The sequence below is a fragment of the Mycobacterium sp. MS1601 genome, from assembly GCF_001984215.1.
In the GTDB taxonomy this organism is placed as follows: domain Bacteria; phylum Actinomycetota; class Actinomycetes; order Mycobacteriales; family Mycobacteriaceae; genus Mycobacterium.
Genome location: NZ_CP019420.1, coordinates 628,652 through 743,994 on the forward strand (window position 1 = coordinate 628,652; position 115,343 = coordinate 743,994).

At 66.2% G+C, this 115,343-nt stretch carries 105 protein-coding genes and 1 riboswitch (2 of these 106 running past the window's edge); of the genes, 49 read left to right on the top strand and 56 right to left on the bottom strand.

Translation table 11 applies throughout. From position 1 onward, the window contains the following. The 4 genes from BVC93_RS02950 to BVC93_RS02970 form a co-directional block, all read left to right on the top strand. Positions 1-166, top strand: the end of a protein-coding gene (locus BVC93_RS02950) for a gamma-glutamyltransferase (RefSeq protein ID WP_335583108.1). 1,235 nt of this gene lie to the left of the window's left edge; the window shows 166 of its 1,401 coding nt (coding positions 1,236-1,401); its start codon lies beyond the left edge, outside the window; its stop codon occupies positions 164-166. A gap of 164 nt (positions 167-330) precedes the next feature. After that, positions 331-1,302: an LLM class flavin-dependent oxidoreductase gene (locus BVC93_RS02955; RefSeq protein WP_083735872.1), complete on the top strand. Its 972-nt coding sequence runs from the start codon at positions 331-333 to the stop codon at positions 1,300-1,302. Between the two features lie 399 nt (positions 1,303-1,701). Beyond that, entirely contained in the window at positions 1,702-3,210 is a 1,509-nt protein-coding gene (locus tag BVC93_RS02965; RefSeq protein ID WP_083735873.1) for an APC family permease, read from the top strand. A 21-nt stretch (positions 3,211-3,231) separates the two neighbouring features. Further along, complete coding sequence (locus BVC93_RS02970; protein WP_083735874.1) at positions 3,232-4,089, top strand: universal stress protein; 858 nt, start codon at positions 3,232-3,234, stop codon at positions 4,087-4,089. 72 nt (positions 4,090-4,161) lie between these two features. Here the strand turns inward: BVC93_RS02970 and BVC93_RS34485 are convergent, their stop codons facing one another. After that, on the bottom strand, positions 4,162-4,293 hold the full coding sequence (locus tag BVC93_RS34485) for a hypothetical protein (protein WP_257788985.1): 132 nt from the start codon (positions 4,291-4,293) through the stop codon (positions 4,162-4,164). A 442-nt stretch (positions 4,294-4,735) separates the two neighbouring features. Here BVC93_RS34485 and BVC93_RS02980 point away from each other — a divergent pair, with 442 nt between their 5' ends. Then, positions 4,736-6,940, top strand: a complete 2,205-nt coding sequence (locus tag BVC93_RS02980) for an Ig-like domain-containing protein (RefSeq protein ID WP_236950387.1) — start codon at positions 4,736-4,738, stop codon at positions 6,938-6,940. 17 nt (positions 6,941-6,957) lie between these two features. On the opposite strand, the gene BVC93_RS02985 is transcribed toward BVC93_RS02980, so the two are convergent. After that, a complete protein-coding gene (locus BVC93_RS02985) occupies positions 6,958-8,448 on the bottom strand; it encodes a gamma-aminobutyraldehyde dehydrogenase (protein WP_083735877.1) in 1,491 nt (496 codons plus the stop codon). Between the two features lie 204 nt (positions 8,449-8,652). On the opposite strand from BVC93_RS02985, the gene BVC93_RS02990 reads away from it, so the two are divergent. Together BVC93_RS02990 and BVC93_RS02995 are read left to right on the top strand one after the other, a co-directional pair. Then, positions 8,653-9,099, top strand: coding sequence for an Lrp/AsnC family transcriptional regulator (locus BVC93_RS02990; RefSeq protein ID WP_083740754.1), 447 nt, complete (start codon positions 8,653-8,655; stop codon positions 9,097-9,099). Continuing rightward, positions 9,096-10,466, top strand: coding sequence for an aspartate aminotransferase family protein (locus tag BVC93_RS02995; protein ID WP_083735878.1), 1,371 nt, complete (start codon positions 9,096-9,098; stop codon positions 10,464-10,466). The genes BVC93_RS02990 and BVC93_RS02995 overlap by 4 nt, the downstream gene beginning before the upstream one ends. Before the next feature lie 60 nt (positions 10,467-10,526). On the opposite strand, the gene BVC93_RS03000 is transcribed toward BVC93_RS02995, so the two are convergent. Beyond that, a complete protein-coding gene (locus tag BVC93_RS03000; protein WP_335583109.1) occupies positions 10,527-11,081 on the bottom strand; it encodes a MarR family winged helix-turn-helix transcriptional regulator in 555 nt (184 codons plus the stop codon). A gap of 383 nt (positions 11,082-11,464) precedes the next feature. On the opposite strand from BVC93_RS03000, the gene BVC93_RS03005 reads away from it, so the two are divergent. Next, positions 11,465-12,685, top strand: a complete 1,221-nt coding sequence (locus BVC93_RS03005; RefSeq protein ID WP_083735880.1) for a D-alanyl-D-alanine carboxypeptidase family protein — start codon at positions 11,465-11,467, stop codon at positions 12,683-12,685. Here the strand turns inward: BVC93_RS03005 and yhjD are convergent. The 3 genes from yhjD to BVC93_RS03020 are packed head-to-tail and all read right to left on the bottom strand — an operon-like array spanning position 12,660 to position 15,637. Further along, entirely contained in the window at positions 12,660-13,736 is a 1,077-nt protein-coding gene (gene yhjD, locus BVC93_RS03010; RefSeq protein ID WP_236950223.1) for an inner membrane protein YhjD, read from the bottom strand. The genes BVC93_RS03005 and yhjD overlap by 26 nt on opposite strands. 18 nt (positions 13,737-13,754) lie before the next feature. Next, complete coding sequence (gene trpS / locus BVC93_RS03015; RefSeq protein WP_083735881.1) at positions 13,755-14,795, bottom strand: tryptophan--tRNA ligase; 1,041 nt, start codon at positions 14,793-14,795, stop codon at positions 13,755-13,757. 41 nt (positions 14,796-14,836) lie between these two features. After that, positions 14,837-15,637 carry an exodeoxyribonuclease III gene (locus BVC93_RS03020; protein WP_083735882.1) on the bottom strand — a complete coding sequence of 267 codons (801 nt, stop codon included), beginning with the start codon at positions 15,635-15,637 and terminating at the stop codon, positions 14,837-14,839. A gap of 86 nt (positions 15,638-15,723) precedes the next feature. Between BVC93_RS03020 and BVC93_RS03025 the strand changes: the two genes are divergently transcribed. The 4 genes from BVC93_RS03025 to BVC93_RS03040 all read left to right on the top strand — a co-directional run bounded on the left by BVC93_RS03025 (position 15,724) and on the right by BVC93_RS03040 (position 20,054). Continuing rightward, positions 15,724-16,572, top strand: coding sequence for an alpha/beta fold hydrolase (locus tag BVC93_RS03025; protein WP_083735883.1), 849 nt, complete (start codon positions 15,724-15,726; stop codon positions 16,570-16,572). A gap of 104 nt (positions 16,573-16,676) precedes the next feature. Next, a riboswitch (SAM riboswitch) is annotated at positions 16,677-16,796 on the top strand. 5 nt (positions 16,797-16,801) lie between these two features. Continuing rightward, the gene (locus BVC93_RS03030) at positions 16,802-18,178 is read left to right on the top strand and encodes a bifunctional o-acetylhomoserine/o-acetylserine sulfhydrylase (protein ID WP_083735884.1); all 1,377 of its coding nucleotides are present in this window, start codon (positions 16,802-16,804) and stop codon (positions 18,176-18,178) included. A gap of 14 nt (positions 18,179-18,192) precedes the next feature. Next, positions 18,193-19,314: a homoserine O-acetyltransferase MetX gene (gene metX, locus BVC93_RS03035; RefSeq protein ID WP_083735885.1), complete on the top strand. Its 1,122-nt coding sequence runs from the start codon at positions 18,193-18,195 to the stop codon at positions 19,312-19,314. Continuing rightward, positions 19,311-20,054 (top strand): class I SAM-dependent methyltransferase, encoded by a 744-nt coding sequence (locus BVC93_RS03040; RefSeq protein WP_236950224.1) that lies wholly within the window; start codon positions 19,311-19,313, stop codon positions 20,052-20,054. The genes metX and BVC93_RS03040 overlap by 4 nt, the downstream gene beginning before the upstream one ends. 4 nt (positions 20,055-20,058) lie before the next feature. Here the strand turns inward: BVC93_RS03040 and BVC93_RS03045 are convergent, their stop codons facing one another. From BVC93_RS03045 to BVC93_RS03055, 3 genes are all read right to left on the bottom strand, one after another. Then, positions 20,059-21,183: a PrpF domain-containing protein gene (locus BVC93_RS03045; RefSeq protein ID WP_083735887.1), complete on the bottom strand. Its 1,125-nt coding sequence runs from the start codon at positions 21,181-21,183 to the stop codon at positions 20,059-20,061. 113 nt (positions 21,184-21,296) lie between these two features. Then, the gene (locus tag BVC93_RS03050; protein ID WP_083735888.1) at positions 21,297-22,682 is read right to left on the bottom strand and encodes an SLC13 family permease; all 1,386 of its coding nucleotides are present in this window, start codon (positions 22,680-22,682) and stop codon (positions 21,297-21,299) included. A 166-nt stretch (positions 22,683-22,848) separates the two neighbouring features. Then, positions 22,849-23,763 (bottom strand): LysR family transcriptional regulator, encoded by a 915-nt coding sequence (locus BVC93_RS03055; protein ID WP_236950225.1) that lies wholly within the window; start codon positions 23,761-23,763, stop codon positions 22,849-22,851. A gap of 159 nt (positions 23,764-23,922) precedes the next feature. On the opposite strand from BVC93_RS03055, the gene BVC93_RS03060 reads away from it, so the two are divergent. From BVC93_RS03060 to BVC93_RS03075, 4 genes are read left to right on the top strand one after another with little or no spacing between them, the layout of a single operon-like run. Then, positions 23,923-25,053, top strand: a complete 1,131-nt coding sequence (locus BVC93_RS03060; RefSeq protein WP_083735890.1) for a PrpF domain-containing protein — start codon at positions 23,923-23,925, stop codon at positions 25,051-25,053. Positions 25,054-25,090: 37 nt separating this feature from the next. Beyond that, on the top strand, positions 25,091-26,203 hold the full coding sequence (locus BVC93_RS03065; RefSeq protein WP_083735891.1) for an ABC transporter ATP-binding protein: 1,113 nt from the start codon (positions 25,091-25,093) through the stop codon (positions 26,201-26,203). Further along, the gene (locus tag BVC93_RS03070; protein ID WP_236950226.1) at positions 26,200-27,963 is read left to right on the top strand and encodes an ABC transporter permease; all 1,764 of its coding nucleotides are present in this window, start codon (positions 26,200-26,202) and stop codon (positions 27,961-27,963) included. Before BVC93_RS03065 ends, BVC93_RS03070 begins: the two co-directional genes overlap by 4 nt. Beyond that, positions 27,960-29,072, top strand: a complete 1,113-nt coding sequence (locus BVC93_RS03075) for an ABC transporter substrate-binding protein (protein ID WP_083735892.1) — start codon at positions 27,960-27,962, stop codon at positions 29,070-29,072. The genes BVC93_RS03070 and BVC93_RS03075 overlap by 4 nt, the downstream gene beginning before the upstream one ends. A 59-nt stretch (positions 29,073-29,131) precedes the next feature. On the opposite strand, the gene BVC93_RS03080 is transcribed toward BVC93_RS03075, so the two are convergent. Both BVC93_RS03080 and BVC93_RS03085 read right to left on the bottom strand, forming a co-directional pair. Beyond that, positions 29,132-29,413, bottom strand: a complete 282-nt coding sequence (locus tag BVC93_RS03080; protein WP_083735893.1) for a DUF3017 domain-containing protein — start codon at positions 29,411-29,413, stop codon at positions 29,132-29,134. Further along, complete coding sequence (locus BVC93_RS03085; RefSeq protein WP_192860171.1) at positions 29,410-30,258, bottom strand: bifunctional methylenetetrahydrofolate dehydrogenase/methenyltetrahydrofolate cyclohydrolase; 849 nt, start codon at positions 30,256-30,258, stop codon at positions 29,410-29,412. Before BVC93_RS03085 ends, BVC93_RS03080 begins: the two co-directional genes overlap by 4 nt. 74 nt (positions 30,259-30,332) lie before the next feature. Between BVC93_RS03085 and BVC93_RS03090 the strand changes: the two genes are divergently transcribed. After that, complete coding sequence (locus tag BVC93_RS03090) at positions 30,333-31,523, top strand: NADH:flavin oxidoreductase (RefSeq protein WP_442929012.1); 1,191 nt, start codon at positions 30,333-30,335, stop codon at positions 31,521-31,523. 44 nt (positions 31,524-31,567) lie between these two features. Beyond that, on the top strand, positions 31,568-34,174 hold the full coding sequence (locus tag BVC93_RS03095) for an FHA domain-containing protein (protein WP_083735896.1): 2,607 nt from the start codon (positions 31,568-31,570) through the stop codon (positions 34,172-34,174). Positions 34,175-34,247: 73 nt separating this feature from the next. On the opposite strand, the gene BVC93_RS03100 is transcribed toward BVC93_RS03095, so the two are convergent. The 5 genes from BVC93_RS03100 to BVC93_RS03120 are packed head-to-tail and all read right to left on the bottom strand — an operon-like array spanning position 34,248 to position 38,755. Beyond that, complete coding sequence (locus BVC93_RS03100; protein WP_083735897.1) at positions 34,248-34,802, bottom strand: pentapeptide repeat-containing protein; 555 nt, start codon at positions 34,800-34,802, stop codon at positions 34,248-34,250. Then, the gene (locus BVC93_RS03105) at positions 34,799-35,359 is read right to left on the bottom strand and encodes a GTP-binding protein (protein WP_083740757.1); all 561 of its coding nucleotides are present in this window, start codon (positions 35,357-35,359) and stop codon (positions 34,799-34,801) included. Before BVC93_RS03105 ends, BVC93_RS03100 begins: the two co-directional genes overlap by 4 nt. A 22-nt stretch (positions 35,360-35,381) precedes the next feature. Next, complete coding sequence (locus BVC93_RS03110) at positions 35,382-35,738, bottom strand: DUF742 domain-containing protein (RefSeq protein ID WP_083735898.1); 357 nt, start codon at positions 35,736-35,738, stop codon at positions 35,382-35,384. 6 nt (positions 35,739-35,744) lie between these two features. Next, complete coding sequence (locus tag BVC93_RS03115; RefSeq protein ID WP_083735899.1) at positions 35,745-36,152, bottom strand: roadblock/LC7 domain-containing protein; 408 nt, start codon at positions 36,150-36,152, stop codon at positions 35,745-35,747. Then, positions 36,149-38,755 carry a sensor histidine kinase gene (locus BVC93_RS03120; RefSeq protein WP_335583110.1) on the bottom strand — a complete coding sequence of 869 codons (2,607 nt, stop codon included), beginning with the start codon at positions 38,753-38,755 and terminating at the stop codon, positions 36,149-36,151. The genes BVC93_RS03115 and BVC93_RS03120 overlap by 4 nt, the downstream gene beginning before the upstream one ends. Positions 38,756-38,950: 195 nt before the next feature. Between BVC93_RS03120 and BVC93_RS03125 the strand changes: the two genes are divergently transcribed. Then, positions 38,951-39,415: a tRNA (cytidine(34)-2'-O)-methyltransferase gene (locus tag BVC93_RS03125; protein WP_083735900.1), complete on the top strand. Its 465-nt coding sequence runs from the start codon at positions 38,951-38,953 to the stop codon at positions 39,413-39,415. Here BVC93_RS03125 and BVC93_RS03130 read toward each other — a convergent pair whose 3' ends face one another. Beyond that, positions 39,416-40,057: a nitroreductase family protein gene (locus BVC93_RS03130; RefSeq protein ID WP_083735901.1), complete on the bottom strand. Its 642-nt coding sequence runs from the start codon at positions 40,055-40,057 to the stop codon at positions 39,416-39,418. Between the two features lie 23 nt (positions 40,058-40,080). On the opposite strand from BVC93_RS03130, the gene BVC93_RS03135 reads away from it, so the two are divergent. Beyond that, positions 40,081-40,494 (top strand): TIGR03667 family PPOX class F420-dependent oxidoreductase, encoded by a 414-nt coding sequence (locus BVC93_RS03135; RefSeq protein WP_083735902.1) that lies wholly within the window; start codon positions 40,081-40,083, stop codon positions 40,492-40,494. A gap of 108 nt (positions 40,495-40,602) precedes the next feature. On the opposite strand, the gene BVC93_RS03140 is transcribed toward BVC93_RS03135, so the two are convergent. Both BVC93_RS03140 and BVC93_RS03145 read right to left on the bottom strand, forming a co-directional pair. Next, entirely contained in the window at positions 40,603-41,118 is a 516-nt protein-coding gene (locus BVC93_RS03140) for an acyl-CoA thioesterase (RefSeq protein WP_083740759.1), read from the bottom strand. Positions 41,119-41,250: 132 nt separating this feature from the next. After that, on the bottom strand, positions 41,251-42,726 hold the full coding sequence (locus tag BVC93_RS03145; RefSeq protein WP_083735903.1) for an aldehyde dehydrogenase (NADP(+)): 1,476 nt from the start codon (positions 42,724-42,726) through the stop codon (positions 41,251-41,253). A 209-nt stretch (positions 42,727-42,935) separates the two neighbouring features. On the opposite strand from BVC93_RS03145, the gene BVC93_RS03150 reads away from it, so the two are divergent. The 8 genes from BVC93_RS03150 to BVC93_RS03185 are packed head-to-tail and all read left to right on the top strand — an operon-like array spanning position 42,936 to position 51,963. Continuing rightward, entirely contained in the window at positions 42,936-44,024 is a 1,089-nt protein-coding gene (locus BVC93_RS03150) for a CaiB/BaiF CoA transferase family protein (protein WP_236950227.1), read from the top strand. 45 nt (positions 44,025-44,069) lie between these two features. Then, complete coding sequence (locus tag BVC93_RS03155; protein ID WP_083735905.1) at positions 44,070-45,188, top strand: acyl-CoA dehydrogenase family protein; 1,119 nt, start codon at positions 44,070-44,072, stop codon at positions 45,186-45,188. 6 nt (positions 45,189-45,194) lie between these two features. Beyond that, positions 45,195-46,391 carry a CaiB/BaiF CoA transferase family protein gene (locus BVC93_RS03160; protein WP_083735906.1) on the top strand — a complete coding sequence of 399 codons (1,197 nt, stop codon included), beginning with the start codon at positions 45,195-45,197 and terminating at the stop codon, positions 46,389-46,391. Continuing rightward, entirely contained in the window at positions 46,388-47,533 is a 1,146-nt protein-coding gene (locus BVC93_RS03165; protein ID WP_083735907.1) for a zinc-binding dehydrogenase, read from the top strand. The genes BVC93_RS03160 and BVC93_RS03165 overlap by 4 nt, the downstream gene beginning before the upstream one ends. Next, positions 47,530-48,654, top strand: a complete 1,125-nt coding sequence (locus BVC93_RS03170) for a glycoside hydrolase family 88 protein (RefSeq protein WP_083735908.1) — start codon at positions 47,530-47,532, stop codon at positions 48,652-48,654. Before BVC93_RS03165 ends, BVC93_RS03170 begins: the two co-directional genes overlap by 4 nt. Before the next feature lie 49 nt (positions 48,655-48,703). After that, positions 48,704-49,885, top strand: a complete 1,182-nt coding sequence (locus BVC93_RS03175; RefSeq protein WP_083735909.1) for a GAF domain-containing sensor histidine kinase — start codon at positions 48,704-48,706, stop codon at positions 49,883-49,885. Then, complete coding sequence (locus tag BVC93_RS03180) at positions 49,882-50,520, top strand: response regulator (protein WP_083735910.1); 639 nt, start codon at positions 49,882-49,884, stop codon at positions 50,518-50,520. The genes BVC93_RS03175 and BVC93_RS03180 overlap by 4 nt, the downstream gene beginning before the upstream one ends. Positions 50,521-50,574: 54 nt before the next feature. Next, the gene (locus BVC93_RS03185; RefSeq protein ID WP_236950229.1) at positions 50,575-51,963 is read left to right on the top strand and encodes an MFS transporter; all 1,389 of its coding nucleotides are present in this window, start codon (positions 50,575-50,577) and stop codon (positions 51,961-51,963) included. A 164-nt stretch (positions 51,964-52,127) separates the two neighbouring features. Here BVC93_RS03185 and BVC93_RS03190 read toward each other — a convergent pair whose 3' ends face one another. Continuing rightward, the gene (locus BVC93_RS03190) at positions 52,128-55,421 is read right to left on the bottom strand and encodes an error-prone DNA polymerase (protein ID WP_083735911.1); all 3,294 of its coding nucleotides are present in this window, start codon (positions 55,419-55,421) and stop codon (positions 52,128-52,130) included. A 57-nt stretch (positions 55,422-55,478) separates the two neighbouring features. Continuing rightward, positions 55,479-56,060, bottom strand: a complete 582-nt coding sequence (locus BVC93_RS03195; protein ID WP_083735912.1) for a hypothetical protein — start codon at positions 56,058-56,060, stop codon at positions 55,479-55,481. A gap of 106 nt (positions 56,061-56,166) precedes the next feature. Here BVC93_RS03195 and BVC93_RS03200 point away from each other — a divergent pair, with 106 nt between their 5' ends. Beyond that, a complete protein-coding gene (locus BVC93_RS03200) occupies positions 56,167-57,147 on the top strand; it encodes an Acg family FMN-binding oxidoreductase (protein ID WP_083735913.1) in 981 nt (326 codons plus the stop codon). 29 nt (positions 57,148-57,176) lie between these two features. Here the strand turns inward: BVC93_RS03200 and BVC93_RS03205 are convergent, their stop codons facing one another. The 4 genes from BVC93_RS03205 to BVC93_RS03220 form a co-directional block, all read right to left on the bottom strand. Further along, on the bottom strand, positions 57,177-58,370 hold the full coding sequence (locus BVC93_RS03205) for an enhanced intracellular survival protein Eis (protein ID WP_083735914.1): 1,194 nt from the start codon (positions 58,368-58,370) through the stop codon (positions 57,177-57,179). A 103-nt stretch (positions 58,371-58,473) separates the two neighbouring features. Then, positions 58,474-59,967 carry an APC family permease gene (locus tag BVC93_RS03210; RefSeq protein ID WP_083735915.1) on the bottom strand — a complete coding sequence of 498 codons (1,494 nt, stop codon included), beginning with the start codon at positions 59,965-59,967 and terminating at the stop codon, positions 58,474-58,476. After that, positions 59,964-60,824 (bottom strand): universal stress protein, encoded by an 861-nt coding sequence (locus tag BVC93_RS03215; RefSeq protein WP_083740761.1) that lies wholly within the window; start codon positions 60,822-60,824, stop codon positions 59,964-59,966. Before BVC93_RS03215 ends, BVC93_RS03210 begins: the two co-directional genes overlap by 4 nt. 42 nt (positions 60,825-60,866) lie before the next feature. Then, a complete protein-coding gene (locus BVC93_RS03220) occupies positions 60,867-61,736 on the bottom strand; it encodes a MaoC/PaaZ C-terminal domain-containing protein (RefSeq protein ID WP_083735916.1) in 870 nt (289 codons plus the stop codon). 214 nt (positions 61,737-61,950) lie between these two features. Here BVC93_RS03220 and BVC93_RS03225 point away from each other — a divergent pair, with 214 nt between their 5' ends. The 3 genes from BVC93_RS03225 (at position 61,951) to BVC93_RS03235 (ending at position 66,578) form a co-directional block, all read left to right on the top strand. After that, positions 61,951-62,637, top strand: coding sequence for a histidine phosphatase family protein (locus BVC93_RS03225; protein WP_083735917.1), 687 nt, complete (start codon positions 61,951-61,953; stop codon positions 62,635-62,637). An 833-nt stretch (positions 62,638-63,470) separates the two neighbouring features. After that, positions 63,471-65,408 carry an SDR family oxidoreductase gene (locus tag BVC93_RS03230; RefSeq protein WP_083740762.1) on the top strand — a complete coding sequence of 646 codons (1,938 nt, stop codon included), beginning with the start codon at positions 63,471-63,473 and terminating at the stop codon, positions 65,406-65,408. A 111-nt stretch (positions 65,409-65,519) separates the two neighbouring features. Beyond that, positions 65,520-66,578: a nucleoside hydrolase gene (locus BVC93_RS03235; protein ID WP_083735918.1), complete on the top strand. Its 1,059-nt coding sequence runs from the start codon at positions 65,520-65,522 to the stop codon at positions 66,576-66,578. A gap of 15 nt (positions 66,579-66,593) precedes the next feature. On the opposite strand, the gene BVC93_RS03240 is transcribed toward BVC93_RS03235, so the two are convergent. The 4 genes from BVC93_RS03240 to BVC93_RS03255 are packed head-to-tail and all read right to left on the bottom strand — an operon-like array spanning position 66,594 to position 69,852. Continuing rightward, positions 66,594-67,016 (bottom strand): organic hydroperoxide resistance protein, encoded by a 423-nt coding sequence (locus BVC93_RS03240; RefSeq protein WP_083735919.1) that lies wholly within the window; start codon positions 67,014-67,016, stop codon positions 66,594-66,596. Positions 67,017-67,039: 23 nt separating this feature from the next. After that, entirely contained in the window at positions 67,040-67,492 is a 453-nt protein-coding gene (locus tag BVC93_RS03245) for a MarR family winged helix-turn-helix transcriptional regulator (protein WP_083735920.1), read from the bottom strand. Between the two features lie 52 nt (positions 67,493-67,544). After that, a complete protein-coding gene (locus BVC93_RS03250; protein WP_083735921.1) occupies positions 67,545-69,161 on the bottom strand; it encodes a DNA polymerase Y family protein in 1,617 nt (538 codons plus the stop codon). 1 nt (position 69,162) lies between these two features. Beyond that, a complete protein-coding gene (locus BVC93_RS03255; protein WP_083740763.1) occupies positions 69,163-69,852 on the bottom strand; it encodes a hypothetical protein in 690 nt (229 codons plus the stop codon). A 210-nt stretch (positions 69,853-70,062) separates the two neighbouring features. On the opposite strand from BVC93_RS03255, the gene BVC93_RS03260 reads away from it, so the two are divergent. Genes BVC93_RS03260 through BVC93_RS03280 form a run of 5 tightly spaced genes read left to right on the top strand, consistent with a single transcriptional unit; the run spans position 70,063 to position 75,178 of the window. Further along, positions 70,063-71,019, top strand: coding sequence for an alpha/beta hydrolase (locus BVC93_RS03260; RefSeq protein WP_083735922.1), 957 nt, complete (start codon positions 70,063-70,065; stop codon positions 71,017-71,019). Beyond that, a complete protein-coding gene (locus BVC93_RS03265; RefSeq protein ID WP_083735923.1) occupies positions 71,019-71,849 on the top strand; it encodes an SDR family NAD(P)-dependent oxidoreductase in 831 nt (276 codons plus the stop codon). The genes BVC93_RS03260 and BVC93_RS03265 overlap by 1 nt, the downstream gene beginning before the upstream one ends. A gap of 11 nt (positions 71,850-71,860) precedes the next feature. Further along, positions 71,861-72,775, top strand: coding sequence for a reductase (locus BVC93_RS03270; RefSeq protein ID WP_083735924.1), 915 nt, complete (start codon positions 71,861-71,863; stop codon positions 72,773-72,775). Continuing rightward, positions 72,772-74,280, top strand: a complete 1,509-nt coding sequence (locus BVC93_RS03275) for a flavin-containing monooxygenase (RefSeq protein WP_083735925.1) — start codon at positions 72,772-72,774, stop codon at positions 74,278-74,280. The genes BVC93_RS03270 and BVC93_RS03275 overlap by 4 nt, the downstream gene beginning before the upstream one ends. Position 74,281: 1 nt before the next feature. After that, positions 74,282-75,178: a MerR family transcriptional regulator gene (locus tag BVC93_RS03280; protein WP_083735926.1), complete on the top strand. Its 897-nt coding sequence runs from the start codon at positions 74,282-74,284 to the stop codon at positions 75,176-75,178. Positions 75,179-75,183: 5 nt separating this feature from the next. Here the strand turns inward: BVC93_RS03280 and guaA are convergent, their stop codons facing one another. After that, the gene (gene guaA, locus BVC93_RS03285; protein WP_192860172.1) at positions 75,184-76,746 is read right to left on the bottom strand and encodes a glutamine-hydrolyzing GMP synthase; all 1,563 of its coding nucleotides are present in this window, start codon (positions 76,744-76,746) and stop codon (positions 75,184-75,186) included. A 63-nt stretch (positions 76,747-76,809) separates the two neighbouring features. On the opposite strand from guaA, the gene BVC93_RS03290 reads away from it, so the two are divergent. Beyond that, the gene (locus BVC93_RS03290) at positions 76,810-77,550 is read left to right on the top strand and encodes a beta-phosphoglucomutase family hydrolase (RefSeq protein WP_083735928.1); all 741 of its coding nucleotides are present in this window, start codon (positions 76,810-76,812) and stop codon (positions 77,548-77,550) included. Beyond that, entirely contained in the window at positions 77,547-79,904 is a 2,358-nt protein-coding gene (locus BVC93_RS03295) for a glycoside hydrolase family 65 protein (protein WP_083735929.1), read from the top strand. The genes BVC93_RS03290 and BVC93_RS03295 overlap by 4 nt, the downstream gene beginning before the upstream one ends. A gap of 3 nt (positions 79,905-79,907) precedes the next feature. On the opposite strand, the gene BVC93_RS03300 is transcribed toward BVC93_RS03295, so the two are convergent. Beyond that, positions 79,908-81,644 (bottom strand): GMC family oxidoreductase, encoded by a 1,737-nt coding sequence (locus tag BVC93_RS03300; protein WP_083735930.1) that lies wholly within the window; start codon positions 81,642-81,644, stop codon positions 79,908-79,910. 112 nt (positions 81,645-81,756) lie between these two features. Then, on the bottom strand, positions 81,757-82,017 hold the full coding sequence (locus BVC93_RS03305) for an HPr family phosphocarrier protein (RefSeq protein ID WP_083735931.1): 261 nt from the start codon (positions 82,015-82,017) through the stop codon (positions 81,757-81,759). 188 nt (positions 82,018-82,205) lie between these two features. Here BVC93_RS03305 and ptsP point away from each other — a divergent pair, with 188 nt between their 5' ends. The 4 genes from ptsP (at position 82,206) to BVC93_RS03325 (ending at position 88,384) form a co-directional block, all read left to right on the top strand. Beyond that, positions 82,206-83,903: a phosphoenolpyruvate--protein phosphotransferase gene (gene ptsP, locus BVC93_RS03310; RefSeq protein WP_083735932.1), complete on the top strand. Its 1,698-nt coding sequence runs from the start codon at positions 82,206-82,208 to the stop codon at positions 83,901-83,903. Between the two features lie 334 nt (positions 83,904-84,237). Next, positions 84,238-86,187: a beta-glucoside-specific PTS transporter subunit IIABC gene (locus tag BVC93_RS03315; RefSeq protein WP_083735933.1), complete on the top strand. Its 1,950-nt coding sequence runs from the start codon at positions 84,238-84,240 to the stop codon at positions 86,185-86,187. Beyond that, positions 86,180-87,586, top strand: coding sequence for a glycoside hydrolase family 1 protein (locus BVC93_RS03320; protein WP_083735934.1), 1,407 nt, complete (start codon positions 86,180-86,182; stop codon positions 87,584-87,586). Before BVC93_RS03315 ends, BVC93_RS03320 begins: the two co-directional genes overlap by 8 nt. A gap of 30 nt (positions 87,587-87,616) precedes the next feature. Further along, positions 87,617-88,384 carry a CAT RNA binding domain-containing protein gene (locus tag BVC93_RS03325; RefSeq protein ID WP_083735935.1) on the top strand — a complete coding sequence of 256 codons (768 nt, stop codon included), beginning with the start codon at positions 87,617-87,619 and terminating at the stop codon, positions 88,382-88,384. A gap of 91 nt (positions 88,385-88,475) precedes the next feature. Here BVC93_RS03325 and BVC93_RS03330 read toward each other — a convergent pair whose 3' ends face one another. Continuing rightward, the gene (locus BVC93_RS03330) at positions 88,476-89,612 is read right to left on the bottom strand and encodes a GuaB3 family IMP dehydrogenase-related protein (RefSeq protein ID WP_192860346.1); all 1,137 of its coding nucleotides are present in this window, start codon (positions 89,610-89,612) and stop codon (positions 88,476-88,478) included. 20 nt (positions 89,613-89,632) lie between these two features. After that, entirely contained in the window at positions 89,633-91,198 is a 1,566-nt protein-coding gene (gene guaB, locus BVC93_RS03335) for an IMP dehydrogenase (protein ID WP_083740764.1), read from the bottom strand. 154 nt (positions 91,199-91,352) lie between these two features. Here guaB and BVC93_RS03340 point away from each other — a divergent pair, with 154 nt between their 5' ends. Then, positions 91,353-91,757: a DUF5319 domain-containing protein gene (locus BVC93_RS03340; protein ID WP_068915726.1), complete on the top strand. Its 405-nt coding sequence runs from the start codon at positions 91,353-91,355 to the stop codon at positions 91,755-91,757. 36 nt (positions 91,758-91,793) lie between these two features. Here the strand turns inward: BVC93_RS03340 and BVC93_RS03345 are convergent, their stop codons facing one another. The 3 genes from BVC93_RS03345 to BVC93_RS03355 all read right to left on the bottom strand — a co-directional run bounded on the left by BVC93_RS03345 (position 91,794) and on the right by BVC93_RS03355 (position 94,441). Continuing rightward, positions 91,794-92,948: an anti-sigma-D factor RsdA gene (locus BVC93_RS03345; RefSeq protein ID WP_083735937.1), complete on the bottom strand. Its 1,155-nt coding sequence runs from the start codon at positions 92,946-92,948 to the stop codon at positions 91,794-91,796. Further along, the gene (locus BVC93_RS03350; protein WP_083735938.1) at positions 92,941-93,519 is read right to left on the bottom strand and encodes a sigma-70 family RNA polymerase sigma factor; all 579 of its coding nucleotides are present in this window, start codon (positions 93,517-93,519) and stop codon (positions 92,941-92,943) included. Before BVC93_RS03350 ends, BVC93_RS03345 begins: the two co-directional genes overlap by 8 nt. A gap of 130 nt (positions 93,520-93,649) precedes the next feature. Next, the gene (locus BVC93_RS03355) at positions 93,650-94,441 is read right to left on the bottom strand and encodes a hypothetical protein (protein WP_083740765.1); all 792 of its coding nucleotides are present in this window, start codon (positions 94,439-94,441) and stop codon (positions 93,650-93,652) included. A 417-nt stretch (positions 94,442-94,858) separates the two neighbouring features. On the opposite strand from BVC93_RS03355, the gene BVC93_RS03360 reads away from it, so the two are divergent. Continuing rightward, on the top strand, positions 94,859-95,149 hold the full coding sequence (locus BVC93_RS03360; RefSeq protein ID WP_083735939.1) for a WhiB family transcriptional regulator: 291 nt from the start codon (positions 94,859-94,861) through the stop codon (positions 95,147-95,149). A gap of 70 nt (positions 95,150-95,219) precedes the next feature. Here BVC93_RS03360 and BVC93_RS33455 read toward each other — a convergent pair whose 3' ends face one another. The 6 genes from BVC93_RS33455 to BVC93_RS03390 form a co-directional block, all read right to left on the bottom strand. Beyond that, positions 95,220-95,522, bottom strand: coding sequence for a hypothetical protein (locus BVC93_RS33455; RefSeq protein ID WP_192860173.1), 303 nt, complete (start codon positions 95,520-95,522; stop codon positions 95,220-95,222). Next, positions 95,468-95,710 carry a hypothetical protein gene (locus tag BVC93_RS03370; RefSeq protein WP_157516751.1) on the bottom strand — a complete coding sequence of 81 codons (243 nt, stop codon included), beginning with the start codon at positions 95,708-95,710 and terminating at the stop codon, positions 95,468-95,470. Before BVC93_RS03370 ends, BVC93_RS33455 begins: the two co-directional genes overlap by 55 nt. A 42-nt stretch (positions 95,711-95,752) precedes the next feature. Next, positions 95,753-96,565 carry a DUF4349 domain-containing protein gene (locus tag BVC93_RS03375; protein WP_442929066.1) on the bottom strand — a complete coding sequence of 271 codons (813 nt, stop codon included), beginning with the start codon at positions 96,563-96,565 and terminating at the stop codon, positions 95,753-95,755. Between the two features lie 120 nt (positions 96,566-96,685). Beyond that, complete coding sequence (locus BVC93_RS03380) at positions 96,686-97,675, bottom strand: IS481 family transposase (protein ID WP_083735943.1); 990 nt, start codon at positions 97,673-97,675, stop codon at positions 96,686-96,688. Positions 97,676-97,897: 222 nt separating this feature from the next. After that, positions 97,898-99,049 (bottom strand): N-methyl-L-tryptophan oxidase, encoded by a 1,152-nt coding sequence (gene solA, locus BVC93_RS03385; RefSeq protein ID WP_083740766.1) that lies wholly within the window; start codon positions 99,047-99,049, stop codon positions 97,898-97,900. Further along, positions 99,046-100,134 (bottom strand): tyramine oxidase subunit B, encoded by a 1,089-nt coding sequence (locus tag BVC93_RS03390; RefSeq protein ID WP_236950392.1) that lies wholly within the window; start codon positions 100,132-100,134, stop codon positions 99,046-99,048. Before BVC93_RS03390 ends, solA begins: the two co-directional genes overlap by 4 nt. Positions 100,135-100,307: 173 nt before the next feature. On the opposite strand from BVC93_RS03390, the gene BVC93_RS03395 reads away from it, so the two are divergent. After that, positions 100,308-100,877, top strand: a complete 570-nt coding sequence (locus BVC93_RS03395; protein WP_192860174.1) for a TetR/AcrR family transcriptional regulator — start codon at positions 100,308-100,310, stop codon at positions 100,875-100,877. Here the strand turns inward: BVC93_RS03395 and BVC93_RS03400 are convergent. Next, positions 100,874-101,920, bottom strand: a complete 1,047-nt coding sequence (locus BVC93_RS03400; RefSeq protein WP_083735946.1) for a 3-deoxy-7-phosphoheptulonate synthase — start codon at positions 101,918-101,920, stop codon at positions 100,874-100,876. The two genes, BVC93_RS03395 and BVC93_RS03400, sit on opposite strands and share 4 nt — an antisense overlap. Before the next feature lie 274 nt (positions 101,921-102,194). Here BVC93_RS03400 and BVC93_RS03405 point away from each other — a divergent pair, with 274 nt between their 5' ends. Continuing rightward, positions 102,195-102,665, top strand: a complete 471-nt coding sequence (locus tag BVC93_RS03405; RefSeq protein WP_083735947.1) for a nuclear transport factor 2 family protein — start codon at positions 102,195-102,197, stop codon at positions 102,663-102,665. Here the strand turns inward: BVC93_RS03405 and BVC93_RS03410 are convergent. Both BVC93_RS03410 and BVC93_RS03415 read right to left on the bottom strand, forming a co-directional pair. Next, on the bottom strand, positions 102,662-104,119 hold the full coding sequence (locus tag BVC93_RS03410; RefSeq protein ID WP_236950230.1) for a threonine/serine ThrE exporter family protein: 1,458 nt from the start codon (positions 104,117-104,119) through the stop codon (positions 102,662-102,664). The genes BVC93_RS03405 and BVC93_RS03410 overlap by 4 nt on opposite strands. 181 nt (positions 104,120-104,300) lie before the next feature. Further along, a complete protein-coding gene (locus BVC93_RS03415) occupies positions 104,301-105,284 on the bottom strand; it encodes an AraC family transcriptional regulator (protein ID WP_236950393.1) in 984 nt (327 codons plus the stop codon). A 78-nt stretch (positions 105,285-105,362) separates the two neighbouring features. On the opposite strand from BVC93_RS03415, the gene BVC93_RS03420 reads away from it, so the two are divergent. Both BVC93_RS03420 and BVC93_RS03425 read left to right on the top strand, forming a co-directional pair. Then, positions 105,363-106,064 (top strand): carboxymuconolactone decarboxylase family protein, encoded by a 702-nt coding sequence (locus BVC93_RS03420; RefSeq protein ID WP_192860175.1) that lies wholly within the window; start codon positions 105,363-105,365, stop codon positions 106,062-106,064. 24 nt (positions 106,065-106,088) lie between these two features. Next, positions 106,089-107,201 (top strand): 3-keto-5-aminohexanoate cleavage protein, encoded by a 1,113-nt coding sequence (locus tag BVC93_RS03425; RefSeq protein ID WP_083735950.1) that lies wholly within the window; start codon positions 106,089-106,091, stop codon positions 107,199-107,201. A gap of 61 nt (positions 107,202-107,262) precedes the next feature. Here the strand turns inward: BVC93_RS03425 and groL are convergent, their stop codons facing one another. The 10 genes from groL to BVC93_RS03475 all read right to left on the bottom strand — a co-directional run. Continuing rightward, on the bottom strand, positions 107,263-108,891 hold the full coding sequence (gene groL, locus BVC93_RS03430) for a chaperonin GroEL (RefSeq protein ID WP_083735951.1): 1,629 nt from the start codon (positions 108,889-108,891) through the stop codon (positions 107,263-107,265). 88 nt (positions 108,892-108,979) lie between these two features. Beyond that, a complete protein-coding gene (gene groES / locus BVC93_RS03435) occupies positions 108,980-109,282 on the bottom strand; it encodes a co-chaperone GroES (protein ID WP_068915716.1) in 303 nt (100 codons plus the stop codon). 139 nt (positions 109,283-109,421) lie between these two features. Beyond that, entirely contained in the window at positions 109,422-109,856 is a 435-nt protein-coding gene (locus BVC93_RS03440) for a nuclear transport factor 2 family protein (RefSeq protein ID WP_083735952.1), read from the bottom strand. Continuing rightward, positions 109,853-110,878 (bottom strand): tRNA (adenosine(37)-N6)-threonylcarbamoyltransferase complex transferase subunit TsaD, encoded by a 1,026-nt coding sequence (gene tsaD / locus BVC93_RS03445; RefSeq protein ID WP_083735953.1) that lies wholly within the window; start codon positions 110,876-110,878, stop codon positions 109,853-109,855. Before tsaD ends, BVC93_RS03440 begins: the two co-directional genes overlap by 4 nt. Beyond that, a complete protein-coding gene (gene rimI / locus BVC93_RS03450) occupies positions 110,875-111,348 on the bottom strand; it encodes a ribosomal protein S18-alanine N-acetyltransferase (RefSeq protein ID WP_083735954.1) in 474 nt (157 codons plus the stop codon). The genes tsaD and rimI overlap by 4 nt, the downstream gene beginning before the upstream one ends. After that, positions 111,345-111,971, bottom strand: coding sequence for a tRNA (adenosine(37)-N6)-threonylcarbamoyltransferase complex dimerization subunit type 1 TsaB (gene tsaB, locus BVC93_RS03455; protein ID WP_083735955.1), 627 nt, complete (start codon positions 111,969-111,971; stop codon positions 111,345-111,347). The genes rimI and tsaB overlap by 4 nt, the downstream gene beginning before the upstream one ends. Then, positions 111,968-112,435 carry a tRNA (adenosine(37)-N6)-threonylcarbamoyltransferase complex ATPase subunit type 1 TsaE gene (tsaE, locus tag BVC93_RS03460; protein ID WP_083735956.1) on the bottom strand — a complete coding sequence of 156 codons (468 nt, stop codon included), beginning with the start codon at positions 112,433-112,435 and terminating at the stop codon, positions 111,968-111,970. The genes tsaB and tsaE overlap by 4 nt, the downstream gene beginning before the upstream one ends. After that, on the bottom strand, positions 112,428-113,528 hold the full coding sequence (locus BVC93_RS03465) for an alpha/beta fold hydrolase (protein WP_083735957.1): 1,101 nt from the start codon (positions 113,526-113,528) through the stop codon (positions 112,428-112,430). Before BVC93_RS03465 ends, tsaE begins: the two co-directional genes overlap by 8 nt. After that, positions 113,525-114,646 (bottom strand): alanine racemase, encoded by a 1,122-nt coding sequence (gene alr / locus BVC93_RS03470; protein WP_236950231.1) that lies wholly within the window; start codon positions 114,644-114,646, stop codon positions 113,525-113,527. Before alr ends, BVC93_RS03465 begins: the two co-directional genes overlap by 4 nt. A 44-nt stretch (positions 114,647-114,690) precedes the next feature. Next, positions 114,691-115,343, bottom strand: partial view of a glutamate decarboxylase gene (locus tag BVC93_RS03475; RefSeq protein ID WP_083735959.1) — the 3' end only. It continues 730 nt past the right edge of the window; 653 of the gene's 1,383 nt are visible here — the last part of the coding sequence; the start codon falls outside the window, past its right edge; it ends in the stop codon at positions 114,691-114,693.

Here is a 115,343-nt window from a genome sequence, read left to right on the forward strand (position 1 = left end):
GGCCCGCAGTGGCTTTCCGATCCATCACGTGCCAGTGCACACCGAGGCCATGGGCCAGTCCAATGCGGTGGTGATCGCCGTCGACGGATCCATGACGGCAGCATCGGATCCACGCTCCGATGGGTCCGCCTCCGTGGTCAACTATCAGCGTCATCGGCGGGCTTGAGCAGGCGGTTGCCGGTTGCGGCAATCGGGTGAACGCGCAGCGGCACCAACGAACGAGGGGCTAGCTCACAGATTCACTGTGCGCCAACGTCTGCCGGCGGCGGCGACAGTTACCGCCCACGGTGAGACCCCGGCCACAGCCTGAGTTAGGGTACCCTAACCTCCATGAGATTCGGTGTGCTGCTGAACGCGGGGGCCGTCCTGGGCGCCACCCCTGCCGACGTCTTCGACCTCACGGCGCGTCAGGCCGAACTCGCCGAGGACCTCGGGTACGACGACCTCTGGGTCACCGAACACCACTTCATCCGCTTCGGCATCAACCCGAGTTCACTGACCACCGCGGCGTTCCTGCTCGGGCGCACCCGCACCATCAGGGTGGGCACGTCGGTGGTGCTCTCGCCGCTGTGCCATCCCGTCGAACTCGCCGAGCGCGCGGCCTTGCTGGACCAACTCAGCGGCGGCCGCTTCGAACTCGGCCTGGGTCGCGGCGGCTACCGCAAGGACTACGAGCGCCTCGACATCGACTTCACCCGCTGGGACGACGAACCTCACGGCACCGCCGAACGGCTGCTGGATCTGTGGGCGTCGGACACCGACCTGCAGCCACCGCCGCGCACCGGCCCCCACCCGCCCATCTCACTGGCCACCTCCAGCGATGCCGGGGTGAAGTGCGCCGCCACCAACGGTCTTGCGCTGCAACACTATTTCGCCACCCCCGCGGCAGCCCGGGTGGCCCTGGAGCAGCGTTACCAGCAGGCGGCTGGCGATACCCAGGTCGACCACCTGCACACGGTGATCGCCCTGGTCGACGAAGCTCCGGATGCCCGCGACCGGCTGGCCGCAGCACTGAGCAATTCCTTCCGTGAGGGCAACCACCCCCATGTGCCACAGGCACCGGAGCGCCACCTCGGACCCGACGGCACTCCCCTGGACCCCGACGCCATGGCACAGATGGTGGCGGGGCAGGCGATCATCGGATCGGTCGGCCGGGTGGTCGACGAACTCGCCGACTTCCTCCTCCATACGGGAGCGCGCCGCGTCGCCGTCTACCACGAAGCATCCGGCGACCCCGAGCGCACCGTCCGGTCATTACGGGATTTCGCCGATCACGTCATACCCCAGTTCGCGCAGTGGTGAAGCACTGATCGGCCGTGAGGCCCACCACCACCGTGAAGCGAGCCTTCCCGTCGGCAATTACCGCTGCCGGCGGGTCCCATCGAACCCACGTATCCAACACCGCGCGTTCAGCGTCGGCAAACGTTCCGGGGAGCCGGTAGGCGACACCCAGCAAGTGTGGCCGCAGTGCCTCGAACCCGTCAGCGCGTCGAGCGGCAGAGTCACGAAACGGAGCGTAGCCTCGGGCTGGATTGTCACGGGCGGGCACAGGATATGAGGCTTTCCCGGCGCGCCGGGAGTGGGCGCGCAATGTCACCGAGATGGACGTCCAGCAACGAATTCAGTCGCCGTGTTACCCGCAGGAAAACTATTCCGTCGTTACACCTCGCAGCAACGATTGGAACCGTATATTTTCCGTCCATGGCAATAGCTGAACCGCCGGCCCCCGCCACCACCGGTAAGGGCCTGCAGGCCGGTGCACTCGGGCTCGTCGGCAACATCGTCATCGGCTTGGCCGCCGTCGCACCCGCCTACAGCCTGGCTGCGACCCTCGGCTACGTGGTGCTGGCGGTAGGCGACAAAGCACCGTCGATGTTCGTCCTGGCGTTCATCCCGATGCTGCTGGTCGCGTTCGCCTACAAAGAGCTTGCACAAGACACCCCGGACTGCGGCACCACCTTCACCTGGGGCGCCAAGGCTTTCGGGCCGTGGGTCGGCTGGATCGGTGGCTGGGGTCTGGCCGTGTCGGCAATCATCGTGCTGGCCAATGTCTCCGAAGTCGCCGCCATCTACCTGTTCAAATTTCTCGGCCTGGACTCGCTGACCGAGAACCTGACCGCCAAGGTGCTCCTCGGCTCCTTCTTCATCATCGCGATGACACTGTTGAGCGCTCGCGGCATCGTCGTGTCCGAGCGGGTACAGAATGTGCTGATCGCGGTGCAGTTCGGCGTGCTGATCGTGGTCAGCATCATCGCGCTGTTCCGGGTGTTCGCCGGAACCGCGGGCGAACAGGCGATCTCACCGTCGCTGTCCTGGCTGATACCCACCGGTCTCGACTCGTCGTCCATCGCCGCGGCCATCATCTTGTGCATCTTCATCTACTGGGGCTGGGACGCCTGCCTGGCCGTCGGCGAAGAGACCAAGAACCCGGGCAAGACTCCGGGCATCGCCGCCGTCATCACCACGCTGATACTGGTGTGCACCTACGTCCTGGTCGCCTACGCCGTGCAGAGCTTCGCCGGCTTCGGTGACACCGGCATCGGGCTGAACAACGAAGAGAACATCGACGATGTGCTGACGATTCTCGGCGAGCCCGTGGCCGGTGCCATCGCGGCGTCGCTGCTGCTGTTGACCGTCTCGATCTCCGGGTTGTCGTCCACTCAGACCACCATCTTGCCCACCGCCCGTGGCACCTTGTCGATGGCGGTCTACGAAGCCATCCCCAAGCGCTTCGCCAGCGTCCACCCCCGTTACATGACACCGGCTTTCGGCACCATCGTCATGGGCATCGCCGCGCTGTTCTTCTACCTGGTTCTGAGTTTCCTCTCGGAGAACGCACTGGCGGACTCGGTGGCGTCGCTGGGCTTGGCGGTCGCGTTCTACTACGGCATCACCGCGTACGCGTGTGTCTGGTACTTCCGACGGACGTTGTTCCAGTCGGCGCGCAACCTGTTCTTCCGCGGTATCTTCCCGCTGCTGGGCGCCATCGCGATGACATGGGCATTCATCACCAGCGCCATTGACATGATCCAGCCGGATTACGGTTATACCGCCTTCGGCCCCATCGGCGGCGTGTTCGTCCTCGGCGTCGGCATGCTGGTCCTCGGCATCCCGCTGATGCTGGCCTGCTTCGCCTTCGGCACCAAGCGGTTCTTCCGCGGCGAGACGTTGAACGCCTCGACCGAAGTCAAGGTCCCGGATACCTTCTGAGGTGAAAGCGCAGGATTCACAATGCATCTGACAGTTGGGTATCTGGCCACACCCACCGGCAAGGACGGTATCGCCCTGGCCGCGGAGCTGGCGCTGACGTTCGACGCCGAGGTCGACGTGGTGCTGATCGTCCGCGAAGAGTTGCCCGACGGGCACCCCGGGCGCGCCGAGTACCAGCAAATGCTGGTGAGTAAAGGCGAGAAGTGGGTGGCCGAAGCAGTGGCCACACTGGCCGACTGGGGTGTCACCGCCGGGTCGGCGGTACTGGTCGGAGAGTCGTTCGCCGAGTCACTGATCGAGTTCGCCCAGGGCAAGTCCTCGGACATGATCGTGGTGGGCGGCGCCAAGGACGGCTTCTTCGGCGGGCACACCATCGGCCCGGTGGCAGGGGCTCTGCTGCACTGCTCTCCTGTCCCAGTGGCTCTGGCGCCTCGGGGATGGGGCGACGAGCCTCCGGTGAAGATCACCGAGATCACTGTCGCCGTGCCTACCTCCGACCGCACCGACAACCCGCTGCCCATCGCGTTGACGCTGGCCAGTGCTGCCGCACTGCCGCTGCGGATGGTGTCATTGGTGACCATCGAGAATGTCTCCGAGGACAGCTCCCAGGCCGACACCCGTCGCCTGCAGATCGAGGCAGCCGAGCAGAACCTGCTCACGGCCGCCCGCTCGGTTCCCGAGGCTCCCGACATCCAGTCCCTGGTGGCCGACGGCACGACGCTGGAATCGGCCCTGCGCAAGTTGAAATGGGCCGACGGCGACGTGCTGGTGGTGGGATCCAGCCGCTTTGCGGCTCCGCGCCGGATCTTCCTGGGGTCGACGGCCGCACGCATTCTTGCCGGCGTGGATGTGCCGGTGATCGTCGTGCCGAAGAACTAGTTCCACAGGACTGGATCCCCATCGGGCAATCCGGCCTGCCGTGACGCCGCAGACTACCGCGGTCTCGGTGCTCTACACCGGCGCCAGCAGCCGGCGGGTAACCGTGGAGTCCAACACCGCCACCGTCGACCCCACCACTGTGATCAGAGTGGGCTCCAACAAGTTCGACGTGAACGTGAACGACACCGCCTTGGCAGCCCCCATCCCGGGAACACCCCACCCCCGTCGGCGCGGTCGCCGACGTAGATAGCACCTCCACCCAGGCATCTCTCCGCCCAGGTGGAGGCCGGGTGCCTCAACCGGCACCAGGCCATTCCCGACAAAGCCTCTCGAAGCATTCATGAGGGTCTGAACTAGCCCCTTGACAGAATAAGCACTGGCGTCAATATTTGCTATCGGTGGCGGCTCACGAAAGGACCCCGATGGCTGCGCACAGCACGCCGGCGATCACGCGGGCGCGGAAGCGGTGTCGCCACAATCCCCGCGGTACCTCGCATCGCTGTGAAATGGTCGCGAAGGTCGGTTTTAGAGATACCTGGAACCCGCGTCAGCAAACGTTGAAGCAGTCGAGTCAGCGCGCAGCAAAGTGGTTCGACAGACAAACGCCAACACCTCAAAGTGCCAACCGGAAGATGGAGAACGTGTGATGCGTCCAATCGTCGGTATGACCTGGGTGGGAACGGCGGCCGCAGCCGTCGCAGTTGGCACGCTGCTCGGGCCCGCGCCAGCCGCTTGGGCATCGGATGACGGCACCAAACCCACAGCCTCTGCCGTGTCCGACACCGACACCGACACCGACACCGACACCGACACCGACACCGACACCGACAGTACCGATTCGAGTACGGACCGGAACGCCGACACCGCCGACGAACCCACCGACGAACCCACCGACGAACTCACCGACGACGAGAGTACCGACGAACCCACCGACGAACCCACCGACGAAGAGGGAGCGGACGAGCCGGAGGATTCCCACAGATTCGGCGTCGAGCCGGTAACCGACCACAAGGAAGATCAAGGCTCGGACCGGGACATAGTTGATTCGCACACAGGGGAAATCACCGCAGGTACCGGGCCGGCACCCGACGCTGACAGCCAGTCTGACATCGTGTCCGACAACGACAGTGAGGTGGCAGAGCCTGCCTCGGCAATCGAAGCCGACCCAGGCGAACCTCCGCACGTATGGACGGAGTTCGTCAAGGACCCCATCGTGGAAACCCGCCCGCTGCGGGCCTTCGTGCTCGACACACTGGGCCTTTTCGGCTTCCGACCCGAACAGGCACCCGGAAGACCCAATGACCCACTGCTCGAAGGGATTTGGGGTTTGTATCGAAGAATGGAGTCCTTCTTCGCCAACCAACGCCCCACGGTGACATCGGCCGAAGTCCAGCAGTCCGTGGTCACCAACGACGGTCTGCTGCACATCACCTTCACTGCCGGTTTCCATGATTACGATGGCGACCCGCTGAGCTTCACCGTTGGCAACGGGACTCACGGAACCGTCACCGCAAACGGCAACGGTACCTATACCTACGTAGTCGCAGCGGACTTCGAGGGCACGGACACGATCTCGATCACCGCTGCCGACAACGGCTTCCACGTACAAGGGATCCTGGATTCGCTTCGACCCAACGTCTCGTATGGCACCACCGCGACGGTGATGATCAACGTGTCCGACGACGCGCCGCAGGCAGTGGTGGTTCCCGGGCTCGGCAACACGTGGACGGTGATGGTGCACTCGAGCCTGCGCCGGCAGGAGACCACTGCCGAGCTTCCCGACCACGTCAGCGTCGAGGGGAGGCGTACCAGTAACAAGGTCGTCGTCCGAGTCACTGATTACGATTGGCTACGTGCGAATCCCGGTGCCGCAGTGAACATCACGGTGACCGCGCTGGACGCCGCCGGCGAGACAGTGCAATTCGCACTTCCAGTGGGACAGGCCAGCAACTTCATCGGCCTCATCAACACCTATCAGGGTCCGGTGCCGGCGCCGCGAACCTGGCAGGACGACATCCCTTCGCTTCCCAGCGGCCTCACCTACACCCATCTGGTGGGTGATGACAGCCGTTTCGTGCTGCTGCGCTCGGACGGCACTGCAGTCAGCGTCAACCGGTCTAACGACGACCCACCGGAACTGCCGCCGCTGGCGCCCGGGCAGAGATACACACAGGTGGCCATGGCGGCGGAACACATCGCGCTGCTGCGAGATGACGGCACCATTGTGGTGGTCGGGGACGAGGGGGCCGTGCCCCTGGAATTTCCAGTCCCCCCGCAGGGAGCCACCTACAGTCGGATCGCCGCTGGCAACAACTACATCGTGGCTCTACGGTCCGACGGCACGGTCGTCCAGATCGGGCGGTACTCCCGGGCTGGCAGTCCGGCAGTGACCATGTTGGCGCCAGCGGCAGGCACTCACTACACCCAGGTGGCCGGCGGAGACGACCTCACCGTCCTGTTGCGCTCCGACGGGGCTGTCACGATCACGGGTCGACCTGCTCTGGTGCCCGAGGTGCCTGCACTGCCCGTCGGCGTCACCTACACCCAGATCGCCGCTGCCGGTGAAACCGTGATGCTGTTACGCTCCGACGGCGTTGCGCTCATCATTCGCGACAGGTTCGTGCAACCGTCTGTCGTGACAGCTCCGGCCGGCATGACCTACACCCGCGTTGTCCTCGGCTATGGCCCCTACCCAACGCTGCTCAGGTCCGACGGCGCCGTGGTCGCGGTTCGGGCAAACACGGGTCGCACTCTCACCGCCGCCTTGCCTCCGGAAGGCAACGCCTACACGGAGGTGTTCCACTTCGGCGAATTCCTGGCGACGTTCAGCAGTCCGGCGGCGCTACCGTAGTCTCCGCCGAACAGAGGTCAGCGCTTGGTGAAAATGGTGCGGTGCCAGCCCTTCTCGGCCACCGCGGTGATATCGCTCATCACGTGCTTGATGGTGAGGTACTCCTCGAAGGAGTAGTCGCTCATGTCCTTGCCGAACCCGGAGGCGCCGACACCACCGTGCGGCATCTCGCTGATGATCGGGATGTGGTCGTTGATCCACACGCAGCCTGCGCTGATCTCCCGTGACGCGCGCTGCGCGCGATAGACGTCCCGGGTCCACGCCGAAGCCGCCAGACCGTACTCGGTGTCGTTGGCCTGGCGCAGAGCGTCGTCGTCATCGGTGAACGCGCGCACGGTGAGTACCGGTCCGAAGATCTCGTCGCGGTAGATCTCGGAATCCTCGGCGACGTCGGCGACCAGCGTCGGGCGGTAGAAGGCGCCCGGAAGATCCGGCGCCACACCACCTGTCACGATTCGCCCGCCCTGGCCCGGTGCACGCTCGACCATGCCGGCGACCTTCGCGCGATGGGCGAAGGAGATCAGCGGGCCCAGGTCGGTGTCCGGATCAGCCGGGTCGCCGACGACGATCTTGCTCATCACCTCGCCGACACCCACCACGAAGTCGTCGTAGAGGTCGCGCGCCACGATGGCGCGGGTGGCCGCAGTGCAGTCCTGGCCGGTGTTGATCAGTGACGCAGCAACGGCACCCTGGATGGCGGCGTCGAGGTCGGCGTCGTCGAACACCACGAACGGCGCCTTACCTCCGAGTTCGAGCTGCGTGCGGTGACCGTGCACCGCCGCGGCGGCCATCACCTTGCGACCCACCGGCGTCGATCCGGTGAAGGTCACCACGTCGACACCCGGGTGGCCCGCCAGCGCGGTTCCGACATCATGGCCGGCGCCGGTGACGACATTGAGGACACCGTCGGGCAGTCCCGCCTCGGTGGCGATCCTGGCCAGGGTCAGTGTGGTCAGCGGTGTCAGCTCGGCGGGCTTGATCACCACGGCGCAGCCCGCGGCCAGCGCCGGGATCACCTTCCACACCGCCATCTGCAGCGGGTAGTTCCACGGCGTGATGGTGGCGACCACCCCGACCGCTTCGCGACGGATGCTCGAGGTGTGGTCGCCGGAGTACTCGGCGGTGGCCTTGCCCTCGAGATGGCGGGCGGCACCGGCGAAGAAGGCGACGTTGTCGATGCTGCCCGGCACGTCGAACTCGGTGGCCAACCGGACCGGTTTACCGGTCTGGCTGACCTCCTCGGCGATGAACACCGCAGAGTTGGCCTCCATGAGTTCGGCGAGCTTGGCCAGCACCGCCGAGCGCTCCGCCGGGGTGGCCGCCGACCAGCCCCTGAACGCCCTGCGCGCCGAGGCCACCGCGGCATCGACGTCGGCGGGAGTGGCCAGTGCCAGCTCCGCGACGGTGTTGCCGTTGGCCGGGTTGATCACGGCGTGCACGGGGCCGGCGGTCTGCACAGCAGCGCCGTCGATCCAGCTGGAGGCCACGGCCGCAGAAAGAGCAGTCATGGCTGCAACGGTAACCGAACAGCAGTACCCAGACCAGCGGTAATTGTACGCATTCAATCGACACGGGCGGATCAGACTGAGGATATTGATTGTATTAGTTGCCTGCAGCAACTGATTCCGTGCACAATCAGGGGTATGCGCGAATCGGGAGGAGCCGGCTCCGGGCAGTTTCGCGCGGGGTCGCAGGGGTCATCGGTGCCTGCGATGCAGCTTGACGAGCTTTCCAAGGCCATCATCGAGAATCTTCAGCAGGATGGTCGTCGATCCTATGCCGGGATCGGCAAGGCTGTCGGCCTGTCCGAGGCGGCCGTGCGGCAACGGGTGCAGCGCCTGGTTGATGCCGGAGTGATGCAGATCGTGGCGGTCACCGATCCCATGCAACTCGGGTTCGCCCGCCAGGCCATGATCGGCATCCGGTGCACCGGCGACACTCTCAAGGTGGCCGATCAACTGGCCAAGATCGATTCCGTCGACTACGTGGTGCTCACCGCGGGGTCCTTCGACGCCATCGTCGAGGTGGTCTGCGAGGACGACGACGACCTGCTGGACCTGCTCAACACTCAAATCCGCGCTGTCCCAGGGGTGATATCAACCGAGACGTTGGTCTATCTGAAATTGGTTAAACAGCAATATAATTGGGGTACGCGATGACTATCGACACAGGACAGGATCTGTCCGCCAAGGCTGACCGCCATCTCTGGGGTCACTTCTCCCGACACGGCGCGGGCATCACTCCGCCGATCATCACCCGAGGTGAGGGTGTCACCATCTGGGACAGCAACGGCAAGAGCTACATCGACGGGCTGTCCGGACTTTTCGTGGTGCAGGTGGGCCACGGCCGCAAGGAACTCGCCGAGGCCGCCGCCAAGCAGGCCGAGCAGTTGGCGTTCTTCCCACTGTGGTCGTACGCCACACCCAGTGCCATCGAACTGGCTGAGCGCGTGGCCGGGTACGCGCCCGGCGACCTGAACAGGGTGTTCTTCACCACCGGCGGCGGCGAAGCCGTCGAGAGCGCGTGGAAGCTGGCCAAGCAGTACTACAAGCTCACCGGAAAACCGGGCAAACACAAGGTGGTCTCGCGAGCCATCGCCTACCACGGCACACCGCAGGGCGCGCTGGCCATCACCGGCATCCCGGCGTTCAAAGCGCCGTTCGAGCCGCTGACCCCGGGCGGGTTCCGCGCACCGAACACCAACTTCTACCGTGCGCCAGCACAATTCGCCCACGACGAGAAGGCGTTCGGCCAGTACTGCGCCGACCGCATCGCCGAGGCCATCGAGTTCGAGGGGCCCGACACCGTGGCCGCGGTGTTCCTGGAGCCCGTGCAGAACGCCGGCGGCTGCTTCCCGCCGCCGCCGGGATACTTCGAGCGGGTCCGCGAGATCTGCGACGAGTACGACGTGCTCCTGGTTTCCGACGAGGTGATCTGCGCCTACGGTCGGATCGGTTCGATGTTCGCGTGCAACGATTTCGGCTACACCCCGGACATCATCACCTGCGCCAAGGGCCTGACGTCGGGCTACTCCCCCATCGGGGCGATGGTCGCCAGCGACCGACTGTTCGAGCCGTTCAACGATGGCAAGACGGTCTTCGGACACGGCTACACCTTCGGCGGCCATCCGGTGTCGGCGGCGGTGGCGCTGGCCAACCTGGATATCTTCGAGCGTGAAGGTCTCAACGACCGGGTGAAAGAGAACGCCCCGGCGTTCAAGGCCACCCTCGAACAGCTCTACGACCTGCCGATCGTCGGCGATGTCCGCGGCGAGGGCTACTTCTACGGCATCGAACTGGTCAAGGACAAGACCACCAAGGAAACGTTCGACGACGAGGAGAGCGAGCGTCTGCTGCGTGGGTTCCTGACGCCCGCGCTGTGGGAGGCCGGGCTGTACTGCCGCGCCGACGACCGCGGCGATCCGGTGGTGCAGCTGGCGCCGCCGCTGATCTGCGGCCAGAAGGAGTTCGACGCCATCTACGACATCCTGCGCAACGTCCTGACCGAGGCATCCGCCCGGATGTAGGACATTCCACGTTTCGGCCCCTCTGCCCGGCCTGGGCAGGGGGGCCGATTCTGTGTGGCTTCAGACGAGCACGGACTTCGCCCGGTGTGACCGCGCCGTAAAACCCGCACTGATCCGTTGGCAGCTGTCACCCACGGCCAGCATCTGTCGGCGTGACACCGGATCCAGGAAGTACGTGCGGACGATCTGGGCATAGGTCACCAACGCCGGCGCCAACCGCATCCGTCCGGCATGGGTGATGGTCGCCACCACACCACGGCGGTCATGCTTGCTGGTACTGCGGATCACCAAACCCTGGGCTTCCATACGGCTGACTTGCTGGGTGAGCCGACTGGGCATGAGCACCAGCGCATCGGCGAGATCACCCATCCTGGCCGAGCCGTCGTCGGACTTTGCCAGCGCCTGAAGCAGCATGACGTCGCACAGAGTGAAGTTGTGCTCGAGCGACAGAGCCCGCTGCAGGACGTCACCGATCCGCGCGGCGGATTCACTGAACTGCAGCCAGCACTCGTGTTCCGCGTCATCGAGTCCCGACAGCGGAACATCGAGCTTCGGCGTACCCCCCTGGAATTCGGGCTCCACAGCCCGCGAGGTATCAGCACAGACACCGTCCACCACGTCGATCGTCCCCCGATCTTCGTTTGCGGTCCCTCTGCACATCGTCAGAAGGCTCACAGTCAGGTCGGTAGTTCGCATTCCGACCCAGGTTCTACGTTGTTTCATGTGATAGCTGAGGCACCGCCGTCATCATCAAAAATGGTGCTTCGAGCCAAGTAAACAGCCAACGCCGAAAGATTGCTAGCGTCAGGTCCGGACGAATGTCCGATGCAGACATGGGACGCCACGACGCGCTTGGTGGACGAGAATCGCGGGCCAGTGGCGGAGCTGTCCGTCCGCCATGCCCTGCTGCCAGCGCAGGCCTCACAGACAACAACATTCACATCAGCCACAGCGCGGCTCACCGAAATGCCGCCGCGGGTCGCTTAATCTCCATCCCGATGGCGACCACACGACCCCTGTTCCGGCACGCAGCCGCGCTCGCGGTGGCGCTGCTGACGCTGAGCAGTCCGGCGATGGCACACGCCGAGCCCGAAGCCTGCCCCTACCGGGTCACCACCCCGCCGGCCGTCGACGCCTCCGAGGTGCCCAAGCCCGGTGACCCCACCCCGCAACCACTGGCCGTGCCTGCCAAACCCGTGGGCGGCGAAGCCCTGGGGGGCTGCGGCATCATCGCCGCGCCCGGCACTCCACCGGTGCCCGAGGATGTCTCCGCAGAATCCTGGATCGTGGCCGACATGGACACCGGTGACGTGATCGCCGCCCGCGACCCGCACGGCCGCCACCGCCCCGCCAGCGTCATCAAGGTGCTGACCGCGCTGGCGTCGCTCAAGGAACTCAACCTCAACAAGCAGGTGCCGGGAACCCAGGACGACGCCAACGCCGAGGGCACCAAGGTGGGTGTGGGCCCCGGTGGCTTCTACACCGTCAACGACCTGCTGCACGGGCTGATGATGCACTCCGGCAACGATGCCGCCCATGCACTGGCGATGCAGCTGGGCGGCTGGGACGCAGCGCTCGGCAAGCTCAACACCCTGGCCAGCCAGCTCGGCGGCCGCGACACCCGGGCTGCCACACCCTCAGGCCTGGACGGCCCCGGCATGAGCACCTCGGCTTACGACCTGGCCCTCTTCTACCGGTACGCCTGGCAGAACCCGACTTTCACCGACATCGTGCGAACCCAGTCCTTCGACTTCCCCGGCCGCGACGGCAATCCGCCCTACGAGGTGGTCAACGACGTCAAGCTGCTCTACAACTACCCCGGCGCACTCGGCGGCAAGACCGGCTACACCGACGACGCCGGCCAGACGTTTGTCGGCGGCGCGGAGCGCGACGGGCGCCGCCTGGTGGCGGTACTGCTGAAGGGCACCCGACAGCCGATCGCGCCGTGGGAGCAGGCGGCCCGGCTCCTCGACTACGGCTTCAGCCTGCCCGTGGGCACCAAGGTCGGCGAGCTGGTGGATCCGGACCCGGCGCTGCTGCCCAAGGAGGCCGCCCGCACCGACGAGATGGCCGCCACCGCGGCCGCTCAGGCTGCGAGCTTGGTTCCGGCCGCCGACGCCGTGCCGGTGCGGGTGGGCGTCGCAGTGGTGGGCACCATCGTGGTGTTCGGACTGATCCTGGCCGCCCGCGCGGTCAATCGTCGTTCCCGCGCTGCCTGAGCTTCGAAAGCCCGAGCGCACCAACGGCTCCCGCCACCACGGCAGCCGCGGCCTGCACGGGGCCGATACCCGGTCGGGTCATCACCCTGGTGTTGATCACGGCGGGTTCCGGCGGCGGGATGACGTCCTCGCGCAGGTTGTCTCTCGACGTGGCAGCCCACGCGGTGGAAAAAAGGACCAGGCGTGCGGTGATGTAGGCGAAGACCATCAGACCCAGCACCGGACCGAACGTTGCGCCGGCAGGTCCGCTCACCACCGACACCAGGTAGATCGATGCCACCAGCTTGAAGACCTCGAAGCCGACAGCGGCGATCAACCCCGCTCGGATACTGCTGCGGAAGCTGATCGACTCCCGGGGCAACCGGGCGATCATCCAGGTGAACAACAACCAGGACACCGCCAGTGACATCAGCCGGGACGCGATCTGCAACACCACTCCGAGCCCTGGCGCTTCCCCGATACCGAAGAACTCCAGCACGCTGCGCATGGTCGCACCGCTGCCCAGCGCGGTGAGTGCAAACGTCAACAAGATCGCCACGAACGCCGATACCAGCGCCAGCAGATCCGACAGTTTGGTGCGGATGAAGCCAGGTGGCTCGTCGCGGAAACGCCCCCACATCTGGCTCAGGGCCTCACGCAGATTCGCCATCCATCCCAGCCCGGCCCACGCCGCGGTGGCCAGGCCGATGACTCCGACGGTGGTCCGGGAGTCGATGGCCGAGTCCATCAGGCCGACGAGTTGCTCGCCCATGTCACCGGAGATGGTGGTGCGGATCCAGCCCGCGACGTCGGCCATCAGCTCCGGCCGACTGGCCAGCACAAAACCACCGATCGCAAAACCCACCATCAGCAGCGGGAACAGCGCGAAGATGGTGAAGTAGGTGATGCCGGCGGCGTAGAAATCGCCCTTGGTGTTCGTGTAACGCTCTTGGGCCAGCATCACGTGGTCGAACCAATGCCAGCGGGCGCGATACCGGTCGAGAAACCCCGGCTTGTCCCCTGCTGCCTCGTCGACCTCGGTGTCGACTTCAGACCGGGCCGGTCCTGTCACTGCCAGCCTCCCAAGACGTCAACTCTGCTGAGGTAGAAAACCTAGACGGTCATATACCCGCCGCAACGTCTTTGCAGACACTTCACGGGCTCTTGCCGCACCGGCGGCCAGAATCGCCTCCAACTCCGCCTGATCTGCCAGTAACTCATCAACGCGCGCCTTGATCGGTGTGACGAACTCCACCACCGCGTCGGCGGTGTCCTTCTTCAGATCGCCGTAGCCGCGACCCTGGTAGCCGGCGACCAGAGCGTCGATGTCCGTTCCGGTGACCGCGGACTGGATGGTCAGCAGGTTGGACACTCCCGCTTTGGCGTCCCGGTCGAACCGGATCTCGCGTTCGCTGTCAGTGACTGCCGAACGAATCTTCTTGGCGGTCTTGGCCGGATCATCGAGCAGACTGATCAGTCCCGCGTCGGAGGCGGCGGACTTGCTCATCTTGGCAGTCGGGTCAGCCAGATCCTGGATTTTGGCGGTGGTCTTCGGGATCATCGCTTCCGGTACCACGAACAGCTTCTTGTACTGGGAGTTCAACCGCTGAGCGAGATCTCGGGCCAGCTCCAGGTGCTGTCGCTGGTCCTCTCCCACCGGCACCAGGTCGGTGTTGTAGAGCAGCACGTCGGCAGCCATCAACACCGGATAGGTGAACAGGCCCACAGTGGTGGCGTCACTGCCCTGCTTCTGCGACTTGTCCTTGAACTGCGTCATCCGGGAGGCCTGGCCGAAACCGGTGAAACAGCCCAGCACCCAAGCCAATTCGGCGTGAGCAGGGACATGGCTCTGGACGAACACGGTCGCCTTCGACGGATCGATGCCCAACGCGAGGTACTGCGCCGCGGTCACCAGGGTGCGGCGCCGTAGCACCTTGGGATCCTGCGCAACGGTGATGGCATGCAGGTCGACAACGCAGAAATAGGCGTCGTAGCCCTCCTGCAGCGCCACCCACTGTCTGACCGCGCCGAGTGCGTTGCCGAGGTGCAGGGAATCGCTGGTGGGTTGCGCGCCGGAGAACACGACCTGGCGGCGGGCAACATCCTGGACGGCAGGAGTGGAGTCGCTCATGATCAGGCGATCATTTCATGCCGGTCACCGGAGGTTGTAGGTCAGGAGTATTCGACCGTCACCGGCGCGTGATCGGACCAGCGCAGTGCGTAGGCCTCGGGCCGTTCCACCCGGGCGGAGACGGTGCGGGCAGCCAGCTGGGCGTTCGCCAGGTGGTAGTCGATGCGCCAGCCCGCGTCGTTGTCGAAGGCCTTGCCACGCCAGGACCACCAGCTGTACGGGCCTGCCACATCCGGGTGCAGGTGGCGGACGACGTCCACCCAGCCCGCGTCAAGCAACTCCCCCACCCACTGCCGCTCGCTGGGCAGGAAGCCGGACTTCTTGACGTTCGCCTTCCACGCCTTGATGTCGTTTTCGGTGTGCGCGATGTTCCAGTCACCGCACACCACCGCGTCACGGCCCGAGGTGCTCAACTCGGACATCCGCTTGGCCAGCGCCACCATGAAGCGTTCTTTCTCCAGCTGGCGTGGCGTCTCAGCCTCCCCGGTCTGGACGTACACACTGGCCACGGTCAGGTTCTCGATATCGACTTCCAGGTAGCGGCCGTGCTCGGCGAACTCGTCGATCCCCACGCCTACCCGGACAGCATCGAACGGGTGCCTGCTCAGCACGGCGACGCCGTTTCGGCCCTTGAGGTGGGGTTCGGCGGATGCCAGATGCCAGCAGTCGTCGAGCGCAGGGGCCAGTGCGGAGGCCAGCTGTTCGTCGTCGGCGCGGGTCTCCTGCAGGCAGACCACATCGGCGCTGGTCTGGGCCAGCCAGGGCAGCAGCCCCAGGTTGTCGGCGGAGCGGTGCTTGACCGCGGCCCGGATGCCGTTGACGTTGATGGTGCTGACGATCACGGAGCACGACCCTAACGCAGCTGTTTGCCGAAAACCGAACCCGGGAGTATTGCGGTACCGCCGGTATCACCTTAATGTCGGTCGACATGAACTCCCCTGCCGCCGGCGTAGCGCCGATCCATCTGGGGACGGGTGAACCGGTCCTGCTTCTGCACCCGTTCCTGTGCTCGCAGAATGTCTGGCGCACCGTGGCCGAGCAGCTGGCCGAGCGCGCCGGATTCGAGGTGTTCGCTCCGACCATGGCCGGCCATCGCGGTGGGCCGGCCGTACATTCCTGGTTCATGGACACCGCCGTGCTGGTGGACCACGTCGAGCGCCAGCTCGACGAATTGGGTTGGGAGACTGCGCATGTGGTGGGTAACTCCCTCGGCGGCTGGGTCGCCTTCGAGCTGGAGCGCAGGGGTCGCGCCCGGACGCTGACGGCGATCGCACCAGCCGGTGGCTGGACGCGGCACTCTCCCACCAAGTACGAGACCATCTTCAAATTCCTCGCCGGCGGCCCGGCGTTGCTGGCAGCACGGCTGCTGGGGCCGAGAATCCTGGACCTGCCGTTTGCTCGCAGGCTGGCAACACTGCCTGTCAGCGGCCCCGCCGACGGCCCCAGCGAACCCGACCTGCGGGCCCTCGTCGAAGACGCCACCCACTGTCATGCCTATATCGCCTTGCTGATCAAGACGCTGACCGCACCCGGACTGCTCGAGCTGGCCGAGATTCGCACACCGGTACAGCTCGTTCTCGCCGAGAAGGACCGGGTGTTCCCCAGCCCACGGGGCAACCGGCACTTCACCGACAACCTGCCCAGTCACTCCGTGGTGCACCGGCTGGGCGGCGTCGGCCACATCCCGATGCTCGAGGCGCCCGGCGTGGTGACCGAGCTCATCGCCGATTTTGTCGACGCGCACCGGTCACCGGAGCAAGCAGCACCGCCCGCCTGACCCCTTGGTTTCGGCACCCGGCCGAGTGCCTTGCGACGCCCTACCGGCATGTCGCGGGCTTACCCGCTGGCACCCGAGCTCAGGGGTGCGATACGCTGCATCACGGTCATGAGTGCCAGCACATAGCCCCGGCTTGCTGGCCGGCAACCCTCCAACCGCGGTGGGGTGCCCCGGGAGACGACCAGGTTGAGTAGCCGCTAGCGGCTACACGGCAAGCGCGGGTCCGGCAATGGAACGGGCCCCCAGAACTGATGGAGGCTCGACAGTCGTGACTGAACCCACCGATCCCACCCTGAACTGGTCGTTCGAGACCAAGCAGATCCACGCCGGCCAGAGCCCCGACCCTGCCACCAACGCACGGGCCCTGCCGATCTACCAGACCACGTCGTACACGTTCCGTGACACCGACCACGCCGCGGCACTGTTCGGGCTGGCCGAGCCGGGCAACATCTACACCCGGATCATGAACCCCACCACCGATGTGGTGGAACAGCGCATCGCCGCCCTCGAAGGGGGTGTCGCGGCGTTGTTCCTGGCCTCCGGCCAGGCCGCCGAGACCTTCGCCATCCTCAACCTGGCCGCCGCAGGTGATCACATCGTGTCCAGCCCCCGGCTCTACGGCGGCACCTACAACCTCTTCCATTACACGCTGCCCAAGCTGGGTATCGAGGTGACCTTCGTCGACGACCCGGACAATCTCGACTCCTGGCGTGCCGCAGTGCGTCCCAACACCAAGGCGTTCTTCGGCGAGACCATCTCCAACCCGCAGATCGACCTGTTGGACACCCCCGGCGTCTCGGCTGTCGCACACGAACACGGCGTCCCGTTGATCGTCGACAACACCATCGCCACCCCCTACCTGATCCAACCGATCAGCCAGGGTGCCGACATCGTGGTGCACTCGGCCACCAAGTACCTCGGCGGACACGGTTCGGCCATCGCCGGCGTGATCGTCGACGGCGGTACCTTCGACTGGACTCAGGGTCGGCACCCCGGCTTCACCACCCCGGATCCCAGCTACCACGGCGTGGTGTTCGCCGATCTGGGCGCACCGGCATTCGCACTCAAGGCGCGGGTGCAGTTGCTGCGCGACCTCGGCTCGGCGGCATCGCCGTTCAACGCGTTCCTGATCGCCCAGGGGCTCGAGACCCTCAGCCTGCGCATCGAGCGCCATGTCGCCAATGCCCAGAAGGTGGCCGAGTTCCTCGAAGCCCGCGACGACGTGTTGTCGGTCAACTACGCCGGCCTGCCGTCGTCACCGTGGCACGAGCGAGCAAAGACGTTGGCGCCCAAGGGAACCGGAGCGGTTCTGGCATTCGAGCTGGCCGGCGGGCTGGCGGCCGGCAAGGCTTTTGTCGACGCACTGACCTTGCACAGCCATGTGGCCAACATCGGCGACGTGCGGTCACTGGTGATACACCCGGCCTCGACCACGCACGCGCAGCTGACGCCGGAAGAGCAGCTGACCACCGGTGTGACTCCCGGCTTGGTGCGCCTGGCCGTGGGGATCGAGGGCATCGACGACATCCTGGCCGACCTCGAGCAGGGCTTCGCCGCGGCGAACGCGGTCGGGGCCTCCGATCCGCATGCCCTGGCGGCGTTTTGAGCGAGGAGTGTCCAGTGACGATCTCTCCTGAGCTGAGTGCAACCCTGCCCGCCGAAGGCGAAGTCGGCGTCATCGACATCGGTCCGCTGACGCTGGAGAGCGGCGTGGTGCTCGAGGATGTCAGCATCGCCATCCAGCGCTGGGGCGAATTGTCGCCGTCGCGCGACAACGTGGTGATGGTGCTGCACGCACTGACCGGGGACTCGCATGTCACCGGCCCGGCCGGCCCCGGGCATCCCACCCCGGGATGGTGGGACGGCGTGGCCGGCCCCGGCGCCCCCATCGACACCGATCGTTGGTGCGCCATCTCCACCAACGTCCTGGGCGGCTGCCGCGGCAGCACCGGCCCCAGTTCGCTGGCGCGCGACGGAAAACCTTGGGGCTCACGGTTTCCGGTGATCTCGGTGCGCGACCAGGTCCGTGCCGACGTGGCCGCACTGGCCGCCCTGGGAATCACCGAGGTGGCTGCCGTGGTCGGCGGATCCATGGGTGGCGCCCGCGCACTGGAATGGGCTGTCAGCCAACCCGATTCAGTGCGGGCGGCGCTGATCCTGGCGGTGGGCGCGCGTGCCACCGCCGACCAGATCGGCACCCAGAGCACCCAGGTGGCCGCCATCAAGGCCGATCCGAACTGGCAGGGCGGTGACTACCACGACACCGGACGCACCCCCGACGCCGGTCTGCAGATCGCCCGTCGCTTCGCCCACCTGACCTATCGCGGCGAGGAGGAACTCGACGACCGGTTCGCCAACGCCCCCCAGGGCGCCGAGGATCCACTGGCCGGCGGGCGGTATGCGGTGCAGAGCTATCTGGAGCATCAGGGCGGGAAGCTTTTGGCGCGTTTCGACGCTGGAAGCTACGTGACGCTGAGTGACGCGCTGTCCAACCATGACGTCGGTAGAGGACGCGGTGGTGTGGAGGCTGCGCTGCGGTCCTGCCCCGTGCCCGCCATAGTCGGCGGTATCACCTCCGACCGGCTGTACCCGCTGCGGCTGCAACAGGAGATCGCCGATCTGCTGCCGGGATGCGAGGGCCTCGAGGTGGTCGACTCCATCTACGGCCACGACGGGTTCCTGGTGGAAACCGAGGCGGTGGGCCAGCTGGTGCGACGGACGCTGGAACTGGCCGCGCAGTGAGCAGGTCGTCGAGTTCGTGGCGCGAGCTCTCGCGGTCCTTCGGGTCCGCGGCGGCCGCCTACGAGCGCGGGCGTCCGTCTTACCCACCGGAGGCCATCGACTGGCTGTTGCCGCCGGGTGCGCGGACGGTGCTCGACCTGGGGGCCGGCACCGGCAAGCTGACCACCAGGCTGGTGGAACGGGGCCTCGACGTAGTGGCCGTCGATCCGTTGGCCGAGATGCTCGAGGTACTCAGTGCCGCGCTGCCAGACACGCCGGCCCTACTGGGCACTGCTGAAGAGATCCCGTTGGCGGACAACAGTGTTGACGCCGTACTGGTGGCCCAGGCGTGGCACTGGGTGGACCCCGAGCGCGCCATCCCCGAGGTCGCCCGCGTACTGCGACCCGGCGGACGGTTGGGTCTGGTGTGGAACACCCGCGACGAGAGAATGGGCTGGGTCAAGGACCTGGGCCGCATCATCGGCCACGAGCGCGACCCGTTCAACCATGAGGTGAGCCTGCCCGCCCCGTTCACCGGCACCGAGCGTCACCACGTCGAGTGGACGAATTACCTGACGCCACAGGCACTCATCGACCTGGTGGCATCCCGTAGCTACTGCATCACCTCGCCGGACGAGGTGCGGACGCAGACGCTGGATCAGGTGCGCGACCTGCTGGCCACCCATCCGGCGCTGGCAGCATCCACCGGTCTGGCGTTGCCGTATGTGACGGTGGGGATCCGAGCGACGTTGACGCAGTGAGGCGTCAGCCCGCCAGCGCGTGGGCCCGCTCGGCGACGAACAACTCGGCCGACGCGATGCGGCGCGCCGCTCGGTGCAGCGTGACCGCCTCCAGCACACCGTTGTTCATGATGCGCTCGACGTGCAGGACGCCGGCCGGGGTGCCCAGCCGCAGAAGTCCGGACGGCGCGGCGGTGCTCTTGCGCGCCACCACACCGCCGGCCACCGTGGACGCGGCGGCCACTGCCACCGCGGAGGTCAACCCGATGGCGGGATGCGGTGCCATCATCGACAGCATCCGGACGGACACGTCGTACTCGTCGGCTCGGACCTGCTCCCCGGCGCTGGTTCGGTAGTCCCGCGGGCTGCCCACCACGCCCACCTTGGGAATCGCGTGCCGGATGGGGTCACCCGGTTTGCTCAAACCCATCCGCAACGAGGACTGCTGACGCAAGGCCACCAGCAGCGAAAGATGATCGGCGACAACCGCATTGCCTTCGGCGCCGGTGAGGCCCAGATCAGCGGCGTCGAACAGGGCTGCGGGCGCCCCGGCGGTCACCATCGTGGCCGAATAGTCCCGACCCTCCAGACTCACCGTGTCGACGACGTGTCCACTGGGTAGCAGCTGCGCCGGTTCGCCCGCCAAGCCGGTGAACGTCAGCCCCACCGGGACGCCGAGCGCGTTGGTTCCAGGCACCGCGGCATCGCCGTCGGTCGGGATGCTTCCACCGGGGGTGGCGATGTCGGCGGTCAGCACCGCGCCGGTGTTCTGGTTACGCATCCGCACCGACGTCACCGTGTCGTCGACGGCCACCAGTCCGGACTGCAGGGCGTAGAGCCCGATCGCGGTGGCGCAGTTGCCGCAGTTGCTACCCCACTCCACTTGACGGTCGCCGATGGCAACCTGGGCGAACAGGTAGTCGATGTCGATCCCGGGAAGCTGGGAGCGACGGACGATGGCGGCTTTGGACGTCGTGGAGCTGCCGCCGCCCACGCCGTCGAGCTGACGAGGATCACCGGAACCGAACGCCGACGTCAGCAGCTCGTCCAGGCCGCCGGCGGCGTCGATCAGAGGGTCGATGTCCACCGCGTGGAACAGCCAGCATTTGCTGGTGCCTCCCCGCATCCAGGTGGCGCGAACTGTGAGCATGGGTGTGCCTTTCCGACGCGACAGGTCCCTGATACCAGGGTGGCCCTCGCAAAGATGAAGAACAATCGCGTAAATATGAAGAGGGGTTCAGTTCAGCTAAACCCTGGCGGGTCTCACACCATCGAGGGGACGACCACCAGCAGCAGCCAGCACAGCGCGGGCGCCACCGCGACCACGATGCCGGCGTTGACCAGCAACTGCCGGTAGAACCGCGGCCGGTCGATGCCCTGAGCGTTGGCCAGCACCAGCGCGCCGTTGGTCGAGAACGGTGAGACGTCGACCACGGTGGCGGCGATGGCCAGCGCGGCCACCACACCCACCACGGGCAGGGCACCGGTCTGCAGCAGCGGCAGCGCCATCGGGATGATCGCGGCCAGCAGGGCGGTCGACGACGCGAACGCCGAGGTGATGCCGATGACGTAGCAGAGCACGATAGCCACCAGCAGCGGAGCGCCGATGGTGATCGCCATCTCGGCCAGGTGGTCGATGGTGCCGACCTCTTCGAGCAGCGAGATGTAGGTGACCATGCCCGCCACCAGCAGCACGGTCGACCAGCTGATGCCGGCGATGGCCTCGTTCTGCTTGGACAGGTCGGTGAAGGCCAGGATGGCGCCGGCGGCGATCGAGATGAAGCTGATCGGCAGGTGGAACACCAGCACGAGCACCAGCACGGCCGCGATCAGGAACAGGGTCAGTTTCTGCACCACAGTGACCGGGTGCACCTGGACCTCGAGCACGTCGGACTGCACCGGACGGGTCAGCACCTGCGTCCCGGCGCCTGCCCCACCGGCCGGGCCGGTACCGGGAGCGGACTCGGCACGCACGCCGGTACCGCCGCTGCCGTCGAGGTCATCGGTGAGCTTGGTGCCGGTTGCGCTGTACTCCAGGTTGCGCATCCGGGCCAGCGCGGCGTAGCCGACCACCGTCAGCACCGAGAGCAGCAGGTTCATGCCGTAGCTGGCGAAGAACAGGGTCCAGGGGGCGATGGTCAGCCCGCTCTTCTCCACCAGGTCGTGCACCAGCACGCCGGACACCGAGATGGGTGAGAACGCGCCGGCGTGGGCGCCGTTGATGGTCATGATGCCCATGACCAGCGGGCTCATCTTGGTCCTGGCCGCAAACGACAGAGCGGCGGGGCAGATCAACGCGACTGCCGCGGGGCTGAAGGTGCCCAACGCGGTCAGCACCGAGGCACAGAAGAAGAACACCCACGGCACCACGGTCACGCGGCCGCGGACGGCGCGGATGCAGGCGTTGACCAGCAGGTCGATCGTGCCGTTCTTCTTGGCCATGCCGAAGAAGTAGGTGACCCCGATGATGGTCAGCACGATGGAACTGGGGAAGGCGGCAAGGATCTCCTTGTCGTCATATCCCAGCAGGAAGGCACCGACGCCGAACGCGCCGATGAACCCCAGGATGCCGATGTTGATCGGGAAGAACGTGGCGATGACGAACATCGCCACCAGCGCGATCAGAGGCAGAATCTCGACAGAAGACATGTGTTCCCTCGGTTCCGGAACGTGGTGCGACGGGAGTTCACCCCTCGCCAATCACACGCCCCGATGAATCATTACTCAGATCACAGTAGGAACGGCGTGCCTGTACAACAATGTCGAAAATCTGCAGAGTGCTTAACTTGAACTTAAGCCTTCCCGCCGATGTACGTCAGGACCGGGACCGACGGACCGGCGTGGATTTGCCGTCGTGGCGGTAGGCCACTTCTTCGAAGGTGTCCACCAGCGTCGCCTCGGCGGGGGTGAGCCGGTGCTCAGCCAGGTGCGCGAGCAGGATGCGCCGTGACGGCGCCCCGCGCAGCGGGATGACCTTGACGTCCTCACGCAGGTTCGACAGCGCCAGCCGCGGGGCCATGGACACCCCGAGATCCACCGCGACCATGGCCTGCGCCTCCTGGTAGTCGTTGGCCGCGAACGCCACGGTGGGCACAAAACCGGCCTTCTGACAGGCCTTCTCCAGCGCCGCCCCCACCGGATGGTGATCCTCGCGGGTGATCCACAACTCGTCGGCCAGTTCGGCCATGTCCAGCGACTCCCGATGGGCGAAGCGGTGATTGACCGAGACCACCAGCGTGGGTGGGTCCACCAGCAATTCCCGCACCACCAGCTCACGATCGGTCACTGGGGCCCACTCGTAATCCCACAGCAGTGAGAGTTCGACGTCGCCGGTGTCCAACATCGCCCGCAGCGCGGCGAAGCGGGAGCTGCGCACCGTCAGCGTGACGGCGGGGTGCCGGGACTTGTACAGCTTGACCACCTGCGGAAGCAGGCTGGATCCCACCGTGGGGAAGGTGCCAAGGCGCACGGTTCCCGACCGCAGACCGGCGATGTCGTCGAGCTCGCTGCGCGCTGCGTGCAGTTGCGTCTCGATGCGCTCGGCGCGACGGGCCAGCGCCGCTCCGGCCTCGGTCAACCGCACCCCCCGGGCGTGGCGTTCCAGTAGCGGTTGCCCGGCTTCGGCCTCGAGCTTGGCGATCTGCTGGGAGATGGCCGAGGTGGTGTAGCTGAGGCGATTGGCGGCCGCGGTGAGCGAGCCGGCCCGCACCACGTCGACCAGCAGAAGCATTCGTCGTGGGTCCAGCATCGCCCTGCTTTCAGTTGAACTTAATAGTTATCGACTTTTCCGAAATTGTACTCGACCCCCACGTGATGCACGCTGAAACCGCGCCCCAGAGTGAGCGCAGTCACTTTGCTCGATCGAGCCGAAGACAGGAGGGCGGAACTCATGACCAGCTTGTGGGGAACGTGGATGCGGGGAGGCACCAGCAAGTGCTGGCTGTTCAACGCCGTGGACGTGGACCCGCTGTTGCGTACCACCGGCCTGGACCAAATCCTGGTGTCTGCCTTCGGATCCGGTGACCCGCTGCAGCTCGACGGAGTGGGCGGCGGGACGTCGACCACCTCCAAGGCCGCCGTGGTGCGACGCTCGCCGGTCGACGGTGTGGACGTCGACTACCTGTTCGCTCAGGTGGCGCTCGGCCAGCGCACCGTCGAATGGGGCAGCAACTGCGGCAACTGCGCCACCGCCATCGGCCTGTACGCGCTGCAAACCGGCATGGTGGCCATCGACTCCGAGGTCACAGTGGTACGGATGCGCAACCAGAACACCGGTGCCATGTTGTCCGCCGAGATCGCCACCCCCGGTGGCGTCGTGCCGGCAGACGGCGGCGCCACCGTACCGGGGACGACGGCTCTCGGTGTTCCGGTCGCCCTGACCTTCACCGACGTCGCGCCGAGCCGGGAAGTCCTGCTGCCCACCGGACGCGCCGTCGATCACCTCGAGGCGGGTGGACACCGGTATGCGGCGACCCTGATCAACGCCGGCGCCCCCGCGGCACTGTTCTACGCCGGCGACTTCGGCCTGACCGGTTCCGAAGGCACCGACGCACTGGCCGAACGGCTGCCGGTGCTGATCGAACTGCGGCACCGGGCCGCGCTGGCCATGGGGTTGACCAAGCCCGGCGAGCCGGTGCAGCACGCGGTCCCCAAGGTCGGCATCGTCGGCCCTGCACTGGACTACACCACCAGCGACGGAAACCCGGTGGCTGTAGGCGAATACGACGTGGCCGTGCGCATGGTGTCCATGCTGGCACCGCATCCGGCCATCGGCCTGACCTCAGCGGTGGCCGTAGCGGCCGCCGCCACGGTGGACGACAGCATCGTCGCCCGCAACGTGGCCACCCGGCGGTCGGCGTCGACGTTGCGGATCGGCACCGCCGCGGGCGTCATCAGCACCACCGCCACGCTGTCCGATGATCACCTCCCCCGCGACATCGCCCTGCACCGCGCCGCCCGGCGCATCGCTCGCGCCGAGTTGTTCCTGGCCGATCCCGCCCGCGCCCTGGCCGCTTCCTGAGCCCCGGTCCTGTTCACCCACTCCACAGAAGGACATCATGAAAGTCACCATCGAAAACCTGACACTGGCCTACAACGGCAACACCGTGGTCCGCGATCTCGACCTCGACATCGCCGACGGCGAATCCCTGGTACTGCTCGGGCAATCCGGCTGCGGCAAGACCAGCACCATGCGCTGCGTCGCGGGGCTGGAGACCCCCAGCATCGGCAAGATCACCATCGGCGACCGCGTGGTCCACGACAGCACGACCGGCCGCTCCGTCCCGCCCCACAAGCGCAACGTCGGCATGGTGTTCCAGTCGTACGCCGTGTGGCCGCATCGCACCGTGGCCCAGAACGTCGGTTTCGCCCTGAAGATGCAAAAAGTGGCCAAGTCCGAGATGGAACAGCGGGTGAGCGAGGCTCTTTCCCTGGTGGGCCTTGGGCACCTGGCCGACCGGGGCGCCAGTCAGCTCTCCGGCGGCCAGATGCAGCGGGTTGCGCTGGCCCGCAGCCTGGTCATGCGGCCCAGCGTCCTGATGCTCGACGAGCCGCTGTCCAACCTCGATGCCCGGCTGCGCGAGCGGCTGCGGATGGAACTGCGCGAACTGCAGCTGCGGCTGGGACTGACCACCGTCTACGTCACCCACGACCAGGTCGAAGCGTTCGCCCTGGCCGACCGGATCGCCCTCATGCAGAAGGGCCGCATCGTCCAGATCGGTTCTCCGGAGCAGATTTACAAGAACCCCTCCTGCGCCTCGATCGCCGAATTCCTCGGCATCGGCAACATTTTCGCGGCCTCGGCCACCTCGTCGGGCTCGGGCTATCTGCTCAACGACCACCCCGCCATCACGGTGGCCACCGACGACTCCCCCGCCGCCGACGGACCCATGGTGATCTGCCTGCGCCCGGAGGACCTGTTGGTGACCGGCATCTCCGAACCCGCACCGCAGGGTCAACACTGGACCGGCCGTGTCGAGGTCGCCAGCTACCAGGGTGCCTCGATCCGCTACCGCGTGACACTGGACAACGGACCCGAGATCGAAGCCGTGGCCACCGGCAACGGCAGCCCGGTGCTGGGCATCGGCGAGTCCGCGGTCGTGACCGCCCGCCCCGGCGCCGCCCAATTGCTGCTCGACGACCGCACCGAATCTGCGGTGGTGACCGCATGAGCGCCCCCACCGCGACACCGCCTCTGCCACAGACCAAGACAGCGCCGAGCACCGCGCCGCCCCGCCGCAGGCGACTGCGGCTGCGGGGCACCACGCCCGTCCTGGTCCAGCTGGCGGTGCTCACCGTCATCGTCTTGTGCCCGATGTTCTTCATCCTCGCCGGAGCCTTCAGCGAGAACACCGAACGCGACAACCTGTTCGACTTCGGCAGTTTCACCTTCGACAACTTTGCCGTGCTGGGTTCGGGCACCGCACAGACCGCGCTGCTGAACTCCGCCGCCGTCGGCATCGGCTCGTCGGCGGTGGCGCTGATCATCGGATGTCTGTTGGCGTTCCTCGCAGCCCGCACCGACATCCCGGGCCGCAAACTGATCTACGGCATCGCCATCATGCCGCTGTTCCTGCCCGCCCTGGTCGGCGCACTGGCGTGGGCATTGCTGGCCGGCCCCGCCACCGGGTATGTGAACCTGGCGTTCGGTGCGCTCGGGGTGCCCCACCTGATCGACATCTACAGCTTCACCGGCATGATCTTCGTCCTCGGGTTGTACTACGCCCCCTACCCGTTCCTCATGGTGCACTCGGCGCTGTCGTTGATGAACCCCGACCTGGAGGACGCGGCCAGCCTGCACGGCGCCCCGGTCCGCCGCATGCTGCGTGAGGTCACCTTCCCACTGGTGATGCCCGCCGTGCTGGGCTCGGCGATCCTGGTGTTCGCACTGACCGTGGAGAACTTCCCAGTCGCCCAGGTGATCGGCGTCCCGGGCGGGGTGGACACCTTGCCCACCCTGATCTACCGCCTGATGAACGCCTCACCGGCCCGCTCCAACGACGCCGCCGCGCTTGCCGTGGTGCTCACCGTTCTGCTGGTGATCGTCGTGGCCTTCCAACAGCGGGCCATGGGCGGCAAGGAATACACCACCGTCAGCGGCAAGGGTGTACGCGCTCGTCAGGTGGCGTTGCGCGGCTGGCGCATACCGTCGGCCGTATTCGCCTGGAGCTACTTCGTCCTGGCCGTGCTGCTGCCGGTCCTCGCGCTGATCATCGCCGCCATGCAGACCAGCCCCTACGTCGCCGACCTGAGCCAGCTCGGTCAGCCCGGGGCCCTGTCGCTGTGGAACATGGGTCAGACCCTGCAGAGCAGCGACTTCCACCAGGTAGTCATCAACAGCGTCGTGGTCGGGGTGGCCACTGCCGGCATCGGCACCGCGCTGTGCTTCGCGCTGGCCTACACCCGCTACCGGACCAAGGCGCCGGGACGCAAACTCCTCGAATACGTCGCCATGCTTCCCCTGGCGGTACCCGCGATCGTCCTGGGCCTCGGCCTGCTGTGGACCTGGCTGGCGCTGCCGATCCCCGTGTACGGCACCCTGGCGGTGTTGGTCATCGCCTTCGTTGCGGTGTTCCTGCCGCAGGGCTACCGCGGAGTGTCGGCGTCGATCATCCAGCTGGACAAGGATCTCGAAGACAGCGCCGTGATGCTCGGAGCCCGCAGGCACCGCGCCATCACCTTCGTCACCGCGCCCCTGCTGCGGGTGGGGTTGTCCTCGACCTTCCTGCTGCTGATGATGCTCGCGATGCGCGAACTGACCGCCGCGCTGTTCCTGTTCACCTCCGACACCCGGCTGCTGTCCATCGCGATCTTCGACGCCTACGACAACGGATCATTCCAATCCGCGGCCGAACTGAGCCTGCTCTACTGCGCCGTTATCGGCGTGCTCGCCGTGCTCGCCCGCCGCTTCGGCTCCAAGGAGATGTCATGAGAAAGCTGTCCGCCCGCCTGGCGCTCGGGTTTGTCACCGCCGCAACACTTCTGGCCGCCTGCTCGCCGCCACCGCCGACGCCGGACCTGGCCCGGCCGGCCGAATCGATCGAACGGGACACCTCTTTGGTGATCAACGGCGAGCAGATCGCCGATCCCGAGCTGTGGTCGGCGGCCAAGGAGGAAGGCCACATCACCCTCTACAGCGGCTACACCGCCGACAGTGAGGCCACCGTCCTGGAGCAGTTCGAGGCCGACACCGGTCTCGAGGTCAAGCTGATCCGCCTGACCCCCAACCGGCTCTACGAGCGCATCGTCGCCGAGCACGGCGCGGGCAAGCTGAACGCCGACGTGGTGCGCATCTCCGACGCCGGGTTCGTCTCGGGGCTGAGCAGGCGCGGCGTCTTCCAGCCCTACACCCCGCCCACTGCGACGAACCTGCGTGACGATGTGGTCTTCGACAACGGCAACTACTACCGCACCTTCGACCCCATCTACACGTTCGGGTACAACACCGCACTGGTGGATCCCGAGGACGCCCCCAAGCGTTGGCAGGACTTGCTGGAGCCCCAGTGGGCCGGCAAGCTGGGCATCGCCCAGGCCGGTGCCGGCGGCAGCGCACTGGCCCTGACCCGATTCCAGCGCGATGTGCTGGGCGACGACTACCTGCGCGCCTACGCCAAGGAAGCCCGGGTGTTCGACTCCCTGGGAGCCGAACTCGACAGCCTGGCCCGAGGTGAGATCGACGCCGGCACCGTGGTGGTCAGCAGCGTCAACATCGCGGCCAACGAGAACGCCCCTGTCACCTTCGTGGTTCCCGAAGAAGGCGTCACCGCCTACGACTACTACACCGGCGTGGCCTCGACGGCCACCAACGTGGCCGCCGCGAAGGTCTTCCTCAACTGGAACCTCTCGCAGCGGGGTCAGAACGTGCTGCGCGACATCGGGGAATACTCTGTGCGACAAGATGTTCCGGCGCCCGTGGTGCGCGGGGTTCAGCTGCCCGACTTCGACGACCCCCGGGTGCACCGCATCACCCCGGCCGAGTCCATGGAGTGGGCCGAACAGGATCAGCGGTCCTGGAACGCGATGTTCGGCTACAACGAGTAACCCCACAGCGCAGAGCACGAACCCGGGCCGCGGAGCACCACGCTCCGCGGCTCGGTACGTCAGCTGGTGCCGAGGCGGTCGATGGTCCAGGCGATGTAGACCACCGCGGCGCTCACCGAGCCGGTGGTCAGGAAGTCGATGGCCTTGGTCCGCACCGCCAGCAACCCGGCTCGGTCATCGGCCAGCACCAACCGCAGCACCGCCGCCACCCCGACGGCGATACCGATCAGCAGTGCCCCACGGCGCCAGTACCCGGCCGCCACCAACACGAACGCGGCAACGAAAATCAGCCCGACCACCACGATGGGCCACTGACTGCGCAGCCGCGCCCACGGCCTCACAGCGAGTTCTCTGCCCTCTCAACGACATTCGTCAACAGGAACGCTCGCGTCAGCGGACCGACGCCGCCGGGATTGGGTGAGACAAACCCCGCCACGTCCCAGACATCGGGGTGTACATCGCCGGTGAGCTTGCCGTCGACCCGGCTGACTCCGACGTCGACCACAGCGGCACCGGGCTTGACCATCTCGGGGATCACCATGTGCGGTACACCGACTGCGGCGATGATGATGTCGGCCTCCCGCGCGAGCTGCGGCAGATGCCGAGTTGCGGTGTGGCACAAGGTGACTGTGGCATTTTCCGAACGTCGAGTCAGCAACAGACCCAGCGGGCGCCCCACCGTGACACCGCGGCCGATCACCACCACCTGCGCACCGGCGATCTCCACCTCGTAGCGGCGCAGCAGATGCACGATGCCGCGCGGCGTGCAGGGCAGCGGAGCGGGCTCCCCCAGCACCAGCCGACCCAGGTTGGTCGGGTGCAGGCCGTCGGCGTCCTTGCTCGGATCGATCCGCTCCAGGGCGGCGTTCTCGTCAAGATGTTTGGGCAACGGCAGCTGCACGATGTAGCCGGTGCAGTCGGGGTTGGCGTTCAGCTCGTCGATGGTCTCGTCGAGAGTGGCCTGACTGATGTCGGCGGGCAGATCACGCCGGATGGAATTGATGCCCACCTTCGCGCAGTCGGCGTGCTTGCCGCGCACGTAGGCCTGCGAACCGGGGTCGTCGCCCACCAGGACGGTGCCCAGCCCGGGCGTTCTGCCCTGGGCAGTCAGCTTCGCCACCCGTTCTTTGAGATCGACGAAGATCTCGTCGCGCGTGGCCTTGCCGTCCAGAACTTTTGCACCCACGCTGAGCATTGTTCCATCCAGGAGCGGCGTTCCACCTCGCCCCGTCATTGACACCGTCCGCGCCGCGTGTTGGAGTGCCAGGTGTGAACACCAGCCCAGATGTGTTCAGTCCCGCGAAGCTCGGCCCGTTGACGCTGCGCAACCGCATCATCAAGGCGGCCACCTTCGAGGCGGCGACACCCGACGCCCTCGTGACTGATGACCTGATCAACTACCACCGCAGGCCGGCCGCGGGTGGCATCGGGATGACCACGGTGGCCTACTGCGCCGTGGCCCCAGGCGGCCGCACCGACGGTTGGCAGCTGTGGATGCGTCCCGAAGCGGTCCCCGGGCTGCGCCGGCTCACCGACGCCATCCACGCCGAAGGGGCAGCCATCAGCGCCCAGATCGGCCACGCCGGACCCGTCGCGAACGCCAAGACCAACAAAGCCCAGGCGCTGGCGCCGGTGCGGTTCTTCAACCCCATGTCGATGCGGTTCGCCAAGAAGGCCACCAAGGACGACATCCGTGACGTCATGGAAGCCCACGCCAACGCCGCCCGCCTGGCCATCGATTCCGGCTTCGACGCCGTGGAGATCCATCTCGGCCACAACTACCTGGCCAGCTCATTCCTCAGCCCGCTGATCAATCGCCGCGACGACGAATTCGGCGGCTCCCTGGAGAACCGCGCCAAGGTGGCGCGCGGAACCGTGCTGGCGGTGCGACGAGCAGTCGGTGACCGCATCGCCGTGACGGCCAAACTCAACATGACCGACGGGGTGCGCGGCGGCATCTCCACCGACGAGTCGCTGCAGACCGCGATCTGGTTGCAGGATGACGGCGGATTGGACGCCATCGAACTGACCGCGGGCAGCTCACTGGTGAACCCGATGTACCTGTTCCGCGGCGACGCCCCGGTCAAGGAGTTCGCAGGAGCTTTCAAACCACCCATGCGGTGGGGCGTGAGGATGATGGGCAAGAACTTTCTGCGCGAGTATCCCTACCGCGAGGCCTATCTCTTGCGCGAGGCCCGCCTGTTCCGGGCCGAGCTGACCATGCCGTTGATACTGCTCGGCGGCATCACCAACCGCGAGACCATGGACCTGGCAATGGCCGAGGGGTTCGACTTCGTGGCGATGGGCCGGGCGGTGCTGGCCGAGCCGGACCTGATCAACCGGATCAGGGCCGACAAGTCCACCAGAGCCCTGTGCACACACTGCAACCAGTGCATGCCGACCATCTACAGCCACACGCACTGCGTGCTGACCGGCGCGCCGGACCGTTAGGCGCCACACGCGTGGAATGAATACCTACGGTTAGAGTTGACGCGATGTCTCGACCAGTCGCACCTGCACTGACCGTTCGGCACGATGGGTCTTCGCGCACTTTCGCCGCGGGCAATGATGTTGTTGTCGGGCGTGACCTGCGCGCGGACGTACGTATCGCACACCCGTTGATCTCGCGCGCCCATTTGGTGCTGCGCTTCGATCACGGCCGGTGGATCGCAATCGACAACGGCTCACTCAACGGCATGTTCGTCAACAACCGCCGGGTCGCCAACGTCGACCTCCATGACGGGTTGGCGCTCAACATCGGCAACCCCGACGGCCCCCGCCTCGAATTCGAGGTCGGCAGGCACACCGGTGCCGTGGGCACTCCACCACAAACCGCCTCGGTGCCCATCCCGCAGCATCGGCCCCTCACGGGCACCACCCCGTCGAGCTATCAGCCTCCGAACTACCCGGCCAGCGGCGGCTGGCAGTCGCCGCCGTCGGCGCCGGTTCAGCGGCCCCCGCAGTACCCGACCGGTGCGCGGCCGCCCGTCACCCCGCCCCCGACGCACTATCCGAGCCAGGCGCAGCCGGCGGCGCGTCCACCCGCGTCAGGTGCGATGCCTACCCAGATGGGGCCCACGGCCATCCCGCCGCGGACACCCACCAACAGTGGCGGCGACGGAAACCTCGCCACCAGCATGCTCAAGATCCTGCGCCCGGGTCGCGCTCCCGAGGTGCCGGCGGGCGGCATCAAGGTCGGTCGCGCCACCGACAACGAGATCGTCATCCCCGACGTGCTGGCCTCCCGGCACCACGCGACGCTGGTGCCGGCCGCCGGTGGCGCCGAAATCATCGACCACCGCAGCATCAACGGCACGTTCGTCAACGGCCAACGGGTCGAGCAGGCCACGCTGCGTGAGGGCGATGTCGTCACCATCGGCAACGTCGACCTGGTGTTCACCGGCGGAACGCTGGCGCGGCGGTCGGAAACCCAGGCCGCCACCCGCACCGGCGGTCTGGAGGTCCGGGGCCTCACCTGGACCATCGAGAACAACAAGACGCTGCTCAACAACATCTCCATCGACGCCCGGCCCGGCACGCTCACCGCGGTGATCGGCCCGTCCGGTGCCGGTAAGTCCACCTTCGCCAAGCAGGTCGCCGGTCTGACCCACCCGACCAGTGGACGGGTGACCTTCGAGGGCCATGACATCCACGCCGAATACGCCTCGCTGCGTTCCCGGATCGGCATGGTGCCCCAGGACGATGTGGTGCACGGGCAGCTGACGGTCCGCCAGGCGCTGATGTACGCCGCCGAGCTGCGGCTGCCGCCGGACACCACCAAAGAGGACCGCGAGAACGTCGTCATGCAGGTTCTCGAGGAACTCGAGATGACCAAGCACCTCGACACCCGGGTGGACAAGCTCTCCGGCGGCCAGCGCAAGCGCGCGTCGGTGGCCCTGGAACTGTTGACCGGCCCGTCGCTGCTGATCCTCGACGAACCCACCTCCGGCCTGGACCCGGCGCTGGACCGCCAGGTCATGACGATGCTGCGCCAACTGGCCGACGCCGGCCGCGTGGTGCTGGTGGTCACGCACTCGCTGACCTATCTCGACGTCTGCGACCAGGTGCTGCTCCTGGCCCCCGGCGGCAAGACTGCGTTCTACGGACCGCCGAGCCAGATCGGCCCGCAGTTGGGCACCACCAACTGGGCCGACATCTTCTCCACTGTGGCCGGCGACCCCGACGAGGCGGGCAAGCGGTACATCGAGCGCACCGGCCCGGCCCCGGAGGCCGAGGCCTCCACCGAGGAGCCCGCGGATCTGGGCAAGCCGGCAAAAACCAGCTTCCGGCGGCAGTTCTCGACCATCGGGCGCCGGCAGATGCGCCTGATCGTCTCCGATCGCGGCTACTTCGTCTTCCTGGCACTGCTGCCGTTCATCATGGGAGTGCTGTCGCTGTCGGTGCCCGGCACCGTCGGCTTCGGGGTGCCCGACCCGATGGGCGACGCACCCAACGAGCCCGGCCAGATCCTGGTGCTGCTGAACGTCGGCGCCATCTTCATGGGCACCGCGCTGACGGTCCGCGACCTGATCGGTGAGCGGGCCATCTTCCGCCGGGAGCAGGCCGTCGGATTGTCCACCACCGCCTACCTGCTGGCGAAGGTCTGCATCTACGCGGTGTTCGCGATCGTGCAGTCCTCGATCGTCACGGCCATCGCGGTGCTGGGCAAGGGCGGCCCGACGCAGGGTTCGGTGAGCTTCCTGCCGCCCACGGCGGAGCTGTTCGTGGTGATGGGTGCGACGACGGTGACCGCGGCGATGGTGGGTCTGGCGCTCTCGGCGATGGCCAAGTCCGCCGAGCAGATCATGCCGCTGCTGGTGGTGGCGGTGATGAGTCAGCTGGTGTTCTCCGGCGGCATGATCCCGGTGACCGACCGCCTGGTGCTCGATCAGCTGTCCTGGATCACCCCCGCCCGCTGGGGCTTTGCGGCATCGGCGTCGACGGTTGACCTGATTCATCTGGTGCCAGGGCCCCTGACACCCAAGGACGCGCTGTGGGAGCACACCACCAAGGCGTGGTGGTTCGACATGGGCATGCTGGGCGCGCTGTGCATTGCGTACCTGGGCTTCGTGCGGTGGAAGATCCGGCTCAAGGCCGCGTGAGGTTCACCTCCGGGCAGGAACCCCAGGGGTTTTCTGGCCCTGGGTGAATCTCATTCCGACTCCTGCGGAACCTTCACTCCCCGTGCACGTCCAATCCGTGCGCGGCGGCGAACGCCAATGCCTGCGGCAGGTCGATGCGCGACCCACGCAGCGACGCCAGCGTCCACAGGTCGGGATCCACCCGCGCACCACGCAGGTCGGCGGAGTCCAGCTTCAAGCCACGTACCCGGGCACCGGACAGGTCGGCATTTCGCAGTACCGCTTTGCGCAGATCGGTCTCCACCAGCCCGGCCTCACGCAGCCGGCACCCGGTCAGGTCCACTTCACGCAGATCAGCGCCGGCCAGCACGGCCAGGGTGAAGTCCACCTCGTCGAACGTGATCGGGCGCATCCGGCAGTCCGAGAACACCGAGCCCATCAGGCTGCAGTTGCGGAAGGTGCTGTGCCACAGCGACGTGCGATCGAAGCGGCAATTCCGAAAAGCCGACCCGATGTGCTCGGACTCGGCGAAGTTCACGCCGCTGAAATCACAGTCGGTGAACACCGCCCGCTCGGTACACAATCCGACGAGGTCCTCGTCGCGAAAGTCGTGCTCGATGAACTCCCGATCAACCCAGGCGTCAGTCACGCAGTCAAGGACTCCAGCGCGTACTCACTGACCGCGATCAAGGCGTCCTTCGCGGAATCGCGGCTGCGGGCATCGACGGTGATCACCGGGATGCGCTCGGCCAGGGCCAGCGCGGCACGCACCTCCTCGACCGCGAACCGTTGGGCGCCGTCGAACTCGTTGACGGCGACGATGAACGGGATCTTGCGGTCTTCGAAGAAGTCGACGGCGGCGAAGCTGTCCTGCAGTCGCTGGGTGTCCACCAACACGATCGCCCCGATGGCGCCGTGCACCAGGTCGTCCCACATGAACCAGAAGCGACGCTGCCCCGGTGTCCCGAACAGGTACAGCACCAAGTCCTCACCGAGGGTGATGCGGCCGAAGTCCATCGCCACCGTGGTGGTGGACTTCGCCGGGGTGGCCTCCAGTTCGTCGACGCCGGCAGACACGTTGGTCACCATGGCCTCGGTTCGCAGCGGCATGATCTCCGAGACGGCACCCACGAAGGTGGTCTTGCCCACGCCGAACCCGCCGGCGATGACGATCTTGGTGGACGCCGCGTCGCGCGCGCCGGAGATACCTGTCGCGAAGCGACCCTTCTCAGAGGGCACGGAGTCCACGCAACGTCCTTCCGATCAATTCCCGACGTTCGTCGGCGCTGGAAGCGTCGGTCAACGTCGTCTGTACTTGAAGGTAACCCGAAGTCACCAGATCACCGACGAGGACACGGGCAACACCGAGTGCAACATCGAGCCGGGCGGCGATCTCGGCCACCGACGGGCTGTCGACACACAGATCGACGATCCGTCCGCGCAGGTCGGCCGAAGGCCACCGGTGTGCGCTCACCGCCTGGATGGGCGCCGCCAGTGGCAGGTCGACCGAGGTGCGGGTGCGCCCCGAGGTCAGCGTGTACGGCCTGACCAGACTGGCCTCACGGTAGGGGTCGCTGGGCTCCATCTCGGCTCACGAGGTCTGCGTGGCCTGGCGGCGGGTCGCGGAGACGACGCCACCCACACGTTCGGCCAGCAGTGCCATCTCGTAGCCCACCTGTCCGATATCGCAGTTCTTCGCGGCCAGGGTGGCCAATTGGCTGCCGTCGCCCACCTGCATGATCAGTACGTAGCCGTGGTCCATCTCGACCACCGACTGCAGCACACGGCCGCCGTCGAACAGCTGCGCCGCACCGGCGGCCAGGCTCGCCAGCCCGGAGGTCACGGCGGCCAGTTGGTCGGCCCGCTCGGCGGGTAGATGCGCACTGGCGGCGATCAGCAGACCGTCGACGGAGACCAGCACCGCGTGCGCGACGCCAGGGATGTCCCTGGCGAATTTCGACACCAGCCAGTCCAGCGGGTTCTCCTGTGAGGCAGTCATTCGTGTTCGGGCCCTTCGTTCGTGTTGCCGCTCGCCTGTGTTCGTCCGGCGTGGACACCGCCGAAATGGCTGCCCAGCGAGGCCCGGATGGCGTCGGGATCGCGTTCCTGGGTCTGTTCGGGCGTGCCGCTGGAGGTGCCGCCAGGCACCAGCCGCGCGCCCGGCTGCCGGACCGGCAGTCCGTGGTCGGTGTGCGATTCGACAGGCACGTTGTCGACGTCGGCTGCCGCGGCCCAGCCGTTGTCCCACACCGATTTCCAGTCCTGCGGAGTGGCGAGCTGCTGCAGATCGGCCGGGTCGACCAGCCATTCGGACATCATGTTCTGATAGATCAGGTCCACATCGGAGCTGCGCGTCTGCGGAACCTCCTGCGGCGCGGTGACGGGGTCGTCCGGTTCGGGCTCCTGGTTTTCCTGCGCCTCCCACTGCGCACGTCTACGTGACGTGAAGTACCCGGAGGTGTCGGCCGGGACATCGCTGGGCGCAGCGGTCTCCTCCGGCCACCAGCTGGGCTGTTCGACCTGCTCCACGGGCTCACCGGTGATGCCGCTGGATCCCGGGGTACGACGAGGCAACGGGGTGATGGTGGCGGCCGCCTGCTCGGGCACCGGGTCGTGGAACAGCGACGACGCCTCGGGCTGCTGGTGCACCGGTTCCGGTTCGGGCTGCGGCTCGGGTTCCGGGGCAGCGGTGACACCCTCGAGAAGCTCCGGTGGAACGTACAGCTGCGCCTTGGTGCCGACACCGCCGTCGCCGTCGAGCAACTGCACGCTCATCCCGTGCTGGCGGGCCAGCCGGCCGACCACGAACAACCCCATGTGTCGGGCGCTGTCGGGGCTCACTTCACCTCCGGCGGTCAACCGCATGTTGGAGATCCGCAGGTCGCCTTCGGTCATACCGAGGCCGGCGTCCTCGACGTCGACGAGCACTCCTCCGTTGCCGGTGTGCGCGGCGCCCACCCGGACCTGCGCGGTGGGCGGCGAATAACGCAGTGCGTTGTCGATCAGCTCGGCCAGCAGGTGCACCGCGTCACCGGCGACCGCACCGGTCACCGAGCACTCGGGCACCGTGAGCACCTCGACACGCTGGTACTCCTCCACTTCGGAGGTGGCGGCGCCGATGAGCGACGCCAGCGGCACCGCCTGACTCTGACCTCGCGCGACCTGCGCGCCCGCGAGCACCAGCAGGTTGGCACCGTTGCGGCGCATGCGGGTGGCCAGGTGATCGAGCCGGAACAGGTGAGCCAGCCGGTCGGGGTCCTCTTCGTCGCGTTCGAGGGAGTCGATGAGCGACAACTGTTGGTCGACAAGCGATTTGTTGCGTCGCGACATGGTTTCGAACATGTCGTTGACGGTCACCCGCAGCCGCGCCTCGTCGCCGGCCAACAGCAGTGCCTGGGCGTGCAACTCGTCCACCGCGTGCGCCACCTGACCGATCTCCTCGGTGGTGTGGATGGGCAGCGGATCGGGTTCACGCTCGTCGCCCGCCTTGACCCGTTCGATCTCGCGGACCAGGTCCTGATGGGCGATGGACAGGGCGCCGTCGCGCAGGAGGCGCAGGGGGCGCGTCAGCGACCGGGCCACCAGGATGACGATCAGCAGCACCAGCACGATGGCGGCCAGCACCACGGCGGCGTCGCGGATCGCGTCGTTGCGCGCATCTGCGGCTTGATCGCGCACTGTGGTGATGATGTCGGTGGTGGTGTCGTCCACCAATCGCTGCGCGATGTCGTCGGTGGTCTGGATGGACTGCAGCAGTTCGGGGTTGCCCGCCAGCGGGACGGCGGGGTCGGACAGGATCTCGAGGCGCTTGACCATCTGGGAGCGCAGCGCCGCGGCGTCGTCGGAGGAACCGCCCAGCAGTTCGGCCATGCCGCGCACGGTCGACGGTTCAGTGCCCGCCAGCGCCACCATCGAGGACCGCAACTCCGGCTCGGGCAGGCTGGCGCCGGCCTCGACGAGCATCCGCTGCATCGCCATCTGACCGCGGGCGCCCACTGCGCGGGCCAGTCCCTCGGCGTGGACGCGGACGGTTTCGTCGGCCACCCGTACCGAGCCGGTGATCGCTGTCTCGGCGGTCAGCAGCAGCGGCGAGAAGGTGGTGACCTGTTCGCGCAGCGTCGAACGTCCCGTCTGGACGTCGGCAAGCAGCTGCTGGCCCAGCGCCAGCAGATTGGTGGCGGCCAGCCGCACATCGGACACCGGGTTGACCGTGTCGATGCGTTCCTGCAGTTCGGTGCTGCGCGACTGGTAGTCCGTGTCGGTGGCGGCGGTGTCGCCTCCGGAGGCGCTGGTCACCAGCGAGTTCTGCAGGGCCACCATGTAGTCGTTGACGGCGGGCACCAGGTCGGCGCGGTCGGCGGCCACCGCGAGGTCGCGGGCCTCGACGGTGCTGGAATACACCCGGACGCCACCGAACACCGCGGCCAGCAGCAGTGGAATCACCGCGATGGCCACCACTTTCCAGCGCACCGGCCAGTTGCTCAACGACCAGCGGGCAGGCTTGCGGATGGCGGGCCCGGCGGGCGGAACCAGCCCCGGCTGATCGAACATGGCGGCGTGCGGATTCGCCCCACCACCTGTTGGTGCTTCCGCCTGGTTCATACGACTTTCCTGCTAATCCGACCCGTCAGTGAGCCCACCGCGGGCGCAATTCGCCTGGCAATCCGAGAAGTATGACAGGACATGCAAGGCGACTGCACAGTTCTGACTGAACAGGAAGACCGCTCACGTGCGGCGATGGCGCCCAAGTGCGATCGGCGAGCAAACAATCCGTGACGGAACTGACATCATCGGGTGATGTTCCGCTTGATGTTCTATTCGCCTCGCATCGCACCCAACACGGGAAACGCCATTCGTATGGTGGCAGCGACGGGTGCGGAACTACATCTGGTCGAACCCCTCGGGTTCGACCTGTCCGAGCCCAAACTCAGACGTGCCGGACTCGACTATCACGACCTCGCGTCGGTGACGGTGCACCCGTCGCTGCCCGCGGCGTGGCAGGCCCTGCAACCGCAACGGGTGTTCGCGTTCACCGCCCACGCCACCACATCGTTCGCCGATGTCTCCTACCGACCTGACGATGTGTTGATGTTCGGCCCCGAGCCCACCGGGCTGGATCAGCAGACGCTCGCCGACCCGCACATCACCGAGCAACTGCGGATCCCGATGCTGGCGGGCCGGCGGTCGCTGAACCTGTCGAATGCCGCCGCCGTGGTGGTCTACGAGGCGTGGCGCCAGCACGGTTTCACCGGCGCGGTGTAGTCACCAGGTGTCCCAATGTGCCAGATCGGCCGCGGGCAGCCGCTTGGCCTTCTTGAAGTCGGTGCCCTTGGTGTAGGCGATGGGGAACAGCCCACCCTGGGAGTACTTCTCGAACGGAATGCCGAGAATGTCGGCGACCATCTTCTCGCCGTCGCCCATCAGGTGCAGTGTGGTCCACGCCGAGCCGAGGCCCCGTGACCGCAGCGCCAGCATGAAGCTCCAGGTGGCCGGCAACAGTGACCCCCAGAATCCGGCGCTCATCCCCGCGGGCGCCCCGTCGGGTCGGCCTTCCAGACACGGGATCAGCATCACCGGTACTTCGTGGAAGTGGTCGTTGAGGTACTTCGCCGAGTCGACCACCTTGGGGGTGCGCTCGTCGCGGACGTCGCCGTAGGTCGGCTTCTCCTGCTCCAGGTAGGGCGTCGCGGCTATCCGGTAGACGTCGGCGATGGCCTTCTTCTTCTCGGGGTCCTCGACGAACATCCACTGCCACCCCTGGGAATTGGATCCCGTAGGTGCCTGCAGCGCCAGGTCGAGACACTCCAGCAGCACCTCGCGGGGCACCGGCCTGTCGAAGTCGAGCCGTTTGCGAACCGAGCGCGTAGAGGTCAGGAGTTCATCGACAGTGAGGTTGAGGGTCATGCTCGGAGACTACATTCGCAGACATGACCGCTGAACTGACTTCGGACGTGACCGAACGTCTCACGAGTGACGATTTTGGCTGGCTGACCACCGTCGCGAAATCCGGGCTCCCGGTGCCACGCCTGATCTGGTTTTACTTCGACGGAATCGAACTGTCGGTGTACACCATGCCCAATGCGGCCAAGGTGACCCACATTCGGCGCCACCCGCAGGTGAGCCTGAACCTCGATTCCGACGGCCAGGGCGGTGGCATCGTCGTGGTGGGCGGTACCGCACGCATCGACGCCGAGGGTGTCGACTGCCGCGACGATGCCCCGTACTGGGCCAAGTACGGCGAGTACGCGGAGAAAATCGGGTTGGCTGATTCGATGGCCGCCTACAGCACCCGCATCAAGATCAGCGTCGACAGGGTGTGGACCACGCCGACCGAGGGCTGAGACTCGAAGTCATCGCCACTTTGCCCGTGGCAGAGCCCTTTCCGGGATGTGCGGGCATCGTTGAAGTCAACCACGGTGAACCACCGGATTAGGCGGGTCTGTCCGGCATCAATCCTCATCAGACATAGGTGGGATTCCGTGCGGGCTGGCGAGAGCAATTTTCTCCGCGCGACGTCGCCTGCGTGCGGCCTCGAAGCGCGCCTTGGCAAGGTCGGTCAGAAGTGGCAGGGGTTCGACCGTGCACGGCATCCCGTTGGCATCGACGGCAACCATCGTGAAATACGAACTGTTGGTGTGGCGCAGGGTTCGTTCCTGGATGTTCTCGGTCTCGACCCTGATGCCGATCTCCATTGAGGTGCTCCCCGTGTAATTCACTGAAGCAGAGAACGTTACGAGTTCGCCGACATGTATGGCAGCACGAAACAGGACACGGTCGACCGAACGTGTGACGACATAGGTGCCGGCATAGCGACTGGCGCACGTGTAGGCAACCTGGTCAAGGATTTTCAGTAGTGCTCCCCCATGTACATTTCCCGAGAAGTTCGCTGTGTCCGGAGTCATGAGGACGGTCATCGTCAGAGAGGAAGGGCGTGAGGAGGTGGCGTCGCTGCCGCCAGAAAGCATTGTTGAACTCCTGTCTGTGGTCTTCCACCAGACGATCTGAAGCGCAGGAAGGTCGGTGCTGAGTGAGGTCGTATGATCGTCGACCCGTTGCGGTGTCAGCTCGACGAAAGCTGCTGCCATCGGCAGTGAGCCCTAGGACGAGCGACCGTTGACGCGGCGCGGTACGCGCCACGGGTTCGCATCGATGAGGGCAGGGGGCAAATGCGCTTCGGGTACCGACTGGTAGGTCAGCGGTCGTAACCAACGCCGAATCGCACTGGCTCCGACCGATGTATGAATAGAGTTGGTGGCCGGATATGGGCCTCCGTGGTGCTGGGCCCAGCTGACCGCTACGCCGGTGGGCCACCCGTTCCAAATGACGCGCCCCGACGTGCGTGCCACTGCGGCAAGCAGCGCTGCGGCATCGGCGTCATCGACGGTCCCGTGGACGGTTGATGTCAATGTCCCCGGCAGGACGGCCAACGTCGCGTGGAGTTCAGCGATGGAGGTGTAGGTGACGATCAAGCCGAACGGCCCGAAGCACTCTTGGGCGAGCACCGCTGCATCGTCCTGCAGGGCCCGAGCATTCGTCATGGCGATCACCGGGCGCACTGCCCTGTCATCGCGGCCATCTTGCTCGGGCCACAACATAGGTCTGACATCTTTGTGTTCCATGATCGACCGAGACACTTCGAGGAAGGATCGTCGTATTCCACTGTGCAACAGCGTAAAAGGATTATCCTCTAGGTTTTCACGGACGAGCCACTGAATTGAACTCGTCTCGGGGACAAAGAGAATGCCGGGTTTGGTGCAGAACTGCCCGGCCCCGAGGAACACCGACTCGAGGAACTGGCCTGCGATGTGTCCGGGTCGTTCCCGGGCCGCGGCAGGCGTCACGAACACCGGGTTGGTGCTGCCGAACTCGCCGTAGAACGGGATGGGGTTAGCCCGACCGGCCGCTAGATCAGCCAGTGCCCGGCCGCCCGATGTCGAACCAGTGAATCCGACAGCCGTGATGCGCTGATCTGTGACGAGTTGACGACCGACGTCGAGACCGTGCAGCACTCCAAAGGTGCCGGCCGGGGCGCCGCCGGCGCGAAGCCCCTCGTCGATCACCTGCGCGTAGGCGGTAGTCAGTCGAGGTTGGGCAGGATGTGCCTTCGCGATGACCGGACAACCGGCAGCCAGGGCCGACGCGGTGTCACCGCCACCAAGTCCGAACGCAAATGGGAAGTTGCTGGCCCCGAACACCGCGACGGGACCGCTGGGTACCAAGATGCGGCGTAGATCGGGGCGGGGAACCGGAAGCAGGTCGGCGTCGGCGGTATCGATCGTGGCCTCCAGCCAGGAACCCTCCGCGACAACCTCTGCGAACATTCGGAGTTGCATCGTAGTGCGTGCAACCTCGCCGTCCAGGCGCGCCTGCGGAAGTGAACTATCGGCGGCCGCCAGCGGCACCAGTGCGCCGCGGTGCGCGTCGAGCGCGTCGGCTACGGACCGCAGAACCTGTGCTCGCTGACTCAGGTCCATACTCGCCAAGGGCGCCGCCGCGGTCGCGGCGGCGCAGAGAACTTGTTCATAATCCTGTCCGCCGATATCTGAAATTATCTGTGTAGCAGTCACTTCCATTGTCCTTCCTGTCGAGTTCCGGGCTCCGCAGCCGGAGGCTCTGACAGCTCAGTCTGTCGGAGAACTGCGGTGACGCCATACCTCCATATGGAGATTGTGTGAGTGCGGTCACGAGCGTCAGGATTGGCGTCGCAACAGGAACCGAGCGACTCTGGAGGACGCTGATGACCACAAATAGTGGTCCACTTACCGGGGTTCGGGTACTGGACATGACCCGTCTGGCGCCCGGACCGTATGCGAGCATGCTGCTCGCGGATCTCGGTGCGGAAGTGATCGCCATCGGCGGCGGTAGATCCGGGCTTCCGGTGCCAGCGCTGTCGCGGGGAAAGGAGTTTATCTCCCTGGACCTCAAGACCGAAGCCGGCCGCCGGTCCCTGCACGGGCTCGTCTCCAGAGCCGATGTCTTCCTGGAAGGATTCCGGCCCGGAGTCGCGGCCAAGTTGGGTGCCGGCTATGCAGAATTATCCGCTCTCAACCCCGGGCTCGTGTACTGCAGTGTCACCGGTTACGGACAGGACGGACCGATGGCACAGCGTGCCGGCCATGACATCAACTACCTCGCGGTCGCAGGTGCGCTCGGCACCTTCGGGCCGGCGGATCAACCGCCCACCCCACCCCTGAACTTGGTCGCCGATTTCGCCGGTGGAGGGTTGCTGTCGGCATTCGGCATACTGGGCGCTCTCTTCGACAGGACTCGAACTGGCAGGGGGCGCTACATCGACTCCGCCATGGTGGACGGGGTGCTGTCCATGATGGGAATGAATTTCGCCGATTGGCAGACGCCGACCCTGGCAGCACGCGGGCATGGCGTACTGGCCGGCTCAGTGCCTTTCTACCGTTGCTATCGCTGCGCCGACGGTCGCTACGTCGCGGTGGGGGCGCTCGAGGTGGCTTTCTTCGAACGGTTGTGGACCACCCTCGACCTCGGTGAGGTGCCACACCATTATGACGAGTCCACCTGGGAGCTCATCGAGAAGTCGCTGACCGCGGCGTTCGAAACGAAGACAAGGGCTCAGTGGACCGCGGTGTTCGCTGAAGTGGACGCGTGCGTCACACCGGTGCTCGAACCACACGAACTGGCAACCTTTGACCAGATTGTGGCCAGGGATCCACACTTCGCTCTGGATTCGGTGCCGGTTGTTCCCGTGTTCTCCGGGGGACCCGCAAGGCGCGACACCGACACCCGCGGCAAGACCGAAGAAGTACTGCGCCGCAACGGGATTCCTGAGGACGTAATCACCCGTGCCGTTGCCTGCACCCCATCGGTTGTCACAGGCCTGAGCTGGCCTCCCCTGTGAACCACCGCGTTTCGCCATAACCAATTCGCAGACAAGGAGCAGTACATGCGCACCGAACATCACGAATTTCGCGCCAGCATACGCAAACTCGCACAGGCCAAGATCGCGCCGCATTCCGCCGACGTGGACGACAAGGAACGTTTTCCCGCCGAAGCGTGGTCGGCTCTGTGCAGCAGTGAACTTCCCGGGCTGGCACATCCCGAGAGTCTCGGCGGAAGTGGTGCCGATCTTCTCTCGCAGGTCATCGCGGTAGAAGAAGTCGCAGCATCGTGTGCCAGCTCGGCGCTGGTCCTGCTGGTCAACTGGGCAGGTACGTCCACGGTATTGAGCCAGGGATCTGACGAGCTCAAGCAACTGGTGATACCCGGGGTGGCCTCAGGCGCCGCCGGAGCTGCGTGGTGCATGACGGAACCGCTCGTGGGATCGGACCTGTCAGCAATCTCCACTACAGCAGTGCAGCAGGGTTCGGACTGGATAATCAACGGACAGAAGCGATTTGTCAGCAACGCGCCCTGGGCCGACTGGTACGCGGTCCTGGCCAAGACCGGCGAGAAGAGCCTCGGTGTCTTCATCGTGCACAAGGATGACAATGGCGTCAGCTTCGGAGCACCCGAGAAGAAGATGGGGATGCGCGGAAGCCCGACAACTGACGTGGTTCTCGACGACTGCCGACTCCCCGCGGTTCGTGTTGTCAACGATCCGCACCAAGGGCTGACCTACATATCTGCGGAATTGAACGTCAGTCGTACCCTCATCGCAGCGCAGGCGCTGGGAATCGCTCAGGGAGCCTTCGACGCTGCTGTTGCATACACGACCGACCGTGAGCAGTTCGGGCAGCCCATCGCGCGCTTCCAGATGTTGCGGGGCATGGTCGCCGACATGGCAATCAAGATCGAATCGGCCCGTTCGCTGCTCTATGACGCGGTCCGGCTCATCGAGGCCGGTGAGCCGGCTGCCCGGGCGAAGGCAGCAATGGCGAAGTTGCTCTGCAGTGACAATGCGATGTCGGTGGCCACTGATGCGGTACAGCTGCACGGCGGGTACGGCTTCGTACGTGACTACCCGGTCGAGCGAATGATGCGCGACGCCAAGATCACTCAGATCTACGAGGGCACCAACCAGATCCAACGGCTTCTCGTTGCCAAGTCGGTGTACGGAAAGTAGGTCATTGTGCAGCACTCTGGATCGCAAGCCCTCAGCGGTGTGCGCGTACTCGATCTGGGCGAGATCATGCAAGGCCCCGTCGCCGCGCAGGTGCTCGGCGACCTCGGGGCCGAGGTGATCAAGGTCGAGCGGGGCGCCACGGGCGACATGTTGCGAGGCCTTGATCGCGACTCGCTGCAGGCGCGTCGTCCCAGCGCGTACTTCGCTGCGGTCAACCGAAACAAGCGCAGCATCGCGCTGAACCTGAAATCCGATGAGGGGAAGGAGATTCTGCATCAGCTATTGGTAGATACGGACGTCCTCATCCACAGTTATCGAACCGCGGCGGTACAGCGGCTGGGGTTGACCTACGACGACCTGCACGAGCGCTATCCCAGACTCGTCTACGGAACCGCAACCGGATTCGGGGAAACCGGACCATACGCCCACAAGGCCGGACAGGACATGCTCGCGCAAGCGCTGAGCGGGATGGCGAGGTCGTGCGGCGACCCGTCGATCTCCGCCTACGTGCACCCGGTACCGATGGTCGATTACGCGTCCGGAATGGCCCTGGCTCAGGGGATTCTGGCGGCATTGTTCGAGCGCGAGCGCTCCGGTCGCGGCCAGAAGGTCAGCGTGAACCTCTTCGACACGGCGATGTCGCTGCAGACTCTCGAGAGTTCGACCTTGCTCATGAACGAGCGCGAAACCAATTGGGTAACTGATTGGTACAGCGGTATCTTCGAGACGACAGACGGTATGCTCCTGGTGCTGGGGCTGTTTCGGGAAAACCCCCTGCAGCTTGCGTCCAAAGCGTTGGGCATCGACGATCTGTCCATCCAGCCCGCGTTCGGCTCACCGCAACTCCAGGCCGACAACAAGGAAGCCGCCAATGCGGTGCTGCGTCCACTTGTCGCGAAGCTGAGCACAGCAGAGGCGGCGGAACGCTTCGATGCGGTTGATCTCCTGTGCGCGCCCCTGCTCACTCTGAAAGAGGCACTTGATCATCCCCAAACCCGGCACAACGGCGTGTTGGTCGATGTTGATGTCGAAGGTGTCCGGACGACCCGGCTGATGGGCAATCCGGTTTCCCTGTCACGTACACCCACCCGGGTGCGCCGGGGCGCCCCGAAAGTCGGTGAGCATTCAGAGGAGATCCTGCACGAGCTCGGGCTGTCACCGTCGCAGGTTCAGGATTTGCGGAGCAAGGAAGTGATTCGATGACCAACACGACAGCAATCGACCCGACATCCGGCACGGCCACTGCCATGGTTCTCGAAGAGTTCGGGCATGCCGTGACGGCGCGTACGTTTCCGTTTACTCAGCCCGCCGCCGGCGCTGTCGTTGTGGAGGTGACACACGCAGGAGTCTGTGGAACGGACCTCCACCTGCAGCAGGGTCGACTGACCATTCCGGTACCGGTGATCCTCGGCCACGAGGCAGTGGGCCGAGTGCGTGCCCTCGGCGAGGGAGTCACCAGGGATGCGCGTGGCGAGCAGCTCCGCGTTGGGGACGCGGTGTCATGGGCTTCCAATATTCCGTGCGGACAGTGCTTTTACTGCCAGGAGGAACAGGAACCGTCGCTGTGTGAGACCCGCAAGGTATACGGAATCAACCAGTCGTCGGACGTTTGGCCGCACCTCTCGGGGGGCTGGTCCGAGCAGATCTACCTCCAGCCCGGCTCTACGATCGTCCGAATCCCGTCCTCAGTGACCCCGCAACAGGTGATCGCCCTTGGGTGCGCCGGACCGACGGCGGTTCACGCGGTCAACGGCATCGCGAGACCGGAGCATGGCGATACCGTGGTGATACAGGGCAGCGGGCCGGTTGGATTGGCCTGCGCCATGTTCGCCACACTGGCCGGTGCGGCCAAGGTGATCATCGTCGGCGGACCCTCCCGTCGCCTTGAAGTCGCGCGGGCGGCCGGCATCGGCGACGTCCACATCGACATCTTTGCTGAGCCGGATCGAGCCGCCCGTCTCGACCGAGTTCTCGCGCACACGACGGGCGGCCGCGGTGCCGACCTGGTTGTCGAGGCAGCCGGCGTCCCGACAGCAGTGTCGGAAGGCATCGACATCACCCGGCGCGGCGGCAAGTATGTCGTCGTCGGACAGTACACCGACCACGGCACCACTCCGATCAATCCTCACTACATCACGAAAAAGCAGCTTCAAGTGCTGGGCAGCTGGGCGTTCTCCCCCCGTAACCACCTCGAATACGTCGAGGCGCTGCCCCTACTGGTCACCCGGTTCGACCTTGCCTCGATGGTCACCGAGTACCCGCTCGAGCAGGCCGAAAAGGCCATGGGCGACATGCGGGAAGGACGCTCCCTCAAGTCGGTACTCGTGACGGCGGGCCGTTCATGACCGACGCCCGCTACACCGCCGCCATCGAATCCATGCTCGAACGTATCGACTCGACCGCCAAGCAGACCAGAGGAATGTTCCCGCACCACGGTGACCCCGCAACCGGTGAATGGACCACCACGGTCGACGGAAACTGGACGGGAGGGTTCTGGGGCGGTATGGCTTCACTCGGCTACGTGGCGTCCGGTGATGAACGCCTGTCGCGACTCGCCGACACGATTACCGAACAGGTTCTGCCCCGGCAGAACTCCGACACCGCCTTCCGTGGATTCCTCTTCTGGTACGGAGCAGCTGTCAACCATCTGGTGACCGGAAGCGCTCCTGCCGCCCGCACTGCTCTGGCAGGGGCTCGGGGCCTGCTCGTCAGCTTCAACGATCGAGTCGGCATCATTCCTCTTGGCGAGGAAGCAGAAGAAGCGGACGCCGTGGGCAGTTGCGCCGCGAACATCGACGCCGTCCCGGGAACCGTCGCTTTGTTGGCATGGGCGGCAACACAGACCGACGACCCACGGTTTCTCGACACTGCGATCCGCCACGCGCAACGGCACATCGAATTCTGCGTCCGCGAGGATAATTCGGTCTGTCAATCTGCGCAGTTCGACGAATCGAACGGCGCTCTGTTGCAGCGGTACACACACAAGGGCATGACAGACGACAGCACCTGGGGCCGGGCACAGGCCTGGGCAATGTTGGCATACGCCCAGGCAGCCCAGTGGGCGTCAGCGTCTTTCCTACCGATCGCGGTCAGCGTGGCCGATTGGTGGATGGACCGCACGCCAGATGTGCCGATAGTGTCGTGGGATTTCGACGCCGGTAGCGGACCAGATATTCCGATCGATACGTCCGCCACCGCTATTGCGGCAGCCGCTCTGCTCAAGCTCGCCCGACTGGTCCCTGACCGGCCGGACTTCCGGGACAGGGCGGTCGCCCACGTAGACGCGCTGGTCGAACACCTCACGCCGACGGGTCCGAAGGACGGCAGACCGGCAGGTATCCTCACCCACGGATGTTTTGACAAACGCAGGGACTTCGCCACCAGCAATGAATTGATTTGGGGCGATTACTTCTTGCTCGAGTGCCTGCTCAGCCTGGACGGCCGGGTCGATAATCTGAAATTATGACCCAGTTGACATGAACGGATGTTCAGTGCCGGGGAATCGAGGAACGCCGGTGTTCGAAACCACAGGTATCGCAGCCCACGAGTTCAAGCATTCGGGCGTCAGCACCTCCACCTTGGACGCGCTGGGAATCATGCATCCCGAACTGCTCGTGTTGACGGACGAATCGGCTGCCATGACATTGGCGGGCCAGCGCATCCGGGAGATCGGCGACTTCGACATGTCGCTGGTCGGCCGCATCGAATTCGGTGGGGCGATGGTGCACCGAAACTGGCAGGGGACAAAGAGCAAGGCTTTGCACCGTCTGGTGGTGCCGGAAGGCGTCGGCCTCGGCGGAAAGAGTATCTTGCTCCGCAAGCCGGTATGGGTCAGGGACTACCTCTCGGACACCGGGATCACGCATGATTTCGACGAGCTCGTGGCGCAGGAGTCACTCCGTGGCATGCTGGCGGTGCCCATGATCTACGAAGATCGGGTGCTAGGCGCCGTGTACGTGGGGACCCGAGAATATTCGTCTTTTGGTGATCGGGTTATCGCCGAGATCGAATCGACGGCCGCCACTGCCGCCGTCACCATCGTCAGTGCTGCGCGCGTGGCTGCTCAGACCGAACTGGCGGTCGAGGCCGAGCGCAATCGACTCGCCGAAGCCCTGCACGATTCGGTCAGCCCGGTCCTGTTCCGGATCGGTGCCGAGTTACAGAGTCTGCGGGCGATTGCTGACACCCAGGCAATCCACGATCGGCTGCAGGACATCACCGTTCAAGTGCATGCCGTCAACGCTTCGATTCGCAGATCGCTGACGGACCTGAGCTCGCGTCCGCCTGAACGGGAACTGCCGGTGAGTATCGAGGAAGATTGCCAGGCTTTTGCGCTGCGGACCGGTATCCCAGCCCGCTTTCTGCCTCTGACGGAATCCCCGGATCTGGACAGCAGCCGCGTAGACGCCCTGCAGCGCTTGGTGCGCGAGGCCCTTGTCAACATCGAGAAGCACGCCGATGCCTCCACAGTCGTGGTCAGCCTGTCAGTGCGTTTAGGCACGGTCACGGTCGTTGTCAGCGACGACGGCTGCGGCGTGGACCCGGCCGAAGACCGTTCGTGTAGCAGTCAATTGGGCCTCAGCTTGGCCATGGGACGGCTGGAAAGGCTTGGTGGCGGGGTGTCTGTCGTCAGCGACGAGGAGAGTGGGACCACCGTGCGCGGCTGGGTCCGCGTGATCGATAGCTCGGGTGCATGACCCAAGACTCGAGGACGATCCGCATCTTTGTCGTCGACGACCACCCCATCGTGCGCGGCGGAGTGGAACTCCTGGCCCGGCAGGACCCAGGACTCGAGGTGGTCGGAGGTGCGCTGAGCGGGGCGGAGGCCGTCGAGTTGGCCCGTAGCTTGCCGATCGACGTCATCCTGCTCGACCTGCGACTCCCCGACATCCCGGCCCCCGAACTGATCACACGATTGCGCCGGGTCGCACGACACGCGCGGATACTGCTGTTCACCGCGTTCGCTGATCATGGTGCCATCGACCTGTTGATGGAGGCGGGCGCGGACGGGTGCCTTGTCAAGGACATCAGCGGACAGGACTTCGCCACGGCGATCCACCGAGTGTCCAGTGGAATCCGGGTTGTGGACCCGAGGTTGGCTGGGTCGCGCAAAGCCGCGACATCGGAGGCTTTGCACCGGGCGGGTCTGACCCGTCGCGAGTACGAGGTATTGCGTTTTGCGGCAATGGGAAACAGTAATCCTGAGATTGCTCAGGAACTGTTACTCGCGCGCAACACCGTCAAGACCTATCTGCAGAGTGCGATGCAGAAGCTGAATGCACGCAACCGTGTCGAAGCAATCGCGCGTGCGCACGAACTCCGCTTGCTCTGAACGCATTTCGTCAGACGACGGTTCAAAGTACACCTCTCCACCTGGAGATGTTGTGTGGCCCGGATCACTCATATATTGCAAGCCACAGGAATCGCTGTGCACTCGTGGCAACGGAGGCCATATATGTTCAAAATGTCCGAAACGCAGAAGGTTGGCCTGGCCAGCGGGGTCGGTACAACCGTCGAATGGTACGACTTCTTCATCTACGGCACCGCGGCAGGACTGGTGTTCAACAAGATCTTCTTTCCTGAATTCGACTCTCTGATAGGAACTTTGCTCGCGTTCGCTACCTTCTCTGCTGCGTTCCTCGCACGCCCGGTCGGTGGCATCGTGTTCGGACACTTCGGAGATCGGATCGGACGCAAGTCGATGCTCGTCATCACGTTGACGATCATGGGACTGACCACACTGGCCATCGGACTGCTGCCGAGTTACGAGACCATCGGCGTAGCAGCGCCAATCATCCTGGTGACGCTGCGCTTCGTCCAAGGGTTCGCGCTGGGTGGTGAAATCGGCGGCGCAATCCTCATGGCCGTCGAACACGCGCCGGCCGACAAACGCGGTTTCTACGGCAGTTGGGTGCAGATGGGGGTTCCGGCCGGGTTGATCCTGGGCAATGCGGTATTCCTGATGATGGCCGGCCTCTCTACCGAACAGTTCGAGTCCTGGGGTTGGCGTGTTCCCTTCCTGATCGGCGGATTGTTTGTCGCCATAGGCCTTTTCGTGAGGCTGCAAGTCGGCGAGAGTCCGAACTTCGATCGCGTCAAGAATGATGCGAAGTTGGAGAAGCTTCCCATCCGCCTGGTGCTTCGGCAATACCCCCAGCAAGTCCTGCTGACGTGCGGCGCATACTTCGCTATCGGTGTGACCTTTTACGGTGCGACAGTGTTCGGCCTGAGTTATGGAGTGTCCCAGGTTGGTTTCACGCGCAACCAGATGCTGGCAATCGTGCTCGTCGCTATGGCGGTCACTTTTGTTGCGTTGCCCATGTTCGGCAAACTGTCGGACTCATATGGGCGCAAGCCGGTGTTCCTGACCGGCGTCTTTGCGATGCTCGGGTTCACCTTTCCGTGGTTCTGGATGGTCAATACGGGATCGTTCGGGTTGGCATTGATCGGATACGTGGTGTTCTGTGTCGCCTTTGCGACGTCTTACGGGCCGCTGGCTGCCTTCTTCGCCGAGGCATTCGACACGCGCATCCGATACACCGGGATCTCGTTCGGATACACGATCGGAACTCTTGCCTCCAGCGCGCCCGCGCCGATTGTTGCGACATACCTGCTCAATCGGACAGGTTCGTATGTCGCTGTGGCGCTGTTCATGGTCGTGATGTGCACCGTGTCCGTGGTGTGCGTGATCGCGATGCGAGAGACGTACCGGCACAACCTGCCTGACGGTGACGACGCCACGGAGAAAGACCGAATCTCGCCGATTTCCGGCTAACCGGCGCCTGCGGGGAATGCATCAGCTGGCGCGAAACGTCCTCGGGACCGCGCTCCCCCGGCTCAGGCTTCGAACTCATCGGCGTAAATGTCATCACCGCCCACAGGAAGGGATGTGTGAATCGCGATGCACCCACAACCATTCACCCCACGGGCTTGGTCAGGTCAGCGGAAATCCCGCGACTTCGAGGCAACTCGCATCGTCAGCTTCTCCATCCGGTCGGCCACCACGGTGACCGCGCCGGAGGCGTTCTGGACGATGCCACGGATCATCAGCGCCGACGCGGTCTGCGCCAACCGCCGATGCCGCCCCCACACCCCGGGTGAACACAGCACGTTCATCAACCCGGTCTCGTCCTCCAAACCCAGGAACGTCACCCCCTGCGCCGTGGCAGGTCGCTGCCGGTGCGTCACCGCACCGGCGATCAGGATGCGGGTGCCGTCGGGCACGTCCAGCAGTCGGTTGGCGGGCACCACGCCCAGAGCGTCCAGATCCTCCCGGAGGAACTGCGTCGGGAAACTGTCCGGGGAGACGCCGGTGGCCCAGACGTCGGAGGCGGCCAGTTCCACGTCACTCATGCCGGGCAGGGTGGGCACATGCGACGACGACCCCACTCCGGGCAATCGGTCGGGCCGCTCCGCCGCGGCCGCACCGGCCGCCCACAGCCCCTCTCGCCGGGTGATTCCGAAGCAGCCCAGCGCGCCTGCGGTGGCCAGCGCCTCGGTTTGTGGCACGGACAGCTGCACCCGGCCGGTGAGATCCAGCAGGGAACTGAAGGGCCCGTGTGCGTTTCGCTGATCGACGATCTTCTGCGCCAGGCCCTCACCGATGTGGCGGACCTCGCCGAGCCCGAGGCGCACCTCGGTGCCCGCATTCTCCAGCGTGGGGTGAGCCAGGCTGGCGTTGACGTCGGGGCCGTGGACCAGAACGCCGTGTCTGCGTGCGTCGGCCACCAGAGACTGCGACGAGTAGAACCCCATGGGCTGCGCCCGCAGCAGCGCCGCGCAGAACGCCGCCGGATGGTGCAGTTTCAGCCACGAGGAGTAGAACACCAGCGACGCGAAGCTCAGCGAATGACTCTCCGGGAAACCAAAATTGGCGAATGCCTCCAACTTTTCGTAAATGCGGTCAGCCAGCGGGCCGGTGATGCCGTGCAGCTGCTGCATGCCGTCGTAGAACCGGCCGCGCAGCCTGCGCATCTTCTCGGTGGAGCGTTTGGACCCCATGGCGCGACGCAGCTGGTCGGCCTCGGCGGCGGTGAAACCCGCGCAGTCGACGGCCAGCTGCATCAGCTGCTCCTGAAACAGCGGCACCCCCAACGTCTTCCGCAGAGCGGGCTCCATAGACGGATGGTCGTAGATCACCGGCTCGACACCGTTGCGGCGGTTGATGTACGGGTGCACCGAGTTGCCTTGGATGGGCCCGGGCCGGATCAGCGCCACTTCGACCACCAGGTCGTAGAAGACACGCGGTTTCAGCCGCGGCAGGGTGGCCATCTGCGCACGTGACTCCACCTGGAACACCCCGACGGAATCGGCTTTCTGCAGCATTTCGTAGACGGCCGGTTCGGACAGGTCCAAGGTGGCGAAGTCCACCTCGATGCCTTTGTGTTCCTCCAGCAGGTCCACGGCGTAGTGCATGGCCGAGAGCATGCCGAGGCCCAGCAGGTCGAACTTCACCAGACCTATTGCCGCACAGTCGTCTTTGTCCCACTGCAACACACTGCGGTTCTCCATGCGGGCCCATTCCACCGGGCATACGTCGGCAATGGGGCGGTCGCAGATCACCATGCCGCCGGAGTGGATGCCCATGTGCCGCGGCAGGTTCTTGATCTGCAGCGCGAGGTCGATCACCGGTTCCGGGATGCCGTCAACATCCGGAGAATCAGCCAACCCGTCCCACCGACTGATCTGCTTGCTCCAGGCGTCCTGCTGGCCCTGCGAAAAACCCAGTGCGCGTGCCATGTCACGGACGGCACTGCGCCCGCGGTAGGTGATGACGTTGGCCACCTGCGCGGCGTAGTCACGTCCGTACTTCTGGTAGACGTACTGAATGGCGTGTTCACGCAGGTCGGATTCGATGTCGATGTCGATATCGGGTGGCCCGTCGCGCGCCGGAGAGAGGAAACGCTCGAACAACAGATCGTTGGCAACAGGGTCGATGGCGGTGACCCCGAGGGCGTAGCAGACCGCGGAGTTGGCCGCCGACCCTCGGCCCTGGCACAGGATCTTGTTGTCGCGGCAGAACCGGGTGATGTCGTTGACCACCAGGAAATAGCCGGGGAAGTCCAGCCGGGAGATGATGTCGAGTTCGCGTTCGATCTGCGCGTATGCCCGCGGGGCGCCATCGCGTGGCCCGTATCGTCGCGCAGCGCCTTCCATGGCCAGCTCACGCAGGTAGCTGTCCTCGGTGTGCCCGTCCGGGACGTCGAAGGGTGGCAGCCGGGGGGCGATGAGCTGCAACCCGAAAGCGCACTGCTGCCCCAGTTCTGCTGCGGCGGTGATGCTTTCGGGATGTTGGGCGAACAGCCGGGCCATCTCGTCACCGGAACGCAGATGCGCCCCGCCCAGGGGGGCCAGCCAACCCGCTGCTTCATCGAGGGACTTGCGGGCGCGGATGGCTCCCATCGCCATGGCCAGCCTGCCACGCTCCGGCGCGGCGAAATGCGCTCCGGTGGTGGCCACCAGACCGACCCCGAACTTCGGCGCCAACGCCGCCAGGGCGGCATTGCGTTCATCGTCGCGCGGATGCCCGTGATGGGTCAGCTCCACACTGACCCGATGGGCCCCGAACCGGTCCACCAGGTCAGCCAGGGCTTTCTCGGCCTCCGCAGGTCCCCCCGTCGACAATGCCTGCTGCACATGACCTTTGCGACAACCGGTGAGGATGTGCCAGTGCCCGCCCGCCGCCTCGGTCAGGGCGTCGAAGTCGTACTGCGGTTTGCCCTTCTCACCACCGGCAAGGTGAGCGGCCGAGATGTGCCGCGACAGCCGGCGATAGCCCTCCGGCCCCCGTGCCAGCACCAGCAGGTGCGGCCCCGCGGGATCGGGCACCTCGGTGCGGGCGCCGTTGCCCAGAGACAGTTCGGCGCCGAAGACGGTCTGCATGTCCAGCTCGCGGGCGGCCTCAGCGAACCGCACCACGCCGTAGAGACCGTCGTGGTCGGTCAGCGCGATGGCCTGCAGGTCCAGGCGTGCGGCCTCCTCGACCAGTTCTTCGGGAGTGCTGGCGCCGTCGAGGAAGCTGTAGGCGGAATGGGTGTGCAGTTCGGCGAAGGGCACCCGGGAGCGGAGTCGCCGCTGCTCCCCCGGCTCGAACGCCACCCGTTTACTGGACCAGGCCGGACTGTCGCCGCCGTCTCCCGCAGGCTCCCCCAACGGCATGCCCGCACGACGCGGCTTGCTGTTGAGCACCCGCTCCATTTCGCCCCAGCTCGGAGGCCCGTTGTGCCAGCCCACCCGGAGAGTCTATAGAACAATTGTTCGAAGCACAGGTGGTGTCCGGGCACCCACACCTCAAGCTCGATCGACACCGCAGGCAAGGGTGGACTCGGCGTCGGCCTTCGCCGCGGCCAACGTGGCTCCCATGATGTGCGCAACGAACGGCCTGACCACCAGCCAGTAGAGCTGGAAGCGCCGCCGCGACCGAGCGTCGGTGATGACGGTGCGGCACTCGTAACTGAGCAGCGTGCGCTGATTTCCGTAAGGCCGCACCGACAGATTGGCGACGATCTTGCCCCACCCCGGCTCGTCGAAGGCGGCGAACTCCTCACGCGGCACATCACGCCACTCGATCACCGGCGTCCAGAACCGACCCACCGCCCCGAAGGCGATCTCCCGCTCGTCGCGCCCCAGCACCAGCCAGCCGGGCAGGCCGCCGTCGGCGATGACCAGTGACGGCGGTTGCAGCGGCGTCGTCCCGGTGAGTTTCGCAGGCAGCCCACGAATCCACATGGCAGCCACCAGCAGTGGTGTACGCACCGTCAGCAGGTCGAGACCGGCCGCCGCTTCCAGGGTGTGCGCCGGATCGGCGTCCACCACGGCATGCCGGACCAGGATCGCGTCGTAGCGCGGCTGTGTCGCTTCCACGATCATCATGCCTTCAGCGTGAGCCGACCACCGGTGCGGATCCAGTGCCGTTGGTCCCTGATCGGCGGGACCCAACGCCCTATCGACACCGTGCGCTCGGGGTCACCATTGAGACATGAGCGCTACGACGGTGAACATCGAACTGATCAAAAAGACCGTCGAACTCGCGGGCCGGGCACCGTCACTGCACAACAGTCAGCCCTGGCAGTGGGTGGTGGACGGCAACCGGTTGCGGTTGTATCTCGACCGCAGCCGCATCGTCCGCAACACCGACCGCGGCGGGCGTGAAGCATTGATCAGTTGTGGTGCGGCACTGGATCATCTGCAGGTGGCGGCCGCTGCGTCCGGGTGGCAGACATTCGTCGAGAGGTTCCCGGATCCCAACCGCCCCGAGCACCTGGCGTCGGTGGAATTCTGGCCGGCCGAGTTCGTGTCCGCGGCCACCAGGGCCCGGGCCGCGGCGATCTTGCACCGCCGCACCGACCGGCTCCCATTCCGGGCACCGGACGGGCTGAACGTGCTGATCCCCGTGCTCGAACACCTGCTGGATCCCGACGCCGTACGGCTGAGCGTTCTACCGGAGATCCTGCTGCCCCAACTGCTCGAGGCATCGGCACTCACCGAGGCCACGCGGCGACAAGACGCCGGCTATCAAACCGAACTGGACTGGTGGACGGCACCTTTCGAGCTGGATCAAGGAATTCCACCGGACTTGCTCAACGGCGTCACCGACAATGACCGGGTGCCGGCCAACCGCAACTTCCCGGCCAGCGCCCACCCGCCGCGTAGCCATGTGGACAGCGACGAGGCAGTGGTCCTGGTGTTGTCGACGCCCGAGGACACCCGTGCCGACGCACTGGCCTGCGGACAGGCCCTGTCGACTGTTTTGCTGGAATGCACCGCAGCCGGGTTGGCGACCTGCACGGTGACCCATGTGACCGAACTGCCTGCCGCCCGGTCGGTGGTGGCCGAGCTGATCGGACGTGCCGGCGTTCCACAGGTGCTGATCCGGGTGGGCCGGGCTGCCGAGCTCGACCTGCCCACCGAACTGACCCCACGACGCGAACTTCAGGACATCCTGCGGGCGCAGCGGTAGAGCACCGCCGAAGGCCGAGGCCGCGAGCCTCAGAAATGGAACCCGAGTTCGGCCGGCACTGCACTGCCGAACGCCAAGTCCGTCGGCATCAGCAGTTCCGCGGTGGCGCAGCGAATCCGGTTGGCGGCAGCAAGCTCCCGCACAGTATGTGTGCCCAGGTAGATACTGCCGAGGACATCCAGATTCATCTGCAGATCGAACGGCGCGTCGGTGGGCACACACTGGGCGTGCCCACCGGTGATGTCGACAGCGAACCGGCCACCGTCGCGGCGGAACCGGTCCACGACATCGATCACCACGTGCACGTCGGCCAGATACGTGCGGGCCTGCAGTGCGGCCGGAATGTCCATGATCCGCAGCCAGAGGGCATCGACCTGTGCGGTGGTCCTCACTTGGCGTGAGTCCACCAGCAGGTACGGCAGCGGATCGGCCGGATGGGTGTCGATGTGGACCTTCTCCATCAGGTCCAGACCCAGCAGGGTCCGCCAGAGCGCGGCGTGCGCCTGCGGTGTCACGGCCGTCATCGCCTCCACGCGCACCTCCATCGAGTCGCCGCGATGCACCCGGTACAGCGCACAACCGTCCGGATGCAGCAGCGCGTACCAGGCACTGCCCCCGTTGCGGTCGGCTTCCCGGTCGGCCAGCAGGTCATCCCAGAGCGCCGGTGGGCAGGCCAACCCGCCAGGAGTACGCAGGCGCCAGCGCTCGTAGATCTCCATCATCTGGTCGCGGTGCTCACCGGCGGCGATCAGGCGGACGCCGCCGACATCGGGGGCGTCGTCGTGGAACACCGCAAAGCGCCGCTGCACCGACAGGCTGCGTTCCACGGTGGCCGGGCCGTACTCGAAGCGGCCGTAGATACCGCCTTCACTGGCCGTGAGCCCGGCAATCGGATAACCGGCGTCGGCGATCCGTTGGTGCAGTTCGGTGTAGAGCGCTCGCAGCACGCCACGGCGCCGGTGCGTGGGCGCCACCGCTACCGCAGATACGCCGGCGACCGGCAACCGGGCACCGCCGGGCACCGTCATCTCCAGATCCAGGTAGAGGGCCGTGCCGATGACGTCGTCACCGTCGGTAACCACCACCGAGCCCTCGTCAGCTGCCATCACCTTCCACGGCGGCTGACTCTCTGGTGGTGTATGGACACCGAAACTGGTTGCGTCCAAACGCAACATCGACATACGGTCGTCCTCGGTGGCCGACCGCACTGACCACTGGCTCATTCAGCCCACAGTGCCATACCTTCCGGTGTAACCCAACCGATTAACTGCGTCCCGGAATGCACACACCCTGCTCGGCCACACAGTGATCGTCCAGTACTGCAACTCAGTCGGCACTGATGGTCTCACCACGAAAGAAGGCGGGGCTGCGGGAGCGCATGACCAGCATCAGGATTGCGCCGATCAGCAGTAACCCGAAGCCGAGGAAGAACACCAACCCGATACCGCCGATGGATGCGCCGCTGCCGTTGTCCGGGTTCATGCTCTCCTTGACGGAGATGACGAACACCGCCGCCAGGATCAACCCACCCAGCAGTGGGAACAGGAACTTGAACACGATGTTGTGCGCGCTGGAGAACAGTTCGCCACGGAAGTACCAGACACAGGCAAACGCCGTGATGCCGTAGTACCAGCAGATCATGATGCCCAGTGCGGCAATGGTGTCCAACAGCACCGACTCCGACAGCAGGCTCACCGCGGTGTAGAAGACGCCCGTGATCAGGCCTGCCACGGCGGTGCTGAAAGACGGCGTGAGAAACCGCGGGCTCACCTCGGAGAACTTCTTCGGGAAGGCGCCGTAGGCCCCCATCGCCAGCATTGCCCGGGCGGCGGGCAGGAAGGTGGTCTGCAGGCTGGCCACCGAGGAGGCGAACACCGCGAGGTACAGCACCAGGCCTCCGGTGTCACCCAGTACCGGGTCCGCCAACGCACCGAAGACATTGGCGCTGTTGTCCTCGTTGCCCAGACCGAGGCCGTCGGTACCGATGCCCGCGTACATCATCACCGCGACCGCGACCAACAGGTAGGTGATGAGAATCGAGACAACACAGAGTAATCCGGCCCTACCGGGCACCTTGGTCGGATCCTTGGACTCCTCCCCCAGTGTCAGGCAGGTGTCCCAGCCCCAGAACGCGAAGATCGACCCGGTGACGCCGATGACGAAGGCGCCCATGGCCAAACCGGTGAACGGGTTGAACCAGTCCAGGTCGAAACTCAGCCCGGCGGGCGCATCACCGGCGCCGACATGGGCGATAGCCACCACGGCGAAGGTGACCAGCACCACCATCTGAAAACCCACCAGTACGTACTGCACACGCTCACTGGTGGTGATACCCCGGCTGGCGATGAAGGTCGCCAGGCCCAGGAAGGCCAGTGTGCTGATGATGTTGACTGCCGTGTTGTAGGCCAGATCGGCGATGGATGGTTGGTCCACCAGTTCAGCGATGAACAGATAGAAGAACTCGACGGCGATGGCGGCCAGGTTGGACAGCACGATGATGGTCGCGATCACCATGCCCCATCCACACATCCAGCCGACGTATGGCCCGAATGCCTTGGTGGACCACGTGAATGACGCTCCGCAGTCCGGAGTGCGGGAGTTCAGCTCACGGTAGGCGTATGCGGTGAGGAACATCGGGATGAAGCCGGCGATGAAGATGGCGGGCATTTTAAGTCCCACCGCGGCAACGATCAGGCCGATGCTGGCGGTCAGCGTGTATCCCGGCGCCACGGACGAGATGCCCAGGATGGCACCGGAGAACGTGCCGACTTTGCCGGTGGCCAGTCCTTTGGACGAAACTACGGTGTCCTGGTCGGTCATGGCAGATCCTCCTCTCCGAATTGTTCGCGGGGTACGACGACCATAGGCACCTCGAGCACTCGCAGCATCTTGGCCGCCATGGACCCGAGGAACAGCCGCTTCGGTGCGCCGAGCCTGCTGGATCCCACCATGATCAGGTCTCCGTCACGCCAGTCGAGTTTGTTCACCGCCGCTTCCACCGACGGCCCTTCGACGATGGTGGACTCCACCGGAAACCCTTCGGGCAGTTCAGCTTTGGCGGCATCGAGGGTCTGGCGGGCATGGGCGATCGCCCGTTCGCGCACCGAGACCGGATCAGCACGTAACGAGCCGAACACCGGATCCAGCGCCACCAGCGACACCAGCCGCAACGGGGTGCCTGCTGCCGCACTGGCCCGGACCGCGGTACTCAGCAGTAGATCCGCACCCTGGCGGCGACCGAGCGCGCAGGTGACCTCCCTGACCTTCTCGATCTTCGAATGCCGGGTGCCTCGCGGGGCCAACGCCAACGGCACCGGGGCCGAGTGCAGCAACTCACCGGTGACCGACCCGATCGAATAGCGACCAATCAGACCGTCGCCGGCGGCGCCGACGACGATCGCCTCGGCACCGAGGCGCGCCGACTCCTCGATCAGCCCCTCGGCGAAGGATTCTCCGAAGCTGACGTGGGTGGCGACCTCCACGTCATCGGGCACCGTGGCCGCCGCGGCGTCCAGCCACTGTTGCGCCTGCTCGGCCAGGAACTGGTCATATCCGCGGTCCGGCGGCACCACCATGCACAGGTCCAGCGCGGCGCCGAGAGTGCGGGCCAGCCGCACCCCCAACGCCAGGCCGTCATCCCCGCTGGGAGTGGCCAGGTAACCGACGATGAGCCTCATGCGGATCATCCTGCCGGATGAGGGTGTCTTCGATGACGGGATTCACGCCTCGAAGCTGGCGACTCCGTCTTCGAGTACCAACCGGGCACCGGAGCCGTCGGGGGCAGCTGCTTCAGTGGTGAACACCGCCTGCCCAGGACCGGTGCGCCAGATCGATGTCGTGAGTGTCTCCCCCGGGAACACCGGCGAGGTGAACCGAGCCGACATGTCGGTGACGCGTGCGGCGTCCCCACCACCGAGATCGGCGACCAGTGCGCGTCCGGCGAACCCGTAGGTGCACAGCCCGTGCAGGATCGGCTTGGGGAACCCGGCCAGATTCTGGGCGAACCACGGGTCGCTGTGCAGCGGATTGCGGTCACCTGAGAGCCGGTAGATCAGCGCCTGATCCTCCCGGGTGCGCATGGCAGTGCGCGAATCCGCTTCACGCGCGGGCACTTCCGGAGCTGCTGGACGGCTGCCGGGCTCACCGCCGAAACCGCCTGCCCCGCGGATGACGAACGTGGCCAGAGTCTCCACCACCACCTCGTCGGTCTTGGGGTCGGTACCCCGGGCCCGCAGCATGACGATGGCGTTCTTGCCTTCACCCTTGTCCTGCAGGTCTGCGACCTCGGATTCCACCACCAGCTTGCCGGCCGCCGGAAGCGGCTTGGCCAGGTGGATCTGCTGAGAGCCGTGCAAGAGCATCCCGAAGTTGAATTCGCCGATCTTGCCGATGGCCGGGAAGCCGATGCAGGCAATCACCGCGTAGGTGGGCAGCACCTGCTGGGTGATGTCGTGGCTGTTGTCGGTGGTGAAGGCCAGGTCAGTGGTGCCGCAGCCCACACCGAGGGCGTAGAGCATGGTGTCGCGATCGGTCCATTCGAAGGTGTAGGGGTCAGCCTTGGCGCCGATGGCTGTCGGGTCGATCGTCATGGAACTCCTCTTGTTCTGGGCCCGGCCCGCTCTCCCCTCGACCTTAACCACCCGGTGCAGGTGGGCATCGGCAAGTCGTGGCAAATCATGGCCTCGTCGGCCCGGCGACTTCCCCGACCGGCGGGCGGGAGTGGGATCTGGGCTGATCTACAACCGCGGCGGCGAACTCGTCTGTACCGTGACCCGGGAAGGCGTTCTGGGAAGGCGGCGCTAGATGCCCAGGTTGGTCGCACCGGCTTTGGTGCTGATGGTTGTCCTCAGTGCCTGCGGGTCCGAGCCGGCGCCGCCGGAGTCGATCACCCTGACCTTCGTCAGGCACGCCCAGTCGCAGGCCAACGCGTCCGGGCTGATCGACACGTCGGTACCGGGGCCCGGTATCACCGCCGACGGTGAACGGCAGGCTCAGCAGGTGGCAGAGGAGCTGCGCAGCAAGGACTTCGACGGGATCTACGCCTCGTCGATGGTCCGCACGCAGCAGACGGCGGCACCTCTGGCCGAGGATCTCGGTGAGCAGGTGGATGTGCTTCCGGGTCTGCAGGAGATCCCCGCCGGCTGGTTCGAGGGCACCTCTGAAGCCGACGCCGCGGCCACCTACTTTCTGGCGCCCTCGCAGTGGCTGCAGGGGCAACGGAATGCGCGGATTCCCGGTGCGATCGACGGCAACGAGTTCAACGACGATTTCACCGCGGCGGTGCAGCGCATCTACGACAGCGGCGACAAGAACGCCGTCGCCTTCTCCCACGGCGCAGCCATCATGATGTGGACGCAGATGAACGTCACCAATTCCGATGGTCAGCTGCTGATGTCGCATCCGCTGCCCAATGTCGGCCAGGTGGTGATCGAGGGCAACCCGGTGACCGGCTGGCAGCTGGTCAGTTGGGACGGGCTTTCGACCATGTGACAACCGAGGCCTCCCGCCACCCATGCGCGCCGGGATGGTGCCAGGTACGTTGAAGCCCTCGCGAGCACAGGTTGTTCCCGACATCGCCTGTGCGGGAGCGCCGTGATCTCGACCGGCGGACCCGACGCGGCGGGCGCCTATTTCGGCGATCCGGGCGGCTTTTCGTGGTCCGACATCGCGGCAGATGTCTATCATCACGGTGTCTGCGCCCTCCTCGGCGAACCGCATTGCATGCGCGCCCCCTTGCCCGCGCGCCGCGCCGGTGACAAGCGCGATCTTTCCCGGAATCCCGGCCGCCGTTGTCGGCCTCCTTGCCGTTTGGGCACCCCGGTGTCGGGTGCCCATGATCTGGTTGTGGTGACGTTGCGTCCGCGACGCATGCGGTTCCTGCTGTGTCGCCGCCAGCATGGTGCCACTGGTCTGATACGCAGCCTTGCAGTCGAATTGGCGCCGCAGTTCTCCCCTACGGTTGACCGTGACAGGAATGCCCCGCCAGGGCCACGAGGCACGGAGGGAAGGTTTGCCCAGTTGAAGCGAATCGCCGTGGTGACCGCGAGTCGGGATATCCGGGGCCACCTTAGGCGGACTCGACGATGTTCCCGGAAGACGGGCCACCGCGCCGAAAGAGTCATTCGATCGGGTGGTCGAGCGTAGCTCTACAAGTAGGGCAATCGGCGGTGTCCACCAAGCGATTTCGCAGTGGACACTGCGGATTGCCCGCCTCAGGTTGGTGTCATCATGTGACGTCGACGTGACGCTCATCGCGAGACCGTGACGCCGGCTCTCTGGAACTGGTACTGGACGGGACTCGACCAGCGGTGCACGATGAGCCCATGCGCTATGTCGTTACCGGCGGTACCGGGTTCATCGGCCGCAATGTGATCCGCCGGATCCTGCAGACCGACTCTGATGCCGACGTGCAGGTCCTGGTCCGGGAGGTATCGCTGGGCCGCCTCGACCGTCTGGGCTTCGACGAGCGGGTGTCACCGCTGGTCGCTGACCTGCGTGAGCTCGGCGGACTCGGTGATATCGGCCCTGTTGACCACGTGGTGCACTGCGCGGCGATCTACGACCTCACCGCCACCGCTGACCAGCAGCGCGCCACCAATGTCGACGGCACCGCCGCGGTGATCGCCCTGTGCCTGCGACTGGGGGCGGTGCTGCACCACGTGTCGTCGATCGCCGTGGCAGGGACGTTTGCCGGCGTGTTCTCCGAGGACGACTTCGACCTGGCCCAGCAGTTGCCGACGCCGTATCACCAGACCAAGTTCGAGGCCGAGAAGCTGGTGCGGTCCACGCCGGGACTGCGGTTCCGCATCTACCGCCCCGGCGTGGTGGTGGGTGACTCACGGACCGGGGAGATCGACAAGATCGACGGACCCTACTACTTCTTCGGGTTGCTGGCGAAGCTGGCGACGCTGCCGAAGTTCACCCCGGTGGCGCTGCCGGACATGGGCCGGATGAACATCGTGCCGGTCGACTACGTGGCCGACGCCATGGTCGCTCTGATGCGCGCCGACGGGTACGAGGGGCAGACGTTCCATCTGACGGCCCCGAAATCGGTGAGCCCGCGGGGCCTCTACCGCGCCCTGGCCCCCGCCGCCGGCCTGCCGGTGATTCCGGTGGCCATGCCCGATGCCGTTGCCGCACCGTTTGTCGGCGCCCGCGGTAGATGGAAGGTGTGGCGGAACGTGGCGGTCACACAGTTGGGGATCCCGGCCGAGATCTTCGCCGCCGCGGACATGACCTCGGAGTTCACCGCCGATCACACCCGAGAAGCGCTGCGCGGTACCGGAATCCAAGCCCCCGATTTGCGCTCCTATGCCCCGGCACTGTGGACGTTCTGGGCGCAGCACCGTGGCCAGGATCCGCTGGCCGGGCGGCACGTCATCATCACCGGCGCGTCCAGCGGCATCGGCCGCGCCTCCGCGGTGGCCGTGGCGGCCCGCGGCGCCACGGTGTTCGCGCTGGCCCGCAACGGTGAGGCTCTCGATGAACTGATCACCGAGATCCGCACCGACGGCGGTCAGGCGCATGCGTTCACCTGCGACGTCACCGACTCGGACTCGGTGCAGCAGACCGTCACCGAGATCCTGGACCGCTTCGGCCACGTCGACTACCTGGTGAACAATGCCGGCCGTTCCATCCGTCGCTCCGTCGGCGCGTCCACCGACCGCTTCCACGACTACGAGCGGGTGATGGCGGTGAACTACTTCGGCGCCGTGCGGATGGTGCTGGCGTTGCTGCCGCACTGGCGGGCGCGGCAGTTCGGCCACGTCGTCAACGTCTCCAGCGCCGGCGTACAGGCCAGCTCACCGCGGTACTCGGCCTACGTTCCGACGAAAGCGGCCCTCGACGCGTTCGCCGAAGTGGTGGCTGCCGAGACTCTCTCGGACCACGTGACGTTCACGACCATCCACATGCCACTGGTGCGCACGCCGATGATCGCTCCGTCCAAGCGGCTCAACCCGATTCCCGCGATCACCGCCGAGCATGCCGCGGCCATGGTGGTCCGCGGCCTGGTCGACAAACCCGTGCGTATCGACACCCCGCTGGGCACCCTCGGCGACGCCGGCCGGTATCTGGCGCCGAAGCTGTCGCGACGGATCCTGCACCAGCTGTATCTGGGGTATCCGGACTCCGCGGCCGCACGCGGTGTGGCGGCGGCGCCGCTGTCCGTCTCCGAGGGGCGACCGCGGTCCCGGTCCCGCTCACTGGTGCCGCGCCCGGCGAAACGGGTGGCCCGCTTGGTGCCCGGCATCCACTGGTGAGGCCGAGCAGACGCAAAGTCGAGTGATCCGCGCCGCAATCACTCGATTATCTGTCTGCTCGCGGTGTTTGGTGCACCGCTGCACGCCCTGCCTGGCGGTAGGGTCTGCGGCATGACGACGGCGGAATCGGCGCGGACCACCCCGGTTTTCGTCGACGTCGACACCGGCGTGGACGATGCGATGGCGCTGGCGTACCTGTTGGCCAGCGACGGTGTCGAGATCGTCGGTGTCGCCTCGACGGGCGGAAACGTCCCGATGGAGCAGGTGTGCGAGAACAACCTGGGGTTCCTCGAGTTGTGTAATGCCGCGGACATCCCGGTCTCGGCTGGTGCGCCGCAGCCACTGGCGATCCCGTTACGCACCGCGGAGGACACGCACGGGCCGCTGGGTCTCGGTTATGCCGAACTGCCCGCCACCGACCGCCGGCTCACCGAGCACGATGCGGCAACCGCGTGGGTGCGGGCAGCGCAGGCGCATCCAGGTGAGCTGGTCGCGGTGGCGTGCGGCCCGCTGACCAATCTGGCGCTGGCCATGCGCAAGGAACCGTCCCTGCCGCGCCTGTTGCGCAGGCTGGTCATCATGGGTGGCGCCTTCGGGTACAAGGGCAACACCACCCCGGTGTCGGAGTGGAACATCAACGTCGACCCCGAGGCCGCGGCCGAGGTGTTCAGCGGATGGGGCGCCGCATGGGGGTTGGACACCCCTGCGCATCTCCCGATCGTGTTGGGGCTCAACCTGACCGAGCGTGTCGCCATGACCCCGACCGGTGTTGCCCGGTTGGCGGCGGCCGCCGAGTCGGCCACTGTGACGATGAGTGTGTTGGACTCACGCGGCACCCGCTCGGCGGCGGCCAACCCCTTGATTCGCGTGCTCGAGGATGCCCTGCGGTTCTACTTCGAGTTCCACTACGACCAGGGCGAGGGCTACCTGGCTCATGTGCACGATCCGCTGGCCGCCGCGGTGGCACTGGATCCGAGCCTGGTGCGCACCGTGGCCACGACGGTGGACGTGGAGTTGGTGGGCACACTGACCCGCGGGATGACAGTGGCCGACTGGAGCGGCATCTGGGGCCGCGAGCACAACGCCCTGATCGGGGTGGACGTGGACCCGGCGGTGTTCTTCGAGCGATTCATCGACCGGGTGGGCCGCTACGCACGCGGGCTGGTGTAAGCGGAGCCGGTGTGATCAGTCGTCGGTAACCGTCAAAGTCACCTCGATGTTGCCGCGCGTGGCGTTCGAGTAGGGGCACACCTGGTGCGCCTTGTTCGCCAGCTCGGTCGCGGTGTCGTGGTCGACATGCGGCAGCGTGATCTCCAGTTCGACGGCCAGACCGAAGCCGCCGCCGTCGAGAGCGCCGAGCTTCACTTTGGCCCCGACGGCGGAATCGCTGACATCGGCTTTGGCCTCACGGGCCACCAGTCGCAGCGCGGAGTGATAGCAGGCCGCGTAACCGATGGCGAACAGTTGCTCGGGATTGGTACCGGTTCCGCTGCCGCCCATCTCTTTCGGGATGGACAAGTCCAGTTCGACTTTGCCGTCGGAGGTGGCGGCGTGACCGTCACGCCCGTCGCCGGTGGCAAGAGCTTCAGCGGTGTAGAGCGTCTTCATGCTGGTGTTCCCTTTCGATTGAGTTACTTGTCGGGTTCTTCGTCTTGGCGCACCAGCGCGGTGAGCCGGTTGACGTCATCGCGGAGTTTGACGATGTCGGCCTCGGTCCAACCGGAGTCACCGACCAACTCGGCGAGCCGCTCCGGCACGCACCGCACCTTGACCTCGAGTTGGCGACCGGCCCGGGTGAGGTCGACGTGCACCGAACGCTCGTCGAGTTCGGAGCGCTGCCGCACCAGCAGTCCGGCCGTCTCCATCCGCTTCAACAGCGGCGAGAGGGTGCCCGAATCGAGCTGCAGCCGCTCCCCCAGCTCACGGACACTCATGGCTCCGTCATCGCGCAGCACGATGAGTACCAGGTACTGCGGATAGGTGATACCGAACTCGGTCAGTAGCGGCCGGTACGCGGCGGCCACCGCGCGTGACGCGGCGTACAGCGCGAAACACAGGTGATCGTCGAGCCTCAGTGTCGCCATGCCGACGAGCGTAGCACAACTACATTGTGCACAATTAAATTGTCTCCAACTTCTATTCGTAGATCCCTTCCACATACCAGCGCCTGCGGCGGTAACACAGCAGCAACGCCCGGGCGCAGTCGACAGCCCGGGCGTCACCTTCCAGCAAGACTTGAACGCGCGCAGTGTGACCCGCCGACGGTGCCTGCGGATCCCACCACCGCTCGTCGACCGTCCACGGCCCCGCCCACCACTGCAGGTCACCGCGGAACGATCCCCCTCGAACCCCTTTCGCCGCAGGCGAATCCAGTCTGGCCGGATCAGCACTGAACAACCCGCGACCGGTGACCCGCACCGGCTTGCCCTGAGCGTCGAACAACTCCACCGGCTCGTCGAGGACCACCGCGGGCGACGGTTCCGGCAGCTGTCCCGGCCAGGGCTGCGCCGGGTCCGACCGGGGCACCAGCTCATCTCCCAGCGGCGTCAACGTGATCCGGTCAACCGGGCCACGGCCACCACTGAGCACCGGGATTTGCACCGCCTCGGGCCCCAGCAGACCCTGCACCCGGACCAACGCCCGGCGAGCCCGCAACCGGTCCTCGTCACCGAGACCACCCCACAGCGGCAGTTGCAACGCCCCGGCCGAGACCACCTCCACCGGCTCCAACCGCAACGTGACGATGGGCGCACTGGGCCGGTGACCGGGATTGCGCCGGTTCAGCCAGCCGTCGAGCTGCCAGCGGATGCGGTCTGCGGTGGCATCCTCGGTGAGGGGTTCGGCACATCGCCATACCCGTTCCAGCTCTTCGCCTTTGGCCGTCACGGCGTGGATGCCCAGCCGGGTGCAGCCCACCCCCGCCGCCTCCAGGCTGCGATGCAGAGCACTGGCCAGCGACCGGCCCGCGAAGGCTGCGGCATCTACCCGGTCGATGGGCGGATCACAGTTCATCACGGCGGCCAGGTCCGCCGGCGGCTCGCGCCCGGACGGCCCCCGCATCGGTTCGGCACGGGCCAGTCGGTGCGCCAACACCGCATCGGCCCCGAACCTCGATGCGACGTCACTGCGAGACAGCTCAGCAAACTGCCCGAGTTTGCGGATACCCATGCGCCACAACAAGTCCGCCAGATCAGCGCGGCCGGGCGAGCTGAGGCTGGGTTCGGCGGACAGCTGTCTGATGGACAACCCCGAAAGGAAGGCCGCATCACCACCGGGCACCACGATGCGCCCGGCCCTGGCGGCGAACACCGCGGTGGGCAGCTGATCTGCGATGCCGATCTGACATTCAGCGCCGCCGGAGGCCACCGCGTCGATGAGCCGCTCGGCGGCAGCCTCCTCCGAGCCGAAGAACCGCGCCGCCCCGCGCACCGCCAGCACCAGCAGACCCGGCCGTAGCACCTCCGCCCGCGGAACCAGCGCGTCCACCGCGGCCGTGATCTCCTCGAAGTAGCGGGCATCACGCGCCGAATCCGCGGTCACCACATACAGATCCGGGCAACGCGCCTGCGCCTCCCGCCTGCGCAGGGCACGCTTGACCCCAAGCTCTCGCGCCGCCGCCGAGCAAGCGACCACCCGGTTGGCCAAAGTGACCGCCACGGGTGCGGTGGCAGGTAACTCCGCCGACAACGCCGCAGCCACCGCGGGCCAATCCATGCACCAGATGGCCAGCACCCTGGAGGCAGACCGTGCCATCTCAGCCCGCCAGCGATCGGGAGCGCGCTCCGCGCCCGGTGCCCCGCAAGGCCACCTGGACCCGGCCGATCCGACCGCACCCCGGTACCCCGCCGACCGTCATGTCGTAGCCCCGTACCCGGGCCTCCAGTCGCAGCGACGCCCCCGGCCAGTCCCCGCCGGTGGCCAGCAGGGTGCACCCGCGATGCTGAGCACGAGCCGTCACCGCCCGCGCCCGGGTGGGTGGCACCGATCTGCCCTTCAGACCGAGCACCACCAGATCCATCCCGTCCATCAACACCGCGGCCACCTCCACCGGATCGGTGCCCGGATCCGGGATGACCGCCAGCCGACTGAGATCCGCGCCCATCTCGACCGCTGCCAACAGACCGGCGTCGGGCTGGCCGACGATCGCCACGTGCCCACCGCCCGCGGTGACCGCCGCGGCCATGCTCAGCGGTAGCGACCGGGCCCCGCCCAACACCGCTACCACCCCTCTTGGCAACCCCGCGGGTAGCAGCGCACGCAGCGAATCGGGCACCGGCAGCAAACTATCTGGATCTGTTTCGGCAACAGCAGGCGCCACAACGGTAGGCTGACCACGCCGGCCGGCACCCACCTTCCCCGAGACGTCGGCCATCTGACTGCGAAGCTGTTTGAGCAGCTCAGCACGCCCAGAACCAGCTTGATCAGGCGAGATCGCAGCTGTCACCACTCACCTCCCAGCCGGACCGGCATCATCGATGTTCGAACATATGTTCGATGCAGTGAGTAAACACCCAGCCTCCGACAGAATCAAGCCGTCTGGGGCAGCTGAGCACGGACGTGACACATGAGGTTCGACATGTACGTTGACCAATGGTGTCATTGACAAATGTCACTATTTGCTGTTGCATTCGTCGCACCTACCAATGGAGGTGCGATGGACCCGATTCCCGGTCGTGGATCTGTCCGATCCCGAGTCGCAGCCCGCGTCAGCGCACTGACTCTGCGTCAGATCAGCGCCGTCCTTCCGCCCGACAAGGCCTGGGGCCTGTGGGTGTCGCGGCGCATCGTGGCAAGCGTCATGGAGACCTTCGGCCCCAGCCTGTCCGGCGTCACCATCGACCACATCGACGACACCCTGCCCGACGGCCGCCGCGTGCTCGGAGACTGGATCACCACCACGGCATCCGACACCGAGTCAGTCATCTACTACCTGCACGGCAGCGGCTACGCGGTGTGCTCGGCACACACCCACCGACGCCTGGCCGGCTGGCTGTCGAGACTGACCGGCCTGCCGGTGTTCTGCCCCGACTACCGACTGGCGCCACAGCACCCGTTCCCGGCGGCCGCCGACGACATCCACGCCGGCTGGGACTGGCTGCGCACCGTCCGCGGCGCGAATCACATAGTCGTCGCCGGCGATTCAGCAGGAGGGCACCTGGCAGTGGATCTCGTGCTGCACCACGGCGCCGCCCACCCCACAGCCTTGGTGTTGTTCTCCCCGCTGGTCGACCTGACCTTCGCCCGGGCCCGCACCCGGGAACGGCTGAGGCCCGACCCGGCGATCCGCTCTGCCGATGCCGCGCGCCTGGTGGCGATGTATTGGCAGGGAATGGATTCCACACATCCTCGCCTGTGTCACGATCTGACCGGCCGCGCCGACCTGCCACCCCTGCTGATCCAAGCAGGTGGCACCGAGATGCTGGCCGCCGACGCCCACCACCTGGCGCAGAACTGGAGCGGTGACTGCCGACTGCAGGTTTGGCCCGACCAGGTGCACGTCTTCCAAGCGCTGCCCCGTCTGACGCCCGAGGCCAGACCCGCCATGCAGGAGGTCGCGAGCTTCATCCGAGACGCCTTGGCCCACAACACCGTCGACAGCATTGCGGGGTGATGTCCATGTTCTCCTCTCGGCGCAGCCGAGACGGTGACGCCGTGGTGACCGGAGCCGGGAGCGGCATCGGTGCCGCCTTCGCCATCGAACTCGCCAACCGTGGAAACCGGGTTATCTGCAGCGACATCGACGAAGTGGCCGCACAGCACACCACCCAGGCCATCTGCGACCAGGGCGGCTCGGCCCGGGCAATCCGCTGTGATGTCACCGAACTGGACGACGTGCACCACCTCGCCACCCAAGCGCAGTCCTGGTTCGGCGGCGCGCCCACCCTGATGATCAACAATGCCGGCGTCGGAGCAGGCGGCCAACCCGTGGGAGACATCCCGATCGAAGACTGGCAGTGGACGCTCGGGGTGAACCTGTGGGGCCCCATCCACGGATGCCATGTGTTCACCCCCATCCTGCGTGACGCAGGCGGCCCCCGCGGGATCATCAACGTCGCCTCGGCCGCGTCGTTCGGCGCGGCACCGGGCATGGCCGCCTACAACGTCAGCAAGGCGGCGGTGCTCTCACTGTCGGAGACCATGGCCGCCGAATTGTCCGGCACCGGCGTGGATGTCACGGTACTGTGTCCGACCTTCGTCAAGACCAACATCGTCGCAGCCGGCCGCATCACGCCCAACTCGACGCAACTGGCCGATCGCCTGATGCGCTGGACCGGGTTCAGCGCAGCACGGGTGGCCCGTATGTGCCTGGACACCCATGACCGCGGAGGCCTGTACTGCATGCCGCAACCCGATGCCTGGATCGGATGGAACGTCAAACGTCTTGCCCCTGCCACCTACACCCGTGCCGTCGGCCTGGCCGCACGTCTGGCCAACCAGTAAGGAGAGTCCCCATGGACATGGATATGATGCTCGCCAAGATCAAGGACAGGCAGTGGGCGCTGGCCGACATCGACTGGAACGCACCGGGTGCCGAGCTGATCACCGACGAGCAGCGCCCCAAGCTCAAGGCCTTCATGGCCGATCTGTGCTGGATCGAGAACATCGGGGCGCGCGGCTTTGCCGCACTGGCCAAGAAGGCGCCCACCCCCACCATCGCCGAGATCTACCGCTACTTCCACGCCGAGGAGCAACGGCACGCCAATGCCGAACTGGCACTGATGAAACGCTGGGGCATGCTCGACGACGGCGAGATGCCCGAGCCGAACGTGAACATCCGACTGGCCATCGAATGGCTGGACCGCTACGCCGACGGGATGTCACTGTCCATACTGGGCACCGTCATCCCGATGCTGGAGGTGGCCCTGGACGGCGCGCTGTTGAAGTTCCTCCTCGACGAAGTGGACGATCCGGTGTGCCATCAGGTGTTCGAGAAGATCAACAACGACGAATCCCGGCACATCGCCGTCGATTTCGAGGTGCTGAACATGATCGGCTTCGCGGACGCGCGCAAGCTCGCCATCGAGTTCGTCGGCACCGTGGCCACCCCCAGCCTGATCATCGGGGCGCTGATGTATGTGCCGCTGCTCAACCGGATCCGCAACGAGATCATCGGCATGGGCATGGAGCCGGATATGCTCTACAACGCCGTCAAACGGTTCAAGAAACTCGGCGAGCGTGGGGAACACACCTGGCGGGTGCCGACCTATCAGATCCTCAAACTGCACTCGCGCGCCGTGGTGAACCCGCGCAACCCCTACCACTTGCTGGCCAATTCCATGGTGTGGCTGTCCGACCGGTATCCACGGCCCCTGCTGCGTCCCATTCCCAGCTGGTTCAAAGAACTCACCCACGAACCGGCGGCATGACCGTGGCACGCACCCCGATTCACGACACCCTGATCGTCGGCGCTGGATTCACCGGTATCGGCGCGGCCATCAAACTCCGTCAGGCCGGCGTCGATGACTTCGTGATCCTGGAGCGAAGCGACCGGGTGGGCGGCACCTGGCGCGACAACACCTACCCCGGCGCTGCCTGTGACATCCCGTCGCTGTTGTACTCGTTCTCGTTCGCACCCAACCCGAACTGGTCACGCTCCTACTCCCCCGCCGACGAGATCCGCACCCACATCGAGGACATGGTGGCGACCCATCGGCTCACCGATCACATCCGGTTCGGCACCGAACTCACCGGACTGTCCTTCGATGACGCCTCCGGCACCTGGACCGCACACACACAGCGTCGCAACATCTTCCGCGCCCGAACCGTCATCCTGGCCGCCGGCCCGCTGCCCGATCACAAACTGCCCGACATCCGCGGCCGTGACACCTATCAGGGCACCGTGATCCACAGCGCGAACTGGGATCACGACTACGACTTCACCGGCAAGCGTGTCGCCGTCGTCGGCACCGGCGCCAGCGCTGTTCAGATCGTGCCCGAACTGGTCAAACAGGCCGGGTTCGTCAAGGTGTTCCAGCGCACCCCGGGCTGGGTGCTGCCCCGCCTCGACATCGACACCCCGCCCCTGGCCCGGCAGCTGTTCACCAGAGTTCCTGCCGCCCAACGACTTGCACGTCAAGCGCTGTACTGGGGTCACGAGGTCAGCGCTACCGCGCTGGTCTGGGACACTCCGCTGACGTCGCTGGTGGCGCGGCTGGGCAAGCTCCACCTGCGCGCGACCGTCAAGGACCCGTGGCTGCGCCGCCAGCTGACCCCTGACTTCCGCCCCGGATGCAAGCGGATGCTGATGTCCAGCGACTACTACCCCGCGTTGCAGAAAGACAACTGCAAACTCATCGACTGGCCCATCGCCACCATGAGCCCGGTGGGTATCCGCACCAGCGACGGAGTGGAGCACCACCTGGACTGCATTGTCTTCGCCACCGGATACGACGTGCACCTCACCGGCCCCCCGTTCCCGGTCCGGGGACTCGGAGGGCGGCTGCTGGCTGACGAATGGTCAGGCGGCGCACAGGCATACAAGAGTGTGAACACTCACGGTTATCCCAACCTGTTCATCATGACCGGCCCCAATTCCGGGCCGGGCCACAACTCTCTGCTGGTGTACGTCGAGGGCCAACTCGACTACGCCATGTCGGGCATCACCACCATTCTCGGTGACGACCTGGCCTACCTCGATGTCCGCAAGGAGGTTCAGCAGCGCTACAACGCCGCACTGCAGAAGCGCCTGACCAGGACAACTTGGATGTCGGGCTGCAGCAGCTGGTACCTGACAGCCGACGGTTTCAACGCGTCGATGTACCCGGGCTTCGCCACCCAGTATCTTCGACAGATGCACGAATTCCGGCGAAGCGACTACACCGCGGTGAGCAGGACGGCGTCCGTGCGCGTCCTAGCGCACTCTTCCGCCTGAGATGTCCACCAAACCACCCAGCGGTCCCGTCGGCGCCATCCTGCACAGCCTGCGTCGGGCGCCCCGGCGTTTGGGCAGGCAGTCACGCGAGGTCGTCGAGAACGCGGTGTCTCAACTTTTCGACGCGGTGGTGCGGGCTCCGCACGGCGACACCGCGGGCTCGGGTGAGTACCGGATCGAGGAACTGGCCCGGCTGGCCAACACCGCCACCCGCAATGTCCGGGTGTACCGCGACCGCGGGCTGCTGCACCCGCCGCTGCGGGTGGGCCGCATCGCGCTGTACAACGACACCCACCTGACCCGGCTGCGGCTGATCACCTCGATGCTGGACCGGGGCTACAACCTGGCCCACGTCGACGAGATGCTCAGCGCCTGGGAACAGGGCAAGGATCTAGGTGCGGTGCTGGGTCTGGAGTCGGCGATCGTGGGGACCTGGGCGGCGGAGAAACCCAAGACCGTCTCGCGGGCGCAGGCCCGGCAACTGGTCGACGACGACGGGGCCTTCGACCGGCTGATCAGTGCGGGCCTGATCCGGGACAACGGCGATGACGTCACCGTGGTGCGGCCCGCCCTGATCGATGCGTTCAACGAGATCCGCGGATACGGAATCACTTTCGACCGGCTGATCGACATCCACGAGCAGGTGCTGCCACACATCTGCGAGATCAGCCGGATCCTGGTACAGGCCGGAGCCGAGCATGTCCTGGACAAGATCAAACCCGGCGAATCACTGCCCGATGAGACCGAAGTGGCCGAGTTGATCACCATGCTGGTGCGGTTCCGCACCCAGGCGGTGGCCTCGGTGACCGCCACCCTGGCGCACTCCATCGAGACCACCATCGAATCGCTGGTCAGTCAGCTGCTCTCGGAGTTCGTCGAGAAGACTCCGCCGGAGTGAACTGGCTACTCCCACTCGATGGTGCCGGGCGGCTTGCTCGTGATGTCGAGCACCACGCGGTTGACCTCGGGTACTTCGTTGGTGATGCGGGTCGAGATCCGTTCCAGCACTTCGTAGGGAACCCGCGTCCAGTCCGCGGTCATGGCATCCTCGCTGGACACCGGGCGCAGCACGATCGGGTGACCGTAGGTGCGCCCGTCGCCCTGCACACCCACCGAGCGGACATCGGCCAGCAGCACCACCGGGCACTGCCAGATCTGGGCGTCCTGCCCCGCCAACGTCAGCTCCTCGCGGGCGATGGCGTCGGCCCGCCGCAAGGTGTCCAGCCGCGCCGCGGTGACCTCGCCGACAATGCGGATACCGAGACCCGGCCCTGGGAAGGGTTGGCGCCCAACGATTTCCTCAGGCAGTCCGAGTTCGCGACCCACCGCACGGACCTCGTCCTTGAACAGCAGCCGCAGCGGCTCGACCAACTTGAACTTCAGGTCGTCGGGCAGGCCGCCGACATTGTGGTGGCTCTTGATGTTCGCGGTGCCCGCGCCGCCGCCGGACTCCACCACGTCGGGGTACAGCGTCCCCTGCACCAGGAAGTCGACCTCGTCGCCGCCGTCCTCGACAATCCCGCGGACCGCGCCCTCGAAGGCCCGGATGAACTCGCGGCCGATGATCTTGCGCTTGCCCTCGGGGTTGGTGACCCCGGAGAGCTTCTCCAAGAAAGTGGCCTCGGCATCGACGGTCACCAGCTTGGCACCGGTAGACGCCACGAAATCGCGCTGCACCTGATCACGCTCCCCGGCGCGCAACAGACCGTGGTCGACAAAAACACAGGTCAGGCGATCGCCGATGGCACGCTGCACCAGCGCGGCGGCCACCGCTGAATCCACTCCGCCGGACAGCCCGCAAATGGCCCGGCCGTCGCCGACCTGGGCGCGCACCTGCTCGATCAGCGTCTCGGCGATGTTGGCCGCGGTCCACTTGGCACCGATGCCGGCGAACTCATGCAGGAACCGGCTGAGCACCTGCTGGCCGTGCGGGGAGTGCATCACCTCGGGGTGGTACTGCACCCCGGCCAGCCTGCGTGCCCGGTTCTCGAACGCGGCCACCGGCGCACCGGAACTCCTGGCCACCACATCGAAGCCCTCCGGCGCCTCGGTCACCGCGTCACCGTGGCTCATCCACACCGGCTGACTCTCGGGCAGACCCGAATGCAGTTCACCGCCAACAACTTTGAGATCGGTGCGGCCGTATTCACTGGTGCCGGTGTGGGCCACCGTGCCGCCGAGCGCCTGCGCCATGGCCTGGAAGCCGTAACAGATGCCGAACACCGGCACATCGAGATCGAACACCGCGGGATCGAGTTGCGGCGCGCCCTCGGCGTACACGCTGGCCGGTCCACCCGACAAGACGATGGCCTGCGGATCCTTGGTCTTGATCTCCTCGACCGTGGCGGTGTGCGGGACCACCTCGGAGAACACCCGCGCCTCGCGGACGCGACGCGCGATCAGCTGCGCGTACTGCGCGCCGAAGTCGATGACCAGCACAGGGCGTGGGGAGGTGTGATCTGCCACCGCGCCAGTCTAGTCGGGCGGCGGGACACATGGTCGGAGCCCCGATTGGGTAAGGATGTAGCTATGGCGGGACTCCCAGAGCACATACACGCGTGTCTGTTCGATCTCGACGGTGTGCTCACCGACACCGCCAGTGTGCACAACAAGGCGTGGACGGCCATGTTCGACGACTTCCTGCACCGGCGCTACGGTGACGGGTACACCCCCTTCGATCCGGTGGCGGACTACCGCCAGTACATCGACGGCCGCAAACGCGAAGACGGGGTACGCAGCTTCCTGGCCAGCCGCGGCATCACCCTGCCCGACGGTCAGCTGTCCGACAGTGCCGACACCGAGACCGTCTATGGGCTGGGCAACCGCAAGAACGCACTGTTCGAGAAGACCATGCACACCGACGGGGTGACGGTGTTCGAGGGATCCGAACGCTACCTGCAGGCGGTGCGGGAGGCCGGGAAAGCGATAGCGGTGGTCTCGTCGAGCGCCAACACCCGGGAGGTATTGGATCTGACCGGGTTGGCGCGCTACGTCGACGTCCGCGTCGACGGGGTGACCATGCGCGAGGAGGGCATCCCCGGTAAACCGGCGCCGGATTCCTTCCTGCGCGCGGCCCAACTGCTGGACACCCCGCCGGAGGCCGCAGTGGTCTACGAGGACGCGCTCGCCGGGGTCGAAGCCGGCCGCGCCGGCGGCTTCGGGCTGGTGATCGGCATCGACCGGCATCACCAGGGCGAGGCGCTCCGCGAACACGGCGCCGACGTCGTCGTCGCCGATCTGGCCGAACTGATGGAGACACCCACCTCGTGATCAGCCCGGAGATCTTCCCCGTCGAGCCATGGTGTGTCCGGGAAACCCGGTTGGACTTCGAACTGCTCGACGAAGCCGAATCCCTGTTCGCGCTGTCCAACGGTCACCTCGGCCTGCGTGGGAACCTCGACGAAGGCGAGCCGAGCGGGCTGCCGGGCACGTATCTGAACGGATTCTTCGAGACCCGACCCCTGCCTTACGCCGAAGCGGGATACGGCTATCCCGAAGCGGGCCAGACACTGGTCAACGTCACCAACGGCAAGCTGTTCCGCCTGCTCGTCGACGACGAGCCGTTCGACCTTCGCTACGGCGAATTGCTGTCCCACGAGCGGGTGCTGGACCTGCGGGCGGGCACGCTGACGCGCGATGCACACTGGTGTTCGCCGGCGGGCAAGCAGATCAAGGTGCATTCCACCCGACTGGTGTCGCTGGTGCACCGCGGTGTCGCAGCGATCGAGTACATCGTGGAAGCGGTGGACGAATTCACCCGCGTCACAGTGCAATCTGAACTCGTCACCAACGAGGACCAGCCCGAGACCGAAGATGATCCGCGGGTATCGGCGGCCCTGAAGGATCCGTTGCAGGCGATACATCACGAGCACACCGAGTACTCGGCGCTGCTGGTGCACCAGACCCGCGGCAGCGAGCTGATGATGGCAGCGGCGATGGATCACGAGATCGACGTGCCGGGGCGGGTGCAGACCACCACCGACTCGCATGACGATCTGGCCCGCACCACCGTTATCTGCGGACTGCGCCCGGGGCAGAAGCTGCGCATCGTCAAGTATCTGGCCTACGGCTGGTCGAGCCTGCGGTCGCGGCCGGCCCTGCGCGACCAGGCGGCCGCGGCCATCGCCGGCGCCCGGTACTCCGGCTGGCAGGGTCTGATCGATGCACAACGGGCGTTTCTGGACGAGTTCTGGGACGGCGCCGATGTCGAGGTCGAAGGCGACGCCGACATCCAGCAGGCGGTCCGGTTCGGCTTGTTCCACGTCCTGCAGGCCAGCATCCGCGCCGAGCGCCGCGCCATCCCCGGCAAGGGCCTGACCGGCAACGGTTACGACGGGCACGCCTTCTGGGACACCGAAGGCTTTGTGCTGCCGGTGCTGACCTACACCATGCCGACTGCCGCCGCTGACGCATTGCGCTGGCGGGAAAGCACTCTCGATCTGGCCAAGGACCGGGCGAAGACGCTGAACCTCAAAGGGGCGGCCTTCCCCTGGCGCACCATCCGGGGTGAGGAGTGCTCGGCGTACTGGCCGGCCGGCACCGCGGCCTGGCACGTGAACGCCGACATCGCGATGGCCTTCGAGCGCTACCGGTGGGTGACCGGCGACGACTCACTGGAACGCAGCTGCGGGCTGAAGGTCCTGGTGGAGACGGCCCGGTTGTGGATGTCGTTGGGGCACCACGACCGCCACGGTGTCTGGCACCTCGACGGGGTGACCGGGCCCGACGAGTACACCGCGGTGGTGCGCGACAACGTGTTCACCAATCTGATGGCCGCGGGCAATCTGCGCTCGGCCGCGCAGGCCTGCCTGCGCCATCCCGACGCCGCGCACGACCTCGGGGTGTCCACCGAGGAGACCTCGGCGTGGCGAGATGCCGCCGCCGCCGCTCACATCCCGTTCGACGAGGAACTCGGTGTGCATCAGCAGCACGACGGCTTCACGACGTTGCGGGAGTGGGACTTCGACGCCAACACCGAGTACCCGCTGCTGCTCAACGAGGCGTATGTACGGCTGTACCCGTCGCAGGTGGTCAAGCAGGCGGATCTGGTGCTGGCCATGCAGTGGCAGAGCCACGCCTTCACCGACGAACAGAAGGCCCACAACGTCGACTACTACGAACGGCGCACCACCCGCGACTCGTCGCTGTCAGCCTGTACCCAGGCGGTGATGTGCGCCGATGTCGGCCACCTGGAGCTGGCCCACGACTACACCTACGAGGCGGCGCTGATCGATCTGCGCAACCTGCACAAGAACACCCGCAACGGCCTGCACATGGCCTCACTGGCCGGTGCGTGGACGGCGCTGGTGGCCGGGTTCGGGGGTCTGCGCGACGACGAGGGCATCCTCGTGCTCGACCCCCATCTACCCGACGGCATCTCCCGGCTGCGATTCCGCTTGGCGTGGCGCAACTTCCGGCTGACCGTCGACGTCGTACACGACACCGTCACCTACACGCTGCGCGACGGACCGCATGCCGAGCTCACCATCCGCCACGCCGGCGAGGAGGTCACGCTCACGACCGACGAGCCCACCACGTTGACGGTCTATCGCCGCCAGCCCCTGTTGCCGACCCCGAAGCAACCGCCCGGTTGCGAGCCGGTGCACCGGCGCCGCAGCACCTGACCGTCAGCGAGCGGTGTTCACCGGCTCGATCGGCAACTGCCGCAGCGCCGCAGGCGCATCGTGGGGCACGACTGGGTTGCGGGGCGCGATGGGTGCCAGCCGGCGGTAGGGTTGCCCCTGCGCGGGCCGCAGATCCTCTTCACCCTTGTTCGGCCACAGCGCCGCGGCGCGTTCTGCTTGCGCGGTGATCGACAGCGACGGGTTGACCCCGAGGTTGGCCGAGATGGCCGCGCCATCGGTGACATACAGCGTCGGGTAGTTGTACACCCGATGGTAGGGGTCGATCACGCCACCCTCGGGGCTGTCGGAAATGGCTGCGCCACCGAGGAAATGGGCGGTCAGCGGGATGTTGAACATCTCCCCCCAGGTGCCGCCCGCGACACCGTCGATCTTCTTGGCGATGCGTCGGGTGACCTCGTTGCCCACCGGGATCCAGGTCGGGTTCGGCTCGCCGTGGCCCTGCTTGCTGGTCAGCCGGCGGGTGCCCCACTTGGTGCGCTTGGTGAAGGTGGTGATCGAGTTGTCGAGGTGCTGCATCACCAGGGCTATCATGGTGCGCTCGCTCCAGCGCCGGGCATTGAGCAGCCGCAGGGTCCCACGGGGATCCTGAGACGCATTGTGCAGCAGCTGCTTCCACCGCGGTACGTCGGTGCCGTCCGGGCCGTTGCCGTCGGTCATCAGGGTCTGCAACAGACCCATGGCGTTGGACCCCTTGCCGTAGCGGCAGGGTTCGATGTGGGTGTCGGCGGTGGGGTGGATCGACGACGTGATGGCGACCCCGTGGGTGAGATCCAGGTCGTCGGAGACGCGCAGCCGGCCGGCACCCACGATGGACTCGGAGTTGGTGCGGGTGAGCACGCCGAGTTTGTCGGACAGCTGGGGCAAGGTGTTGGTGTCCCGCATCTTGAACAGCAGCTTCTGCGTTCCGAACGTGCCGGCCGCCAGCACCACGTGTTCGGCGGTGAAGGTGCGCTTGTGTCGCCGCACCTTGCGGCCGGTGCGCACGGTAGCCACCTCCCACAGGCCGTCACCGCGTTGGCGCAGGCTGGTGACGGTGGTCATCGGATGCACCTGTGCGCCTGCGGTTTCGGCCAGGCCGAGGTAGTTCTTGACCAGCGTGTTCTTGGCGCCGAACCGGCAACCTGTCATGCAGGAGCCGCACTCGATGCAGCCGGTGCGCTGCGGGCCCACCCCGCCGAAGTACGGGTCGGGCACGCGCTTGCCCGGGGTCTGGGTGCCGTCCGGGCCGAAGAACACCCCGACCGGGGTGGGCACGAAGGTGTCCCCCACGCCCATGTCGTCGGCGACTTCCTTCATGATGCGGTCGGCATCGGTGAAGGTCGGGTTGGTCACCACGCCAAGCGTCCGCTGCGCCTGGTCGTAGTGCGGCATCAGCTCCGAACGCCAGTCGGTGATGTCGCGCCACTGCGGGTCGTTGAAGAACGGGTCCGGCGGGACGTAGAGCGTGTTGGCGTAGTTCAGCGATCCACCGCCCACCCCGGCGCCCGCCAGGATCAACACGTCACGCAGCAGGTGAATGCGCTGGATGCCGTAGCAGCCGAATTGGGGGGCCCACAGGAATTTGCGCAGATCCCAGGAGGTCTTCGCGAACTCCTCGTCGGCGAAGCGTCGACCGGCCTCCAGCACGCCGACCCGATACCCCTTCTCCGTCAGCCTCAGCGCCGTGACGCTGCCGCCGAACCCCGACCCGATGACCAGCACGTCGTAATCAGGAGACATAGGACACAGTATGAACTTACTGACCGGTAACAAGCTAGCGAGGGTTACCTAAGTTCTTCGCCGAGGGTCGCGGCCACCGCGGCGCTCCGAGTCGCCGAGATCCGGGCGCCGCTCAGTCGGCGTCCAGATCCTTCTGCACCAGCCCCGCTACGGACACCACCGCAGACGCGTCCTCAGACCGCACCGTCACCTGATCGCCGCTGCCGAGGCCCAACGTCATGATCATCAACGCCGAGCCCGCGTCTACCGGATCCCCGTCACCGACGGACAAGGTCACCGGAACACCCGCCTTGAGGGCGGCCCCGGCGATGAGGGCGGCCGGACGCGCGTGAAGCCCGCTGGCCGATCCAACCGCCACGATCTTGCTGTGCATGTCTTCTGGAACTCCTTCTCGTCAGACGGTGATGAAAAGCATTGTGCGCCTTGATATCCCCCGAACAATGAAGCCGCTCCAGACGAGGGATGAGGTGAGACATTGTGCGCCAGTTCATATCAGCGCGGGCACACGATCACGATTACTCAACCACTCGCGAATGGCACCGATCTCGTAGCCTAGCCCACATGTTCACATCATCTGCAATCTCGACCGGTAGCGAGCTTTCGACACTCGGCGGAATCCCCGTCGTGGGCGGCGTGGTGTTCGCCCCGGTGATCCGGCCGGCCAGCCCGCTCACACTCGATGAAGCACGGCCCCACTCCGAGGTCGCTACCACCGACCGCGAGGGCGAAGCTCAAAGATTCACCGCGGCAGCCGATGCCGTCGCGGCAGAGTTACGTCGTCGTGCAGCGCAAGCCTGCGGCCCAGCCGCAGAGGTGCTGGCTGCCAACGCGCAGTTGGCCCAGGATCGAGCCTGGCTCACCGCCGCCACCAACCTCATCGCTGCCGGAACCCCAGCTGTGGTCGCCACTGTCGAAGCCGTTGAGCAATTCGTCGGATTGTTCACCGAGATGGGCGGGTTGATGGCCGAGCGGGTGACCGACCTACGAGACATTCGAGACCGTGTCATCGCAGAGTTGCTCGGGCTGCAGGGCCCCGGCATCCCGGTACCGACCATCCCATCGATCCTGTGCGCCGAGGACCTTTCGCCCGCCGACACCGCTGGACTCAACCCCCAGCTGATCGTAGGTATTGCCACCGAACTGGGCGGACCGACCAGCCACACCGCAATCATTGCCCGCCAGTTGGGAATTCCCTGCGTGGTGGCTGTCGAAGGACTCAGTGAGATCCGGACCGACGACATGGTGCTCTTGGACGGGTTGCACGGCACGGTGAGCGTCTCGCCCGATGAGCGGCTGGCGCGGGCGGCAGTCGAGGTGGCCGCACGTGCCGCCATGGCGACCACCACCTGGACAGGCGTGGGAGCGACTGCCGACGGTCATACGGTGTCCGTCCTGGCCAACGTTCAGGATGGGGAGGGCGCACGTTCAGCGGCTCGGACGGGCGCGGAAGGAATCGGCTTGTTCCGCACTGAGCTGTGCTTCCTCGGGCGCGCCACGGAGCCGTCCATCGAAGAACAAACCCGGATCTACGCAGAGGTGCTGGAGGAGTTTCCGCGGTCCAAGGTGGTGATCCGGACCCTGGATGCAGGGTCGGACAAACCGTTGCAGTTCGCCGGCCCCCGGGGCGAGGCCAATCCGGCGCTCGGTGTCCGCGGCTACCGGATCGCCGCGGACAATCCGGGACTCATCGATCGGCAACTTCAGGCCATCGCAGCCGCCGCAACCCTGCGCCGGACGACCCCGTGGGTGATGGCGCCGATGATCGCTACGGCGGCGGAGGCGGAGGAATTTGCCGAATTGGCACGCTCATATGGGCTTCGACCTGGCGTGATGGTGGAGGTACCGGCAGCCGCCCTGTCTGCGAGCCGCATTCTCGAGCACGTGGATTTTCTCTCGATCGGCACCAACGACCTGTCGCAATACACGATGGCCGCAGATCGGATGGCCACCAAACTGGCGGCCCTAAACAGTCCGTGGCAACCAGCGATGCTGACACTGGTGGGTGCGGTGGCGAACGCCGGAGTCACCGCAGCCAAGCCCGTGGGAGTATGCGGAGAGGCTGCCGCCGATCCACTGCTGGCCTGCGTCCTCGCCGGGCTGGGGGTGACGTCGTTGTCGGTGGCCTCGTCGGCGGTGACGGCGGTCGGCGCGAAGCTCGCTTCCGTACGAATGGACCAGTGCCGAGAGGCGGCCCGGGCGGTGCTGGCAGCCCCAGATGCAGCACAGGCGCGCGCCGCGGCACTGGCAGCACTCGGGTGACTGGAGCGGCGGCCGGATCCCGCTACGAGGAGCGCGGTGCCGTCCAGATACCCTCTCTCTACTGCCAATTCAACATGTGGCACCGGCCCGGTTGAACCTCTGTTGCACGGCGGACACCATCACGTGGCTCCGCTGGAGCAGCGCACTCCGGCTCTTCCCGTTGACACCCCCCGGCAGTGCCGCTAGATTTTCTCGCACATCCCGGCAAGCGCTTTTCACAGCCAGGATGACCAGGGTTGTTACTCCTCGGAGGCAAGACCTGAGACGCACAGTCGTGCGGCTCAGGTCTTTTTTTGTGGGCTGTGCCTGAGGCACAGCCGGATTGGAGCTCGCGATGGCTAAAGGCACAACACGACCGTCGGCCGATGATGTGATACGCGGATTGGGTGGCGCCTCGAATATTCGTTCGCTAACCCACTGCACCACCAGGCTCCGGGTCCAGTTGGCGAACTCTTCATCCGCCAATCCCGAGGAGATCCAGGCCCTTCCGGGAGTACTCACCGTCGTCGAATCAGGCGGACAGTTCCAGGTGGTCGTCGGCCAACAGGTCGAACAGGTCTACGCCGATATCAAACGTGCGCTGGGAATTTCGCAGGGCACACGCGACACTTCGCAGTCCCCGGGAACGGATCTGCCTGCGCCGCAGTCCGGGGGCGGAGTGCTGGCCGGTGCGATCGCACTCATCTCAGCCATCGTTCGTCCGCTGATCTGGCCTCTGGCCGGAATGGGATTGTTCAAAGCGCTGCTCACCCTGGTGACCATCTTCGGCTGGCTCGATCCCGAGAGTCAGACCGCAACGGTGCTGAGCGCGTCAGCGGACGCCCTGTTCTTCTTTCTTCCGATCTTCGTGGCCGTCACCTGTGCACGTCGGTTCCAGACCAACGAATTCACCTCCATGATCATCGCCGGCGCATTGGTGTATCCGAGCATCACCGCGATCGCAGATCAAGACCCCACCAATGCCGTCAGCGGGGTACCGCTGGTCGTGACGTCCTTCGCTGGAATCCCCTTGGTTGCGATGCATTACGCCTACTCCGTGGTGCCGATCGTGGCCGGTGTATGGATCCAGAGCCACCTCGAGAGCCGGATCCAGCGAGCTGTGCCCCTTGTGGTTCGAGCCTTCATGACACCGTTCCTGGTGGTCCTCATCATGGTGCCACTGATCCTCATCACCGTCGGACCGCTCACCACCTTGTCGGCTAATGCCATATCGGGCGGTATTTCCATTGTCTGGGAACATGTTCCGTGGCTCGCCGGCGCGCTGCTCGGCGGTGCATACCAGGTGTTCGTGATCTTCGGCCTTCATTGGGCACTGGATCCCATCATGATCCAGGAAGTTGCGGACAAGGGCTACAGCCTGTTGACCGCACCGCTGGTTCCCGCGGTCTTGGCACAAGCGGCCGCCGCGATCGCGGTGGCACTGCGCACCCGCAGCGCGGCCCGCAGGGAGGCTGCCGGCGCAGCATCACTGTCGGGGTTGCTTGCCGGCGTGACGGAACCCGCGATCTACGGCGCCAACCTGCCCCTGCGACGCCCATTCGCATTCGCTCTGATCGGTGGCGCACTCGGCGGTGCCATCGTCGCGTCGGGAGGCGTGGCACCAACGGCCTACATCGCGTTCTACTCGGTCCTGTCGGTACCTGCCTTCTTGAGCATGGGCTCACCCACAATGCTCTTCCTCGGTATCGGTGTGGCCATGCTGACATCGTTCGTGCTCACCTTCTTCTTCACCGACCGCGAACAGCCGGACAGCGAATCAGAAGAAACGCCGCCGACCTTCGATACCGACGCGGACGCCACCTCCGTCGTAGCGCCGGTGGCCGGTCGCCATGTGGCACTTGCCGAGGTAGATGACAAGGTGTTCTCCTCCGGAGTGATGGGCCAAGGGTTCGCCATCGTGCCTGACGACGGCCATTTCGTTGCACCGATCAGCGGCACGCTCCAGGTGGTGATGTCCAGCGGCCACGGCTATGGAATCAAGTCGGCCGACGGCGCGGAGGTTCTGGTTCATATCGGTATCAACACCGTGCAACTGGAGGGTGCCGGATTCCGGGCGTTGGTCGACGCAGGTCAGCAGGTCCGATCCGGTGACCCCCTGGCCGAAGTAGATCTCGCAGCTGTCACCGCGGCCGGGTTCGACACCACCACCGTTGTCCTGGTGACCAATTCCAAGGAATTCGAGGAGATCTCCACGCCGGAAGCGGACCGTTTCCGCACCGGTGACCGCGCGATGACCATCCGCCGGCACTCCGACGTGGGACTTCAGCAGGCCCGCCATGGCTGAATTCCCGCCCAGCTTCCTCTGGGGTGGCGCAACAGCGGCCAATCAGATCGAGGGCGGCTATGACGAAGGAGGTAAAGGTCTTTCGATCCAGGATGTTCTGCCTGACGGGGAACGCGGGATCATCACCGAAAACCCCACTGCCGACAACCTCAAACTGGTGGGTATCGACCACTACCACCGGTACGTCGAAGACATCGCGATGTTCGGGGAGCTCGGCTTCACCGTGTACCGGTTCTCCATCGCGTGGAGCCGGATCTTTCCTCGTGGCGACGAGGAGGAACCGAACGAGGAGGGCTTGCGCTTCTACGATCGTGTCCTCGACGAATTGCTGCGGCACGGAATCGAACCCGTCATCACACTCAGCCACTACGAGACCCCGCTGCACCTGGCCCGCGCCTACGGAGGATGGGCAAACCGGCAACTCATCGGGTTCTTCGAACGATTCGCATCGACGCTCTTCCAGCGTTATGGCGACAGGGTCAAGTACTGGTTGACCTTCAACGAGATCAACGCCGTCCTGGAACTGCCGTTTTTCGCCGGCGGGATACCGAAGACCCTCGAGGAGATCACCGAAAAGGAGCTCTATCAGGCGGTGCATCACCAGCTGGTCGCCTCGGCACGGGTGACCCGCATTGCACACGAACTGGTTCCCGGCTCACAGGTCGGCTGCATGATCCTGGCGATGCCGACCTACCCGCTGTCGCCCGATCCCGCTGACGTTCTCACCGCCTTGCAGTCAGAACAGACCAACTTCGCCTTTGGCGATGTCCATTGTCGCGGAACCTATCCCACCTATCTGCTGCAACGGCTCAGCCGACGGGGCATCGAGCTCGACATCACGGACGAAGACCGCGCCGATCTGCTCACCACCGTCGACTTCGTCTCATTCAGCTACTACGTCAGTGTGTGCGAGACATCAGATCCGGCGAAGAGAGTTCGCGGCGAGGGAAACTTTCTCGGTGGCGTACCGAACCCCACCCTCGAGTCCACCGAATGGGGTTGGCAGGTGGACCCCACCGGGTTGCGAGTGGTGCTCAACCAGTACTGGGACCGTTGGCAGAAACCGTTGTTCATCATCGAGAATGGCCTGGGCGCCGTCGATCATCTCGTCGAGGCGGACGGCGAGATGACCGTCATCGACGACTACCGAATCGCCTACCTCAACGACCACCTGCGTGCTGCAGCAGAGGCGATCGATGACGGGGTGCACCTGATCGGCTTCACCACCTGGGGGTGCATCGATCTTGTGAGCGCTTCTACCGCCCAGATGAGCAAACGATACGGGTTGATCTATGTAGACCGGCACGACGACGGCGCCGGCTCTCTTGCGCGATACCGGAAGAAGTCATTTCATTGGTACAAACAGGTGATCGAAACCAACGGTGCGATCATCCACTGACGCGCATACCGATAGCGGGGATGAGGACAGGTGAAGATCGCCCACGTCTTCAACAACAATGCTGTCCTCGCCGTAGATCACATCGGTCGTGAGGTCATCCTGACCGGACGGGGGATCGGCTTCAAAGCGCGTGCCGGTCAAGATACCGACGACTCGAAGGTGTCCCGGGTTTTCGTGCCCGACGACTCCCGTACCGCGACATCGCTGGGTTCGCTGATCGCCGCGATTCCCACCGAACACCTGGAGTTGGCGGACCGCGCGATCGGACTGGCCCGCACCGCGCTGCCGGGAGCCAACCTCACGTCGACCGTCGTCGCCACCCTTGCCGATCACCTGCACTTCGCCATTGAGAGGGATGCACAAGGCCTGGCGGTGACCTATCCGCTCGAAGCCGAAGTCGGCTACCTCTACCCCACCGAGCTGGCGGCGGCGCGCGTCTTCCTCGACGAGGTCAACAGGTCGCTGCCGACGCCACTGCCCGATTCCGAGGCCACCGCAGTGGCCCTGCATCTGGCCAGCGCCACCCAGACGTCGACAGACCTTCCCTCTACCCTGCGGATCTCGGAACTGCTGAAACTCACGTTCGATGTTCTCGAGCAGAGCCTGGACCACCCCATCGACCGGATGAGTGTGGCCGCGGCCCGGTTCATCGCCCATCTGCGGTATTTCTTCGTCCGCGACCGCTCGTCGCTACCGTCCCCCAGACGGCGGGTCCGCTGGTGGCGGCTATCCGCCAATCCCATCCGGCCGCACACGCGATTGCGCTACGCCTGCGGGGGCTCTTCGAGCTCAAGCTGAATCAGCAGCTCACGGAGCAGGATACGGTCTACCTCACCTTGCACATCGCCCGAATCATCGACGACAGCGGCGGCACGAGCAGTGAGTCCGGCTAACTGCCGACGGTGAGCCCGACCTTCTGGAACTCCTTGAGGTCGCAGTAGCCGGCCTTGGCCATGGACCGGCGCAGGCCGCCCACCAGGTTCAGCGTGCCGAACGGGTCGTCCGACGGCCCGTTGAGCACCTGCTCCAAGGACGGCCGCTCGCCTTGGGCCACCTGCAGCAGCGCGCCACGGGGCAGCGACGGGTGCGCCGCGGCCGGCGGCCAGAACCAGCCGTCACCCTGGGCCTCGGCCGACGCGGCCAGCGGGGTGCCGAGCACCACGGCATCGGCACCACAGGCGATGGCCTTGGCCAGCTCGCCGGAAGTGTGGATGTCGCCGTCGGCCAGTACGTGCACGTAGCGGCCGCCGGTTTCGTCGAGATACTCGCGACGGGCCGCTGCGGCATCGGCGATGGCGGTGGCCATCGGCACACTGATACCCAGCACCTCGTTGCTGGTGGTGACACCCCAGGTGGAGCCGTATCCGACGATGACGCCGGCCGCCCCCGTGCGCATCAGGTGCAGCGCAGTGCGGTGGTCGAGCACGCCGCCGGCGACGACGGGCACATCGAGTTCGGAGATGAAGGTCTTGAGGTTCAGTGGTTCACCGGCCCCGTGATCCTGGGCCACCCGCTCGGCGGAAATGATCGAGCCCTGGATGATCAGCAGATCGATGCCGGCCGCCACGAGGGTGGGCGTCAGCTCCTTGGCGTTCTGCGGGCTGACCCGCACCGCTGTGGTGACACCGGCGTCACGCACACGCGCGACGGCTGCACCCAGCAGGTCGAGATCCAGGGGTGCGGCGTGCAGCTGCTGCAGCAGGCGGATCGACGCCGAGGGCTCGGGCTCCTTGGCGGCGGCCTCGACCACCTGCGCCACCTTGGCCTCGACATCGGCGTGCCTGCCGATCAGACCTTCGCCGTTGAGCACCCCGAGCCCTCCGAGGCGACCCATCTCGATGGCGAACTCCGGCGACGCCAGCGCGTCCGTGGGGTGGCTGAGCACCGGGATCTCGAAGCGGTAGGCATCCAGCTGCCACGCCGTCGACACGTCCTTACTGGACCGGGTACGACGCGACGGCACGATGTTGATGTCGTCGAGTTCGTAGGTGCGACGGGCAGTTCTGCCCATGCCGATTTCGACCATGTCACGCATTGACAGAATTCCTAGCGCGAGTAGTAGTTCGGGGCTTCGACGGTCATCGTGATGTCATGCGGATGGCTCTCTTTGAGGCCGGCCGCAGTGATCCTCACGAATTGCGCCTGCTGCAATTGCTCGATGGTGGCCGCACCGGTATAGCCCATGGCAGCCCGCAGACCGCCGGTGAGCTGGTGGATGACCGATGCCAGCGGACCGCGGAACGGCACCCGCCCTTCGATGCCCTCGGGCACCAGCTTGTCCTCGGAGAGCACGTCGTCCTGGAAGTAGCGGTCCTTGGAGAAGGACTTGCCTGCTGCTCCCCCGGCGCCGCGGCCCTGCATGGCCCCCAGGGATCCCATGCCGCGGTAGCTCTTGAACTGCTTGCCGTTGACGAAGATCAGATCGCCGGGCGCCTCGGCGGTGCCGGCCAGAAGCGACCCGAGCATGGCGGTGGACGCACCTGCCGCCAAGGCCTTGGCGATGTCGCCGGAGTACTGCAAACCGCCGTCGGCGATCACCGGCACACCGGCCTTACCGCACACGGCGACGGCCTCGAGGATGGCGGTGATCTGCGGGGCGCCGACACCGGCGACCACCCGCGTGGTGCAGATGGAGCCCGGCCCGACGCCGACCTTCACCGCATCGGCTCCGGCCTCGACCAGCGCCAAGGCCGCCGCACGGGTGGCGACGTTGCCGCCGACCACCTCGACGCGGTCGCCCACCTCGGCTTTGAGCTTGCCGACCATCTCCAACACCATGCGGTTGTGGGCATGCGCGGTGTCGACGATCAGCACGTCCACCCCGGCATCGGCCAGCGCCATGGACCGCACCCAGGCGTCGTCGCCCACACCCACGGCGGCACCGACGAGCAGTCGGCCGTCACTGTCCTTGGTGGCATACGGGTGCTGTTCGGTCTTGACGAAGTCCTTGACCGTGATGAGGCCGGTGAGCTTGCCGTTGCCGTCGACGATCGGCAGCTTCTCGATCTTGTTGCGCCGCAGCAATCCCAGCGCCGCGTCGGCGGAGACACCTTCGCGGGCGGTGATCAACGGCGCCTTGGTCATCACCTCGGCGACCGGCTTGTTCTGGTCCACCTCGAAACGCATGTCACGGTTGGTGATGATCCCGACAAGTGCGCCCTGGCCATCAACCACCGGCAGCCCGGAGATGCGGAACCGGGCGCACAGGGCGTCGACCTCGGCCAGCGTGTTGTCCGGCGAGCACGTCACCGGGTCGGTGACCATGCCCGCTTCGGAACGCTTGACCGTCTCGACCTGGGCGGCCTGCTCGGTGAGCGGGAGATTGCGGTGCAGCACACCCATTCCGCCAGCGCGGGCCATCGCGATGGCCATCCGCGATTCGGTGACGGTGTCCATGGCCGAGCTGACCAGCGGCACCCGCAGCCGGATCTTCTTGGTGAGCTGACTGGAGGTGTCTGCGGTCGCCGGGATGATGTCCGACGCGGCAGGCAGCAACAACACATCGTCGAAGGTCAACCCGAGCATGGCGACCTTGTTGGGGTCGTCTCCACCGGTGTGGACACGATCCTCGTTCGACATGCTGGTCGCGACGTCGGAAACAGGTGAAACCATCAGTGGGGCCTCCAAGAACAGCAGTGCCTCCACGACAAAGCGGAGTGAGGCACCCATCTTATCGGCTCGCAGGACCTGATCTGGACCCCGCCACGGGGCCACGCAGGTGGCCATCAGCTAGCGCGATAGCAGCACGGCTGCGTACTGTAGAGGCGTGCGCGACCACCTCCCGCCGGGTTTGCCGCCCGATCCCTTCGCCGATGATCCTGCCGACCCGTCGGCGGCGCTCGACGCGATCGAGCCTGGGCAACCACTGGATCCCCAGGAGCGCACCGCGGTCGAGGCCGACCTCGCCGACCTTGCGGTATACGAAGCTTTGTTGGCGCACAAGGGAATTCGCGGTCTTGTCGTCTGCTGCGACGAGTGCCAGCAGGATCACTACCACGATTGGGACATGCTGCGAGCGAACCTGCTTCAGCTGCTGATCGACGGCACCGTCCGCCCTCACGAGCCGGCCTACGACCCGGAGCCCGACTCCTACGTGACGTGGGACTACTGCCGCGGCTACGCCGACGCCTCCCTCAACGAGGCCACCTCCGACAGTGATGGATATCGCTGAAGGCTGACGTCTCGGCTCGCGTCTAACCCTCTGTGCTCAGTTGAAGCCCGGGATGGGCAGCTGAATCAACGGTCCGTTCGGCACCGTCGTGGTGGTGGGTGTTGCCGTCACCGGCGCCTGCTCCTGGACTGACGTGACTTCCGCCGTGGGAGTCGGCTCCGGCTCCACCTCGACCAGCGTGGTGCTGGGGGCCGGCGCGCTGGTCTCGGTCGACACGGACTCCTCTGCTTCCGCGGCCGCGGAAGTGGTCGTCGTGGTGGTCGTGCTCGACGATGACAGTGTCGTCGTGGTGGTCGTCGGAGGTGTCGTGCTGGGCACCGAGGTGGTCGTCGTGGTCGGCGACGTCGTACCGGGGGTCGGACTCGGTTCCGGTGTGGTGCTGGGCGTCGGAGTCGGCTCCGGTGTGGAGACGGGCGTCTCCGACGGCGGAGTCGTCTCCACTGGCGACGTGGTGTCCGACGGCGGGGTCGTCTCCACTGGCGACGTGGCGTCGGACGGCTGCGGGGTGTCCGACGGCGGCGTGACAAGGATCGTGACCTGCGGCAACGTCAGTGGCGGGTCGCCTGGTTCCGGCGGCGGCAACGTGGCGGCCGGATCCTGGCTCTCGACCTTGACGTTCAGCTGATTCCACTGGTCGACGAGCTCCTGCTGACGGCCGGCGTCCTCGACCTGGACCACCGAGGTGGTCAGTGTCTGGAGCTTGACCTGCGCCTGCTGCCAGTCGCCCTGGTCGATCAGCCGCTGGACCTCGGCCATCTCGGTCTGGGCCGCCAGAGCAACCCGGTCGTCACGCACGGACTGCGGTTCACCGAACAGGGCGGTGCGCATGCCGTACAACGAGTCGCCCGGCCCGGAACCCGCGACCACGGCGCCGAAGCCACCGATGCACAGCATCGCGGCGGCCACCGAGCCGACGACCGCAAGATGCCTGCGCGTGCCACTGGTCTGGGTGGGACGCTGCGAGAGTCCACGGTGCAGGGCACTGACCGCGTCCTGTTCACTGAGCACGTTGGTGCCCGGTGTGCGCACGCCGTCGCGCCACCCTTCGAGCAGTGCCAGCAGTTCAGCTTCGCCCGCATCACCGGGTCGGATCCGCTGCTGGCCGCCGGCCAGCGCGTCGAGCAGCCGGTCGCTGCGGTTGATGTCGTCGAGCGATTCCGGGCCGCCCGGTCCCCTACCGAAGTCAGGCATAGTCGTATCCCGTCGCCGTGATCTCGGACTTCAGCCGCGCCAACGCACGGTGCTGCGCCACGCGCACCGCGCCTGCGGTGCTGCCCACGGCCTCAGCAACCTCTTCGGCGGACATCCCGACCACCACTCGCAGGATCAGGATCTCGCGCTGCTTCTCCGGCAGGATCTTCAACAGTGCGTCCATCCGGGCTGCCGAATCCGCGTTCATCGCGAGCTGTTCGGGGCCCGCGTCGACGCTGAAGCGTTCGGGCACGACATCGGTGGGGTCAGCCTTGTTCCGGCCGGCCGCACGATGTGCGTCAGCTACCTTGTGCGCTGCAATGCCGTACACAAAGGCCAGGAACGGTCGTCCCTGATCTTGGTACCGCGGCAACGCCTGCATGGCGGCCAAGCACACCTCCTGAGCCACGTCATCAGCTGAGAGACCGCTGCGCTCCGCGGTTCCGACGCGCGCCCGCACATAGCGGACCACGATCGGGCGGATGGTCTCCAGCACTTCCCGGAGCGCATTCCGATCGCCGGCCACCGCGTCAGCAACGACGGCGTCGAGACGTTCTCCTGGAATTGTCATCGACGGCGGTATCTCCAACGTTACGAACCGGAAGTAGCACGGCTGATTGGCTCAGCTAAACAATAGCGACCGGCACCGCGGAGGGTCGTCCGGCGGCGGCCGAGGGCCCGGCGAGTCGCCGGATTCGATGTCAGTCGACGAATCGCCCCCCTCGATGTGCTATCAGCTCGGCGGCGCGGTCGCGAAGCCCGACGATCTGCGCAGCGCTGTGGGTCTGGCTGCCCACCCCGGTCAGCAGGCTCGCGATGGCCCACTGCAGCGGAACCAGGTTCCACTGACCGGTGGCGGCCAATGCCGCATCGGCGACCGCGCGTGCGGCCACCATGTCGCCGGTGGTGCACAGTGCCGCGGCCAACACCACTTCACTCTTGATCTGATGCCGCGGCGACGCGGCCGCGGCAGCCTCGATCGCCTCCTGTGCGCATCGCACCGCACGGACCCCGTCCCCGGCCGCCATCGCCAGCTCCGCGCTGACCCAGGACAGCCGCACACGCAACCGGGACGGTCCGCCCACGATCGCGCCTGCGGACGCCAGGAGCGTCGCCGACACGCCCAGGCGGCCCATTCCCAGCGCATCGGCCGCCAGTCCAACAAGAGCGTCGGCCCTGGCTTGCGGGTCGTTTCCGGCGAGACGCAGCGCACGGCCGTCCCAGCCTCTGGCGTGTGCATGCCATCCGAGCTGTCGCAACAGGGATCCGGTGGTGCTGTGTGCCAGCGAGAGCAGCGGCGAACCCGGCGGCGCGCTTCGGCGCACAGTTGCGAGGTCGCTGTGAGCACTGGCGTAACGCCCCTGCCCTGCAGCTGCCACTGCGCGGAACCAGGCCTGCGTCGCCGTTGTGGGCGTCGGCAACGGCCACCGGGACACCTGGGCGCCGAACGCGGCTGCCTCCAGCGCCTCGGTCCGCCCGGAATGCGAAGTCACCGGCGGCACGTTATCAATGAGTGGATCGGTGAAGTGTTCACCACCCGATTCGATCCAAAGTATTTTGACGGCATTGCTGGTTAACAGTTTGTCGTCGCCATGTTAACGGGAGATCAACCACCTGCCGGGCGCTAGGAAAGCCCGCGCCCGCCAGAATGAATGCGAACTGCGGATTTTCATGATCACTCGTCTGCGACATCAATCCGTTACCACGAATTCCGCCTCGGAACACGCGCAATGATGAACGCGGTGTTAAATCTCGACCCGTGGCTATGTCATTAAGCACAGGCTGAGGGGATTGACGGAGTTTCCTAAGCGCCCCTACTTTGTCCTCACGAGTAGTCATCGGCGACAGCACTCGGATCGGGTCCACAACTCTCGCAGCATCAAATGTGCGCGGAGAGAGGGGTTTTCCAAATGCCACAGCCGCAGCAGCTACCTGGCCCCAACGCCGACATCTGGGATTGGCAGATGCAGGGACTTTGCCGGGGCGTTGATTCCTCGATGTTCTTCCATCCCGACGGCGAGCGCGGCCGCGCCCGGGCACAGCGTGAGATGCGTGCCAAGGAAATGTGCCGACGCTGCCCCGTCATCGCACAGTGCCGTTCACACGCATTGGCCGTGGGTGAGCCCTACGGCATCTGGGGCGGACTGTCCGAGTCCGAGCGTGAACTGTTGCTGAAACGCGGCATTCGCCGCAGCGCCTGACAGCGGCAAACACCAAGGCGCCCGGTTTCCCTCGTCGGAAACCGGGCGCTTGTGTGTCTGCCCAACCCGTTCACAGTTCAGCCGAGACATGGCGAAGCGGGTCGAACGCGTCGAAGCGGCCCTGCCCCACCACCGCCACTCCGCGCTGTGGGAGGCAGAACGCTCCGAGCCGGGCCTGCTCGGCCAGTGCTGCGACGGGTCCGAGATCACGCCCGTTCAGCTCGGCGTGGGTTTCACAGACCGTCCACATCCGTTTCGGTGCGATGCGATAGTGCTGGCCGTTGGGCAGTGTCCCGGCCAGCCGCAGCTCGCCTGTCTTCAGCAGAGGCCGGCGGTGGCCCCGATGACACCGAGTGCCCGCGGGTCCGTCCACACCCGCTCCGGTAGCCGTTCTCCGAGCCAGCTCAACGCCAGTGACGCCGGGGTGTGGCGCAGCCGGACGGTCCAGTGCAGCACATCGGGGATGTCGATGACCACGGTGTGCTCATCGGTCCATGTGCTGTTGATACGGCACTGCCGAGCCGCGTCGGTGGCGCTGCGGGGAGTGTGTGCGGTGTTCATGTCCCGATGCTCGCCTCCGAGGCGGGGGTACCGCATGGGGTGTCAATCCCTATTTTCGGCTTCCGCCTGCTCCTCCTCGGGTGAGGTTTCCGCGGCCGCGACGGGAACGGGTGGGGTCTTCTGCCTACCGCCGAGCCAGCGCACCAATCCGTAGCAGACGGCGGCCAGGACGGCCACCAGCGCCAGCCAGGGCAACAGCAGACCGAACAACAGCACCGCGCTCCCGAGCACCGAAACCAGTGCATCCCAGCCTCTTTCGATCTGCCCGAAGAAACCGTGGTACTGCGCGGGCTCGGGGCCGCCGATCTGCTCGGCGGTGAACGAGACGGTGACGGTGCTGTACTCGATGCGGTCACCCAACGCTTGCCGCTGGGCCCGCAGGCTGTCGAGCTCGGCCTGCCGCTGTGAGAGCGCGTTTTCGGCGGTGATCAACGCCTCGGGGTCGCGGGCGTCGGCCATGATGGCCAGCAGCCGGTCCACCGAGGTCTGCAGCGCCCGGATCCGGGCGTCCAGATCCACCCGCTGCGCCGTGACGTCCTCGGCGGTGGTCTCGGCGTACTCGACAGTGCCGAGGTTCTTCAGCTCGCGCACCACGCCGTCGAGCTCGGCGGTGGGCACCCGCAACACGATCGACGTCTGGGCCCGCCCGGTGCCCGATCCGGAGTCCTCGGTGCGGCTGTCCACCCGGCCGTCGGCCTTCTCTACCAGCACCGCAGCCTCGTCGGCGGCGACGGACGGATCGGCGACCGTGATCCGCATCGACGCGGTTTTCACCACATCTCTTTTCAGTGCCCCATCTTGCTCCGCCATCTCGCCGGGGGCGTTCTGCGGAACGGGTGCGACGTTGTCGGCCATACCTGCCCCGGACTCCGGACGGGTGGAGTCGACGTCACCGGCGCACGCAGTCAGCAGTGCCAGCGCGGCGAACATGGTGAGCACCAGCTGGACCCAGTACCGCAGTGTCATACCGGCAACCTAGCTGTACTGACCTGAGAGGTTAGGTACACGGCTGGCTGGTGGTTGACCGCCGAGTGCTGTGTGGCCGCGGTGGTGATTGTAGGTGTGCAGCCAGCGGGGGTACTCCTGGCAGCGTTGGTCGTCGCTGGTGTAGAGCCGGGCGTAGGCCCATTCGTCGGCCAGGGTGCGGTGGAAGCGCTCCACTTTCCCGTTGGTCTGCGGCCGATACGGCCGAGTCCTGCGGTGCTCGACGTCGTCGCCCAGCGCGTCCCGGAAGGCATGCGAGCGATAGCAGGACCCGTTGTCGGTCAACACCTTCCGAACAACGATGCCCTGTTCGACGAACCAGCCGTTGGCTCGTTGCCAGAACTCGGCGGCGGTGTCCTTGCGTTCGTCGGGCAGCATCTCGGAGTACGCCAACCGCGAATGGGCGTCGATCGCGGTGTGGATGAAGTGATATCCCCGCACCGGCTGATGGGACTTGTTGGTGGCTCCGGTCTTGTCCGCCTGGGAGTTGCGCTTACCCGCTGAGCGCCCGAGCTTGCGCCAACCGCCGCCGGCGGGGATCTTGCCCAGCTTCTTGACGTCGACGTGGACCAGATCACCGCACGCCGCCGACTCCATGCGGCGCACCACGCGGCCGGTGGCGCGGTCGAGCCACCGCAGTCGGGCGATGCGGTAGCGGCGCAGCACGTTGTGCACCGTGGAGACGTTGAGCCGCAGCAGGTAGGCGATCCGGGCCGGTCCCCAGCGGCGGGTGACGCGCACTCCGATGATGCGCCGCTCAATGCGCGTCGGCGTGCGGTTCGGACTGTAATGCGGTCGTGAGCTGCGGTCGACCATCCCCGCCTCGCCCAGCTCGAGGTAGCGATCCACCCACCGGCACACTGTGGTCACCGACACCTGGAAGCGATCGGCCGCGCGGCGACGCGACCACCCGTCATTGACAACGCATCGAGCCAGCCGCAGACGACCGGTTTCGGACAAAGGGGCATTACGGTGAACCACGAAGACCTCCGAGATCGGGGAGCGTTCCTAGACAGCTCGCACTCCACTCGGAGGTCTTCGTCTTGTCACCTCACCACGCCGTCACCAACGTCCGTGGTCAGTACACCTAGCCGAGGAGTCACGGCCGGCGAACGAGAACCGAGCCGGTATGACGATGCGGCGACGAAGGAGCCGAGGAGTCAGGGCCGGCTACCAGATAACCGAGCCGGTTCGGGGGTCAGCTCACGGCCAGACCGCAGACTTCCTGTGGTCGTCGACGGTGAACACCTGTTCCGAGAAGCGGGATTGACCGGTGGTCGCCAACTCCGCCAACGCCTCACCCCACACCGGCGCGAACTTGAATCCGTTGCCGCTGAGCGCGGTGGCCACCACGATGCGCCCGTCGGCGACGGTGTCGATGATCGGCATCTTGTTGGCCGCCAACGACTCTCCGTGCACCGACCAGCGGGACGCCGCGGGGATCAGGTCGGGGATCATCTTCTGCATCTGCTCACCGGCCCATCTCAGGTGCTCCTCGGTGAGCGTGGTGGTGCGGTCGGACCAGTCGTCCACCACCGGGAACTCGAAATTGGGGGTGGCTTTGATGCTGTAGCCGTCGACGCTGGGGATGCCGAATGCGTGGATGCCGTGCAGGTCACGCATGAAGCCCGGGAACTTGTCCGGCGTGAACATCTCGATGTGCCGTGGCAGGAACCAGATCAGCGAGTAGCTGACAACTTTCACGACGTCGGCAAGCTCAGGCAACAGCCGGGTGGTCCACGGGCCGGCGCTGAGCACCACCTTGTCGGCGAGCAATTCCCCGTTGCTGGTGACCACTCGCACGCCGTCGGGGCCGGGCTCGATGGCGGTGACCGTGGTGTCGAAGTGGGCGGTGGCGCCGTGCAACAGCGCCATCTCGGTGGCGGCCGCCACGGCGAGTTCCGGCCGCAGGGCGCCGCCCAGGGTGTCCATCACCCCGATGTCGTCATCCTCGACGTAGAACTGCGGGTAGCGGGCGCGCAGGTCCGCGGCGTCGAGTACTTCGTGCGGCAGGTCGAAGTCGGCGATGGAGCGCAGGGTGGACTCCAGGTCGGGATGTCCCTTCGGGCCGATACTCAACGCGCCCGCTGCGATCAGCGGATCCTGCCCGTAGGCGGCGCCCAGCTTCTGCCACAGTTCGCGCGAGCGTAGCAGCGCCGGGGTGAACACCTGCCCCTCCTTGGCGGCCACACGGAACAGCCGTGATTCGCCGGCGTAGGCGCCGCGGGTGTGAACCCGGCTGAACTGTTCGACACCCACGACCTCGACGCCGCGTTCCGCCAGCTGCCACAGGGCCATCGAACCCATGGAGCCGAGTCCGACGACCACGACAGCGGTCCGGTTGGTCTTCGTCATGCCAGTGCCGGCCTTTCCCACAGATTGAGCTTGGTCCCGATTCCTTTGTCGATCGCGTTGCGGTACAACGTGGTCCCCCACGCCACGTCCTCGACGGGCATGCCGCCGACGGACAACACGATGATGTCCTCGTCGCTGCGACGGGCCACCGCGTCGCCGGCGACCACGGCACCCAGATCCACCAACTCCTCGGGGGCCAGCGTGCCGTCATGACGTAGGTCGACGAACTTCGAGCCGATCAGCGAGACCTTGCGGTGCGACGGATAACCGTGCTCATCGGCCCACGCCTCGTACATCCGCGTGTTGTCCAGCACCTTGACCACCCCCGCGCCCACCATGCCCTCGTCGAGGTCGCAGGCCGAGGGCATGCTGAGGAAGGCGCCCGGCTTCACCCACTTCCGTTGCACCAGTGGGTATTCCGACACATCGCCGGAGGGATTGGTGGTGCAGTAGGTCACGATGTCGCTGTCGCGCACCGCGTCCTCGATGGTGTCCACCGCGACCACGGCGAGTTCCGGGAAGGTGTTGGACACCCACTTGGTGAAACTCTCCACCGACGCGGTGCTGCGGCCCTTCACCTTGACTGTCCTGATACCGGGGCGGGCGGCGACGAACGCCTCCAACGAGGTGCGGGCCATGACACCGGGGCCGACGATGCCGACAACCCGCGATTGCGGCAGTGACAGCCATTTCGCACCGACGCCGGGCACCGCGCCGGTCCGGTAGGCCGACAAGAGGTTCGCCGACATCAGGGCCAGCGGTGCGCCGGTGTCGGTGTCGTTGAGCATGAACATCAGGATGGAGCGGGGCAGGCCCTTGTCACGGTTGTCCTGATTGGAGCCGTACCACTTGACGCCGGTGGTGCCGTAGCCTCCGCCGAGGTAGGCGGGCATCGCCATGTAGCGTCGGTCCGGCGCGTCGGTGGGCATTCCGGGAAACGACGTCGACTTGGGGAAGTTCAGCATTGCGCCGTGAGAGTCGTTGTTGGAGCCCGACATCCGGTAATCGCCGCGATGCAGGAGCGTGAACGTCTGCTCCATGACCTCGATGCACGATGCCATGTCGGTGACGCCGGCGGCAATCATGTCGGGCTCGGAGAGGTACAGGAAGTCGATAGCCGGATCCGACAAGGCAGGATTCTCCTAGTGCGAGGTGGCGACAAACATTATTGTTGTAATGTTTGGCCTACCTTACGTTTGTAATGTTTCCGACAGTGTGCGAAAAGTTGTGGCGCGGTTACATCACAGGGGGAATTCGCTTGACCGAGGGTCGGCCGGGCTACGGGCAGGGTCGTGAGGCGTTGATCGACGCCACCATCCGCATCGTGGCCACACACGGGTTGAGCAAGCTCACCTATCGGGCGGTGGCCGCCGAAGCCGGCGTCACCCACGGCACGGTGCAACACCACTTCGCCAACCTCGACGAACTCCTCGAGGCGGCGCTGGCCTACTGCGTCGAGATCAGCCTGGCCACCGGATCATTGGACAGCGAGAGCGGAACGATCGACGACTGGGCCGCCAAGATCGGGGCCGGCGTCCGCGCCACCCTCGACGCGCAGGTGTTCCAGTTCGAACTCGTCCTGGAATCGCGCCGACGCCCGCAGCTGCGGCCGCACATCGACCGCTACTACGAGAACTACCGGGCGGCCACCCGGAAGTCCTTACGCAGCCTCGGACTGCCCCACGACCTGCACACCGTCGACGTGGTGTTCTCCGCGATCGACGGCCTGGTGTTCCGGGCCGTCACCCTGGGCGGTGACGACCTGGTGAACCTCGACGGCCAGATCGACCGGCTGCGCGAGGTGTTGCGAGAGATGCGGGACGGCTAGCGGGCCAACTCGCGCAGTACCGAATCCGTTGCGGCCCAATCCATGCACTTGTCGGTGACGGACTGCCCGTAGGTCAGCGGGCGCGCTTCGGGTGCCTGCGCACCAGCCACCAGGAAACTCTCCAACATCACGCCGCTGACCGGCAGCCCGTCGCGCACCAATTGGGCCACCTCCGTGGCGACCGAGGCCTGACGGATGTGATCCTTGCCAGAATTGGCGTGGCTGCAGTCGATCACCACTCGCGCCGGCAGACCGGCCTTGTCCAGGGTGGCCGCAGCCGCCGACACCGAGGCGGCGTCGTAGTTGGGCCCGTCGGTGCCGCCGCGCAGGATGATGTGGCAGTCGTCGTTACCCATGGTGCTCACCAATGCACCACGGCCCATATCGTCCATCCCGAAGAAAACATGCGCAGCCGCAGCGGCTTTCACGCCATCGACGGCCACCTGGACGTTGCCGTCGGTAGCATTCTTGAAGCCGACCGGCATCGACAGGCCAGACGCCAGCTGGCGGTGCACCTGCGATTCGGTGGTGCGGGCACCAATGGCACCCCACGCCACCGCGTCGGCGATGTACTGCGGGCTGGTGGGCTCGAGGAACTCGCAGCCCACCGGCAGGCCGATGTCGATGATGTCGAGCAGCAGCCGCCGCGCCGTGCGCAGACCCCGCGCCACGTCGAAGGTGCCGTCCATCCCGGGGTCGTTGATCAGGCCCTTCCATCCGATGGTGGTGCGCGGCTTCTCGAAGTACACGCGCATCACGATCTTGAGCCGGTCGCCCAGCTCGTCGGCGACCTTGATCAGGCGGCCGGCATACTCCAGCGCGGCAGCCGGGTCGTGCACGGAGCACGGCCCCACCACCACGAGCAGGCGGTCATCCCGGCCGGTCAGGATGTCGGCGATCTCGTCGCGGTCGCGGGCCACCCGCTCGGCACGACGCGCGCCCAGCGGGAACTCGGTGAGCACATCGTGCGGGCTGGGGATCTCGCTGAAACTGCGGATTCGCCGGTCGGAGGTGTTCTGCGGGGCGATCTGCGCCAGATTCACTGGGGTGCCTTTCTCAATACTGGGCACCAGTGCAAACCTCCGGTGCCCCTGACATACAAAAGGCAGCGACCAGATGGTCACTGCCTGGGCTCCGGGTGGATGCGTGCTTAGCGCTGCGCTTTATCGGCTCCGCCCGGAGCCTTGATAAAGCGCCAATAGCTGGCGCGCACACCGATAGTCACGAGCTCCAGGGTATACCGCTGCTCCACCAACGGCCAAACCCGGGTGCACTGCACCCTGTCTGAGCACGCCGCATGGCACCTACGTTGCGGGTATGGCCCACACCAAACCAGTAACAACGCTGCTCTGCTTGTTCGCCATGGCGACCGCACCGGCGGCCTCTGCCGAAGCACCCGAGAACACCCAGATCCTGCGTGAGGCGTTTGCCCGCGGCGTCGGCGCACCAGACACGTTCTACGGCGTCCTCGCCGACGACGTGCACTGGACGGTGGCTCGGGCCGAGCGGCCATCGACGTACACATCGCGCCAGGAGTTCCTCGACAACGGCGCCGGGCCCGTGGTGCAGCGTCTCACCGGTCAGATCCAGGCGGAGGTCCACGAATTGATCGCCGCCGACGACCAGGTGGTGGCGCGATGGCGCGGCACCGCCACCGCACGCGACGGCCGGCCCTACGTCAATGAGTACAACTGGGTGATGACCATGGCCGACGGGCAGGTGACCCACGTCGTGGCCTACCTCGACCTGGTCGTCCTCGACGAGCTGCTCACCCGGGTGCCGGTCTAGTCGGCAGAGCTGAGGCTGGCCTGCCCGGACAGGCGCAGCCGGCGGTTGCCGCGGCGCGCCTGTAGCCGGCGCCGACGCACCTTCCAGGAGCTCCATTCACCCAGGGTGACGCCGGCGGCCAGTGCGGTACCCACCAGGAACGCACTCAGCACCGAGGCGAACCCGACGGCGTGCTGATCGTTGAGGATGGCGTAGACGCCGTGCAGCAGCGCCAGACCGGGCAGCAGCGGCACGATGCCCGCGATCGACACGACCAGCGGTGGAGCCAGATTGCGGCGTTCCATCAACCTGCCGACCAGTCCGATGGCGACGGCTGCGGCGAACGACGCCACCACCGCGCCAACTCCGGCGCCGTTGGCGGCCAGGAACACGATGGTGCCGGCCGCGCCGCCGAACCCGGCGGCCATTGCCGCGCTGCGCTCGGCGTAACAGGCCAGGGCGTAGGCCGCGGCGCTGGCCGCGCCGAAGGCCACGCGGGCGGGCAGTTCAGCCAGCGCCGGTGGCGCGTATCCGTTGATCGCGACAAACGGGGCGCCGAACTGATTGGCGAAGTGCAGCACCACTGCCACCCCAGCGATGGTCGCCCCGGTCATCATGACCAGTTCGAAGAACCGGCCGGCCGCGGTCACCGGGGCTCCGCTGATGACGTCGCCCACCGACCCCACCAGCGAGAGGCCGGCCAGCAGCACCACCAGGCCCGCCGCGACCGCGACGGTGGGCCTGAACTGCAGCCCGAGTGTGGGGCCGAGCCAATACAGCAGGATCGGCGGCGCCGTCGCGATGGCCCCGCCCACCACGTACTGAAAGAAGAACGGCAGGCCGTGCCGGTTGAGCCGGCGGTTGACCCGGTCGATGGTCATGGCGCTCAGTGCGCTGACCAGGCACACCAGCCAGGTGCCGCCCAGGGTGCCCGCGGTGGCGTAGGCCAGCGCGCCCCAGGCCAGCGTGGCGATCCAGCGCTTGTACGGGTGCGGCGCGGTGATGATGGCGCCCAGTTCCTGGCGCGCGTCGGTCGGCGAGATCTGGCCGGCGCGGATGCGGTCCACCAAGCGCTCGACCGCAGCCAGGCGACTGAAATCGATGGAGCGTGACTGCACGATGTGCAAGGTGCTGGCCGCCGGAGCCGACGGTCCGCGGTAAGCGGCGATGTGGATGGTGGTGTTGATGACGTCGACCTCGCAGCGCTTGACGCCGTAGGCGGAGGCGACGGCCGTCACTTGATCCATGGTGGAGGTCGCGGACATGCCCGAAGCCATCAGGATGGCGCCGATGTTGCCGGCGAGGTCGAGCACCTCATCGACGAGTTGATAGTCGGCGTGGTCGGGCTGGGCGGCCGCTGAGATGCGCGGCAGGGTGTCGGTGGGCGGATCGGTTTCCCGCACCATCCGGGTCAGCATTCCGCGCTGACGCGTCAACCATGCCTGGCCCGTGCGCTCACGGGTCGACTCCACCACAGTGCCCTCCACCGACGACGATCACGCTCGGCCCCCAAAAGTCACGAGCAAAAGCAATTTTACTCGTGTCAGGCAAGTGAATTTGACGCCGCTCGGGTGAGAGTGAACACACGGCCTGGCGTCGGGTCCAAGGTGGCTGCACCTGACGCCCCTCCGACTGCTCGGGCCGACGAGACTTCGGTCAGCCCCCCTTCCGAAATGCCGTCGGGCTGGCGGCGAACCAGCGCCGGCAGGACCGCGTCAGCACACTCTGCTCGGAGTAGCCGAGGAGCCGGGTGAGGTGCTCCAGGCTCATGTCAGTGTCCAGCAGGTAATGCTGTGCAGCCTTGCGACGGACGTTGTCCACGGTCACTGCGTAACTGGTGCCCTCGTCAGCCAGGCGGCGTTGCAGAGTTCGGGGATGCACGCCGAGTTGCCGCGCGACGGTGTCGATGGTGAGGACGCCGGCGGGCAACAGCGTTTCGGCGATGTCGGCGACGGCCTGCGTCAGCGACGGGCTGCTGTCGTCGAGCAACGCGGACAGCTCCAGCAGTGCAGTGGAATCCGCCTGACCCGAGGTTCGCACTGCCCGCCGCATGTCCACGGAGCGCAGGAAGAAGCCGGCCGCCTGCTGAGCGAAATGGGCGGTGCAGCCGAAGTACCGGATGTAGTCGGCCGCCGGTGTCAGCGCCGAGTGCGGAAGATGGACGGCCAGCGGAGCGTAGTCGGGGCCGACGATCACGCGCAGGATCTGCAATGCGGCACCGAGTCCGAGTTCGATGCCCTGGCGTTGACGCGCGGGTGGATCGAGGACGATACGGAATTCGAAGAACCACCTGTCACCATCCGGCGTCACCCGTACCTGCAGGCCCGGACTGTGGGCACTGATGTAGGTGCTGAAGATGCTGAACGCCGCACCCAGGGTGGGCGCGGATCCGGCGACCACTCCGAGGGGGCCGATGGTCTCGATGCCCCTGCGTGCGGCCAATCGCCTCCCGAAGTCCGGGGTGGACGTCACGTCTGCCGCGGACTCGAGTGCCTCGACGGCTGCGCGCAGCGAGATGAACCGGTCAGCTCTGCCGGCGTCCTCGGGCACCACACCGGCCCCGGCCAGGATCGCGGTCGGGTCGGCGCCGAGGTCTGCGACGAGGTCACCGAATTGCAACAGGCAGGTCGCGCGGATCATGTGCACGAAGCAACTATGCCGATCGGTTGTCGCGTAATGTCAAGCGTCGGCCCGGGCGCGCATTCACACTTCACCGCTATGGCGACCGATCACGACAGCGTCTGGGGCCCGGCGCTCGACATTCTGCGGAGCTGGGATCCGCAGTGGGCTGACACCTGCCATCCGATGAGCGTGCACCCCTGGCGATCAGGGGTCCTCGACCCCAAGTTCCTGGAACTGGTTTGTGTCGGGCTCAACGCGGCATGCACCAACCTCGACGGCGACGCTGTCCGGCGGCATGTCCGGGCAGCACTCAGCGCGGGCGCGAGCCGCGACGAGCTCCTTTTCGTGATCAAGTGCGCCAGTACCGTCTCCATTCACTCGATGAGCGTCGCGGCGCCGTTGCTCCGCCATGAGCTGGACAGCCAAACCGCGTCACACGAGTTACCTTCCACCCCCTCGTGCGACGCCGTGCGGGCAGTCGGGAAGTGGAACGACGCGTGGGATCCCTTTTTGAGTCTCGACCCGTGCTGGACCGAACGGTTCATGGCGATGGGTCTGGCCATCTACCAGACAACGCTGTTCTCCCCCAAAGAGATCGAGCTCCTGAGCATCGCGTTGGACGCCTCGGTGACCCACCTGTACACGCCAGGAATTCGTCGCCACATCAACGCCGCGCTGGCCGCAGGAGCCACCCCGGCAGAGATCCTCAACGTGCTCGAGCTGTGTGTCAGCCAGGGTGTCCAGTCTGCCAATCTTGCCATCCCCATTGTCGACGAAGAGCTTTCCCGCATTCAATAAATCCGTTCGAACCAAGGAGTTTCGATGTATTTCACCGATCGCTCGCTGCTGCCCGAGAACCAGCCGCCACTGATCATCACGGCCGCGCCGTACGGTCCTATGTGGCTCCCATCAGATTTTCCGGGCGAGGTCCCGGTCACCTGGGACGAACAGGTTCAGAAGGCAGTCGACTGCTTCGAGGCCGGGGCCCGGATTCTGCACGTGCACGTACGCGACCCGAAGACCGGCAAGATCTCCAAGAACATCTCCGAGTACGGAGCTCAGATCGCCCGGCTACGCGAGGCCGTGCCCGATATGGTGCTGCAGGTCGGCGGATCGATCTCCTTTGCCCCCGAGGGTGACGAGGCAGCCCACTGGCAGACCTACGACACTCGCCACATGCTGGCCGAGATCGATCCGAAGCCAGACCAGATCACCGTCGCAATCGGATCGTCGCTGTTCGACGTCACCGCACTGGCCGACGCTGATGATGTCGCCGGGACCCATCTGGCCGACCCGAACGTACGTTGGCAGTACGCGCAGATGGTCGCCGACGCCACTCCCGAGTTCTACATCGAGCACCTCAAACGGCTGCGCACCAACGGGATTCAGGCCTACTTCGCTCTCGCCCACGTACATTCACTCGAGATCGTCGAACGATTGATCCGCACCGGGCAGTACATGGGTCCGGTCAACGGTTTCTACAGCATGGTCGGCGGCGGCACCGCCGGCTCCAATCCGTTCGACCTGATGGAATTGATTCGCCGCGCGCCCCACGGCTCCTGCTTCACCTATCAGTCGGTCTTCCGATTGGTGTGGCCGATCTCGGCGATGTGCATCGCCCTGGGCCAACACGTACGCGCCGGCATCGAAGAAAATCTGTGGGGCTCACTCAAAGGGCAGAAGTTGACCAGCGTGGAGATGGTGCAGAAGATGGTCCGGATGGCCGATGAACTCGGCCGCCCGATCGCCACTCCCGAGGAAACCAAACGCATTCTCAAACTCGGCGAATGGTATGACACCCCCGAGCAGACCCTGTTCAACCTCGGGCTACCCCCCAATCGTGAAGTGGGCCAGCGCGGCTTCCTCACCTACGAAACCGACGGCCGCCTCTTGGCGCCGGTCGAGATGCCGTCCGATCCTCGATACGTTCTCTGAACCGCGCCCCGAGAAAAACGCCCCCGGCCCAACAGGGCCGGGGGCGTTTTGGAACTACTGACTAGTGGGCGTGGCCGTGATGGCCGTGCCCGTGCCCTGCATCAGCCGGCTCCTCGACAGGCTTCTCCACGACAGCCGTCTCGGTGGTCAGGATCATGCGCGCCACCGATGCGGCGTTGAGCACCGCGGAGCGGGTCACCTTCACCGGGTCGATCACGCCCTCGGCCACCAGGTCGCCATAGGTCAAGGTGGCGGCGTTGAAGCCGTAATTGGCCTTTGAGCCTTCCACCTTGCTGACCACCACGGCACCATCGAGCCCGGCGTTGGTGGCGATCCAGAACAGAGGCGCGGCCAGCGCGCTGCTGAACACGTCGACACCGAGCGCCTCGTCACCCTTGAGCGACGACTTCAGGCTCTCGAGGGCCTTGCGAGCCTGCACCAGCGCCGACCCGCCGCCGGCGACGATGCCCTCTTCGACCGCGGCCTTGGCCGCTGACACCGCATCTTCGACGCGGTGCTTGCGCTCCTTGAGCGCGGTCTCGGTGGCAGCGCCGACCTTGATGACGGCCACGCCGCCGGCCAGCTTGGCCAGCCGCTCTTCGAGCTTTTCCCGATCCCAGTCGGAATCGGTGTTCTCGATCTCAGAGCGCAGCTGCGCCACCCGGCCGCTCAGGGCCTCCTTGGTGCCACCGCCGTCGACGATCACCGTCTCGTCCTTGCTGACGACGACACGACGGGCGCTGCCCAGCACGTCGAGGCCCGCTTCCCGCAGCAGGAGGCCGACGTCGGGGTTGACCACCTGCCCGCCTGTGACGATGGCGAGATCCTCGAGGAACGCCTTGCGACGGTCACCGAAGAACGGCGCCTTGACTGCGACGGCCTTGAGCGTCTTGCGGATGGCATTGACCACCAGGGTGGACAGCGCCTCGCCCTCGACGTCCTCGGCGACGATCAGCAGCGGCTTGCCGGATTCGGCGACCTTCTCCAGCAGAGGCAGGAGATCGGGCAGCGAGCTGATCTTGTCGCGGTGCAGCAGCACCAGCGCGTCCTCGAGGACGGCTTCCTGGGAGTCGAAGTCGGTGACGAAGTACGCCGACAGGAAGCCCTTGTCGAAGCCGACACCCTCGGTGACCTCGAGCTCGGTGTTCATGGTCGAGGACTCCTCGACGCTGACCACACCATCGGTGCCGACCTTGGTCATGGCCTCACCGACCAGCTCACCCACTTCCTCGTCACGCGAGGACACGGTGGCGACCTGGGCGATGGAGGTCTTGTCGGACACCGGGGTGGCTGCGGCCAGCAGTGCCTCGGACACCGCGTCGGCGGCCTTGCCGATGCCCGAACCGAGGGCAATCGGGTTGGCACCGGCCGCGACGTTGCGCAGCCCCGCCTTGACGATGGCCTGCGCCAGCACCGTGGCGGTGGTGGTGCCGTCACCGGCGACGTCGTTGGTCTTGGTGGCCACCGACTTGACCAGCTGGGCACCCAGGTTCTCGAATGGGTCTTCCAGGTCGATCTCGCGGGCGATGGTCACACCGTCGTTGGTGACGACGGGGCCGCCGAACGCCTTGGCCAGGACGACGTGCCGACCACGCGGGCCCAGGGTCACCTTGACCGCGTCGGCGAGCTTGTCGACGCCGGTCTCCATGGCGCGACGGGCAGTTTCGTTGAATTCGATCTGCTTACTCATATTTGTCCTTTTACGCGTGCCGCCCCGGACATCACCGCGCGCAAGCGTGCGGGATCTCCGGGGCGGGAACCACGAACCCTTACCGGGATTACTTGGAGACGACAGCCAGGACGTCGCGGGCCGACAGGATCAGGTACTCCTCGCCGCCGTACTTGATCTCGGTGCCGCCGTACTTGCTGTAGATCACGACGTCGCCCTCGGACACGTCCAGGGGAATCCGCTTCTCGCCATCCTCATCCCAGCGGCCGGGGCCAACTGCGACGACGGTGCCTTCCTGCGGCTTCTCCTTGGCGGTGTCGGGGATGACCAGGCCAGAAGCCGTGGTGGTCTCGGCCTCGTTGGCCTGTACGAGGATCTTGTCCTCGAGTGGCTTGATGTTGACGCTCGCCACGATGGAGCCCCTTCACTGGAGTTGGTACAGAAATTTCAGGTTGTCGGCATCCGGTCACACCCTCGCGCCGTCGTCGCGGGTGCCGACACTGGGAGTGTCCGCCTGCCGCCTAGCACTCTATACACGCGAGTGCTAGCGCTCAAGGCTTGGGTCTGCCTAAATCGATGAACAGATGGGCGGACACATCACCGACCATCTCGATGTCGACCGTGCGCGCGGTGAAGAACCAGCCACCGTCGTCGTGTCCGAAGGTGTCGGAGTACCGGCCCACCACGATGGGCTGCAACGGCACCGATTCGGTCTGCTGCACCACGCAGAAGGTGGATCGAGCCGATGCCGTATCCGTGGCGATCTCGATGATCGGATTGAGCACCAGGTGCCGGGTGCGCGGACTGTTGCCATGCTCGGGGTAGCGGCGGGTGGTGTTCGCGAAGAGCGTAGTGATGGCCTCGGCCCCCGCCACGCCCATGAAGGTGCCGCGCCCCAGCAGCTGCCCCACGGCGTCGAAATCGCCGGCATCGATCAGCTCGGCGTACCGGTACAGCAGCTCGGTGATCTCAGCCCTGTCGCTCAAGCCACCTGCCCCTGCACCACCGGCAGCCCCGGGTCGCTGGCCACCTCGAGTCGCGACGGCTGCGCTCCGGCCGCCAGCAGGTGCGCGGCGAACGAGGCGATCATGGCCCCGTTGTCGGTACACAGCCGGGGTCGCGGCACCCGCAGTGTCAAACCGGCTGCGGCGCAACGCTCTTCAGCGAGTTCACGCAGCCGGGAGTTGGCGGCCACCCCGCCTGCGATCAGCAGCGTGCCCACTCCGAGGTCGGTCGCAGCCCGCACGGCCTTCATGGTGAGTACGTCGGCGACGGCCTCCTGGAAGCCGGCAGCCACGTCGGCAGTGTCGAAGTCAGGGTGGCTCTCGACGTAGCGGGCGACGGCGGTCTTGAGACCGGAGAAGCTGAAGGCGTGCCGTTCGTCCTGCTGGCGGGTCATACCGCGCGGAAACGTAATGGCGTCCCGGTTGCCCGTCCGAGCCAGGTCGTCGAGCACCTTGCCGCCCGGGTAGCCGAGGCCGAGCAGTCGCGCCACCTTGTCGTAGGCCTCGCCCGCGGCGTCGTCGACGGTGGTGCCGAGTTCGAGGATGGGTTCGCCGAGAGATTTCACGTGCAGCAGGTGGGTGTGCCCGCCGGACACCAACAGGCCCACACTCTCGGGGAGCGGGCCGTGATCGAAGACGTCGGCGGCCAGGTGCCCGCCGAGGTGGTTGACGCCGTAGAACGGCACTCCCCAGGCGGCGGCGTAGGCCTTGGCGGCGGCCACCCCGACCAGTAGCGCGCCGGCCAGGCCAGGGCCGATGGTGGCAGCCACGACGTCGGGCCGCTCGATTCCTGCGGTGGCCAGCGCACGCCGCATGGTCGGACCCAGCGCCTCCAGATGGGCGCGCGAGGCGATCTCTGGGACGACGCCGCCGAAGCGGGCGTGTTCATCGACACTGGAGGCCACCTCGTCGGCCAGCAGTGTGACCGCACCGTCGGCGTCGAGCCGTGCGATGCCGACTCCTGTTTCATCGCAGGAGCTTTCGATTGCCAGGATGACTGTCATTCCGACTCCCCCACCGGTTCGCGGCGCATGGTGTAGGCGTCTGCGCCACTGCCTTGGTAGTAGCGCTTGCGTAGCCCGATCGTGGTGAATCCGGCCGTCTCGTACATGGTGATGGCCGCTACGTTGTCGGTGCGCACCTCCAGGAACACCGCCGCCTCGTCGGCGTCGGCGCGGGCCAGCAGTTCACCGAGCAGACGACGACCGATGCCGTGCCCCTGATAGTCGGGGTCGACGCCGATGGTGTGCACCTCGTACTCGAACGGCGGCCGGCTTCCCAACCGCGCGATGCCGGCGTAGCCGACCAGGTGACCGTCCGCCCGCGCGGCCACGTAATAGTTGTGCGCGGCGGCCAGTTCGTGCAGGAAAGCCCGCGCCGGCCACGGGTCGTCGCCGGGGAACAGGATTTCCTCCAGTTCGCCGCAGCGCTTGGCGTCCGTGCGGGTCAGGGGCTCGATCACGACGGTGTTCACCGCTTTGCCCGCTCAGCGAGGGTCAGGGCATCTGGCCTGCGCAGGTAGAGCGGCACCAGCGCCTCCGGCTCAGCAGACCAATCCGGCACGGCGGCAACCAGTCTCGCGGGTTCAGGATAGGTGGGTCCCAGCACCGGGAGGTCGAAAAGGGCGACCTGCTCACGCGAACCGGCGACCGCCGTCATACCGTCGGTGGGCACCTCGGTGGCCGGGCCCACGCTGGGGCCGTCGATGCGCACACCGTCGCGATAGCGCGCCCAGTACACCTCACGGCGGCGCGCGTCGGTGACCACCAACGTCCCACCGGCGGTGTGGCCGCCGATCCCGTCGAGGCTGCACACCCCGAACACCGGGATGCCCAGCGCGTGACCGTAGGCGGCAGCCGTGGCCATGCCCACCCGCAGTCCGGTGAACGGACCGGGACCGGTGCCCACCACCACAGCTTCGAGATCGGTCATCGCCAGGCCGCTGTCAGCAAGAGCAGCAAGCACATTGGGGGTCAGTGTCTCGGCGTGCGCCCGGGGGTCGACGGTGACGCGCGCAGCCAGGGTGACACCTGAGCGGACCACCGCGGCGGTGACGGCCGCGGTGGCGGTGTCGATGACGAGAACGGAAGGGGTCATGCCAGGCTCCATTGCCAGACCGCGGTGCGGGTGTCGGAATCGGACAGCCGCTCCAACCGGACATCGAGGTGCCGGTCAGACAGCCGCTCGGCCAGCCCCTCACCCCACTCGACCACCACCACGGCATCGTCGAGATCGGTATCGAGGTCCAACGAGTCCAACTCGGCCAACAGATCAGCGGCAGCATGGTCCAACAGCCGGTAGACGTCGACGTGTACCAGGGCGGGCGCTCCGGCGCGGCGGGCGCGGTGCAGGCGGGCGAGCACGAACGTCGGCGAGGTGACGGCTCCGTCGACGTCGAGCGCTTCAGCTATGCCCTTGGTGAGCAACGTCTTTCCCGCTCCCAGCGGACCCGACAGCACCACCACGTCGCCGGCGCGCAGATCGGCTCCCAGCCGTCGGCCCAGCGCCAGGGTGTCGTCCGGGCCGGCCAGTTCGGCAGTGCCTGCGGGTAGGTCAGCCACGGGTCCTCGTCCGTTCCCTGATGCGGCGGGCCAGCGCCACCAGCTTGCTCGGGGTGGCGCGGTTCACCAGTCGCACCAGCGCGTCGTCGATGGGGTCGGGCTGTTCCAGTTGCACCAGATGCCCTGCGCCGCCCACGATCAGCAGTTCGGCACCGGGCAGTGCGGCGACCATCTCCTCCGAGTGCTCCGGAGTGGTGAGCACGTCCTTGGAGCCACAGGCGATCAGCGTGGGGATCTTGGCCAGCACCGGCAGCGCCGCGGTCTCGTCGTGGGTGCCCAGCGCGTGCAGGAACCCGACCATGGTCTCGACGGGGGTGTCGTGGATCATCTCCTCGGAATACTTGGCCACGGTGGGGCTGACGTGCTCGTCACCGAACGACGCGGCCTGCAGCACCGGCGCCAAGATCCACCGCACCGCGCCGCGACCGCGATGCACCGTCCTGGGGGCATAGCGGGTGGCGAAGCGGGCGGCCTCCAACGCGGGATTCTGCAGGATCTCCCCCAGCGGCGAACGCGAAAGCCCTTCTGCGGCAGAGGAGATGATGGCGGCCCCGACGATGTGGGTTCCGTAGCGGCGCGGGAACTGCCGGGCGTGCGACAGCACCGTCATGCCACCCATCGAATGCCCGATGAGCACCACCGACCCCTTGGGTGCCATGGTGGCCAGCACCAGTTCGAGATCCTTGCCCAGTTGTTCCACGGTGTAGGTGTCCGGCGCCGCGGCACCGGAGCGGCCGTGCCCACGCTGGTCGTAGAACACCATGCGCACCTGATCACCCCACATGGTGCTCAGCTCGCGACGCTGAAAATGGAAGGCGCCCATGTTCATACAGAATCCGTGGGCGAACACCACCGTGACGGCGGCATCCTCGGGTCCGACCTCGCGGACCACGAGATCGACGCCGTCGGGGGTGGTGAGCACACCTCCACGATCAGTTTCCAGGAGCGCGAAATCCTCAGCGGTGTAGGGATCTTCGGGAGCCTTGCGGCGTGTCATCGACCGCGCCACCGAAGCGCCGGCCACCGCACCGACGGCGCCGAGGCCGGTGGCTCCGGCCAGCCAGCGTCCCCAGCGAGGCTTGCTCTGGGTCATGCGCCCACCCCGCGATAACGACGGAGTGCGCGGGCGCGTGGACTGGTGGCCACCTCGTAGTTGATGGTGCCCAGCATCTCAGCCCAGTCCTGTGCGGTCTGTTCTCCAGTTGTGCCGGGCCCGAACAGGATCGCCTCGTCGCCGACGGACACGTCGGCCGAACCGACGTCGACCACGAATTGGTCCATGCAAACGCGGCCGACGCTGCGGTGCCGGGTTCCGTTGATCAGCACCTCCATCCGACCCCCCAGGGCGCGGAAGATGCCGTCGGCGTAACCCAGCGGAATCACTGCCACGGTGGTGTCCCGGTCGGCCACCCAGGTGTGCCCGTAGGACACCCCGTCACCTGGTTTGAGCGACTTCACCAGCATCACAGGCGCTTTCAGCGTCATCGCCGGGATCAAGCCGAAATCTCCCCGGCTGGGGATGGGGCTCAACCCGTAGACGGCGATGCCCGGGCGCACCAGATCGAACGCCAGGTCGGGACGTGTCAGCGTGGCAGGTGAGTTGGCCAGGTGCGCCACCTCGAACTCCAGCCCTTGCCCCCGCGCGTAGTCCCGCATCTCGACGAACCGCTGCCGCTGCCGGTCGTTGACCGGACTGTCGGGGTCGTCACCGCACGCCAGGTGGCTCATGATGCCGCGCACCCGGATGGCGCCCTCGGCAACCGCATGTCGCAGTGTGGCCACCATGTCGGGAAACACGGAGGCGGCCACCCCGTTGCGGTTGAGTCCGGTGTCGACCTTGACGGTGACCGTCGCCGTCACCCCGGTGCCACGAACCCCGGCGAGCACCCCGTCCAGTTGCTCCTGTGAGGAGACGGCGAGCTGGACATCGGCGGCGATCGCCGGGGCGAAGTCGGTGCCCGACGGGTGCAGCCAGGACAGCACCGGCGCGGTGATGCCCTCGCGTCGCAGCGCCAGCGCCTCACCCACGGTGGTGACTCCCAGTTCAGCAGCGCCTGCGGCCAGCGCGGCCCGTCCCACCTGGGCCGCACCGTGGCCGTAACCGTCGGCCTTGACCACGGCCATCACCGCGGCCGAACCGGCATGTTCGACCAGCACCCGCACGTTGTGGGCGATCGTATCCAGGTCGATCAGCGCGGTCGGGGTGGTCACGGGGGTCTCGGTTGTATTCACCGCCGTCGATTGTCCCAGACGGGTCAGTGTGCGAAGTGCTGCGTGTCGTCGAAGGTGCCCTGCGGTTTGAGCTTGTCCAGCTTCTCGAGCACCTCGATCAGGTCGTCTTTGAGCGCACGGGCCAGGTCGGTGGAGAAGCCCTCACGGACCACCACACGCAGCACCGCGACGTTCTCGGCGCCCTCGGGCATGGTGTACGCCGGGACCTGCCAGCCGTAGGTGCGCAGCCCCGCGGAGACATCGAATTCGGTGTAGCCGAAGTCACCGGCCAGCCGGAACGCCACCACCGGGATGGCCGACCCGTCGGAGATCACCTCGAAGTGCTCACTTTTGTCCAGCTCGTCGGCCAACCAGCGTGCGGTGCCCGACAGGCAGCTCATCACCTGGCCGTAACCGGCTCGTCCCAGCCGCAGGAAGTTGTAGTACTGGCCCACCACCTGGTTGCCGGGCCGGGAGAAGTTCAGGGTGAACGTCGGCATGTCACCACCGAGGTAGTTGACCCGGAACACCAGGTCCTCCGGCAACGCATCGGCATTGCGCCACACCACGAATCCGATACCGGGATAGGTCAGGCCGTACTTGTGCCCGCTGACGTTGATCGAGGCCACCCGCGGGAGGCGGAAATCCCACTCGATCTCCGGGTGCAGGAACGGGACCACGAACCCGCCGCTGGCGG

What these genes read in the sequence shown, in the direction of transcription:
- guaB (WP_083740764.1), bottom strand. Translation starts at nt 91,198, where the DNA reads ATGGTTTCACCTGTTTCCGACGTCGCGACCAGCATGTCGAACGAGGAT.
- BVC93_RS02985 (WP_083735877.1), bottom strand. Translation starts at nt 8,448, where the DNA reads ATGACTGCTCTTTCTGCGGCCGTGGCCTCCAGCTGGATCGACGGCGCT.
- BVC93_RS03070 (WP_236950226.1), top strand. Translation starts at nt 26,200, where the DNA reads ATGAGCGCCCCCACCGCGACACCGCCTCTGCCACAGACCAAGACAGCG.
- BVC93_RS02970 (WP_083735874.1), top strand. Translation starts at nt 3,232, where the DNA reads ATGCATCTGACAGTTGGGTATCTGGCCACACCCACCGGCAAGGACGGT.
- BVC93_RS03075 (WP_083735892.1), top strand. Translation starts at nt 27,960, where the DNA reads ATGAGAAAGCTGTCCGCCCGCCTGGCGCTCGGGTTTGTCACCGCCGCA.
- BVC93_RS03275 (WP_083735925.1), top strand. Translation starts at nt 72,772, where the DNA reads ATGACCGTGGCACGCACCCCGATTCACGACACCCTGATCGTCGGCGCT.
- BVC93_RS03150 (WP_236950227.1), top strand. Translation starts at nt 42,936, where the DNA reads ATGACCCGTCTGGCGCCCGGACCGTATGCGAGCATGCTGCTCGCGGAT.
- BVC93_RS34485 (WP_257788985.1), bottom strand. Translation starts at nt 4,293, where the DNA reads ATGGGGGCTGCCAAGGCGGTGTCGTTCACGTTCACGTCGAACTTGTTG.
- BVC93_RS03390 (WP_236950392.1), bottom strand. Translation starts at nt 100,134, where the DNA reads ATGATTGCCGCCGGCGTCACCGACATGGCATCGTGCATCGAGGTCATG.
- BVC93_RS03050 (WP_083735888.1), bottom strand. Translation starts at nt 22,682, where the DNA reads ATGTCTTCTGTCGAGATTCTGCCTCTGATCGCGCTGGTGGCGATGTTC.
- BVC93_RS03270 (WP_083735924.1), top strand. Translation starts at nt 71,861, where the DNA reads ATGGACATGGATATGATGCTCGCCAAGATCAAGGACAGGCAGTGGGCG.
- BVC93_RS03155 (WP_083735905.1), top strand. Translation starts at nt 44,070, where the DNA reads ATGCGCACCGAACATCACGAATTTCGCGCCAGCATACGCAAACTCGCA.
- BVC93_RS02955 (WP_083735872.1), top strand. Translation starts at nt 331, where the DNA reads ATGAGATTCGGTGTGCTGCTGAACGCGGGGGCCGTCCTGGGCGCCACC.
- BVC93_RS03345 (WP_083735937.1), bottom strand. Translation starts at nt 92,948, where the DNA reads ATGCCTGACTTCGGTAGGGGACCGGGCGGCCCGGAATCGCTCGACGAC.
- BVC93_RS03125 (WP_083735900.1), top strand. Translation starts at nt 38,951, where the DNA reads ATGTTCCGCTTGATGTTCTATTCGCCTCGCATCGCACCCAACACGGGA.
- BVC93_RS03245 (WP_083735920.1), bottom strand. Translation starts at nt 67,492, where the DNA reads ATGGCGACACTGAGGCTCGACGATCACCTGTGTTTCGCGCTGTACGCC.
- tsaB (WP_083735955.1), bottom strand. Translation starts at nt 111,971, where the DNA reads ATGACCCCTTCCGTTCTCGTCATCGACACCGCCACCGCGGCCGTCACC.
- BVC93_RS03320 (WP_083735934.1), top strand. Translation starts at nt 86,180, where the DNA reads ATGGCTGAATTCCCGCCCAGCTTCCTCTGGGGTGGCGCAACAGCGGCC.
- BVC93_RS03300 (WP_083735930.1), bottom strand. Translation starts at nt 81,644, where the DNA reads ATGTCTCCTGATTACGACGTGCTGGTCATCGGGTCGGGGTTCGGCGGC.
- BVC93_RS03405 (WP_083735947.1), top strand. Translation starts at nt 102,195, where the DNA reads ATGGCCCACACCAAACCAGTAACAACGCTGCTCTGCTTGTTCGCCATG.
- BVC93_RS03005 (WP_083735880.1), top strand. Translation starts at nt 11,465, where the DNA reads ATGGCGACCACACGACCCCTGTTCCGGCACGCAGCCGCGCTCGCGGTG.
- BVC93_RS03360 (WP_083735939.1), top strand. Translation starts at nt 94,859, where the DNA reads ATGCCACAGCCGCAGCAGCTACCTGGCCCCAACGCCGACATCTGGGAT.
- ptsP (WP_083735932.1), top strand. Translation starts at nt 82,206, where the DNA reads ATGTTCACATCATCTGCAATCTCGACCGGTAGCGAGCTTTCGACACTC.
- BVC93_RS03305 (WP_083735931.1), bottom strand. Translation starts at nt 82,017, where the DNA reads ATGCACAGCAAGATCGTGGCGGTTGGATCGGCCAGCGGGCTTCACGCG.
- BVC93_RS02995 (WP_083735878.1), top strand. Translation starts at nt 9,096, where the DNA reads ATGACTATCGACACAGGACAGGATCTGTCCGCCAAGGCTGACCGCCAT.
- groL (WP_083735951.1), bottom strand. Translation starts at nt 108,891, where the DNA reads ATGAGTAAGCAGATCGAATTCAACGAAACTGCCCGTCGCGCCATGGAG.
- BVC93_RS03425 (WP_083735950.1), top strand. Translation starts at nt 106,089, where the DNA reads ATGTATTTCACCGATCGCTCGCTGCTGCCCGAGAACCAGCCGCCACTG.
- BVC93_RS03025 (WP_083735883.1), top strand. Translation starts at nt 15,724, where the DNA reads ATGAACTCCCCTGCCGCCGGCGTAGCGCCGATCCATCTGGGGACGGGT.
- BVC93_RS03205 (WP_083735914.1), bottom strand. Translation starts at nt 58,370, where the DNA reads ATGAGCCAGTGGTCAGTGCGGTCGGCCACCGAGGACGACCGTATGTCG.
- BVC93_RS03120 (WP_335583110.1), bottom strand. Translation starts at nt 38,755, where the DNA reads ATGAACCAGGCGGAAGCACCAACAGGTGGTGGGGCGAATCCGCACGCC.
- BVC93_RS03065 (WP_083735891.1), top strand. Translation starts at nt 25,091, where the DNA reads ATGAAAGTCACCATCGAAAACCTGACACTGGCCTACAACGGCAACACC.
- BVC93_RS03290 (WP_083735928.1), top strand. Translation starts at nt 76,810, where the DNA reads ATGGCGGGACTCCCAGAGCACATACACGCGTGTCTGTTCGATCTCGAC.
- BVC93_RS02965 (WP_083735873.1), top strand. Translation starts at nt 1,702, where the DNA reads ATGGCAATAGCTGAACCGCCGGCCCCCGCCACCACCGGTAAGGGCCTG.
- BVC93_RS03030 (WP_083735884.1), top strand. Translation starts at nt 16,802, where the DNA reads ATGGAACGGGCCCCCAGAACTGATGGAGGCTCGACAGTCGTGACTGAA.
- BVC93_RS03420 (WP_192860175.1), top strand. Translation starts at nt 105,363, where the DNA reads ATGGCGACCGATCACGACAGCGTCTGGGGCCCGGCGCTCGACATTCTG.
- BVC93_RS03130 (WP_083735901.1), bottom strand. Translation starts at nt 40,057, where the DNA reads ATGACCCTCAACCTCACTGTCGATGAACTCCTGACCTCTACGCGCTCG.
- BVC93_RS03350 (WP_083735938.1), bottom strand. Translation starts at nt 93,519, where the DNA reads ATGACAATTCCAGGAGAACGTCTCGACGCCGTCGTTGCTGACGCGGTG.
- BVC93_RS03315 (WP_083735933.1), top strand. Translation starts at nt 84,238, where the DNA reads ATGGCTAAAGGCACAACACGACCGTCGGCCGATGATGTGATACGCGGA.
- BVC93_RS02980 (WP_236950387.1), top strand. Translation starts at nt 4,736, where the DNA reads ATGCGTCCAATCGTCGGTATGACCTGGGTGGGAACGGCGGCCGCAGCC.
- BVC93_RS03375 (WP_442929066.1), bottom strand. Translation starts at nt 96,565, where the DNA reads ATGGCCGACAACGTCGCACCCGTTCCGCAGAACGCCCCCGGCGAGATG.
- BVC93_RS03140 (WP_083740759.1), bottom strand. Translation starts at nt 41,118, where the DNA reads ATGCTTTCTGGCGGCAGCGACGCCACCTCCTCACGCCCTTCCTCTCTG.
- solA (WP_083740766.1), bottom strand. Translation starts at nt 99,049, where the DNA reads ATGACGAAGACCAACCGGACCGCTGTCGTGGTCGTCGGACTCGGCTCC.
- BVC93_RS03180 (WP_083735910.1), top strand. Translation starts at nt 49,882, where the DNA reads ATGACCCAAGACTCGAGGACGATCCGCATCTTTGTCGTCGACGACCAC.
- BVC93_RS03055 (WP_236950225.1), bottom strand. Translation starts at nt 23,763, where the DNA reads ATGCTTCTGCTGGTCGACGTGGTGCGGGCCGGCTCGCTCACCGCGGCC.
- BVC93_RS03250 (WP_083735921.1), bottom strand. Translation starts at nt 69,161, where the DNA reads ATGGCACGGTCTGCCTCCAGGGTGCTGGCCATCTGGTGCATGGATTGG.
- BVC93_RS03145 (WP_083735903.1), bottom strand. Translation starts at nt 42,726, where the DNA reads ATGGAAGTGACTGCTACACAGATAATTTCAGATATCGGCGGACAGGAT.
- BVC93_RS03330 (WP_192860346.1), bottom strand. Translation starts at nt 89,612, where the DNA reads ATGGTCGAAATCGGCATGGGCAGAACTGCCCGTCGCACCTACGAACTC.
- tsaD (WP_083735953.1), bottom strand. Translation starts at nt 110,878, where the DNA reads ATGACAGTCATCCTGGCAATCGAAAGCTCCTGCGATGAAACAGGAGTC.
- BVC93_RS03095 (WP_083735896.1), top strand. Translation starts at nt 31,568, where the DNA reads ATGTCTCGACCAGTCGCACCTGCACTGACCGTTCGGCACGATGGGTCT.
- BVC93_RS03170 (WP_083735908.1), top strand. Translation starts at nt 47,530, where the DNA reads ATGACCGACGCCCGCTACACCGCCGCCATCGAATCCATGCTCGAACGT.
- BVC93_RS03195 (WP_083735912.1), bottom strand. Translation starts at nt 56,060, where the DNA reads ATGATGATCGTGGAAGCGACACAGCCGCGCTACGACGCGATCCTGGTC.
- BVC93_RS03415 (WP_236950393.1), bottom strand. Translation starts at nt 105,284, where the DNA reads ATGATCCGCGCGACCTGCCTGTTGCAATTCGGTGACCTCGTCGCAGAC.
- BVC93_RS03260 (WP_083735922.1), top strand. Translation starts at nt 70,063, where the DNA reads ATGGACCCGATTCCCGGTCGTGGATCTGTCCGATCCCGAGTCGCAGCC.
- BVC93_RS02990 (WP_083740754.1), top strand. Translation starts at nt 8,653, where the DNA reads ATGCAGCTTGACGAGCTTTCCAAGGCCATCATCGAGAATCTTCAGCAG.
- BVC93_RS03265 (WP_083735923.1), top strand. Translation starts at nt 71,019, where the DNA reads ATGTCCATGTTCTCCTCTCGGCGCAGCCGAGACGGTGACGCCGTGGTG.
- BVC93_RS03135 (WP_083735902.1), top strand. Translation starts at nt 40,081, where the DNA reads ATGACCGCTGAACTGACTTCGGACGTGACCGAACGTCTCACGAGTGAC.
- BVC93_RS03110 (WP_083735898.1), bottom strand. Translation starts at nt 35,738, where the DNA reads ATGGAGCCCAGCGACCCCTACCGTGAGGCCAGTCTGGTCAGGCCGTAC.
- BVC93_RS03045 (WP_083735887.1), bottom strand. Translation starts at nt 21,183, where the DNA reads ATGCTCACAGTTCGCGCCACCTGGATGCGGGGAGGCACCAGCAAATGC.
- BVC93_RS03230 (WP_083740762.1), top strand. Translation starts at nt 63,471, where the DNA reads ATGCGCTATGTCGTTACCGGCGGTACCGGGTTCATCGGCCGCAATGTG.
- BVC93_RS03060 (WP_083735890.1), top strand. Translation starts at nt 23,923, where the DNA reads ATGACCAGCTTGTGGGGAACGTGGATGCGGGGAGGCACCAGCAAGTGC.
- BVC93_RS03225 (WP_083735917.1), top strand. Translation starts at nt 61,951, where the DNA reads ATGCCCAGGTTGGTCGCACCGGCTTTGGTGCTGATGGTTGTCCTCAGT.
- BVC93_RS03200 (WP_083735913.1), top strand. Translation starts at nt 56,167, where the DNA reads ATGAGCGCTACGACGGTGAACATCGAACTGATCAAAAAGACCGTCGAA.
- BVC93_RS03220 (WP_083735916.1), bottom strand. Translation starts at nt 61,736, where the DNA reads ATGACGATCGACCCGACAGCCATCGGCGCCAAGGCTGACCCCTACACC.
- BVC93_RS03280 (WP_083735926.1), top strand. Translation starts at nt 74,282, where the DNA reads ATGTCCACCAAACCACCCAGCGGTCCCGTCGGCGCCATCCTGCACAGC.
- BVC93_RS03165 (WP_083735907.1), top strand. Translation starts at nt 46,388, where the DNA reads ATGACCAACACGACAGCAATCGACCCGACATCCGGCACGGCCACTGCC.
- BVC93_RS03370 (WP_157516751.1), bottom strand. Translation starts at nt 95,710, where the DNA reads ATGAACACCGCACACACTCCCCGCAGCGCCACCGACGCGGCTCGGCAG.
- BVC93_RS03115 (WP_083735899.1), bottom strand. Translation starts at nt 36,152, where the DNA reads ATGACTGCCTCACAGGAGAACCCGCTGGACTGGCTGGTGTCGAAATTC.
- BVC93_RS03235 (WP_083735918.1), top strand. Translation starts at nt 65,520, where the DNA reads ATGACGACGGCGGAATCGGCGCGGACCACCCCGGTTTTCGTCGACGTC.
- BVC93_RS03465 (WP_083735957.1), bottom strand. Translation starts at nt 113,528, where the DNA reads ATGACCCAGAGCAAGCCTCGCTGGGGACGCTGGCTGGCCGGAGCCACC.
- BVC93_RS03215 (WP_083740761.1), bottom strand. Translation starts at nt 60,824, where the DNA reads ATGAGGCTCATCGTCGGTTACCTGGCCACTCCCAGCGGGGATGACGGC.
- trpS (WP_083735881.1), bottom strand. Translation starts at nt 14,795, where the DNA reads ATGAGCGACTCCACTCCTGCCGTCCAGGATGTTGCCCGCCGCCAGGTC.
- BVC93_RS03210 (WP_083735915.1), bottom strand. Translation starts at nt 59,967, where the DNA reads ATGACCGACCAGGACACCGTAGTTTCGTCCAAAGGACTGGCCACCGGC.
- BVC93_RS03240 (WP_083735919.1), bottom strand. Translation starts at nt 67,016, where the DNA reads ATGAAGACGCTCTACACCGCTGAAGCTCTTGCCACCGGCGACGGGCGT.